Consider the following 114312-nt stretch of genomic DNA (forward strand, 5'->3'; position numbering starts at 1 on the left):
GTCATCCACCAGGAGGATGTTGGCCCCCTGATTCGGGGCTTGAGGGCTTCCGCTTGGCATCATGTTCGTGTCTCCCGCTTACTCGGTCTGCTGTCGCGAGTTGATGTTGCGCTCGATGTCGGTGAGCGCGTCCAGCTTCTCGCCCAGCTCGGCCTTCTCGTCCTCCAGCGACCGCTGGGCCCGGCGGCTCTCTTCCAGGCGCCGCCCCAGGGCGCGCCGCCCCTCCAGCTCGTTGAGCCAGTAGCGCAGCAGCGGCTGCAGCCGCGGCGGGGCCGCATGGAGGTCGGCCTTGTACAGTTCGGAGGCTTGATCCCATTCGCGCTCGTTGCCCCAGGCCAGCACGACCGCCCGGGCCAGGCGCTGATCGTGCGAGTCGCCGGAGACCCGCGTGAGCGTGACGTCGCGCCACTCACGGTCACCCCGCTGGGAGGCGAGGCCGAAGGCCACCCACTCCGGTAGCAGGCATGTCGTCTCGCCGAAATCCGGAATCTCGGCGTAGCAGCCGGCACTTTCCTCCACCACGGGCTCGCGGGGCTCTCCGGCCAGCTGCGCCGGCAGCCACTGGCAGCCGGTCAGGCCAGCCGACAGCAGGCACAGCAGCAGGGGGCGTGGGATCTTCATGGGTCGTTCCTTGCGTCGGCTACCGCCGGAGCGGTCAGCGATTCTTGATGGTCGGCGTCCGGCGCGGGCAGCGTCAGGCGGAAACACACCGCCAGGCGGTCGTCCTCCGCCAGCACCAGGCTGCCGTGCTGCAGGCGAGCGCAGTCGGCGGCCACCGACAGCCCGATGCCGGACCCCTTGAGCGCGCCCTTGCGGCGAATGCGCCCTTGATAGAACGCCTCGAACAGCCGCGCCCGATCTTCTTCGGGGATCGGTTCGCCGCTGTTGGCCACCTCGACGACCAGACAGCCGTGGGTGGCACGGGCGCGAATCTCCAGCTCGCCGCCGTCCTCGCCGTAGGCGACGGCGTTGGACACCAGGTTGTCGAGCAGGCGAGCCGTGGCCGTGCGGTCGAGCCGCCAGATCAGCGGGCCGTCGAAGCAGTGCACCGACATGCCCTTCTGCTGCAGGCCCAGGTGATGCTTGGCCAGCACCTCCTTGACCACGGTGGCCACGTCCAGACGCTCGATCTCGAGGCGCTGGTTGTGCTGCAGCAGGTTGTAGTCGAGCAGCTGCTCGATCAGCTGCTGCAGCTCGCCGCCGCTGGCGTCGATCAGCTCGAGGATCTCGCGCTGATGATCGGTGATATCGCCGGCCACGCCGTCGGCCAGCAGCGCGGAGCCCTCGCGGACGCTGGCCAGCGGCGTCTTGAGCTCGTGGGACATGTGGCGCAGGAACTGTTGCTTCTGTTCCTCCAGCTCGTCGAGCCGCGACGACAGCCAGTCGAGCCGCTCGTCGAGGCTGACCAGTTCGGCGGGCCCCTGCACCGGCGACGGCTGGGCGCTCCTGCCGGTGCTGCCGATACCCAGGATCCGCCGCTCGAGCTGGCGCACCGGCCGTACGATCAGCCGGGTGAACAGCAGCATCAGGATCAGGCTGGCCGACACCAGCGCCGCGGTCTGCCACCACAGACGATGCTGCACGGTCTCGGCACGCTGGCGAATCAGGTCCAGGCGATCGTCGATGCGCCGGTTGGTGGCGTGACGCATGGCCTCGGTGTGCTCGGCGAAGGGCAGGAAGTCGGTCAGTCGCTGCTTGAACGACTCCAGCGGTAGCTCCGGCAGCTCGGCGAGCCGGTCGAGCTGCCCGGACAGCGCCTCGACGTCCGGGTCGTCGGGCAGCAGCTCGCGCTGCTTGGCCAGCAGGCGGCGGTACTCCGCCAGGCGCTCGTCATAGATCTCGAGCAGGCTCTCCTGCTCGACCACCGCGTACTGACGCGCGCCACGTTCCATCTCCAGCGCCAGGGCGCCGAGCGTGCGGGCACGCCGGGTCTCCTCGACCGCCTGACGTGCGCTCTGGTCGGCGAGGCGCGAAAGTTCTGACAGCGCCTGCCCGGCCTGGAACATCAGCACGGCAAGGGGCAGCATCACCATCAGGAAGGCCAGCAGCACCAGCTGCAACAGCGAGCGCGGCCGCCAGCGGCGGGAAACGGCAGATGTCATGGCCAGCGTTCGGAAAAGGAGTGAGTCGGCAACCACTATCGTCTACCCGAGGATACCAGAGTTCGGCCTGTCACCCGCGCCGCATCGCGGCCGAGCAGGCAAAAAAAAGGCCGGCATAGCCGGCCCAATACGCAGGGAACTGAAGGGGTGGGAAAGCGTTCGATGACGCCGCTGGCGCCGCTCGATCGTTTACCCGGGGCCCGAGGGCCCATGAAGCGGCGGAATCCCCTTTCAGTCAGGGTGGGATTCCTGAGACGGCTCACCGTCTCGCTTCCTCTGACGGCCCCGCCGGGGCGTGGCCGTGCAATTGGTCCCCCTCGCGGGGGAGAGGCATCCTTGCCAGGGCATCCTTGCCCTCTCGGTACCCGTCCATGACGAGGTCGTCGGTACCGTCTCATCGCAACCTAAAGTCACACATCGCTGGAGCAGACGTTGGTCGCCGAGAGGCCAGGGGCACAGGGCAGTGTCGTCAGCTGCCTCTTGGCGACCGGGAAGCGGTTCGAGCCGTTTGAACCGCTTCCCGCTTGCTCCCCATGAGTATTGCGATCCTCGTGCCAGAACCAAAAACAACACTATAAAATCAATAACTTAAAAAAACCAAAACGTTGGCACGCGCCAACGCCTACTGATAAACGGGCTTCAGCTCGCCATTTTCGTTGCCAATTGGAGACACCTTTCTCCGAAAAAATAAAAACCCCTGTTTAAACAGGGCTTTACAGAGTCTCCAATCGGCGACATCGCGTCATCGGCGTGATGGCGAGAAGCGACACCAAGGCGAGATAAGCGTTCATTCGAGGGGCTTTATCAGGATCTTGGAGCGCCGGGCCTGGTTGTAGGCCTCCCGCTTGAGGGGAGGAAGATCGTCGACGTCGGCCAGGCCGAAACCGTGTTCGAAGAACCAGTGGGCGGTATGGGTGGTCAGCGCGAACAGCGCATCGAGCCCGCGCGACCGGGCCTGACGCTCCACCTCGCCGAGCAGCAGGTCGCCACGGGCGCCGCCGCGATAGTCGCCGTGCACGGCGACGCAGGCCAGCTCGCCCATCCGGGCGTCGGGAAAGGCATGCAGCGCGGCGCAGCCGATGACCATGCCGTCGCGTTCGATGACGACATAGTCGTCGATTTCATACTCCAGGCGCTCCCGGGAACGCGGCACCAGCATCCCACGACGCTCCAGCGGCTCGAGCAGCTCCAGCAGGCCGCCGATGTCGTCGATCCCGGCGCGACGCAACTGCTCGTAGCGATGCTGGGTGATCATGGTGCCCACGCCATCGCGGGTGAACAGCTCGCCGAGCAGGGCGTCGTGGTCCTGCCACGATAGCAGGTGGGTGCGGGCCACCCCGTGGCGAGCGGCACCGACGGCGGCGCCCAGGTGGCGGGCCATCTCGCTGCCGGGGTCGGCGGCGGCCAACTCCGGCTCGGCCTCCAGCGGCGCCAGCTGCCGACGCAGCTGGCCGCTGTCGTCGCACAGGCCGCAGGCCTCGCCGAGCAGGATCAGCTTGTCGGCGGACAAGGCCGTGGCGGTATGGCGCGCGACCTCGGCGGCGTCCAGGTCGAAGACCTCGCCGGTGCTGGAGTAGCCCAGCGGCGGCAGCAGCACCAGCGAACGCCGATCCAGCAGGCCGCGGATCGCCTCGTCGCGGACGCCACGCACCTCGCCGCTGCGGTCGAAATCGATACCGTCGCGCACACCCAGCGGCTTGGCCATCACCAGGTTGCCCGAGACCACCGTCATCTCGACGCCGTGCAGCGGCGTGTTGGGCAGCCCCAGCGACAGCCGCGACTCCAGCCACAGTCGCTGCTCGGCCGCCACCCGCTCGACCCGGGCCATGATCGCCTCGTCGGCCACCCAGCGTCCGCCGTGGCGGCGGGGCGTGATGCCGTCCTCGTTCAGGGCCCGCTCCACCTGGGGGCGGATGCCCAGCACTACCACCAGACGCACGCCCAGGGTATGCAGCAGCGCCAGGTCCTGGATCAGCTGCTCGCCTCGACCCTGCGCCACGGCCTCGCCCTCGATCAGGATGACGAAGGTACATCCTCGGTGCGCGTTGATATACGGCGAGGAATTGCGGAACCAGTCGACGAAGGGAAAACGAGTGTCCAAGGGCCGCGCTCCGGCAGCAGATGAAGGGAAATGAGAGCCTTGACTATACCAGACGCAAAAAAACGGCGGCACCGGCAAGCTGCAAGCTGCAAGCTGCAAGCTGCAAGCTGCAAGCTGCAAGCTGCAAGCTGCAAGCTGCAAGCTGCAAGCTGCAAGCTGCAAGCTGCAAGCTGCAAGCTTCAGCGTGAGATCGCCAGGAGCAAAAGAAAACCCCGAAGGCCTGACCTTCGGGGTTTCTTGTCGCTCGGCGCTCGGCGCTCGGCGCTCGGCGCTCGGCGCTCGGCGCTTAGCCGAACATGCCCTTGAACATGAAGAAAAACATGATCGCCAGGATGGCGCCGGCCGGCAGGGTGATCAGCCAGGACATCACGATGGTGCCGATCACGCGCAGGTTGAGCGCCGCCATGCCGCGGGCCAGGCCCACGCCCAGCACCGCGCCCACCAGGGTCTGGGTGGTGGAGATCGGCAGGCCGGTGCCGGAGGCCAGCACCACGGTGGTGGCGGCCGCGAGCGTGGCGGCGAAACCGCGGCTCGGGGTCAGCTCGGTGATGCCGGTGCCGACGGTGACGATCACCTTGTGGCCGTAGGTCACCAGGCCGACGACGATGCCGCCGCCGCCGAGCACCAGCACCCACCACGGCACCAGCGCTTCCCCGCCAACCTGACCGCCGCTCTGCACGACGGTCATCACCGCGGCCAGCGGACCGACGGCATTGGCCACGTCGTTGGAGCCGTGGGCGAAGGCCATGGCACAGGCGGTGAACAGCATCAGCACGCCGAACACGCGCTCCACGCCGTCGTAGCCGAAGGCGTCGCCCTGGCGCTTCTCGGCGCCCACGCGGCGCTCGAGCAGGCCACCGAGCAGCATCACACCGATGCCGATCACGATCGAATAGAGCAGGCTCTCACCGAAGCCGACCTCGAGGCCGACGTGCTTCAGCCCCTTGGTGAAGGTGACCATGGCGACGATGAAGCCGACCAGGAAGACGTACATCGGCACGTAGCGCTTGGCCGCCGCGAAGGGATCGCGGTTCTCGAAGATCAGGTGCTGGACCGACTTGAACAGCATGAAGGCGATGGTGCCGGACATCAGCGGCGAGACCACCCAGCTGGCGGCGATCTTGCCGACGCCGCCCCAGTCCACGGTGGAGACGCCCAGGCCGGCGGCGCCGAAGCCCACGATGGCACCGACGATGGAGTGGGTGGTGGAGACCGGCCAGCCCCGCATCGAGGCGATCAGCAGCCAGGTCGCGGCGGCCAGCAGCGAGGCCAGCATGCCGTAGACCAGCAGCTGCGGCTCATCCGCGAGCAGGGTCGGATCGATGATGCCCTTGCGGATGGTGTTGGTGACCTCGCCCCCGGCCAGCCAGGCGCCGAGGAACTCGAAGATCACGGCGATGATGATCGCCTGCTTGATGGTGACGGCCTTGGAGCCGACGGAGGTGCCCATGGCATTGGCCACGTCGTTGGCACCGACACCCCAGGCCATGAAGAAACCGAAGGCACAGGCGAGGAGGATGAAGATGTCGCCGTATTGCGCGATGATCGACATAGGACGGAAACCTTGTATCGGGTCAGAAGGTGGCGGTTATCGCTGCGGGAGAGTCCCGCTCAGTTGGCCGTCATGATCTGAAGGCGGCTGCCGACGCGTTCGGCGCGATCGGACAGCTCACCGACCCAGTCGATGATCTTGTAGAGGAACATCACGTCCACCGGGGGCATCTCGCTCTCGAGGGCGAACAGCTGGCGACGGATGGCGACCTGCTGTTCGTCGGTCTTCTGTTCCAGGGTGTGCAGCTCGCGGATCAGCGTCTGCATCACGTCGGACACGTTGCGACCGAACCCGGATTCGAGCAGGTCCTTGAGCTCTTCCAGGGCGACGCGGGCCTGAGCGACACAGGACACCGAGGTGCGGATGTAGTCGCGCATCGGTTGGGCGAGCTCGTCGGGCACCTGCATGCTGCGACCGAGCATGATCCCGGTGATGTCGCGCGCCTTGTTGGCGATCTGGTCCTGGACGCTGATCAGGTCCAGCAGATCGGAGCGCGACACCGGCAGGAACATGGTGTTGGGCAGATTGAGGCGCAGCTCGGTCTTGAGCTCGTCGGCCTCGTGCTCGAGTCGAGTGATCGACTCACGCTGTCGGGCGGCTTCCTGCCAGTCTCCCGTGAGTGTTGCCTCGAAGAACGGCGGCAGGGCTTCCGCGCAGTCGCTGACCTTGACGATATGAGCCAGCAGCGGCTGGAATGGCGAGCGACCGAACATCGCGGAGAAGGGATTGGATGTCACCATGGGGGCATCTGGGCACTTGGAAATGGCGGCGTCAGTATAGTGACTGCCCGGGCTGTCGTCATGAGAAAATCATCTAATCTTCACGAACATGAAACAAGGCGGCCTTTCCCATGGCAAAAGAGATCGAATTCAAGCTCGCCCTGGCCCCCGCGGGCCCGGAAGCGCTGCGCCGGCATCCCCGGCTCGCCGGCCTCGAACCGCGCACCACCCAGCTGGGCAACACCTACTTCGACACTCCTGACGGTCGGCTGGAGAGCGAACGCATGGCGCTGCGCCTGCGTCACGCCGATGGCCGGCTGCTGCAGACGCTGAAGACCAGCGGCCAGGGCAGCGGCGGCCTTTCCACCCGCGGCGAGTGGGAGTGGGAGGTGATGGGCCCGGGCCTCGACCTCGGCCGGCTGGCCGACCTCCCGCCGATCGAAGCCCTCGGTGAAGGCGTGCTGGGCGAGCTCAGGCCGCGCTTCGCCACCGACTTCGCCCGCGAGATCTGGTGGTGGGAACAGGACGGCACCGCCATCGAGATCGCCCTGGACCTCGGCGAGATCGAAAGCGACGCGCACAGCGTCCCGATCCGCGAGCTGGAGCTCGAACTCAAGGACGGCGATCCCGCCACCCTGATCGAACTGGCCGAAGCCCTGGCCGAGCGCGTGCCGCTGCGCCCCTCGGACACCAGCAAGGCCGCCCGAGGCGCCGCCCTGCTCGCCGGACGCTGGACGCTGCCCGACGGCGGCTCGGCCCCCGCTTGGCTGCATCGCGCCGTGGTGGCCCTCGACGCCCACGCCGACACCGGCGACGCCGCCTTCCGTGAGGCTGCCCGCGAGGCCTTCCTGCAGCTGGCCGAACGGCACGCCGACGTCGAGCCGATGGCCCGCCGGCTGGCCGAGGCCCTGAGGCACGACGACTGGCTGAACGCCGACACCGGCCGGACGCTGCTCGCCCTGTCACGCCACCTGCCCGACGCGGTCGCGCTGGGCTGAACGCCCGGGCAGGGACGCCGCCCGTCACGGGTGAACAGCACGAGGGAACGCCGTGAATCACGATCGCTTCAAACCCGCCGCGGGCGACCTGCGCACCCGGGTCTTCCAGATCATCTTCGAGTCCGACACGCCGCTGGCCAAGGGCTTCGACATCGCGCTGATCGGTGCCATCCTGGCCAGCGTGCTGGTGGTGATGCTGGAGAGCGTGCCCCAACTGGAAGACGCCCATGGCGAGGGATTCCGGCTGTTCGAATGGGGCTTCACGCTGCTGTTCACCGCCGAGCTGGCGATCCGGCTCTACTGCCTGGAACGCCCCTGGCACTACCTCAAGAGCTTCTACGGCGTCATCGACCTGATCGCCATCCTGCCCACCTGGCTGGCACTGGTGGTGCCCGGCGCCCAGTCGCTGGTGGTGGTCCGCCTGCTGCGCACCCTGCGCATCTTCCGGGTGCTGAGGCTGATGGAGTTCGTCGGCGAAGGGCGGCTGCTGATCGGCGCCCTGGTGCGCAGCAGCCACCAGATCTTCCTGTTCCTGTTCACCGTGTTCATGCTGGTGACCATCTTCGCCTCGCTGATGTATCTGATCGAGCCCGCCGAGGCCGGCTTCACCAGCATTCCGACCGCCATCTACTGGGCCGTGGTGACCCTGACCACGGTGGGCTACGGCGACATCACCCCGGTGACGCCGCTGGGCCAGGCGATCTCGGTGATGGTGATGCTGATCGGCTACTCGATCATCGCCGTGCCTACCGGGGTGTTCTCCGCCGAGGTGATCCGCTCGATCCGCGCCGACCGCTACTCGGAAGAAGCCTGCCCCGGCTGCGGCCATGACCGCCACGAGAAGAACGCCCGCTACTGTCTCAAGTGCGGCACCTGGCTGGACGAGGAGACGCCCGACCCGCGCGAAGCCTCGAACGACCGATCCTCGAGCAACGAACCTTCAGACGACTCGCCCACGGACGAAAAAACGCCCCGGGAGTGATCCCGAGGCGTCTCGCGGGCGCGTTCTCGAAGCGGTCGACTCACTCGGTCTCTAGCGGCGCGTCCCAGGCGTCCAGCTCGGCCTCGCTCCAGTCGCCATAACCGGCGTTGGGGAACACGATCCAGTCCTGGCCGAAACGCTCGGCGTTCTGCTCGACGAGAGCGTGCTGACCGGCGAGATCGGCATCGGCGAACGCGCCGGAGAAGTCGTGCAGCGAGTCCCCGAGCTGCATCACCAGGGTGTGACCCTCTTCCACCTTGGCGCGGCGCTCGGCCTTGGGCGGGCCCAGCAGCATGACGCTGTCCTCGGAGACCTGCGGCAGGTCCAGGGTCTCCAGGGTGGCGATGGTGTCGGCCTCGTTCTCCTGGTAGCGGTCGGAGACGTAGTAGATGGCCACGCCGTGCTCGTCGGCGTAGTCCAGGAAGGCCTTGGCGCCGGGGATCAGGCGCGGCTCGCCCTCCCGCTCCCAGTGCTTCCAGGTGTCCCAGGTGGTGTAGTCGTGACATTCGGCCATGTCACGAGCCAGCAGGGCGCTGTTGTCCAGCACCGTCTCGTCGAGGTCGGTGATGATGGCCGGTGCGACACCCTCACCCAGCGCCTCGAGCCGATCCTCCAGCCGATAGCGGGCGAGCGCGAAGCCCTGGCGCTGCAGCGCGGCGACCTCGGCCGACTGCTGCTGGTAACGCAGGCCCATCGCATAGGCGGCCTGGGCACAGACCATGGAATCGTCGGCGACGGCCGGCGCGGCCAGTGGCAGGGCCATGAGACCGGCCAGGGCGGCGACACCGCCGGCACGGCGGTAAGCGGACATCGGCATGGTGTTCTCCTTGTGATCGGCGCGCTCGGATACGACATCGACTCGCACCCGATTACGCCTTGTTATTGAAGAAAATCGATTCGATCATATTTTATTTTAATCGACTGTTCAAATAACACTGGAAGGCGCCACTGCCACCCCGGCCCGAGCGCCGGCAGCCATAAAAAAACCGGCTCGACCAGAAGGCCGAGCCGGTACGAAAGCGGAAGAGAGGCTTGCTCTGTCCTGGAAGGTCAGTCCTGGAAGGGAGCGACGTCGCCGCGGCCCTCGCGTACCACGGTGGGCGGCAGCTCGCGCAGGTCGATCACGCTGGTCGGCTCCAGGTGGCAGGCGCCGCCGTCGATCACCAGCGACAGATGCGATCCGAAGCGATCGCGAATCTCCTCGGCATCCGTCATCGGCAGCTCCTCGCCCTCGGGGATCAGGGTCACGCTCATCAGCGGCTCGCCGAGAGTGTCGAGCAGCGCCCGGGTGATGTCATGGTCGGGCACCCGCACGCCGATCGAACGCCGCTTGGGATGCAGCAGCAGTCGCGGCACCTCGGTGGTGGCATTCAGGATGAAGGTATAGGGTCCCGGCGTGTGGGCCTTGAGCAGCCGGAACACGGCGTTGTCGACCTTGGCGTAGGTGCCGATCTCCGAAAGGTCGGAGCACACCAGGGTGAAGTTGTGCTTGTCGTCCAGCGAACGCAACCACTTGATGCGCTCGACGGCCTTCTTGTCGCCCAGGTGGCAGCCCAGGGCGTAGCCGGAATCGGTCGGGTAGGCGATCACGCCGCCCTTGCGGATGATCTCGACCGCCTGGTCGATGAGGCGCTTCTGCGGGTTGTCCGGGTGGACCTGAAAGAACTGGCTCATGGGCGCTCCCTGTTCTTGTGAACGTCGGACGAGTGAAACGGCGGATCAGGCGGCGGCCGCCGCTCGGTCGATCCAGGCCGCCAGCCGCGGATGGGTCCAGACCGGCGCCACCGAGGTGCGCGGCGTCGGGCTCATGCTGCCCGGGGCCAGGTGGCCGCCGGGAAAGTGGAAGTCGCTGCCCAGCGAGGCCATCAGATCGCGCTCGTGCAGCTGGCGGGCCAGGTCGCGGGTGACGTCGGCGTTCTGGAAGCCGCTGATCAGCTCGGCGGCGCGGCCGCCGGCCTCGCGGAAATCGTCCAGCAGCAGGCCGCGCTTGCGCCGCGTCAGCTTGTGGCGCAGCGGATGCGCCAGCACCGCCACCCCGCCGGACTCGAGGATCCAGCGCACGCCCTCGGCCAGATGCGGCCACAGCGCCTTGATGTCGCCGGCCTTGCCGTTGCCCAGGTGCTTGGAAAACGCGGTGGACATGTCCGGCACCAGGCCCGCCGCGACCAGGGCCTTGGCGAAGTCCGGCCGGCCCAGTGGGCGGTCAGAGCCGGCCTGCTCGCGGGCCCGGGCCAGGGCGTCGTCGAGGCCGATCTTCTCCATGCGCTCGGCGATGGTCACCGCCCGCCGCTCCCGGGCCTCGGCCTGGGCGACGAGCCCGTCGGCCAGCGCGCCGCTGGCGCCCTCGGGCAGCAGCCCCACCACGTGCAGGTTGATGCCGCGCCACTGGGTCGAGAGCTCGGTGGCCGGCAGCACGGCCAGCCCCGCGTCCGCGCCGGCACTCACCGCCTCCTCCACGCCGGCCACGGTATCGTGGTCGCTCAGGGCGATATGGGTGAGGCCGCGCTCGACGCACAGCGCCACCAGATCGGTGGGCGACAGGGCGCCGTCCGAGGCAGTGGAATGCATGTGCAGATCGATGGTGAGGGCATCGCTTCCCTCGAAGCGCGCGGGAAGTGCGGGGTTCGGCATGACGCGGGCAGGTGTCTTTGACAGAATAGACACCCATGGTGCTCGCCCGACCCACCCTGGTCAACCGAGCCACTCGCTCCCGCGGCGCGAGCCGCTCAGCCGAGGATATTCCGAGATGCTCTACGCCATCATCAGTGAAGATGTGAACGACAGCCTGGAACGGCGCCTGGCCGCCCGCCCCGATCATCTGGCTCGCCTCGAGCAGCTGCGCGACGAGGGCCGCCTGGTGCTGGCCGGTCCCCATCCCGCCGTGGACAGCGAAGACCCGGGCGAAGCCGGCTTCAGCGGCAGCCTGGTGGTCGCCGAGTTCGACGACCTGGAAAGCGCCCAGGCCTGGGCCGACGCCGATCCCTACATCATCGCCGGTGTCTACGCCCAGGTGACGGTGAAGCCCTTCAAGAAAGCCCTGCCCTAGGCCGAACCGCCTTCTCCACGAAGCGAGCCGGCGGCAGCTGTCGCCGGCTCGTTTTTTGCGTCCCTCGAAAACGGCCGCGAAGCCACTTGTCAACAAGGGGTTTCCCCACAGTTCCTGTGGATAACATTGTTGAAACGCCGCGGAGTCCTGGCGCCAGCCCGGTCGCAAAGGCGCCGCGGCGAAATCGATCATTTTTTGACCAGCCGATTCACGTCCGGAGCCGATCTTGACCGCCGCCCCCGATCATCTGCCGCCGCTGGCCGGCCTGGAGAGCGCCCGCCTCGACTGGCGCCAGGACGACAGCGGCGAAAGCGCCCCCCACTCCAGCGCCTTCGACGACGTCTATTTCTCGCGCCACGACGGCCGCGCCGAGACCGAACACGTGTTCCTCGCCGCCAACCGCCTGCCCGAGCGCTTCCGCGACTGGCAGGCGCCGCGCCCCTTCGTCATCGGCGAGACCGGCTTCGGCACCGGACTCAACATGCTCTGCGCCTGGGCCTGCTTCGACGCTCACGCCCCGGCCGGCGCCCGGCTGCACCTGGTCTCCACCGAGAAGTTTCCGCTCGCCCGCGACGACCTGGCCCGGGCGCTGGCGGCCTGGCCGGACCTGGCCGAGCGTGCCGCCGCGCTGGTGGCCCAATGGCCGGAGCCGGTGGCCGGCGTGCATCGCCTGTGGCTCGACGAGCGCGTGACCCTGGACCTGCACTTCGGCGACACCACCGAGCGCCTGGCGCTGCTCGACGGCGCCGTGGACGCCTGGTTCCTCGACGGCTTCGCGCCCTCCAAGAATCCCGAGATGTGGCACGACGCGCTGTTCGCCGCCATGGCCGCACGCTCGCGCCCGGGCGCCACCTTCGCCACCTTCACCTGCGCCGGGGTGGTCAAGCGCGGCCTCAGGGCCGCCGGCTTCGCCTGGCGCAAGGTGCCGGGCTTCGGCCGCAAGCGCGAGATGCTGGCCGGCGAGATCGAGACGCCCCCGGCGGACGAACGCCGCCGGTCCACGCCCTGGTTCACACCTCCCGCGGTACAAACAGCCCGCCGCGTGGCGGTGATCGGCGCCGGTCTGGCCGGCACCACCGTGGCCGCCGCCCTGGCCCGTCGCGGCGTGGCGGTGACGCTGATCGACCGCGACGAGCCCGGCGCCGGCGCCTCCGGCAACGCCCAGGGCGCGCTCTACGTGAAGCTCGCCGCCGACACCAACCCGCAGAGCCGCACCTACCTGGCCGGGCTGCTGTATGCCCGTCGCTGGCTCGAGGCGCTGGACCCGGAGCAGACGCTGTGGTCGCCCGGCGGCGTGCTGCAGATGGCCACCGGCGAACGCGAGGTGCGCCGCCAGGCCCGCTTCCTCACCAACCATCCGCTGCCGGCGAGCGTGGTGCGCGGCGTCGACGCCGAGGAAGCCGCCCGGCTCGCCGGACTCGACCTGCCCCTCGGCGGGCTCGGCTTGTCCCACGGCGGGCTCGACTACCCACTGGCCGGCTGGGTGCGTCCGGATGCGCTGTGCCGCCGGCTGGCGGCGAGCGACGGAGTGAGCGCTTACCTGGGCGAGGTGCGCGAGCTCTCGCCTATCGCGGGGGAAAACGAGGAAGGCGGCTGGCGGCTGACGCTGTCAGGCGGCGACGACGCCAACCACGAAGTCGACACGCTCGAGGTCGATCAGGTGGTGATCGCCGCGGCCAGCGCCTCCAACGGCTTCGCCCAGACCTCCGCCCTGCCCCTGCAGCCGGTGCGCGGGCAGATCTCGCGGCTGACGCTGCCGGAAGGCGCCCCCGCACCGGCGCGGGTGGTGTGCGCCGGCGGCTACGCCATGCCGCCGATCGACGGCACCCTGACCTTCGGCGCCAGCTTCGCCCCCAACGACGCCGACGCGACGACCCGCGAGGCCGATCACGCCTTCAACCTCGCGGAGCTCGAGCGCACCCTGCCCGGCTACGCCGCCGCACTGGCCGAGGCCGGCGCCGATCTCTCGCCGGAAGCGCTGGACGGGCGCGCCGCGGTGCGCGCCGCCAGCCCCGACAAGTCGCCCTATGCCGGCCCGGTGCCCGACGCCGAGGCCTGGCGTCACGACTATGCCGCCATGGCCAAGGACGCCACCCTGATCCCGGCGACGCCCGGCCGCCATCACCCGGGGCTGTGGATCAGCGCCGCCCACGGCTCCCGCGGGCTCGCAAGCGCGCCCCTGTGCGCCGAGCTGATCGCTTCACGCATCTGCGACGAGCCGCTGCCGCTGGAGGCGCCGCTGGCCGACCATCTGCATCCCGGGCGGCGGGTGATCCGCGACCTGATTCGTGGTCGGTGAGCACTCACCTCCGTTGCGGGCACGGCCTCACGCCTCGATCCGCCGTAGCAGGAACACCAGCGGCACGCTGAGCAGGTAGATCGCCCCCATCCACAGGAAGATGTCGTTGAAGGCCAGCACCTGGGCCTGCTCCATCACCCGCCGCGACAGCATGCCGAGGGCCGCCTGGTGGGCGTCGGGCACCGAGCCCGCGAGCATCGCCTCGTAGCGGGCGATCTCGGCGACCACCACCTCGCGACCGGTGTCGATGGCCGGGATCAGCTGGTTCCAGTGAAAGTCCTCGCGCACGTCGCGTACGGTGTCGATCAGCGCCAGCCCGATGGCGCCGCCGAGGTTGCGCATCACGTTGAACAGCCCGCTGGCGTTGCCCACTTCGGCGGGCGGCAGGGTGCCGAGCGCGATGCGAGAGGCCGGGATGATGCACAGGATCAGCCCCATGCCGCGCACCACCTGGGGCAGGAAGAACTGCCAGAAGCCCGACTCCACGGTCAGGTTGGCGTTCATCATGGTGCCGATGCCGACCAGCAGCAGGCCGAGGAACAGCAGCCCGCGCAGGTCGAGGTGGTTGGAGAGCTGGCCGGCCACCGGCGCGCACAGGAACATCGTCAGCCCGGTGACGAACATCACCTGGCCGATCTGCAGGCTCGAGAAGTGGCGCACGTAGCCGAAGAACAGCGGCATCAGATAGACCAGCCCGTAGAGCGCGATGCCGAGGATGAAGCCCATGCCGGCGCCGATGGCGAAGTTGCGGTTGGCGAAGGCACGCAGGTCGACGATCGGATGGTCGTGGCGCAGCGTGCGGGCGAAGAACCACACCCCGGCCGCGGCGCAGATCAGCGACATGGCCAGGATCAGGTCGCTGGCCCACCAGTCGTCGCCCGGCCCCTCCTCGAGCACGAACTCCAGCGAGCCCAGAAACACCGCGATCAGCACCAGGCCGATCAGGTCCAGGCGCTTGGCCAGGGCGTGGTTGGCGCGGTCGATGTCGAGGAAGGTCCAGGCCGCCCAGCACACCAGCACGCCGGGCACCACGTTGGCCAAAAACAGCCAGTGCCAGCTCAGCGACTCGGTGACGAAGCCGCCCACCGTGGGTCCGACCGAGGGCGCCATGGTCACCACCATGCCGATCACCGCCTGCACGCTGCCCATCACCCGGCGCGGGAAGATCGAGAAGCTCACCGCCTGGGTGATCGGGATCATCGCCCCGCCGGCGAAGCCCTGGATGGCGCGCAGCACGATCAGCTGCTCGATGGAGCCGGCCAGCGCGCAGCCGAGGCTCGCCAGGGTGAAGCCGGCGCAGGAGAGCGTGAAGGCGACCCGGGTCGAGAGAATGCGCATCAGCAGGCCCGACAGCGGGATCATCACGATCTCGGCGATCAGGTAGGACGTCTGCACCCAGGAGATCTGGTCCTCGCTGGCCGAGAGCCCCGACTGGATCTCGTTGAGCGAGCTGGCGACGATCTGGATGTCGAGGATCGCCATGAACATGCCGAACACCGCAGCGATGAAGCCGATCCGCTGCGGCCAGGGCGGCATGTCATCGGGGCGCGCTTCGGCGCCGGCCGCCACCTCGCTCACGAGCCGCTCCCGGCCTCGGCCACCTCGCTGGCATCGGCGACGCGCGGTTCGCGTTCAGTCCCCCGGGCAGGCTCGGGATCGAGGTCACGGGTATCGACGCCGGGCACCGCCGAGAGGCCGGCGCGCAGCCGCGGCAGCGCGTCCTCGGGGCCGACGACGCGAATCTTCACCGGCACCCGCTGGACGATCTTGTTGAAGTTGCCGGTGGCGTTGTCCTGGGGCAGCAGGCTGAACTCGGTGCCGGTGGCCGGCGCCAGGCTGTCGACCACGCCCTCGAAGGTCACGTCGGGATAGGCGTCGAGGCTCACCTCGACCGGCTGGCCGACGCGCATTCGCTCGAGCTGGGTCTCCTTGAAGTTGGCGATCACGTAGGCCGACTCGATCGGCACCAGCTGCATCAGCGTCAGCGATGGCTGCGCCAGGGTGCCGGCCTCCACGGTGAGGTTGCCGACCACGCCGGCACGGGGCGCGCGCAGGCGGGTCTTGTCGAGCTGATGGCGGGCATAGGCGAGATCCGCGGCCGCGGCGTCGCGGTTGGCCTCGGCCTGGCCGACCTCGGATTCCGCCACCGCCAGCTGGCGACGCGCCGACACCAGCGCCGCTTCGCTCTCGGCGAGATTGGCCCGGGCGACGCGCAGCGCGGCCTGGTCGTCCTCGCGCTGCTGGCGGGAGCCGTACTGGCTGGCCGCCAGCGACGAGGAGCGCTCGAGGTGCTGGCGGGCCTGGTCGACGTCGGCCTGGGCCGCGTCGCGCTGCGCCCGGGCCTGATCGATGGAGGCCTGCTGCAGTGCCACCCGACGACGCGCCTGGGTCAGCGACGCCACCGCCACGGCCTGTTGGGCCTCGGCCTGCTGCACCCGATCCCGATGGCTCTCGTCGTCCAGGCGCACCAGCAGATCGCCCCGCTCGACGTGCTGGTTGTCGTCCACCAGCACCTCGGCGACCCGCGCCGAGAGCTCGGCGCGCACCGCCACGCTGTCGGTGCGCACGTAGGCGTTATCGGTCTCCTCGACGAAGCGCCCGACCTGCCACCAGCCGATCGCCCACCAGATCAGCGCCGCCAGCGCGACGAGCGTCACCAGCCCGGCCACGACCCGCCCCCGCGAGCGGCGTGCGCCACCGCCCTCGCCGACTGTCTCGCCGGCGTTCGCGACCTGCTTGTCCTCGGCTGCCATGACGTCTCCTGATCGGTGGGCAAATCACAAGTGTAATGAATGCTACACTACATGACCACCAGCGCCGCGCATCACGGCTGCGATACAATGCGCCCGTCTCTCCGCCACTCGTCCCAGGAGTCACGATGTCCCGCCACGCTCCCGACAGCGCCGACACCCCCCTCACGCCACGCGGCGTGGCCCGCCGCGAACGGCTGCTCGACGCCGCCCGCGACGTCTTCCTCGAGCAGGGCTATGCGGCGGCCAGCGTCAACGAGGTGGTGGCGCGGGCCGGCGGCTCGCTGGCCACGCTGTACAAGCAGTTCGGCAACAAGGAGGGGCTATTCACCGCGGCCATGGAGCGCCACATCGCCACCGCCTGGGAGGTGCTGGAGGCCGGTCAGCGCGACCGTCAGGCCCCGGAAGAGGTGCTGTTCGAGCTCGGACGACGCATGCTGGCGCTGGTGCTGCAGCCGGGCGTGATCCGCCTGGTGCGGGGGCTGGCCTTCGAGGCCGAACGGGTGCCCGAGCTCGGCGAGCTGTTCCTGACCCGCGGCCCCGACCGCACCCGGGCGGCGCTGGCCGACTATCTCGCCGACCAGGCCGCGCGCGGCCGCCTGACCCTCGAGGACCCGCGCGAGGCGGCCGGCCTGTTCATGGGCATGCTGCTCGGCGAGTGGCACTTCGACGCCCTGCTCGGCCGGCCGATGGAATGGGACGCGGCGCAGTGCGAGGCCCGCGCGCGCCGCTGCACGGAGGTCTTCCTGAGCGGGACCTCGGCCTGAGCCGTCAGGCCGAGGTGGCCAGCGCCTGCAGCGCGCCCCGGTCGAGGCAGCGATAGGTGAAGGAGGGGCGGCCCACCTGGCCGTAGTGGAAGGACTCGTCGAGCAGCTCGACCTCGGCCAGATACTTCAGGTACTTGCGCACCGAGACCCGCGACATGGCGGTGGCGGGCAGCAGCGCCTCGGTGCCGAAGGCCTCGTCGTCCAGGGCCAGGATCGCCGCGGCCACCCGGGCCAGGGTCGGCAGGGTCAGGCCCTTGGGCAGATCGCCCGGGCGGCGCGGGCTGGCCGGCGCGGTGGGCTGGAACAGCCGGTCGATGTCGCGCTGGGCCACTTCGCCCGGCAGCTCGTCCAGGGCGTCGCGGGCCCGGCGGCAGGCCAGCACGGCGTCGCGGAAGCGCTCGAAGGCGAACGGCTTGACCAGGTAGTCGCTGACGCCCAGCCGCCACGCCTCGCGCACCGTGTCGAGCTCCGAGGCGGCGGTGATCAGCACCACGCCCACGTCGCGGCCGCTGCGCTGGAGGTAGCGCGCCACCTCCAGCCCGCTGCGGTTGCGCAGATAGACGTCGAGCAGCACCAGGTCGACGTCTTCGCGCTCGAGCACCTCCAGCGCCGCCGGCACGCTTTCGCACTGGGCGACCAGCCGCATGTCGTCCAGCCGATTGAGATACTCGACGTTGAGGCGCATGACCATGGGGTCATCCTCGACGATCAGTACGCGCATCATGTTTCTCCTCGTCGCCCTCGGGCAGGGTTCTCAAACGTCATCGTCGGTATCCGGCGCGCGGGGCAGCTCGACCTCGAACAGGGTGCCCCTGCCCGCCTCGCTGTAGACCGCCACGCGGCCGCCGCAGGCGTCGATCCGCTCGCGCACCGCGGCGAGCCCCAGGCCGCGCCGCTCGCCCTTGGTGGACACGCCGGCCTCGAACAGCCGCTCGCGGATGCTCGGGTCGATGCCGCCGCCGGTGTCCTGCACCTGCAGCAGCAGCAGCGCCGCGTCCGCCTCCACGGTCAACATCACCCGCCGCTCGTCGCGTCCCTCGACCGCATCGAAGGCGTTCTCCAGCAGGTTGCCGAGCACCGTGACCAGGACGTGGACCAGCGTCGCCTCGCCGAGCTCGGGCATCGGCGTCTCGAGACGTACCTCGAATTCCACCCCGCGCTCCCGGGCCTCGCTGCGCTTGCCGAGCAGGAAGCCGGCCAGCACCGGATCGGCCACGCCTTCCACCACGGCCATGCCCGGCGCCAGGCGATGGTCGGCCAGCTCGTCCAGGTAGCCGCGCAGGCTATCGAGATCGCCCATCTGCGCCAAGCCCGACATGACGTGGCGCTGGTTCTTGAACTCGTGAGTGGCGGCGCGCAGCGCCTCGGCGTAGCGGCTGACCCCGGTGAGCTGCTCGGCCAGGGCGTTGACCTCGCTCTTGTCGCGGAAGGTGGCGATGGCACCGATCGTCCGCCCGCGATGGCGGATCGGCCGCCGATTGGCGAGCACCACCCGGCCGTCGAGGTTGAGATCGATCTCGCGATCGAGCTCGCGCCCCCCCTCACCGCCTTCGCCGCCGCTCAGCAGCTCGGGGAGGCCGCTGTGCGGCAGACAGTCGGCCACCGCCGTTCCCACCGCCGGCTCCCCCAGCCCGGCCTCGGCCAGCATCCGGCGGGCAGCCGGATTGACCAGGGTGACACGCGCCTGGCGATCCACCGCCAGGATGCCCTCGTGGACCGAGGCCAGCATCGCCTGGCGCTCCTCGACCAGCCGCGCGATCTGGTGCGGCTCGAGGCCCAGCAGCACGCGCTTGATGGCCTGGGCCAGCCCCCGGGCGCCCAGCCCGCCGACGATCATCAGCGCCAGCACGCCGAGCATCACGTCACGCCGGTTGTCGGCCAGCAGCGGGGCCAGCGATGACAGGGTGACGCCCACCGAGACCGCGCCGACCACCTCGCCGTCGCCGGCCGTCACCGGGGCAAAGCCGCGGATGCTGGTCCCCAGGGTGCCCTCGGCCCGGGAGTGATAGGTCTCGCCGGCCAGCGCACGACCCTCGTCCCCGCCCTGGAAGTGCCGGCCGATGCGCTCGGGGTCCGGGTGGGTCAGGCGGATCGCACCGGCATCCATCACCACGATGAAGTCGACGCCGAGCGCGCGCCTCAGGCCGTCGATGCGTGCCTGGAGGGCGCCATCGTCGACGGGCGCCTCGATGCGTCCCTGGAGCGCCGCCTGCACCTCCGGATCGGCGGCGAGCGTCTGCGCCAGATCGGTGACCCGCGTGGCCTGATCCTCCTCCAGGGTCGCGCGCAGCTGGGCGGTGAACAGCCACAGCGCCAGACCCAGCGAGAGCACCACCATCACCGCGACCAGCAGCGAGATCCAGGTGTTCAGACGCAGGCGAGGACGGGGCATGGGGAGACTCCGGTGGGTGCGATCGTAGGGGATTGTCGGCCGGAATTCGACCTTGGTGGCATTCCCCACATGGTGACGGTGTGCCGTCAAGAACGCCGATATTTTCAATAGTTTCAGAACGCTTTAACAACTTGCGCAATCTTGGCGCCAGAGATGGCGGGCCTATGCTCGTCGCCAGCCCTGCGCCCTGGCGGCCAAGCCGCCAGGGCGAGTTTCGAACAACGATGTCCCGCGCGACTCGCGCGAGGCCGATCCCCAAGGAGCGCTCCCATGAGTCGATCTCTGACGGATACCGTCGCGACGCCGTCCGTGGCCCCCCGCGCCTGGCTCGCCCAGCGTATCTTCGGCATGCCGCTGCCGTTCTTCGCCCTCGCCCTGGCGGTAATGGTGGTAGCGATCGCCACCGACAGCCTGCCCACCGGCATGATCGGCGCCCTGCTGGTGATGATGCTGCTCGGCGAGCTGATGGGCTTCATCGGCGACCGCCTGCCGGTGGTCAAGACCTACCTCGGCGGCGGCGCCATCCTGGCGATCTTCGGCGCCGCCGCCGTGGTCTATCTGGAGTGGCTGCCCGCCCCGGTGGTCGACAACGTCACCGACTTCATGAAGGGCGGCGGCTTCCTCAACTTCTACATCGCCGCGCTGATCACCGGCAGCATCCTCGGCATGGACGCCAAGGTGCTGATCAAGGTCGGCTCGCGCTACGCGCTGCCGCTGTGCTGCGCGGTGCTCGGCGCCTCGCTGTTCGCCGTGGCCATGGGCGCGCTGCTCGGCTTCTCCGCCCAGGACGCGGTGGTCGTCATCGCCATGCCGATCCTCGGCGGCGGCATGGGCGCCGGCGCGGTGCCGATGAGCCAGATCTACGAGCAGCTGCTGGGCCAGCCGGCCAGCTACTACATCTCGATCCTGGTGCCGGCCCTGGCGCTGGGCAACGTCTTCGCGATCATCATCGCCGGCCTGCTCAACGGCCTCGGCAAGCGCTTCCCGGGACTGACCGGCGACGGCCAGATGATGCCCGGCGTCGACGTCGAGGAACCCGAGCATACCCTGGACCTGGGCAAGCTGGGCGTGGGCGTCGTCGCCGCCCTGATGCTGTTCACCGCCGGCCAGATCCTCGGCACCCTCGTCCCGCTGCACCCCTACGCGCTGATGATCGTGCTGGTCGCGGCCCTCAAGGTGCTCGACGTGCTGCCGGCATCGGTCACCGAATCCGCCGCCCAGTGGTTCCAGTTCGTCGCCCGCAACTGGACCTTCGCCCTGCTGTTCGGCATCGGCATCGCCTACACCGACCTCGGCCAGGTGATCGACGCCATTTCGCTGACCTACGTGCTGATCGTGTTCGCCGTGGTCGCCGGGGCGGCCTTCGGCGCTGGCCTGGTCGGCAAGCTGGTGGGCTTCTACCCCATCGAGTCGGCGATCACCGCCGGCCTGTGCATGGCCAACATGGGCGGCACCGGCGACGTGGCGGTGCTGTCCGCGGCGCGCCGCATGTCGCTGATGCCCTTCGCGCAGATCTCCTCGCGGCTGGGCGGCGCCCTGATCCTGCTGATCTCCAGCGTGGTCGTGCCGCTGCTGTTCGCCTGAGGCGAGCCTGCCAGCGACGCAAACGGCGCCCTTCGGGGCGCCGTTTGTGTTTCGAGCACTCGACTCGCGGGATCAACCTTCCTCTTCGTCGTCGGCCAGATCCCGCCCGAAGGCCCGCCACTGGGCCAGGGTCATCACCTCGGTGGTCTCGGTGCGCAGGTCGTGGGCGATGATCAGCTCGCCGCGCTCCAGCTGGCGGCGCAGCTCGCCGACCCAGCCGCTCATGCCCTCGCCGGTGTCGGTGGTGTCGTAGCCCTGGCGCGTGACGAAGGCTTCCAGCAGGCCGTCCAGGGTCTCCCCCGGCAGCATGCGATAGGGCACTTCGACGAAACGGTCTCCGCTCATGCGTCGTTCTCCTGCATGTCCTGTGGTGTCTGGCCGCTTTCCCAGCTCGACAGGCGCTCGATGAAGGTCGCCTCGTCGATCACCTCGACGCCGAGCTGCTCGGCCTTGGTCAGCTTGCTGCCGGCGGCCTCGCCGGCCACCAGGCAGGCGGTCTTCTTCGACACGCTGCCGGAGACCTTGGCCCCCAGCGCCTGCAGGCGCGCCTTGCCCTGGTCGCGGGTCATGGCCTCCATGGTGCCGGTGAGCACCCAGGTCTGGCCCTCCAGCGGCGTGGGGCCGGCCTCGACCTCGGCCTCTTCCCAGCGCAGCCCGGCATCCAGCAGCGCCTGGATCGTCTCGCGGTTGTGCGGCTGCTGGAAGAAGGTGTGCACGTGGGCGGCGACGATGGGGCCGACGTCGTCGACCGCTTCCAGCGCCTCGCGCCCGGCCGCCATCAGCGCCTCGAGGGTGCCGAAGTGGCGCGCCAGGTTGGCGGCGGTGGCCTCGCCCACCTCGCGGATACCGAGCGCGTAGATGAAGCGCGAAAGCGTGGTCGCCTTGGCCTTCTCCAGCGCCGCGACCAGATTGTTCGCGGATTTATCGCCCATGCGCGGCAGCGTGGCGAGGCGCTCGGCCTCGAGGGCGAACAGGTCCGCCGGCGTCTTCACCCAGTCGCGCTCCACCAACCCGTCGATCAGCTTCTCGCCGAGGCCTTCGATGTCCAGCGCCCGGCGGCTGGCGAAGTGCTTGAGCGCCTCCTTGCGCTGGGCGGCGCAGTAGAGCCCGCCCGAGCAGCGTGCCACGGCCTCGTCCTCGAGGCGCTCGATCTGCGAGTCGCACACCGGGCAGCGCTCGGGGAAGACGATCTCGCGGGCGTCCTCGGGGCGCTCGTCGAGCTGAACGCGCACCACCTGGGGAATGACGTCGCCGGCCCGGCGCACGGCCACGGTGTCGCCGATCATCACCCCGAGGCGCGCGATCTCGTCGGCGTTGTGCAGGGTCGCGTTGGACACCGTGACGCCGGCCACCGAGACCGGCTCCAGACGCGCCACCGGGGTGATGGCGCCGGTGCGGCCAACCTGGAACTCGACGTCGTTGAGCCGCGTGATCTGCTCCTGGGCGGGAAACTTGAAGGCGATCGCCCAGCGCGGCGCCCGGGCCACGAAGCCCAGCTCGCGCTGCAGGCGCAGGTCGTCGACCTTGATCACCGCACCGTCGATGTCGTAACCGAGGCCGTCGCGCTTCTCGCCGAGGCGGCGGCAGTAGTCGACGATGCCCGCCGCGCCTTCCACCACCTCGAGCTCGGCGCTGGTGCGGAAACCGAGCCCGGTGAGGCGTGCCATCAGCTGGCTATGGCTGGCATCGCCGGCGTCCGGCTCGATGCGCGCCACCTGGTAGGCGCTGAACTCCAGCGGGCGGGTGGCGGTGACGCGCGGATCGAGCTGGCGCAGGCTGCCGGCGGCGGCGTTGCGCGGGTTGGCGAAGACCTTGGTGTCCTCGGCGCGCGCCTTCTCGTTCATGGCCTCGAACTCGGCGTGGCGCATGGTGACCTCGCCGCGCACCTCGAGCAGCTCGGGCCCGCCCTCGCCGCGCAGCTTCAGCGGGATCGACTTCAGGGTCCGCAGGTTGGAGGTGATGCCCTCGCCGGTGCGGCCGTCGCCCCGGGTCACGCCGGCGGAAAGCTCGCCGTTCTCGTAGACCAGGGACACGGCGGCGCCGTCGAGCTTGGGCTCGCAGCAGAAGGCCACACTGTCGGGGTCGGTCTCCAGGCGATCGGCGACCCGCTTGGCGAAGGCCGAAAGCTCGTCCTCGTCGAAGGCGTTGTCCAGCGACAGCATCGGCACCGCGTGCGGGATCTCGGGAAAGCCTGCCGCGGGCGCGGCACCGACCCGTTGGGTCGGCGAGTCGGGCGTCACCAGCGCGGGATGCTCGGCCTCGATCTCCTGCAGGCGACGCAGCCGACGATCGTAGTCGGCGTCGGTCATGCGCGGCTCGTCGAGCACGTAGTAGCGGTAGTTGGCGTCCTCGAGCTCGGCGCGCAGACGCGCCGCCTCGTCCTGAATCGCGGGGTCGGGCTGGGTCATGGGAATGTCTGGTTCTCGATCGATAGCGAGGGCCTCGTCGCGCGAGGCCGGGTGGCGCTAGCTTACCAAAGCAACGCCCCCCGACGGGATACCGTCGGGGGGCGTCTGGACGCCGTATGGCAGGCGAGCGTCAGTTGACCTGACGATGCAGGCGATGGCGCCGCTCGAACTCCTGCACCCGCTGACGGGCGAACTCGACGGTCTGGGCGGTCATCACGCTCAGGTTCTCGTCCTTCAGCTCGCCGCCGAGGTGGCGGACGATGACCATGGCGGTCTCGACCATGGCCTCGAAGGCCGCCGAGGTATCGGTGGCGCTCGGCAACGGCATCAGCAGGGTGACGCCCGGCGTGGAGAACTCGTCCATGGCCTCGAGGGGGAAGGTGCCCGGCTTGACCACGTTGACCATCGAGAACTGCAGCGCGCTGCCCGGGTCCTCGGTCTCGAAGCGGTGGAAGATGTTCATGTCGCGGCCGTAGCGCAGGCCGCAGGCCATCATCAGCTCGAGCAGGGTGCTGCCGGCGAAGCCGCCCTCTTCACGGGCCATCACGCTGATCACGATCAGCTCCTCGGCCCCGCCGAGGGCGTCGCGGGCATGCTCGTCCTGAACGCCGTGACGCAGCGCCTTCTCGAGCACCGGATGCGAGCGCACCACGTCATCTCGCGGCGCCTCTGCTTCGGCAAAGGCCTCGGGGGCCGCTTCGTGGCGGGGGGCGAACAGCGGGTCGTTGTCGTCGGCCGCGGCCTGGCGACGCTCGGCCTCCAGGGCCTCCGCCTCGCGCTGGCGGCGGGCCGCCTCATCGGCTTCCTGCTGCTGGCGAGCGGCCTGTTCGCGACGCGCCTGCTCGGCCTTTTCGGCTTTCTCGGCCTTTTCCGCCTTCTCCTGCTCGCGACGCGCCTTCTTCTGGTCGCGACGCTCGGCTATGCCCTTCTGCAGGGAGGCACCGAAGCGCTGGACCGAGGAACCGACACGCCTGGAGCCGTTCTTCAGCGAATCGCCCACGCCTTCCAGGTCGACCAGACGGTAGTGCTCCTCGTCGTAGCCGTCGTGATCGGCCGGATCGGCGACCAGCGGCTCGGCGGCCGGCGGCTGCCGACCGGCGTCCTCCTGGGCGGGCTCGCGACGCTCGGCCTCGGCACTCGCCGCCGGTGCGGCCCGTTCGGCCGGCTCGGGCCGGCGCGAAGCGGACACCGCCTCCGTCGCCCCGGTCTGAGGCGCCTCGCCCTGCTGACGGCGGAATTCCGACAACACCCGGGACGGACCGGGGTGGTCCTGTCGCTCGAGCTTGGGCTTGGCCTTCACGCCCTGCTCTTCCGCAGGCCTGACGACGCGCGCCCCTCCGTTGGGCAATTCCCAGTTGAGTTCCGCCTCACGAGCCGCCTCGTCGGGGTCTTGTTCTTCGCCCCCCGCGGGGCTCGGGGCGTCGTGTCCGGCCTGGTCAAGGCGCGGCACGCTGCGCTGGCGCTGCAGGCGACGCACGCCATCGATGACGATCAGCGTCACCAGTGCCAGTCCCAGTATGATCAGCCACTCTCTAAGTTCCATGGGTCGTCATGCCTTTTTGCTAAGGCGCCATGCCTGATGGTTTCCGTGAACAGCATAGCGCGATTGCCCAAAAAAGGACCAATAATTTTGATTGTCAAGCTGGCCTTTTTGTGGCCGCACTTGCCTCGGTCCTGTGCAATCGCCCTTCAAGAATCCCTTCGTCACCATGTGGTGCTATCTCGCTTTTGTTCCTTGTTAACCCGTTTGCCCATGGCGTTCAAGTCCATCACGCCTCGGCCAGGGCCGCTGCCTCATCGACCCCCACCGCCACCAGACGTGATACCCCGGGTTCCTGCATGGTCACCCCCATCAATCGTTCGGAGGCTTCCATCGCGATCTTGTTGTGGGTGATGTAGATGAACTGCACCGAGTCCGACATCTCCTTCACCAGCTTGGCATAGCGACCGACATTGGCATCATCGAGCGGGGCATCGACCTCGTCGAGCATGCAGAAAGGTGCCGGGTTGAGCTGGAAGATCGCGAATACCATGGACAACGCGGTCAGCGCCTTTTCTCCCCCGGAGAGCAGATGAATGGTGCTGTTCTTCTTGCCGGGGGGGCGCGCCATGATGGCCACCCCGGTCTCCAGCAAATCGTCGCCGGTCAGCGTCAACCATGCGGTCCCGCCACCGAAGACCTTGGGGAAAAGCGTCTGCAGGCCGGCGTTGACCCGCTCGAAGGTGTCGCGGAAGCGGGTGCGGGTTTCCTGGTCGATGCGACGGATCGCCCGGTCGAGGGTCTCCAGCGCCTCGCTGAGTTCGCGATGCTGCGCCTCCAGGTAGTCGCGCCGCTCGGCCTGCTGGTCGTACTCCTCGATGGCCGCCAGGTTGATGGCGCCCAGCCGGCGGATGCGCTCGCCGACCTCCTCGAGGCGGGTCTGCCAGGCCGATTCGGTGGCGTTGGGGTCGAGCCCCTCGGCCAGGCCGTCGGCGTCGTGGCCCAGCTCCTTGAGCTGCTCGTCCTGGGTGTCGGCCTTGAGCGCCAGCGCCTGGACCTGCATGCGCGCTTCCTGCAGCCGCTCGCGGATGCCTTCGAGCTGGCGCTCGTGGCCCTGGCGGGCCTGCTCGTCCTCGCGCAGCCGCTCCACCAGCTCGGCAGCCCGTGAGCGCGCCGCGTTGAGCTCGCGCTCCTCGCGCTCGCGGCGATGCAGCAGCTCCTCGAGGCGCTCGCGACGCTCCTCGTCGGGCTCGTGGAGCCCCTCGCGGGCCTCCTCGAGTTCGGCACAGCGCAGCTCCAGGCGCTGTCGGGCCTCGCCGGCACGCCCCTGCTGCTCGGCCAGGCCGGCGCGCTCGGTGGTCAGTCGCTGGTGCTCCAGCGCCAGCCGCTGGGACTGTTCGGCCAGCGGCTGGCGCTGGCTGCGCAGCTGGGTCAATCGCTCACGGGCCTCATGGCGGGCGCGCTCCAGACGCTCGCGGGTCTCGGCGCCGCGCTCCAGGCGCTCCATGGCCGCCTGCCAGTGCTCGCGGGTCTCCTCGATGGCCAGCCGCGTCTCCTCGGCGGACTCGGCGAGCCCCTCCAGCTCCTCGGCGAGTTCGCCGGCCCGCCCCTGGAGATGCTCGAGCCGACTGGCGAGGCCGCTGTCCTGCACCGCCAGCTGCTGACGCTGCTGCTCGAGATCGCGCTCCTCGAGGCGCACCGCCTCGAGGCTCTCCTCGGCCTTTTCCACGCGCTCGCCGGCCTCGGCCAGGCGTGTTTCCTGGGCCTCGAGGCGTTCTTCCACGGCGGCGAGCGCCTCGCGCACCTCGGCCTCGCGGCGGCGGCTGACCAGCAGCGCATCCGGGCCCTCGTCACGGCCGCGGTGGCGCGCCCAGCCGTCACCGACCCACAGCCCGCAGGCGGTGATCAGGCTCTCGCCGGGGGCCAGGCCATCGCGCTCGGCCCAGGCCTGCTCGCGGCTGTCCACGCAGCGCACCCCGGCGAGCCAGCGGGCCGCGGCCCCGGCACCGCTGACCCGCGCGGCCAGGCTGCCGGCCGGGGCCTCTCGTTCGGCGTCCTCGAGCAGCCCCAGCTCCGGGGCCAGCTCGGGGGACAGCACGCTGCCACCCTCGGACAGCGGGGCGAGCCGGGCGCGCAGCCAGGGCGCCAGCACCCAGGACACGACGTCCTCCCAGCCGCTCTCGACCTCGAGGCGTTCGCCGAGGCGCGGGGCCTCGCCGAGCCCGTGGCCGCGCAAGTGCGCGTCGAGGGTCTCGTCGTGATCGGCCAGGGCGGCCTGGATCAGCGCCTCGAGCGAGGCCAGCTCGCCCTGCAGGGTGCTGCGCCGCTGGCGGTCGGTCTCGCGGTCGACCTCGGCCTCGCGCACCGCCTCCCGGGCCGTGTCGCGCTCGGCCTGCCAGCGCTCGCGCTGCTCCTCGCGCCCGGCCAGGCGTTCCTCGAGCTCGGCCAGCCGCTCGGCGACCTCGGCGCGCTGGGCTTCGAGGCCGGCGATATCGGGCAGTTCCTCGCGCTGCTGGCGGCGCTTGCGGGCGTCCCCCTCGAGGCGCTCCAGCGTCGCCTCCTGTTCGCGCAGGCGGTCCTGGGCGCGCTCGGCCTCGCGGCTGTCGGCCTGCCAGGTCTCGCCGAAGGCCTCCCAGTCGGCGTCGGCCTGTTCGGCCAGGGGCTCGGCCTCCTCGAGGGCGGCCTCCAGCTCGGCCAGGCGTTCGGCGACCTCCTCCTGCTCGGGGCCCAGGGTCTCCAGGCGCTCGTCGAGGCGCAGCAGGCGCTCGCCATCGTCCTCGCCGAGGCGGTCGAGGTCGGCGAGCTCGCGGCGGGCGGCCTCGAGGTCCTGGGCCAGCTGCTGGTCCCGGGAGCGGGTGTGTTCCAGGTCCTGCTCGAGCCGCGCGATGGCGGTGGTCGTCTCGTGGAAGCGGTTCTGGTAGCCCTCGAGCTCGGAGGCCAGGCGGTCGTGCTCGGCGCGGGCCTCCTCGAGGCGCGTCTCGCACTGGCGCAGACCCAGCACCTCGCGCTCCACCGAGGTCTCGAGCTCGCGCACGCGGCTCTCCTCCTCGCCCTGGCTGGCGCGCAGGGCGCGGCCGCGCAGCAGCGCCAGCTCGCCCTTGAGCCGGTACTCCTCCTGCTTGAGGGTCTGATAGCGGCGCGCCGCATCGGCCTGGCGCTTGAGGCGCTCGAGCTGCTTGTCGAGCTCCTCGCGGATGTCCTCCAGGCGCTCCAGGTTCTCCTGGGTGCGGCGCATGCGGTTCTCGGTCTCGCGGCGGCGCTCCTTGTACTTGGAGATGCCGGCGGCTTCCTCGAGGGTGGCGCGCAGTTCCTCGGGGCGCGACTCGATCAGCCGCGAGATCATGCCCTGGCCGATGATGGCGTAGGAGCGCGGCCCCAGGCCGGTGCCGAGGAACAGGTCGGAGATGTCCCGGCGGCGGCATTTCTGGCCGTTGAAGAAGTAGGTGGACTGCCCCTCGCGGGTGACCTGGCGCTTGACCGAGATCTCCGCGTACTGGGCGTAGGGGCCGCCCATGGTGCCGTCGCGGTTGTCGAACAGCAGCTCGATGGAGGCCTGGCCCACCGGCTTGCGCCCGGTGGAGCCGTTGAAGATGACGTCGGTCATCGACTCGCCGCGCAGGGTCTTGGCGGAGGATTCCCCCATGACCCAGCGCACGGCGTCGATGATGTTGGACTTGCCACAGCCGTTGGGCCCGACGACGGCGGTCATGTTGCCGTCGAAGGGCACGGTGATGGGGTCGACGAACGACTTGAAGCCCACCAGGCGTATCGACTTCAGTCGCATGCGTTATTCCACGATCCTGTCGATGATCAGTTCTACCGGGTCGCCGTCGTGCTCGCCGACCGCCACCGCCGCGTGGCGGCCGAGGAGGTCGCCGGGTTGCGGATCGGCCTGGCCGCTGGCCGAGACCCGCGCCACCAGCCTCGCCTCGTCGACCTGGGACAGCCGTGCCTTGGGCGCCATGGCATCGCCGTCGTCGAGGGTCAGGGTCGCCGGCAGCGCGCCCAGGGTGGTGCGCGCCACCGCCAGCGGCGGCAGCTCGCCGGCGGCGTCCCGGGCCACCACGAACACCGCGGTGTCGGCGCCCAGGCGGCCGGCCAGTTCGGGCGCCAGGCTCACGCGCACGCGCAGGCCCGGGCCCTCGACGGCCTCGGGCGTCTGGCCCAGGCGGCGCTGGGCGGTGCGGATGCCCTGGCGCAGCGCCTCGGCGGACTCGGCGTCGTTCATGCCGGCGATGGCCCGGCGCCAGCGGTCGATGGCGGTCTCGTAGTCGGCGCTCTCGAAGGCCTCGATGCCGAGCATCCCGAGCACTGTGGGCTGGGCCGGATCGGCGGCCAGGGCCTCGTCGACCAGCGCCTGCACGTTCGGGGTCAGCTCGCGGCCGGCGGCAAAATACCGCAACTGGGCCAGCTCGGCCAGCAGCCAGGGGCTTCGCTCCTCGAGCGCGAGCAGCCGGGTCAGGGCGTGGTCGGCGCGCTCCAGGCGGCCGCTGTCGCGATACAGCGGAAACAGCGAGCGCCAGACGTTGGGGTTGTCGGGCTGACGTGCGGCCTCGGCCTCCAGTCGCTCGAGCAGCCGGGGCAAAGAGGCCTCGGGGTCGGCCATCACCTGCTGCTGGAGGCGATACAGCGCCAGGTCGCCCTCGGCGCCCTCCCAGCGGTACCAGCTGGCGCTGGCCACCACCAGGGCGACCATCGTCACGGGGACCAGCCAGCGGCCGGCCCGGGGGGCCTTGAGCGGCGAGCGGGTCGAGGCCGCGGTGTCGTCGAGCAGGCTGCGCTCGAGCTCGAGGCGATCCTCGTCGAAGCGCGCCGCGTCGATCTCGCCGCGGTCGCGGGCGGCCTCCAGGGAGGCCAGGCGCCGGCGGTAGACGGCGACGTTCTGCCGCTCGGTACGCTCGCTGGCCTCGTCGTCGGCCAGCGCCCGGGCCACCGCGCCGGCGCGGCGCAGCGGCAGCACCAGCAGCCACAGCGCCGGCACCAGCAACAGGGCGAAGGCGATCCACAGCGCGATCATCGGTCATCCTCCCGCTCGAGCAGGGCATCCAGCCGGGCGCGTTCCTCGACGGAGAGCCGACTGGCCGAGGCGCGCCGGCGCGCCCGCACCAGCAGCGCCACCAGCAGGCCGCCGCCCAGCACCAGGGCCGCGGGCAGCCCCCACAGCAGCAGGGTGCGGCCCTCCAGGCGCGGGTTGTAGAGCACGTAGTCGCCGAAGCGGCTCACCATGAAGTCGAGGATCTCCTTGTCGGAGCGCCCCGCCTGCAGCTGCTCAAAGACGCGCTGGCGCATGTCGCCGGCGATCGGCGAGTCGGAGTCGTCGATCGCCTGGTTCTGGCACTTGGGGCAGCGCAGGGTCGCGGTCAGCGACTCGAAACGGTCGCGCATCACCGGGTCGTCGAACTCGCGCACCTCGATGGCGGCCTGCGCCAGGGCCGGTGTCAGCAGCGCCAGCATCAGCAGCGCACGAATCAGTCTTGCCATTTCGCCACCTCCGGCAGGATCACCCGCTCGACGTCCTGGGTCGTGATGTACCCGGTGTGGTGGTAGCGGATCACGCCTTCGGCATCGACCAGGAAGGTCTCGGGGGCGCCGTAGACGCCGAGGTCGAAGCCCAGGCTGCCCTCGGGGTCGAACAGGTTGACCTCGAAGGGGTTGCCGAACTCGGCCAGGAACTCGCGGCCCTTCTCCCGGGTGTCCTTGTAGTCGACGCCGACCAGGCGCACGCCGCGCTCGGCGAGCTCGAGCAGCTGTGGCATCTCCTGCTTGCAGGTCGGGCACCACTCGCCCCAGACGTTGACCAGGGTGACCTCGCCCTTCAAGAGCGATTCGTCGAGGGTCCGCCCGGGGTCCTCCAGGGTCGTGAGGCTGAAGGCCGGGAAGGGCCTGGCCATCAGCGCCGAGTCGCGCGAGGCGGGATCGATCGACAGCCCGCGGTAGAGAAACACCGCCAGCACCAGGAAACCGGCCAGCGGCAGCAGCAGCAAAAGACGACGCGTCATGCGCTCACCTCCCGGGCGTGGCGTTCGGGGTCGGGCGCGGTGGCGGCGCGCCGGTAGCGGCGGTCGACCACCGCCAGCACGCCACCCAGCGCCATCAGCAGCGCGCCCAGCCACAGCCAGCGCACGAAGGGCTTGTACTGGATGCGCAGCGCCCAGCTGCCGTCGCCCAGGTCCTCGCCCATGGCCACGTAGAGGTCGCGCAGCAGCCCCGGGCGCAGTGCCACGTCGGTCATCGGCATGCCACGGGCCAGATAGATGCGCTTCTCCGGCGCCATCGTGAAGCGACGGCGGCTGTCGCCGCGGCTCACCTCGAGGCGCGCGACGTCGGCGACGAAGTTGGGGCCGCGGCGATGGCCGAGGTCGGTCATGGCGAAGGTGTAGCCGGCCACCTCGACGCTGTCGCCCACCGCCATGCGCACGTTGCGCTCCACGGCGTAGTTCGAGACCACGGTCACGCCGACGATGGTCACCGCCAGGCCCAGGTGGCCCAGCACCATGCCCCAGTGGGCCAGCGACAGCCGCTTGAGCCCGGCCAGACGCCCGTCGCTGTGGCGGCTCTTCGTCCACAGGTCCCGCACCAGCGGCAGCACCACCCACAGCGCCGCCACCAGCCCCAGCGTGACCGCGAGGTTCCACTCGCCGCCGTAGGCCAGCGGCGCCAGCAGGCCGATGACCAGCGCCACGGCACCGGAGAGCCACACCCGACGGAACAGTTCACGGGGCCGGGTGCGCTTCCAGTTGGCCAGCGGGCCGAGCCCCATGAACAGGCACAGGATCACCGTCAGCGGCACGAACAGGGCGTTGAAGTAGGGCGGGCCGACGCTGATCTTGCCCAGGTTCAGGGCATCGAGCAGCAGCGGATAGACGGTGCCGAGCAGCACGGTGACCGTCATCACCACCAGCAGGATGTTGTTGACCAGCAGCAGGGCATCCCGGGACAGCCAGGTGAAGCCGGCGCGCTGGCTGACCCGCGGGGCGCGCAGTGCGAACAGCAGCAGCGAGGCACCCACGGTGAGGCCCAGCAGCACCAGGATGAACAGCCCCCGGGATGGATCGTTGGCGAAGGCATGCACCGAGGTCAGCACCCCGGAGCGCACCAGGAAGGTGCCCAGCAGCGACAGCGAGAAGGTGGAGATCGCCAGCAGCACCGTCCAGCTCTTGAAGGCGCCGCGCTTCTCGGTGACCGCCAGCGAGTGGATCAGCGCGGTGCCGGCCAGCCACGGCAGCAGCGAGGCGTTCTCCACCGGATCCCAGAACCACCAGCCGCCCCAGCCCAGCTCGTAGTAGGCCCACCAGCTGCCCAGGGCGATGCCCACCGAAAGAAAGGCCCAGGCCACGTTGGTCCAGGGCCGCGCCCAGCGGGTCCAGGCCGCGTCCAGGCGGCCGCCGAGCAGCGCCGCGATGGCGAAGGCGAACACCACCGAGAACCCCACGTAGCCCATGTAGAGCATCGGTGGATGGATGATCAGCCCGATGTCCTGCAGCAGCGGATTCAGATCGGCGCCGTCGGCGGGCGGGTTGGGCAGCAGCCGGGCGAAGGGATTGGAAGTGACCAGCACGAAGGTCAGGAACCCGGTGGAGACCAGCCCCATCACGCCCAGTACCCGGGCCAGCATGTCGCGGGGCAGCTCGCGGGAAAAGCGGCTGACGGCGAAGGTCCAGGCGCCGAGGATCAGGCTCCACAGCAGCACCGAGCCCTCGTGATTGCCCCACACCGCGCTGGCCTTGTAGTACCAGGGCAGCAGCGAGTTGGAGTTGTCGGCCACGGTGGACACGCTGAAGTCGTCGAGCAGGAAGCTCGCGGTCAGGCAGGCGTAGGCGACGATCAGGAACAGGAACTGCCCGGTGGCCATGGGCCGGGCATAGGCCATCCACAGCGGGCGGCGGGTCGCCGCCCCGGCCAGCGGCACGATGGCCTGCAGGGCGGCCATCGCCAGCGCGATGATCAGCGCGAAGTGACCGATCTCGGGAATCAGCGGGGTCAGCATGGCGTCTCCGGGTCAGTCCTCGGCCTCGAGCCGCTTGGCCACCTCGGCGGCCTTGTCCTGGTAGTCCTCCGGCGCATAGCCGGCCTCTTCCAGGGCCTGGGCCACCTCGGGCGGCATGTAGTTCTCGTCGTGCTTGGCCAGCACCTTGTCGGCCCGCAGCCAGCCCTCGGGCTGCAGCTGGCCGAGCACCACCACGCCCTGCCCCTCGCGGAACAGGTCCGGCAGGATGCCGCGATAGCGCACCTCGAGGTCCTCGACGTAGTCGGTGACCGTGAAGGAGACGGCCAGGCTCTCCGGGTCCCGGGCCACGCTGCCGGCCTTGACCATGCCGCCGGCGCGGATCGAGCGCTCCAGCGGGGCCTGGCCCTCGGCGATCTGCACCGGGCTGAAGAACAGGTTGATGTTGCTGCGCAGGGCGTAGAGCGTCAGACCCACGGCGATGGCGGCCAGCGTCACCAGCCCCAGGACCGCATAGAGTTTCTGCTTGCGTTTGGCTCTCATCGGGCAGGCCTCTCGTCGGTGGAAGCGTCGGTGGCCTCGGCCTGGCGTCGCTCGCGGCGGACCCGGCGCTCGAGGTCGCGCCGCACCCGGCGGCGCTCGGCCCGGGCGTGCCAGCCCACGGCCAGCAGCAGCGCGGCGGTGGCGCCATAGGCGCTCCAGACATAGGGCGCGTGGCCGCCCATGGCGAGGAACTCGGACAGCGAATCGAAGGCCATCAGCGCCCCTCCTCGACCAGCGCGCGCACCCAGCGCTTGGACGACTCGCGGCGCAGGATCTCGCTGCGGGTGCGCGTCAGGGTCACGGCGATGAAGAAGCCGTAGAAGCCGAGCACCATCAGCAGCAGCGGCAGCCACATCTCGACGGGCATGGCCGGCTTCTCGATGATCGAGAAGCTGGCCGGCTGGTGCAGGGTGTACCACCAGTCCACCGAGAACTTGATGATCGGGATGTTGATCACGCCCACCATGGCCAGCACCGAGGCCGCCCGGGCGCCGCCGTCGCGGCTGACGAAGGCGCCGCGCAGGGCGATCACCCCGATATAGAGGAACAGCAGGATCAGCATCGAGGTCAGCCGGGCGTCCCACTGCCACCAGGTGCCCCAGGTGGGCACGCCCCAGACGGCGCCGGAGAACAGCGCCACGAAGGTCATGCCGGCGCCCAGCGGGGCAATCATCGCCGCCGCCATGTCGGCCAGCTTGATCTTCCAGACCATGAAGATCAGCCCGGCCGCGGCCATGGCGACGAAGATCGACTGCGCGAGGAAGGCCGCCGGCACGTGGACATAGATGATGCGGAAGCTGTTGCCCTGCTGGTAGTCGGCCGGCGCGAAGGCCAGCCCCCAGAGCCCGCCGATCAGGATCAGCGCCACCGCCGCCAGCCACAGCGGCGTGAGCCATCGCGCGGTGATGGCGTAGAACCCCTTGGGGGAGCCGAGCTTGTGAAGGAAGGCCCACATTACCGTCGATTCCTCAACCGTTGAGCGCGATGCGCAGCGCCGCCGCGATGGCGAAGGGCGCGAAGATCAGCGCCGCCGCCAGCAGCGCACCGAGAATGGCCAGATGAGCCGCCACGACCCCGCCCTGGATCGCCGCCTGAACGGCGCCGGCGCCGAAGATCAGCACCGGTATGTAGAGCGGCAGCACCAGCAGCGAGAGCAGCACTCCGCCGCGAGCCACGCCCACGGTGAGCGCGGCGCCGATGGCGCCGATCAGGCTCAGGCTGGCGCTGCCCAGCGCCAGCGACAGCGCCAGCACGCCGTAGCTGCCCGCCGGCAGTGACAGCATCACGCCCAGCAGCGGTGCCATCAGCGCCAGCGGCAGGCCGGTCAGCAGCCAGTGCGCCGCCACCTTGGCCAGCGCCAGCACCGGCAACGGCTGGGGCGACAGCAGCAGCTGCTCCAGGCTGCCATCCTCGGCGTCGTCGCGAAACACGCCCTCCAGGGACAGCAGCGCCGCCAGCAGCGCCGCCACCCACAGCAGGCCCGGGGCGATGGTCGCCAGCAGCACCGGCTCCGGCGAGATGCCGATCGGAAACAGGGTGATCACCAGGGCGAAGAACGCCAGCGGATTCAGCACCTCGCCGGGGCGGCGCAGCCGCAGCACCAGATCGCGGTGCAGGGTCGCCCGCCATGCGACCGCGAGCCCGCCCGCCGGCTCCCCGGCCTCGGGCAGCGGGGCCGGCCGCGACTCAGCGTTCGACATCGTCGCTTCCCTCGCCCAGCGACAGGCAGCGCAGGCCGGCCGAGGCACGCAGTTCGTGATGGGTGGTGACCAGCACGGCACCGCCGCGGGCGGTATGGGCCTCGAGGCGCGCCTCGAGGGCGGCCACGCCGTCCCGGTCGATGGCCGTGAAGGGCTCGTCGAGCACCCACAGCGGTCGCGGCGTCAGCTCCAGCCGTGCCAGGGCCACGCGGCGCTGCTGCCCGGCGGAGAGCTGGGCGGCGGGCAGATCCTCGAAGCCGACCAGCCCGACCCGCTCGAGCGCCGCCAGGCGCGTCGGCTCGTCGCCCCGCTCGCCGGCCAGCGCCTGATACCAGGCCAGATTCTCCAGCGGCGTCAGCGTCGCCTTCACCCCCGGGGCGTGCCCCAGGTACAGCAGGCTGGCGAGGAAGTCGCGCCGCACCCGGCGCAGCGGGGCGTCGTTCCACAGCACCTCGCCTTCGTGGTCCATCAGCTGGCCGGAGAGGATCTTGAGCAGGGTGGTCTTGCCGCTGCCGTTGGGGCCTTCGACGCGCAGGATCTCGCCGGCCCGGACCTCCAGATCGAGATCGTGGAACAGCCAGCGGTCGTCTCGCTCACAGGCCAGCCGCCGGGCTTGCAGACGCAGGCTCAAGGCACTCTCCAGGCGCGGATAACATGGCTCGGCACTCTACACGGAAAGGGTTTTCATCGCCAGCCGGGCCCCGGCCCGGAAGCGCCGGGGGCTGACCTGCATCAGCCCCCGGCTGGAAACGCCGCCCTTGCCAGATGCCGATCGCCTGCTATGCTGGCCAAGTACTGTATGTATCAACAGTCACTGCCGACGGGAGATGCCGCGCATGTCACTCGCCCCACAGTACCTGCTCCGCCAGCCCAACCTGCCCATCGCCGAGGCCTGGATGCCGCTCGATGACCGCGACCTGGTCGAAGTGCCCCTGCTGGGCAGCGTCGCCGCCGGCGTGCCCATCGACGCCTGCATCGATGCCGGCAGCGTCGAGGTGCCGAAGCGCATGGTCAAGCGCAACACCTATGCGCTGCGCGTGCGCGGCGACTCGATGATCGATTGCAACATCTTCGACGGGGATGTGATCATCATCGAACGTCGCGAGAGCGCCGAGAACGGCGAGACCGCGGTGGTGATGATCAACGATCAGGAGGTCACCCTGAAGAAGCTCTACATCGAGAAGTCCGGCGTGCGTCTTCAGCCGGCCAACGAGGCCATGCCGCCCATCTACCTCAAGAACAGCGACATCCAGGTGCTGGGACTGGTGATGGGCGTGGTGCGCCAGACGGACCTGGCCGCCTGATGCGCTATCCCGTTCCCGACCTGCCTGCCGGCGAGTGGCGCGAGACCGAACTCGAGGTCGAGAAGAGCCGCTTCATCGCCTGGGTCTGCCATGCCCCGGAGGCCGCCGCCTTCGAGGCACTGCTGGCCGAGGCTCGGCGCACGCATCCCAATGCCAGCCACCACTGCAGCGCCTTCATCGCCGGCCCGCCCGGCGAGCAGAACGCCATCGGCTTCTCCGACGACGGCGAGCCCGGCGGCACCGCCGGGCGGCCGATGTATCAGGTGCTGGAAGGCGCCGGCATCGGCCAGGCCGGCTGCGTGGTGACCCGCTACTTCGGCGGCACCAAGCTCGGCACCGGCGGCCTGGCACGCGCCTACGGCCAGGCCGTGAGCGAGGCGCTGGAGACCCTGCCGACCCGCGAGGTCACCGAGCGCGACCCGCTGCGCCTGAAGATCGACTTTGCCGGCGAGGCCCAGGCCCGGGCCTGGTGCGCCGAGCGCGACATCCCCGTGGACGCCGCCGACTACGCTGCCGACGGCGTGGTGCTGACGCTGGGCTGGCCCCGGGACACCGAACGCGACCTCTCAGCCCTCACGTCCCGCCTCAAGGGACGACTCGAGACCCTGGACCCCGACGCGGCCTGAGGCCGCCTCGCCGGAGACGGCCCGCGCGCTCTCGTCCGCCGCGCCGATATAGCGCGCCCGCTTCTCCGGCTTGAGGCGCGCCAGGTCCACCGCCACCAGGCCGTCGGTGCAGTAACCGAAGGCCGTATCCACGCCGAAGGCCAGGAAACGCGTGCCGCCGGGTTCGGTGACCTCCGCGTACTGCTTGTAGAGGGCCGGCACGCTGGCCCCCAGCGCCTGCAGCCCGTGACGCAGGCGCTGGAAGTCCGCCTTCGCATCGTCGCCGCGAAACAGCCGCTCCGCCTCCTGCTCCCCGGCCCGGGAGAGGCGCCAGGGGGCGCGCGGCCGCACCTGGCTATCGCCATCGCCGTAGTAGTGGCGGTAGTAGCTGACCAGCAGCTCCTTGGCCAGGGTCGGCAGGTGATTGGGCAGGGTCACCGGTCCGAACAGCCAGCGCACCTCGGGATGGCGACGCAGGTAGGCCCCAAGGCCGACCCACAGGTAGTCCAGGCTGCGCCGCCCCCAGTAGCGCGGCTGAACGAAGCTGCGCCCCAGTTCCAGGCCGTGGCGCCACTGCGCCCAGGGCGCCTGCTCCAGATGAAAGATGGTCGCGCCGTAGAGCCCCTCGATGCCATGACGATCGAGGATCCGCCCTACCTCGCCGAGTCGATAGGCGCCGGCGATCTCCAGGTCGCGATCGTCCCACAGCACCAGATGACGGTAGTAGTCGTCGAACGCGTCCAGGTCGCGCTTGCGGCCGGTGCCCTCCCCTACCCGACGAAAGGCCACCTCGCGCAGGCGACCGATCTCGCGCATGACCGACGAATCCGGCCGGCTGTCGACCAGCAGGATGCGCTTGCCGTCGGCGGTCTCGCCGAGCGTCTCGGCGTCGCGCAGCTCTTCGCGCAGGCGCTGGCGCGGCTCGGGGCGGGCGATACCAGTCTCGCCGACGAACACGCCGCGCTTGCCGCGCCCCAGACGATAGACATGCTTGCGCAGCAACTTGAGCTTGACCGGCGTGGTCAGGTCATCGCGATCGAACTGCGCCAGCGGAATCGGCCCGCCCACCCGCAGGGCGATATGGCGACCGCGCTGGCGGAACATCTCGTCGGGCAGCAGCAGCGTGCCCAGATCGCTGCGCAGCGACGTCAGGGCATAGAAGCGCGAGGAGTTGCGCCCGCGCACATGGACCGGCAGCAGCGGCGCGTTGGTGCGACGCGCGGCGTGCAGGAAGCCCGAATGCCACTTGCCGTCGCGCACGCCGCGGGGCCCGGCCCGGGAGACCTCCCCGGCGGGAAAGACGATCACCGCCCGCTCCGCCTCCAGGGTCTCGGTCAGGCGCGTGAGGCTACGGCGCAGCCCGCGCCGCGAGAGGTTGTCCACCGGCACGATCACGTCCGACAGCGGCGCCAGCTGCAGCAGCAGGTCGTTGGCCAGGATGCTGACGTCGGGGCGTACCTCGGCCACCATGCGCAGCAACGCCAAGCCGTCCAGGGCACCGAGCGGGTGATTGGCGACCACCACCACCCGGCCGGTCTCGGGAATCTGCTCGCGATCCCTGGTCGACAGCGTGTAGCCGACGTCGAGATGCTCGAACACCCGGTCGATGAACTCGCACCAGCCAAGCTCGCCGTGGCGGGCCAGGAAATCGTTGATCTCGCGTTCGTGCACCAGCCGACGCAGCCCCGCCACCAGCGGCCCTAACAGCCAGGGCGGCCGCGCCGCCAGCCCCGGCGCCTTGTCGCGCAGGGCCCCTTCGATATCGATCATGCCGCTTCCTCATCGCCTGACGCGCCGTTCGACGCCGATGTCGTCAGGCTAGGCGCGGCAGGTGACAGGACGATGGCGGTCCGGAACGACGCACGGCGCCCCGAGGGGCGCCGTGCCGAGTCCCGCCCAAGACGGCGGCGAGCGATGCGGCCGGGGCAAGCCCGGGGCGCATCAGCCGAGGTACTTGATCATCACGCCCGCGGCCACCGCCGAGCCGATGACGCCGGCCACGTTGGGCCCCATGGCGTGCATCAGCAGGAAGTTGTGGGGGTTGGACTCCAGCCCCACCTTGTTCGACACCCGGGCCGCCATGGGCACCGCGGAGACGCCGGCGGAGCCGATCAGCGGGTTGATCGGCGTCTTGCTGACCGCGTTGAGCAGCTTGGCCATCAGGATGCCGCAGGCGGTGCCGATGGCGAAGGCCACCATGCCGAGCCCGAGGATACCGAGGGTCTCCACGGCCAGGAAGCGGTCGGCCATCAGCTTGGAGCCCACCGAGAGGCCGAGGAAGATGGTCACGGTATTGATCAGGGCGTGCTGAGCGGTGTCGGAGAGCCGCTCCACCACGCCGCACTCGCGCATCAGGTTGCCGAAGCAGAACATCCCCAGCAGCGGCGCGGCATCCGGCAGGAACAGCACCACCAGGATCAGCAGGCTGAGCGGGAAGACGATCTTCTCGCGCTTTGACACCGGCCGCAGCTGTGTCATGGCGATCTCGCGCTCGCCCTTGGACGTCAGGGCGCGCATGATCGGCGGCTGGATCAGCGGCACCAGCGCCATGTAGGAGTAGGACGCCACGGCGATGGCCCCCAGCAGCTCCGGCGCCAGGATGCTCGAGACGTAGATCGAGGTGGGGCCATCGGCGCCGCCGATGATGCCGATGGCGGCGGCCTGGTTGAGCGAGAAGTCCATCACGCCCATGGCGGTCAGCCCCACCGCGCCGATCAGGGTCGCGAAGATGCCGAACTGCGCCGCAGCGCCCAGGAACAGCGTACGCGGGTTGGCCAGCAACGGCCCGAAGTCGGTCATGGCGCCGACGCCCATGAAGATCACCAGCGGCGCGATGCCGGAGGCGATGGCCACGCTGTAGAACTGGTAGAGCATGCCGTGGGCGAAGCCGGCGCCCAGGGCCACGTCGTTGGCGGCACGGATCAGTTCCGGGGCGGTGTCGCCATGCAGCAACTCACCGACGGCATGCCGCCAGGCCTCGACGTCTCCGCCCGGGACCAGGTTCAGCTGCAGGGAGGCCGCCAGCTGCTGAAGCAGGTCGGGGCCCGCCATGTGCGCGGCCTGCTCGGCGGCCGACAGCGCCAGCCCCGCCTCGGGAATGTTGGCCAGGATGCCGCCGAAGCCGATCGGCACCAGCAGCAGCGGTTCGAACTTCTTGGCCATGGCCAGCCACAGCAGCAGCAGGCACACGGCGATCATCGCCGCCTGGCCGAAGCTCAGGTTGTAGAGGCCGGAGCCGGTCCACAGGGTCAGTAACTTGTCGATCATGGGTTCGTCCTTTAGAGCACGACCAGGGCGTCGCCCACGGTGACGCTGTCGCCTTCGCCGACCTTCACCGCCGAGACGGTGCCGGCGCTGGCGGCGCGCACTTCGGTTTCCATCTTCATGGCCTCGAGGATGATCACCACGTCGCCCTCGGCGACCACATCACCCGGCTTGACGTTGACCTTGAAGATGTTGCCGGCGAGCGGCGCACTGATGGTCTCGCCGGGCGACGCTTCGCCCGAGGAGGCCGCCGGCGCCGCGGAGGCGGTCGAAACCGCACCGCCGCCCTGCTCCTGGATGCGCTCGATCTCGCCGCCCTCGGCGACCTCGACCACGTAGGACTTGCCGTTGACGGTGACGGTGTAGGTCTCCGGCCCGCCGGCCGGGGCAGGCGCCTGTCCGGCGGCCTGGGGCGCGGGAGCAGAGGGCACCGGCTCGAAGGCGTCGGGGTCGTCGCGATGCTTGAGGAACTTGAGACCGATCTGCGGGAACAGCGCATAGGTCAGCACGTCGTCGATCTCGCGCTCGCCCTCGGCCAGCCGGATGCCCTCGGCCCTGGCCTTCTCCTTGAGCTCGGCGGCGAGCCGGTCCATTTCCGGGGAGAGACGATCGGCCGGGCGGCAGGTGATCGGCTCGCCGCCTTCCAGCACGCGGGCCTGAAGCTCGGCGTTGTAGGCGGCGGGGGCGGCGCCGTACTCGCCCTTGAGCAGCGCCTGGACCTCCTTGGAGATCGACTTGTAGCGTTCGCCCATCATCACGTTCATCACCGCCTGGGTGCCGACGATCTGCGAGGTCGGCGTGACCAGCGGAATGTAGCCGAGGTCCTCGCGCACCCGCGGGATCTCCTGCAGCACGTCGTCGAGGCGGTCGCCGGCGCCCTGCTCCTTGAGCTGGTTCTCCATGTTGGTGAGCATGCCGCCCGGCACCTGAGCCACCAGGATGCGCGAGTCGATGCCCTTGAGCGAGCCCTCGAAGGCGGCGTATTTCTTGCGCACCTCGCGGAAGTAGGCGGCGATGTCCTCCAGCGCCTCGAGATCGAGGCCGGTATCGCGCTCGGTGCCCTGCAGCATCGCCACCAGCGATTCGGTGGGGCTGTGGCCGTAGGTCATCGACATCGAGGAGATGGCGGTGTCGACGTTGTCGATGCCGGCCTCCACGGCCTTCAGCGCGGTGGCGGTGGAGAGCCCGGTGGTGGCGTGGCACTGCATGTGGATCGGGATGTCCACGGCCTTTTTCAGGCGCGAGACCAGCTCATAGGCGTCGTAGGGCTTGAGCAGGCCGGCCATGTCCTTGATCGCCAGGGAGTCCGCTCCCATGGCGGCGATGCGCTCGCCGAGCTCGACCCAGCCATCGAGGGTGTGCACCGGGCTCAGGGTGTAGGACAGGGTGCCCTGGGCATGGCCCTCGTTGGCACGCACCGCCTGGATGGCGCGCTCCAGGTTGCGCGGGTCGTTCATGGCGTCGAAGACGCGGAACACGTCAACGCCGTTGGTGCGGGCGCGCTCGACGAAGCGGTCGACCACGTCGTCGGCATAGTGCCGATAGCCGAGCAGGTTCTGGGCCCGCAGCAGCATCTGCTGGCGGGTGTTGGGCATGGCGGCCTTCAGCGCGCGAATCCGCTCCCAGGGGTCTTCGCCCAGGTAGCGGATGCAGGCGTCGAAGGTCGCCCCGCCCCAGGATTCCAGTGACCAGAAACCGATCCGGTCGAGCTTCTCGGCGATCGGCAGCATGTCGTCGAGACGCAGCCGGGTGGCGAACAGGGACTGGTGGGCGTCACGCAGGACCACGTCGGTGATGCCCAGCGGGCGAGCGTTCTCCGTCATGGGAGTTCCTTGTCGTTGTCGTTGATGGAGTGAGAGGGTGTCGTGATCTAACGGCGATGCTCACGGCGATAGCGGTGGATCGCGGCGCTGATCGCCGCCGTCAGGTCCTCGTCCGGCACGGCCGGCCCACGACTGGCAGGCGCCGGGGCGGCCTCGGCCGCGGGTTCGGGGAAGAAGCGCCCGATCACCCTCGACATCAGGGTGGTGACGATGACCAGCACGGTCAGGAAGACGAACACGAACCCCATGCCGAGGCCCATCAGGGCCAGGCCCTCGTTCAATAGCTGCGGATCCTGCATGGATGACCTCCTCGAGCGCCCCGCCGCACCCCGGCGAGGGGGGCGCGCGAGTTGCGCATGAACGCTGAGCGTATAAGCTGCCACACTCCCAAAGGATCGCGATGGCACCATGGTGGAAGCTGACGTTGTTAAATTACTACATCCCGGCCGCATCGGCCTAGCCCCCATGGAGGGCGTGATCGATGCCGTCACTCGCGAGATGCTGACGCGAGCGCCGGGATTCGACTGGACGGTCACCGAATTCGTGCGCGTGGTGGACACGCGGCTGCCGCCGCGGGTCTTCCATCGCCACTGCCCGGAGCTGGCCGATGGCCGCCCGGCCACGCCGACCGGCGTGCCGGTGCACCTGCAGCTGCTGGGCTCGGACCCGACGGCGCTGGCCGCCAACGCCCGTCAGGCGCTGAAGCTCGGCGTCAGCAGCCTGGACCTGAACTTCGGTTGCCCGGCCAAGCTGGTGAACCGCCACGACGGCGGCGCCTCGCTGCTGCGCGACCCGCGCCGGGTACACGCCGCCGTGGCCGCCGTGCACGACGCGGTGGGCGATGCCATCCCGGTGACCGCCAAGATCCGGCTCGGCTTCGACGACCGCCGCCTGGCGCTGGCCTGCGGCCTGGCCGCCGAGGACGCCGGCGCTCGCCAGCTGGCGGTGCACGCCCGCACCCGCCGTGAAGGCTACAAGCCGCCGGCCCACTGGGAATGGATCGGCCGCATCCGCGCCCGGCTGACGATCCCGGTGATCGCCAACGGCGACATCTGGACGCTGGAGGACTACTGGAAGGCGCGCACCCTGTCCGGCTGCCGAGACGTGATGCTCGGCCGTGGCGCCCTGGCCGATCCCGGGCTGGCACCGCGCATCCGCCACTGGCAGACCACCGGCGAGCGCATGCCGGCGACGACCTGGACCGAGCGCGCCCGCGTCCTGCGCGACTATGCTGCGTCGCAGCGAATCATGTTACCCAGCAAGATCGTGGTCTCGCTACTCAAACAATGGTTGAACCACATGCGAAGTCGCGACGCCGAAGCCGCACGACGCTTTCAGGCACTGCGCCGAGTCACCGACCTGGACGATTTCCTCGCCGGCCTCGCGGCGGGGAGCGCCGTGCCGACCGGCAGGCTCGACGTCACCAGCGCCTGAGGGCGCCAGGAAGAGAGAAGAGAAGGAACAGGAAGAGAGACCGGGAAGAGACAGTCGCCGCCAGGCGAACAAAAAAAAGGCGCACGTCGCGATGCGACGGCGCCTGAACGATCACGGGCACCGACCCCTCATTGGGCACGGTGTCCGGCTAGCAAAAAGCGGGGTACAAAAGACAGAAGACCCGCCCTCGCGAGGAGAGCGGGTCCGGAATCTGGCGCGCCCGGGAGGATTCGAACCTCCGACCACCTGATTCGTAGTCAGGTACTCTATCCAGCTGAGCTACGGGCGCTTTCGGCAATGAGCAGGCTCATCGCGGGATGATGAAACATCATCCGGAGGAAGATGGCGCGCCCGGGAGGATTCGAACCTCCGACCACCTGATTCGTAGTCAGGTACTCTATCCAGCTGAGCTACGGGCGCTTGTCTTCCATCTATCGATGATGGCGGAGAGGGAGGGATTCGAACCCTCGAAGAGGCTATAAACCCCTTACTCCCTTAGCAGGGGAGCGCCTTCAGCCACTCGGCCACCTCTCCCTCATCGACAGGTGCGTATCCTACCGATCCGATTGGGGTTTGTCCATAGGGGGTGGCAATTTTTCTCGCCTCCCGGACTCACCGACGGATCGCAGGCGCGTTACCCCCTCCCCTCGCCGTCGTCATCGTCGTCGGTTCTCTCGCGCTGGATGCGCTGGTAGATCTCCTCACGATGCACGGCGACGTCCTTGGGGGCGTTGACGCCGATACGGACCTGGTTTCCCTTGACGCCCAGCACGGTCACGGTGATGTCATCACCGATCATCAGGGTTTCTCCGACACGGCGGGTCAGAATGAGCATGACTGATCTCCTTCTCAGACTTCTGACTGCGGGATGCGCTGTCGCGGCAGAGGGGCCGGCTCGTGCCCGCCCCTCCGATCGCAGGCATCGCCCATGACACCCCAGAAGCTTCGTTGAATGAAAGCTCTGTCGCAGGCGCTGCCATGGACTTCCCTACAAGCGTAGAAGCTGACGGCAGGCTGCGACGCCTTATTCGCTCTCGATGTCGTTCTTGTCCAGGCCGAAGGCCTGATGCAGGGCACGCACCGCCAGCTCCATCTGCTTCTCGTCGACCACCACCGAGATCTTGATCTCGGACGTGGAAACCATGCGGATGTTGATGTTCTCCTCGGACAGCACGCGGAACATCTTGGAGGCCACGCCGGCGTGGGAGCGCATGCCGACACCGACCAGCGAGACCTTGGCGATCTTGTCGTCGCCCTTCACTTCGCCTTCGCCCAGCGCCGGCAGCACCTGTTCCTCGAGGATCTTCAGGGTCAGCTTGTAGTCGCCCTTGGCGACGGTGAAGGTGAAGTCGGTGTAGTCGCCGGCCGGCGCCACGTTCTGCACGATCATGTCGATCTCGATGTTGGCATCGGCGATCGGGCCGAGAATCTTCGAGGCCACGCCCGGCACGTCCGGGGTGTTGAGCAGGGTCAGCTTGGCCTCGTTGGCGGTGAAGGCGATACCGGAGATCAGCGGTTCTTCCATGGAGTCCTCGTCTTTGTCGGAGTCTGCAACGATCAGGGTGCCGGGGCCGTCCTGGAAACTGGACAGCACACGCAGCGGCACGTTGTACTTGCCGGCGAATTCGACGGCGCGAATCTGCAGTACCTTGGAGCCGAGGCTGGCCAGCTCCAGCATCTCCTCCACGGTGATGGTGTCCAGGCGCTGGGCCTGGGAGCAGACACGTGGGTCGGTGGTATAGACGCCGTCGACGTCGGTGTAGATCTGGCACTCGTCGGCGTTCAGCGCCGCGGCCAGGGCCACGCCGGTGGTGTCGGAGCCACCGCGACCGAGGGTGGTGATGTTGCCCTCTTCGTCGACGCCCTGGAAGCCGGCGACCACGGCCACCTGACCGTCATCCAGGTCCTGGCGCATGTCCTCGGTCTCGATGCGCTGGATACGCGCCTTGGTGTGGGCGCTGTCGGTCATGATGCCGACCTGGGAGCCGGTGTAGGAGGTGGCCGGCACGCCGAGCTTGTGCAGCGCCATGGTCAGCAGCGAGATCGTCACCTGCTCGCCGGTGGAGACCAGCATGTCGAGCTCGCGCGGGGTCGGCTCGTCGTTGATGTCGTTGGCCAGGCCGATCAGGCGGTTGGTCTCGCCACTCATGGCGGACACCACGACCACGACCTGATGGCCGGCGTCACGGAAGCCCTTGACCTTCTCGGCCACGGCCTTGATGCGCTCCACGGAGCCCACCGAGGTACCGCCGAACTTCTGTACGTATAGTGCCATGCGTCGTTGTCCCTCTGTCGATTTAGCGTTGGAATGGATGAAAGTTAAGCGAGGCCGGATACACGAGGGGCCGAAGACGCTGCCGTCTTCGGCCCCGTGACGCCTAGAGCGCCTCCTCGACCCAGGCCGGGACGCTCTCCAGCGCCGCCGGCAGGGCCGCGGCATCGCTGCCGCCGGCCTGGGCCATGTCGGGTCGGCCGCCGCCCTTGCCGCCGACCTGGCCGGCCACGTGGTTGACCAGCGCACCGGCCTTGACCCTGGCGGTGAGGTCGTCGGTGACGCCGGCGATCAGGCTGACCTTGCCGGCGGCCTCGTCGGCCACGCCGAGCACCACGATGCCGGAGCCCAGCTTGTTCTTGAGCTGGTCGAGCATGCCGCGCAGCTCCTTGCCCGAGACGCCTTCCAGGCGCTTGGCCAGGACCTTGACGCCCTTGACCTCACGGGCCTCGTCGAGCAGGTCGTTGCCGGCGGCGCTGGCCAGCTTGGCCTTGAGCCGCTCGAGCTCCTTCTCCAGGCCGCGATTGCGCTCGACCAGCGATTCGACGCGCTCCTCGACCTGCTCGGGCTTGGCCTTGAGACGCTCGCCGATGCGTGACACCCGCGCTTCCTGCTCGCGGAAGTAGGCCAGCGCGGCCTCGCCGGTGATGGCCTCGATGCGGCGCACGCCGGAGGCCACGCCGGCCTCGCTGACGATATGGAAGCAGCCGATGTCGCCGCTGCGACGCACGTGGGTGCCACCGCACAGCTCGATCGAGAAGTCGTCGGCGCCGATGGTCAGCACCCGCACGCTGTCGGCGTACTTGGCTTCGAACAGCGCCGCGGCGCCCTTCGCCTTGGCTTCGTCCAGGGTCATGTGCTCGATGCGGGTGTCGGCGTTGGCCAGCACCTGCTCGTTGACCAGTCGCTCGATCTCGGCCAGCTGCTCGGCGGTCACCGGCTCGAAGTGGCTGAAATCGAAGCGCAGGCGCTCGGGCGTCACCAGCGAGCCCTTCTGCTCGACGTGCTCGCCGAGCACGATGCGCAGCGCCTCGTGCATCAGGTGAGTCGCCGAGTGATTACGCACGCTGGCCGCGCGCAGGCTGGCATCGACCCGCGGCGTCACCGCGTCGCCCACCGCCAGCGCGCCCTCGAGCAGCACGCCGTGATGCAGGTGGTGACCGCTCTGCTTCTGGGTATCGGTGACCAGGAAGCGGCCGCCGTCGAACTCGAGGTAACCGGTGTCACCCACCTGGCCGCCGGATTCGGCGTAGAAGGGCGTGCGATCCAGCACCACCATGCCGCGCTGCTCGACCTCGAGGCCGTCCAGCGGATTGCCCTCGCGGTCGACGATGGCGGTGACCGCGGCCTGGTCCTCGAGACGCTCGTAGCCGGTGAAGTCGGTCTCGCCTTCCAGATCGAGCGAGGCCTCGTAGGCGGCACCGAACTGGCTGGCCGCCCGGGCGCGTTCGCGCTGGGCCTCCAGCTCGCGCTCGAAGCCGGCCTCGTCGAGGGTCACGCCGCGCTCGCGGCAGACGTCGGCGGTCAGGTCGTAGGGGAAGCCGTAGGTGTCATAGAGCTTGAACACCGTCTCGCCCGGCAGGGTGTCGCCCTCGAGGCCGGCCAGCGCCTCCTCGAGCAAGCCCATGCCGTGATCCAGGGTGCGGGCGAACTGCTCCTCTTCCTTCAGCAGCACGCGCTCGATCTGGTGGCGCGCCTCGCGCAGCTCCGGGTAGGCCTCGCCCATCTCGGCGTCCAGCGCGCCCACCAGCTTGTGGAAGAAGCGACCCTGGGCACCCAGCTTGTGTCCGTGACGCACCGCGCGGCGGATGATCCGACGCAGCACATAGCCGCGCCCCTCGTTGGAGGGCAGCACGCCGTCGGTGATCAGGAAGGCGCAGGAGCGGATGTGGTCGGCGATCACGCGCAGCGAGGGCGTGGACGTGTCGTCATGACCGGTGGCCCGGGCCGCCGCCTCGAGCAGGTTCTGGAACAGGTCGATCTCGTAGTTCGAGTGCACGCCCTGCATCACCGCGGCGATGCGCTCCAGGCCCATGCCGGTGTCGATGGACGGCTTGGGCAGCGGATGCATCTCGCCGGCCGCGTCGCGATCGAACTGCATGAACACCAGGTTCCAGATCTCGATGTAGCGGTCGCCGTCCTCCTCGGGGCTGCCGGGAGGGCCGCCCCAGACCTCGGCGCCGTGATCGAAGAAGATCTCGGAGCTGGGGCCGCAGGGGCCGGTGTCGCCCATCTGCCAGAAGTTGTCCTCGTCGAGCTTGGAGAAGCGCTCCGGATCGACGCCGATCTCGTCCTTCCAGATGCGCTCGGCCTCGTCGTCGCTGACGTGCACGGTGACCCACAGCTTCTCCTTCGGCAGCCCCAGCACCTCGGTGAGGAAGGTCCAGGCGAAGCGGATGGCGTCGCGCTTGAAGTAGTCGCCGAAGCTGAAGTTGCCCAGCATCTCGAAGAAGGTGTGGTGGCGGGCGGTGTAGCCGACGTTGTCGAGGTCGTTGTGCTTGCCGCCGGCGCGCACGCAGCGCTGGGCCGAGGTGGCACGGACGTAGGGACGCGGGTCGCGGCCGAGGAAAACGTCCTTGAACGGCACCATCCCGGCGTTGGTGAACAGCAGGGTCGGGTCGTTGCTCGGCACCAGGGAGCTGGACGGCACGATGGTGTGGCCCTGCTCCTCGAAGTAACTCAGAAAGGCCTGTCTGATGTCTGCGCTTTTCATGGGGTATCCGTGGCGATAGGCGTGGTGGCCCGCAGGACGGGCACGGCAGCCATCATCGGACTGCCACCCGGGGCGTTCGCAAAGGGACCCATTATAGCGCAGTCGTCAAGCGACTAAAGGGCGGGGCGTTCAGGCGTCGTCCCAGGCATGGTTCATGGCATGCCGGAGCTGGTCGAAATCGAAGCCGCGGCCGGCCAGGAAGCGTTCGCGACGGGCACGCTCGCGGGGTTCCTGGCCGGGGCCGGAGAAACGCCGGGCCAGGGTCGTGGCGGCGAGCTCGAACCAGTCGACCTCGCCGCCGGCCTCGTCGAAGGCGCCACGAGCGGTGGCGTCATCGACGCCGCGGCGGGAGAGCTCGGCGCGGATGCGCACCGGCCCCTGGCCGCGAGCGACCCGGGAGCGCAGGAAACTCTCGGCGAAGCGCACGTCGGACTGCAGCCCCTGCTCGACCAGCGCGTCGAGGCATGCCTCGACCGCCTCGGGCGCGTGGCCCTTGGCAGCCAGGCGGTCGCGCAGCTCGGCCCGGGCATACTCGCGCCGGGCCAGCAGGCGGATGGCATCGTCGCGGGGCGTGGCATCCTCCGATCGCACAGGGCCCGCCATGGATCAGGACGACTCGCCGCCCGCGTCGGTGTCCGCCTCGGCCTCGGCGCTCTCTTCCTTGGGCTCCGGCGTGGACAGCAGCTGGGCGCGGATCTGGCTCTCGATCTCTTCCATGATCGCCGGGTTGTCCTCGAGGAACTGGGCGGCGTTGGCCTTGCCCTGGCCGATCTTGCTGCCCTGGTAGCTGTACCAGGCGCCGGCCTTGTCGACCAGGCCGCACTGCACGCCCAGGTCGACCACCTCGCCGGCGTGGTAGATGCCCTTGCCGTAGAGGATCTGGAACTCGGCCTGGCGGAACGGCGGCGAGACCTTGTTCTTGACCACCTTGACCCGGGTCTCGTTGCCGGTGACCTCGTCGCCCTGCTTGACCGAGCCGGTGCGGCGGATGTCGAGGCGCACGCTGGAGTAGAACTTGAGCGCGTTGCCGCCGGTGGTGGTCTCGGGGCTGCCGAACATCACGCCGATCTTCATGCGGATCTGGTTGATGAACACCACCATGCAGTTGGCGTTCTTGATGTTGCCGGTGATCTTGCGCAGCGCCTGGGACATCAGCCGCGCCTGCAGGCCGACGTGGGAGTCGCCCATCTCGCCTTCGATCTCGGCGCGCGGGGTCAGCGCCGCCACCGAGTCGATGATGATCACGTCGACACCACCGGAGCGCACCAGCATGTCGCAGATCTCGAGGGCCTGCTCGCCGGTATCCGGCTGAGAGACTAGCAGGTCATCGAGGTTGACGCCGAGCTTCTCGGCGTAGCTCGGGTCGAGGGCGTGCTCGGCGTCGATGAAGGCGCAGGTCTTGCCCTGCTTCTGGGCCTGGGCGATCACCGACAGGGTCAGGGTGGTCTTGCCCGAGGATTCCGGGCCGAAGATCTCGACCACGCGGCCGAAGGGCAGGCCGCCGATGCCCAGGGCGATGTCCAGCCCCAGGGAACCGGTGGATACCGACGGCATCACCACGCGCGGGGTATCGCCCAGGCGCATCACGGTGCCCTTGCCGAACTGGCGCTCGATCTGGGAAAGCGCGGCGTTGAGCGCCTTGGAACGATTGTCGTCCTGAGCCATGAGGGTCTCCTAAGCGATCGCCGTGACGCACGGCGATGACGAAACATTGGCGGAATGACGGCGCGACGGCCGCCGAAAAGCACTGTATGACTGCACAGTAGTATGACGAAAAAGCGGCCGCTCGGCCACCCCGAACCGACCGCATCGGCCGAGGCCGAACTAGCCGTTTTCCAGCTCGGCGATCAGCCCCTCGAGGGCGGCGTTCACGGCCTGATCGCGCACCGCGTCACGCTCGCCGGCGAAGTGGTGACGCTCGGTGCGCACCCGGCCCGGGGCGCCCCAGGCCAGCCACACCGTGCCCACCGGCTTCTCGGCGCTGCCGCCGCCGGGGCCGGCCACGCCGCTGATGGCCACGGCCAGATCGGCGCCGCTCTCGGCGCAGGCGCCGGCCACCATGGCCTCGACCACCTCGTGACTGACCGCCCCGACGCGCTCGAGCAGCGCCTCGGGCACGCCCAGCAGGCGCGTCTTGGCGGCGTTGGAATAGGTCACGTAGCCGGTCTCGAAGTAGTCCGAGCTGCCGGCGATCTCGGTGATGGCATTCGCCACCCCGCCGCCGGTGCAGGACTCGGCGGTGGCGACGCTCGCGCCGCGCTCGCGGCACAGCGCGCCGAGGCGTTCGGCGAGACGGCGCGTCTGGGGCGATACGGACATGGAATCCCCTCCCTGTTGACCCTTAGGCGCTCCCCACCGAACGCTCGGAGCTGTTCCGGCGACAGGCCTGCGCGGGGCGCTGTGAACCCATCCCTGGGCGCTACTTTTGCCATCCCTGGCAAAAACCCCCACTACGACCTGTCCCCCGGCGCTCCTCGCTGTCGGCAACGCTTCGAGCATGACCCAAACGCCCCTGACGAAGGCCATCCTTGGGCGTAGAATACTGGCTTTGTCCGCGAGATGCATGGCACCTCACGCCATCCCGATATTCGCGTTTCTCACCGTCTCCACCGCCAGCCAAGGAAGCCCATGTCACAGGCCAGCGCCAAGCCGCACACGCCCATGATGACCCAGTATCTGAAGATCAAGCGCGAGCATCCCCAGGTGCTGCTCTTCTACCGCATGGGCGACTTCTACGAACTCTTCTTCGACGACGCCAAGCGCGCCGCGGCGCTGCTGGACATCACCCTGACCCAGCGCGGCCAGTCGGCCGGCCAGCCGATTCCCATGGCCGGCGTGCCCTACCACAGCGCCGAGGGCTACCTGGCGCGCCTGGTCGCCGCCGGCGAGTCGGTGGCCATCTGCGAGCAGATGGGCGACCCGGCCGCCGCCAAGGGCCCGGTGGAGCGCAAGGTGGTGCGCATCGTCACCCCCGGCACCCTCTACGACGAGGCGCTGCTCGACGCCCGCCGCGACAACCTGGTGGTGGCGATCCATTCGACCGGCGAGCGCTGGGGGCTTGCCTGGCTGGAACTCTCCAGCGGGCGCTTCAGCGTGCTCGAGGTGGAGGGCGAGGCCGAGATGCTGGCCGAGCTGACCCGCCTCGATCCGGCGGAGCTGCTGGTGGCCGACTGCCTGAGCCTTCCGCCGTCGCTCGAGGAGCGTCGCGGCCTGCGCCGCCAGAGCGACTGGCTGTTCGACCTGGAATCGGCCACCCGCACCCTGTGCGACCAGTTCGCCGTGCAGGACCTGCGCGGCTTCGGCTGCGCCCATCTGGAGGCCGCACTCACCGCCGCCGGGGTGCTGATCGACTACGCCCGCGACACCCAGCGCTCGCAGCTGCCCCATGTCACCGCCATCGGCGTCGAGAGCCGCGACGACGCCGTGGTGATCGACGCCGCCAGCCGCCGCAACCTGGAGATCGACGTCAACCTGGGCGGCGGCAGCGACAACACTCTGGCCAGCGTGCTCGACACCACCGCCACCGCCATGGGCTCGCGGCTGCTCAAGCGCTGGCTCAACCGCCCGCTGCGCGACCGCGATCAGGTCGGCGCCCGCCAGGCCGCCGTGGCCGCCCTGCTCGACCGTGACGGTTACCTGCCGCTGGGCGAGACGCTCAAGGCGATCGGCGACGTGGAGCGCATCCTGGCCCGGGTGGCGCTGTACAGCGCCCGCCCCCGGGATCTCGCCCGGCTGCGCGACGCCCTGGCGGCGCTGCCCGAACTCAAGGCCGAGCTCGCCGAGTACGAGGACGGCACCGCGCTGGACGAGCTCAAGCGCCATATCCGCCCCTATCCCGCGCTCGCCGACACCCTGGGCCGCGCGCTGGTCGAGAACCCGCCGGTGGTGATCCGCGACGGCGGCGTGATCGCCGAGGGCTTCGACGCCGAGCTCGACGAGCATCGCGGCCTGGCCGAGCACGCCGGCGACTACCTGGTGCAGCTGGAAACCCGCGAACGCGAGCGCACCGGGCTGACCGGCCTCAAGGTCGGCTACAACCGGGTCCATGGCTACTACATCGAGATTCCCCGCGCCCAGGCCCGCGAGGCGCCGGTGGACTACATCCGCCGCCAGACGCTGAAGAACGCCGAGCGCTTCATCATCCCCGAGCTCAAGGAGTTCGAGGACAAGGCGCTGTCGGCCAAGTCCCGCGCCCTGGCCCGGGAGAAGCTGCTCTACGACGGCCTGCTCGACGACCTCAACGCCGAACTGGCCCCGCTGCAGGCCACCGGCCGCTCCCTGGCCGCCCTGGACGTGCTGGCCGCGCTGGCCGAGCGCGCGCGTTCGCTGGACCTGGCTCGCCCGGCGCTGCCGGAGGCGCCGGGCCTCGACATCCGCGGCGGCCGCCACCCGGTGGTCGAGCGGGTCAGCGAGGCGCCCTTCGTGCCCAACGACATGGTGATGGACGACGCGCGGCGCATGCTGGTGATCACCGGCCCCAACATGGGCGGCAAGTCCACCTACATGCGCCAGGCGGCGCTGATCACCCTGCTCGCCCACACCGGCAGCTTCGTGCCGGCCGACAGCGCGAGCATCGGCCCGGTGGATCGCATCTTCACCCGCATCGGCTCCTCCGACGACCTGGCCGGCGGCCGCTCGACCTTCATGGTGGAGATGACCGAGACCGCCAACATCCTGCACAACGCCACCGACCACAGCCTGGTGCTGATGGACGAGATCGGCCGCGGTACCAGCACCTTCGACGGCCTGTCGCTGGCCTGGGCCAGCGCCGAACACCTGACCCGCACCCGCGCCTTCACGCTGTTCGCCACTCACTACTTCGAGATGACCGCGCTGGCCGAACAGGCCGAGAGCGTGGCCAACGTGCATCTGACGGCGGCGGAGCACCGTGACGGCATCGTCTTCATGCACCGAGTGGAGGACGGCCCGGCCAGCCAGAGTTACGGCCTGCAGGTCGCCCAGCTGGCCGGCGTGCCCCAGGGCGTGATCGCCCGGGCCCGGGAGAAGCTCGCGACGCTGGAGCAGCAGGAGGTCGACCAGGGCCAGCGCGCGCCGGTGGAACCCCGCGAAGGCGAAGAGGCGTCACCGCAGCAGGCGGATCTGTTCGCCAGCGCCCCGCATCCGATGGTGGAGAGCCTCTCGGGGCTGGCGCTGGACGAGCTGAGCCCACGCCAGGCACTGGAATGGCTGTACCGGTGGCAGGAGAGCCTGTAGGACGGAAGACCGATACAAGCGCCGGTCATCGCCGCCGCCCTCGGGCGGCGGCGATGCCATCGACTCGACGCGCCACGGCTTGCGGGCAGCATGGCGGGCCGACTAAAATGGTTCGATCAAGTTCTACTTATTATAAAAGCAGAAGTTTTTATAACTCAATTCGACATTCAAGACCGACTGGCCGCGGCGCGCCCCGGCCGAGGAAGGGAGACTGGCATGACATTCGTCGTCACCGAAAACTGCATCAAGTGCAAGTACACCGACTGTGTCGAGGTCTGCCCGGTGGACTGCTTCTATGAAGGACCCAACTTCCTGGTGATCCACCCCGACGAGTGCATCGACTGCGCGCTGTGCGAGCCCGAGTGCCCGGCCGAGGCGATCTTCTCCGAGGACGAGCTACCGGAAGGCCAGGAACAGTTCATCGAGATCAACGCCGAGCTGGCGGAGACGTGGCCGAACATCACCGAGAAGAAGGACCCGCTGCCCGACGCCGAGGAATGGGACGGCAAGCCCGGCAAGGCGGACCAGCTGGAGCGCTGAGCCCCGGGCAAGACGCTCGAGCGAAGCCCAGACACGACGACGCCGAATGTCTCTCGACATTCGGCGTCGTCGTTTCGCACTGCGATGAAGGAGAACACCCAGGCAAAAGGAAGGCGACCCGAAGGTCGCCCGCTCCCAGCCATCCTTGAGCGGTTCCTTCCGCTCGAACTCCTAGCCTTCCCTGCCCGGAAGCCGCGTCCTGCGACACCGGGCTCGGCTTGAGACTGCATCCCGTGGCGTCCTGCCGGGAGAGACTCCGCTCTCCCTTGTCCCGCTGACCATTCTGGCAGTCTTGCGCGACTTCTCAACCGGGCCTTCTCGCGCCCGACACGACGCCACCCTCACCACATTCAGAAAAAAACATTTAAAAACAACGGGATAAAAAATACCGGCGCCTGGAAGGCGCCGGTATTGTCGGGCGAGATGTCACGAATGTCGCCGGGCCCGTGTAGGCGATTTCCTACACGAGGACCGCCGATCGGCGCCGCTTACTGCCCCTTGATGGCACTGCGGCCCGGGTAGTCCACGCGCTCACCCAGCTCCTGCTCGATCACCAGCAGGCGGTTGTACTTGGCGACGCGGTCGGAGCGGCACAGCGAGCCGGTCTTGATCTGGCCGGCGGCGGTGCCCACGGCCAGGTCGGCGATGGTGGTGTCCTCGGTCTCGCCGCTGCGGTGGGAGATCACCGCGGTGAAGCCGGCGTCCTGGGCCATCCTGATCGCGTCCAGGGTCTCGGACAGCGAGCCGATCTGGTTGAACTTGATCAGGATGGAGTTGCCGATCTGCTCGTCGATGCCACGCTTGAGGATGCGCGTGTTGGTGACGAAGAGATCGTCGCCGACCAGCTGCACCTTGTCGCCAACCTTGTCGGTCAGCGCCTTCCAGCCGTCCCAGTCGGACTCGTCCATGCCGTCCTCGATGGAGACGATCGGATACTGGTCGCAGAGCTCGGCCAGGTAGTCGGCGAAGCCGGCGGCGTCGTACTGCTTCCCCTCGCCGGCGAGATCGTAGACGCCATCCTTGTAGAACTCGGAGGAGGCGCAATCGAGGGCCAGGGTGATGTCGCGGCCGAGCTCGTAACCGGCGTCGGACACCGCCTGCTTGATCACCGCCAGGGCCTCGGCGTTGGACGCCAGGTTCGGCGCGAAGCCGCCCTCGTCGCCCACCGAGGTGGACAAGCCACGACCGGCGAGCACCTTCTTCAGGGCGTGGAAGATTTCGGCGCCCATGCGCAGGCCTTCGCGGAAGCTCGGCGCGCCCACCGGCTGGATCATGAACTCCTGGATGTCGACGTTGTTGTCGGCATGCTCGCCGCCGTTGAGGATGTTCATCATCGGCACCGGCATGCGGAACCGGCTCGGCTGGCCGTAGAGCTCGGCGATGTGGGCATAGAGCGGCGCGCCCTTGGCGTTGGCGGCAGCCTTGGCGGCGGCCAGCGACACGGCGAGGATGGCGTTGGCGCCCAGGGTGGCCTTGTTGTCGGTGCCGTCGAGCTCGAGCATGGCCTCGTCCAGGGCACGCTGGTCACGCGCGTCCATGCCGACCAGACGCTCACGGATGACGCCGTTGGCGGCCTCCACGGCCTTCAACACGCCCTTGCCCAGGTAGCGGGCCTTGTCGCCATCGCGCAGCTCGAGGGCCTCGCGGGAGCCGGTGGAGGCTCCGCTGGGGGCACAGGCCGTGCCCACGGCACCGCTCTCCAGACGCACCTCGGCCTGAACGGTGGGGTTGCCGCGGGAATCGAGCACCTCGAGGGCGCGAACATCGACGATCTTGGTCATGTTGTCTCGTCCTTAGTGAGTCAGCGTTGGGGAAATCAGGAAATCTCGAGCGGCGCGAAGCCCTTGACCAACTCGTCGAGCGCCTTGAGCTGGGCCAGGAAGGGCTCGAGACGATCGAGCGGCAGGGCGCAGGGGCCGTCGCACTTGGCGTTGTCCGGGTCCGGGTGGGACTCCAGGAACACCCCGGCGAGCCCGACGGCCACGCCGGCGCGAGCCAGCTCGGCGACCTGGGCACGGCGCCCGTCGGCGCTGTCCGAGCGACCGCCGGGCCGCTGCAAGGCGTGGGTGACGTCGAACAGCAGCGGGTAGCCGGTCTCTTTCATCTCACCGAAGCCCAGCATATCGACCACCAGGTTGTTGTAGCCGAAACTGGTGCCGCGCTCGCACAGGATCAGCCGGTCGTTGCCGGCCTCCTCGCACTTGCGCAGGATATGGCGCATCTCGTGAGGCGCCAGGAACTGGGGCTTCTTGATGTTGATGGCCGCCTCGGTCTCGGCCATCGCCACGACGAGGTCGGTCTGGCGGGCGAGGAAGGCCGGCAGCTGGATGACATCCGCCACTTCGGCGGCGGGTGCCGCCTGCCAGGGTTCGTGCACGTCGGTGATGATCGGCACGCCGAAGCGTTCCTTCACCTCGGCGAGGATCGCCAGACCCCGGTCGAGACCGGGGCCGCGGAACGAGTGGATGGAGCTGCGGTTGGCCTTGTCGAAGCTGGCCTTGAACACGTACGGCATGCCGAGCCGGCCGGTGACCTCGACGTAGGCCTCGGCCACCTCGAGGGCCAGCTCGCGGGATTCCAGCACGTTCATGCCGCCGAACAGCGTCAGCGGCTGGTCATTGCCGACCCGGAGGCCGGCAATGTCGATCGGGCGTTCCGGGACGGGCATGACGCTCACTCCTGTGGGGTGCTCTGGGCGCGGGTGCGCGCCGCCTTGTGCTCCAGCGCCGCGTTCACGAAACCGGTGAACAGCGGGTGACCGTCACGCGGCGTGGAGGTGAACTCCGGGTGGAACTGGCAGGCCACGAACCAGGGATGATCGGGCAGCTCGACCATCTCCACCAGGGACTTGTCGACGCTGCGGCCGGAGACCACCAGGCCGGCCTGTTCGAGGTCGGCGACGAACTGGTCGTTGACCTCGTAGCGGTGACGGTGGCGCTCGACGATCTCCTCGTTGCCGTAGGCCTCGCGAGCCCTGGAGCCGGTCGCCAGGTGGCAGACCTGGCCGCCCAGACGCATGGTGCCGCCCAGGTCGGAGGCCTCGTCGCGCAGCTCGATCTTGCCTTCCGGGCTCAGCCACTCGGTGATCAGGCCCACCACCGGGTGCTGGGTATCGTGGGTGAACTCGGTGGAATTGGCGTCGTCCCAGCCGGCCACGTGACGGGCGAATTCGATCACCGCCACCTGCATGCCGAGGCATATGCCGAGATACGGGATGCCGTTCTCGCGGGCGAAGCGGGCGGTGGCGATCTTGCCTTCCACGCCGCGCTCGCCGAAGCCACCGGGCACCAGGATGGCGTCCTTGCCGGCCAGGCGTTCCGGACCGTGACGCTCGATGTCCTCGGAATCGATGTAGTCGATGTTGACCTTGACCCGGGTCTGGATGCCGGCATGGACCAGCGCTTCGTTGAGCGACTTGTAGGCGTCGAGCAGCTCCATGTACTTGCCGACCATGGCGATGTTGATCGACTTGAGCGGATTGAGCTTGGCGTCGAGCACGCGGATCCACTCGGACAGGTCGGCCTCGCTGGCCTCCAGGCGCAGCTTGTCGCAGACGAACTCGTCGAGGCCATGCTCGTGCAGCATCAGCGGAATGCGATAGATGGTATCGGCGTCCTGCAGCGGAATGACCGCCCGCTCCTCGACGTTGGTGAACAGCGCGATCTTGCGGCGCTCGGTCTCCTCGAGTTCGACCTCGCTGCGGCAGATCAGGATATCCGGCTGGATACCGATCGAGCGCAGCTCCTTGACGCTGTGCTGGGTCGGCTTGGTCTTGGTCTCGCCGGCGGTCTGGATGTAGGGCACCAGGGTCAGGTGCATGAAGATCGCCCGGCTCGCGCCCAGCTCGCTGCGAATCTGACGGATCGATTCGAGGAAGGGCAGCGACTCGATGTCGCCCACGGTGCCGCCGATCTCGACCAGCGCGACGTCGGCGCCCTTGCCGCCTTCATAGACGCGATGCTTGATCTCGTCGGTGATGTGCGGAATCACCTGCACGGTGCCGCCCAGGTAGTCGCCGCGGCGCTCCTTGCGCAGCACGTGCTCGTAGACGCGCCCGGTGGTGAAGTTGTTGGCCTGGCTCATCTTCGTGCGGATGAAGCGCTCGTAGTGACCGAGGTCCAGGTCGGTTTCCGCCCCATCCTCGGTGACGAACACCTCGCCATGCTGGAAGGGACTCATGGTGCCCGGATCCACATTGATGTAGGGATCGAGCTTGAGCATGGTGACCTTGAGGCCCCGTGCCTCGAGAATCGCCGCCAGCGAAGCCGACGCGATGCCCTTGCCGAGAGAGGACACAACGCCGCCGGTCACGAAGATATATCGTGTCATGGAGAACCTGTCGAAACGTGATCGGTAGGCCCGGCAGGAAGCCGCGCCAGGATGGGACGACAGAATAGCAGAGTGCGGTCCCCGGCTCAATTTGGGCTGCAAGCTGCAAGCTGCAAGCTGCAAGCTGCAAGCTGCAAGCTGCAAGCTGCAAGCTGCAAGCTGCAAGCTGCAAGCTGCAAGCTGCAAGCTGCAAGCTGCAAGCTGCAAGCTGCAAGCTGCAAGCTGCAAGCTGCAAGCTGCAAGCTGCAAGCTGCAAGTCAGCAGCGTGTGATCGCCCAGAGCCAAAGAAAACCCCGAAGGCCTGACCTTCGGGGTTTCTTGTAGCTCGGCGCTTGTAGCTCGGCGCCTAGACGTCCAGGTAGTCGAGGATGCCCTCGCCGGCCTGGCGGCCCTCGTACACGGCGGTGACCACCAGGTCGGAGCCACGCACCATGTCACCACCGGCGAAGATCTTCTCGTTGGTGGTCTGGAAGGCGTAGGCGCCCTGCTCCGGCGCCTTGACCCGGCCCTTCTCGTCGACCTGGATACCCACGGTCTCGAACCAGGGCGCCGGGCTCGGCTGGAAGCCGAAGGCGATGACCACGGCGTCGGCGGGCACCACTTCCTCGGAGCCCGGCACCACCTCGGGACGCTGGCGACCGTTCTCGTCGGGCTCACCGAGGCGAGTGCGCACGACCTTCACGCCCTCGACCCTGTCCTCGCCGACCACCGCCACCGGCTGGCGATTGAACAGGAACTCCACGCCCTCCTCGCGGGCGTTGGCCACCTCCTTGCGCGAGCCGGGCATGTTGTCCTCGTCGCGGCGGTAGGCGCAGGTCACGGCCTCGGCCCCCTGGCGAATGGCGGTGCGGTTGCAGTCCATGGCGGTGTCGCCGCCGCCGAGGACCACGACCTTCTGGCCTTCCAGCGAGACGTAGTCCGCCGGATCCTTCTCGAAGCCCAGGCAGTGGTTCACGTTGGCGATCAGGTAGTCGAGCGCCTTGTGCACGCCCGGCAGGTCCTCGCCCGGGAAGCCGCCTTCCATGTACTTGTAGGTGCCCATGCCGAGGAACACCGCGTCGTACTCCTCGAGCAGCCTGTCGAACGGCATGTCGGTGCCGATCTCGACCCCCAGGCAGAACTCGACGCCCATCTCCTCGAAGACGGCGCGACGACGCTCCATCACGGTCTTCTCGAGCTTGAACTCGGGAATGCCGAAGGTCAGCAGGCCGCCGATCTCGGGATTCTTGTCGAACACCACCGGCTTGACGCCGTTGCGCACCAGGATGTCGGCACAGCCGAGGCCCGCCGGGCCGGCGCCGATGATCGCCACCTTCTTGTCGGTCCAGGTCACCCGGGACATGTCCGGGCGCCAGCCCATGGCGAAGGCGGTGTCGGTGATGTACTTCTCCACCGACCCGATGGTCACCGCACCGAAGCCGTCGTTGAGGGTGCAGTCGCCCTCGCACAGGCGATCCTGCGGGCATACCCGGCCGCACACCTCGGGCAGCGAGTTGGTGCGGTGGGAGAGCTCGGCGGCCTCCAGGATGTTGCCCTCGCTGACCAGCTTCAGCCAGTTGGGAATGTAGTTGTGAACCGGGCACTTCCATTCGCAGTAAGGGTTGCCGCAGGACAGACAGCGGTGTGCCTGGCTCGCGGCATCCTGCGGCTGGAACGGCTCGTAGATCTCGGCGAACTGCTTCGCCCGCGTCGACGCCGCCTTCTTCTCGGGGTCCTGGCGACCCACGTCGATGAACTGGAAGTCGTTGTTCAAACGGTTGGCCATGTTACTCGCTCCTCTCTCCAGGCTTACTCGGGACGCCGACGGGATTCATCCAGCAGGCTGGCGAGGCTCGCCGCCTTGGGCTTCACCAGCCAGAAATGACGGATGAAGTCGCTGAAGTCCTCGAGGATGTCGCGACCGCGCTGGGAGCCGGTCTGCGCAACGTATTCCTCGATGATTTCCCTCAGGTGTCGCCGATGGGCCTCCATGGCCTCGGTGTTGACGCGGTGGATCTCCACCAGTTCATGGTTGTACTTGTCGACGAAGCTGCGGTCCTCGTCCAGCACGTAGGCGAAGCCGCCGGTCATGCCGGCACCGAAGTTGACGCCGACCTCGCCGAGCACGGTGATCAGGCCACCGGTCATGTACTCGCAGCAGTGGTCGCCGGCCCCCTCGATCACCGCCTGGGCGCCGGAGTTGCGCACCCCGAAACGCTCGCCGGCGGTACCCGCGGCGTACAGCGTGCCGCCGGTGGCGCCGTAGAGGCAGGTGTTGCCGATGATCGCCGTCTTGTGGCTCTCGAAGCCGCTGCCGCGGGGCGGCACGATGGTCACCTGACCGCCGTTCATGCCCTTGCCGACGTAGTCGTTGGCGTCGCCCTCGAGGTAGAGGTTGAGGCCACGGGCGTTCCACACGCCGAAGCTCTGGCCGGCCACGCCGGTGAAGCGCGCGGTCAGCGGCGCGTCCTCGAGCCCCGCCTCGCCGTAACGCTTGGCGATGGCGCCGGAGACCAGCGCACCGACGGAGCGGTCGCAGTTGGTGATCGTGAAGTCGAACTCACCGCCGGACCTGGCCTCGATGGCGGCCTTGAGCGCCTCGAGCATCTCCTGGTTCTTGGCCCCCGGGTCGTGGGGCTCGTTGCGGCTGACCTCGCAGAACTGCGGCGCCTCGGCGGGCACGAAGTCGTTGGTCATCAGCGGCGACAGGTCCAGGCGGCGCTGTGAATCCGTCACGCCCTCGATCGCTTCGAGCAGGTCGGTGCGGCCGATCAGGTCGGTGAGCTGACGCACGCCCAGCAGGGCCATCAGCTCGCGCACTTCCTCGGCGATGAAGCGGAAGTAGTGCTTGACCATGTCGACGGTGCCACGGAAGTGCTCATCGCGCAGGGCCTGATGCTGGGTGGCGACGCCGGTCGCGCAGTTGTTGAGGTGGCAGATGCGCAGGTACTTGCAGCCCAGGGCGACCATCGGTGCGGTGCCGAAGCCGAAGCTCTCGGCGCCGAGGATCGCCGCCTTGATCACGTCGAGGCCGGTCTTCAGGCCGCCGTCGGTCTGCAGGCGAATCTTGTCGCGCAGGCCGTTGATGCGCAGCGCCTGGTGGACCTCGGGCAGGCCGAGCTCCCAGGGGCTGCCGGCGTGCTTGATCGAGGTCAGCGGGCTGGCCGCGGTGCCGCCGTCATAGCCGGACACGGTGATCAGGTCGGCATAGGCCTTGGCCACGCCGGTGGCGATGGTGCCGATGCCAGGCTCGGAGACCAGCTTCACCGACACCTGGGCGCTCGGATTGACCTGCTTGAGGTCGAAGATCAGCTGCGCCAGATCCTCGATGGAGTAGATGTCGTGGTGCGGCGGCGGCGAGATCAGGGTCACGCCGGGCACCGCGTAGCGCAGCCGGGCGATCAGGCCGTTGACCTTGCCGCCGGGCAGCTGGCCGCCCTCGCCGGGCTTGGCGCCCTGGGCCACCTTGATCTGCAGCACCTCGGCGTTGGCCAGATAGGCCGGCGTGACGCCGAAGCGGCCGGAGGCGATCTGCTTGATCTTGGAGCTGCGGACGGTGCCGTAGCGCGCCGGATCCTCACCGCCCTCACCGGAGTTGGAGCGACCGCCGGCCTCGTTCATGGCCTGGGCCAGGGCCTCGTGGGCCTCCGGCGACAGCGCGCCCAGCGACATGCCGGCGCTGTCGAAGCGCGGCAGCAGGTCCTCGACGGGCTCGATCTCGTCCAGCGACAGCGCCGTCTCGGCCGGCTTGAGCCGCAGCAGGTCGCGGATGGCGGCCGGGTCGCGGTCGTTGACCAGGCCCGCGAACGTCTTCCACTTGGCGTAATCGCCCTCCTGCACCGCTTCCTGCAGAGCCTTGACCACGTCCGGATTGTAGGCGTGGTACTCGTGGCCGTGGACGTACTTCATCAGGCCGCCGTGGGAGATGCTCTTGCGCGGCGACCAGGCGTCCTTGGCCAGCAGCTCCTGCTGCAGCTGCAGCTCGGCGAAGCCGGTGCCCTCGATGCGCGAGGCCATGCCGGTGAAGCACAGGTCCATGACCTCGGAGGCCAGGCCCACCGCCTCGAACAGCTGGGAGCCACGATAGGAGGCCAGGGTCGAGATGCCCATCTTGGACAGGATCTTGAACAGGCCCTTCTGCAGCCCCTTGCGATAGTTCTCGCGGGCGTCGGCCGGGTTGCCGACCAGCTCGCCGGTGCGATGCATGTCGGCCATGACCTGGTAGGCCAGCCACGGATAGACCGCGGTGGCGCCCACGCCGAACAGCACCGCCATCTGGTGGGCGTCGCGAGCGTAGCCGGTCTCGACGATCAGGTTGACCCGCGGGCGCAGCGCCAGCCGGCCGAGATGATGGTGCACGGCACCGACCGCCAGGGCGGCATGAATCGGCAGCTGGCCCTTCGCCACCTCGGCGTCGGACAGCACCAGCAGCACCTTGCCATCGCGGGCAGCCTGGGCGGCCTCGTCGCACAGCGCCTGCAGTGCGGCCTTGAGCCCGGTGGTCTCGGGGTCGTAAGCCAGCGACAGGGTATGGCTGTTGAAGGCCGGATCCTCGTGGGTCACCAGGGCGGTGAACTTGCGCGGCGACAGCACCGGCGTGGTCAGCACCAGGCGATGGGCATGATCGGGCGTCGCCGCGAAGACGTTGCGCTCGGCGCCGATGCAGCTCTCCAGCGACATCACGATCGACTCGCGCAGCGGATCGATGGCCGGGTTGGTGACCTGGGCGAACTTCTGGCGGAAGTAGTCGGTCAGCAGCCGCTTCTTGCCGGACAGCACCGCCATGGGCGTGTCGTCGCCCATGGAGCCCACCGCTTCCTGACCGCTCTCGGCCAGCGGGCGCAGCACCTGGTCACGCTCCTCGAAGCTGACCTGGAACATCTTCTGACGCACCGCCAGGGTCTCGGCATCCATGTTCTGGAAGCGGGCCAGCTCGGTGAGCGCGGACTCGAGGTAGTTGGCTTCCTGCTTCAGCCAGCGCTTGTAGGGATAGGCGGACTTGAGACGCGAGTCGATGTCCTGGGTGTGCAGGACCTCGCCGGTCTGGGTGTCCACGGCCAGGATCTGGCCGGGGCCGACGCGACCCTTGGCCACCACGTCCTCGGGCTTGTAGTCGTAGGTGCCGATCTCGGAGGCCAGGGTGATGTAGCCGTTCTTGGTGATCACCCAGCGCGCCGGGCGCAGGCCGTTGCGGTCGAGCATGCAGACCGCCTGGCGGCCGTCGGTCATGACCACGCCGGCCGGGCCGTCCCACGGCTCCATGTGCATGGAGTTGTATTCGTAGAAGGCACGCAGGTCGCCGTCCATGATCTCGACGTTCTGCCAGGCCGGCGGCACCATCATGCGCACCGCGCGATGCAGCTCCATGCCGCCGGTCAGCAGCACTTCCAGCATGTTGTCCATGCTCGAGGAGTCGGAGCCGGTGGTGTTGACGATCTCGTCGAGCTCGGCGATGTCGGGCAGGCGCTCGCTGACGAAGTTCTCCTTGCGGGAGTTCGCCCAGCCGCGGTTGGCCTCGATGGTGTTGATCTCGCCATTGTGAGCCATCAGGCGGAACGGCTGGGCCAGCGGCCAGCGCGGCGCGGTGTTGGTGGAGAAGCGCTGGTGGAAGACGCAGATGGCGGTCTCCAGGCGCTCGTCACCCAGGTCGCGATAGAAGGCCGGCAGGTCGACCGGCATCACCAGACCCTTGTAGGAAACGACTTCGGAGGACAGCGAGCTGACGTAGAAGTCCTCGTCGTCGCGCAGCGCCTGCTCGGCACGACGACGGGCCATGAAGAGCTCGACGTCGAAGGTATCCGCGGCGGTCTCGCCGGGCTCGACGAACAGCTGGCGGATGCGCGGCAGGCAGTCCAGCGCCATGGGACCGCAGACGCTCGGGTCGACCGGCACGTCGCGCCAGCCCTGCACGATCAGGCCACGGGCCTCAAGTTCACGTTCGAGAGCCTCGCGGGCAGCGGCCTCGCGGGCGTCGTCGTCGGGCAGGAAGATCGCGCCCACCGCGAAGCGGCTACCCAGCTCCACGCCCAGGGCCTCTCGGGCCACCTCGCGCATGAAGGCCTCGGGCATCTTCAGCAGCAGGCCGCAGCCGTCGCCGGTCTTGCCGTCGGCGGCGATGCCGCCGCGGTGGGTCATGCAGGTCAGCGATTCGATGGCGGTCTGCAGCAGATCGTGGCTGGCCTGGCCCTCCATGTGGGCGATCAGACCGAACCCGCAGTTGTCACGAAACTCGCCGGGTTGATGAAGACCTCTGTTCATGGGCGTGCCTCAGGTTGAAAAGGTGTACTTCGCAGTTTCTTATGATATATTTAAAGGTTTTTCTTTTTATTTGACGCCTCTATTGCGGCATCAAAACTGCGCGGCAAAAGGCTCCACAGAATAGCCACGCCCCCTCGCTCGCGCAATGCCGCCACGCCGCCGCCACGCCAAAAACCTTCGACAAATCCGCAACTTGTCTAAGCGAACAATAAAAAAATCACGCTAACTCAACGAGTTGCACGCCAACGACGTGGAACATTCCCGGCACGACACCCTCATTAGACTTTAGTCGCAAATGACACCCTAACCCCATACCGATGCTGCATATGGCATACAGATTCACGCATTTCCGCGCCGGACACGTTCCCCGACACCGCCCGAAACGACGACGCCCGCTGCCGAAGCAGCGGGCGTCGAGGCGCGCACGATAGAGAAGCGAGCGATCACTGCCGGGGAAAGTCCTCCAGCAGGGTCGCCAGGGTCTCGGGCGGGGTCTGGTCATGGATGCAGGCGTCGCCGAGGCCGCGCAGCAGGATCAGCCGCAGCCGGTCGTCGAGGTTCTTCTTGTCGAGGCGCATGATCGACAGGAAGTCGTCCACGCTCATGTCGGCCGGCGCGGCCAGGGGCAGGTCGGCCGCCGCCAGCACCTCACGCGTGCGCGCCACCTCGTCGTCCGACAGCCAGCCGAGCCGCCGCGACAGCTCGGCGGCCAGCAGCATGCCGGTGCCGACCGCCTCGCCATGCAGCCAGCGACCGTAGCCCTGATGCGTCTCGATGGCATGGCCGAAGGTGTGCCCCAGGTTGAGCAGCGCCCTCACGCCCTGCTCGGTCTCGTCCTCGGCGACGATCTCCGCCTTGAGGCTGCAGCTGCGCTCGATGGCCCAGGCCAGGGCCGCGGCATCGAGGCCTCGCAGCGCCGCCATGTTGTCCTCCAGCCAGGTCAGGAAGCCGACGTCGCGGATCAGGCCGTACTTGATGACCTCGGCCAGGCCGGCCGACAGCTCGCGCCGCGGCAGGGTCGACAGGGTATCGGTATCGATCAGCACCGCCCGAGGCTGCCAGAAGGCGCCGATCATGTTCTTGCCGCGCGGGTGATTGACACCGGTCTTGCCACCCACCGAGGAGTCCACCTGGGACAGCAGCGTGGTCGGCACCTGCACGAAGGCCACGCCGCGCTGATAGCTGGCCGCCGCATAGCCGGTCATGTCGCCGATCACACCGCCGCCCAGGGCCACCAGGGTACAGCGGCGGTTGAAGCCGGCCTCGAGCAGGGCATCCCAGATGCGCTCGACGCTGGCGAGCGTCTTGGTCGCCTCGCCGTCCGGCAGCACCACCTCGCGCACCGTCAGGTCATCGCCCAGGCCGGCCTTGAGCCGCTCCAGATAGAGCGGCGCCACCGTCTCGTTGGTGACGATCATCACCTGGCGGCCGGCGAGGTGCGGCCGCAGCCACTGCGGATCGCCCAGCAGCCCGGGGCCGATATGAATGGGGTAGCTGCGCTCGCCCAGGGCCACCGTCAGGGTGCGCCGGGCATCGATGGATCGCGTCATGTTCATGCCTTGCAATGCAGGGGATCGATCAGCCGCTCCACGCGGCGCACGATCTCGTTGACCACGGCCCGCGGACCGCGACGATCGGTGCGCACCACGATGTCGGCGGTGGCCCGGTACAGCGGGTCGCGCTGCTGGAACATCTGCTCCAGCACCTCGGCCTTGTCATCGCGCTGCAGCAGCGGCCGGTTGCGGTCCTTGGCGGTACGCCGCAGCTGCTGCTCGACGGTGGTGTAGAGATAGATCACCGTACCGCTGTCACGCAGCATGCGCCGATTCTCCTCGCGCAGCACCGCGCCGCCGCCGGTGGCGATGACCACGCCTTCCAGCGCCGACAGCTCGTCGATCATCTGCGTCTCGCGCTCGCGGAAGCCCGCCTCGCCCTCGACGTCGAAGATCCACGGGATGTCGGCGCCACAGCGATCCTGAATTTCATGATCGCTGTCGTAGAAGTCTCGGGACAGCTCGGCCGCCAGAAGGCGGCCGATGGTGCTCTTTCCGGCCCCCATGGGGCCGATCAATATCAGATTGGGTAGTGCCGGCATCAGCGAATCGCCAGGTTGTCATCCAGTATTCGGGGCGTGATGAATACCAGCAACTCTACCTTATCGCTGGAGTCCTCGGTATAGCGGAAGAGGTTTCCGAGCACCGGAATGTCGCCCAGGAAGGGCGTCTTGAACAGGCTGCGCACCTGCTCGGTGGTCAGGATACCGCCGAGCACCACGGTCTCGCCGTTGTCCACCAGCACCTGAGTGGTGATCTCGTTGGTGTCGATGGACGGCACCCCGTTGAACAGCTCGCCCACGGTATCGTTGTTGACCGCCAGGTCCATGATGATGCGGTTGTCCGGCGTGATCTGCGGCGTCACCTCCAGCGACAGCACCGCCTCCTTGAACTCGGTATCGGTCGCCCCGCTGGAGGTCGATTCCTGATAGGGAATCTCGGTGCCCTGCTTGATCACCGCGGTGCTCTGGTCGGCGGTGATCACCCGCGGCTGGGAGATGGTCTGGCTTTTGCCCTCGCTCTCCAGCGCCCGCAGCTCCAGGTCGAGCAACACATCCCCTGATAGATAACCAAAACCGAAGCTGGTCATGGGATTGGCTCCCCCCAGGTCTACCGCCAGCCCACCACGCTGAAACAGCTGCCCATCTGGATCACCGTACGCCCCGGTGAATTGCCCCCTGGACTCGCGCTGGCCACTGAAGTCATCCCCGTAGGTCGCCACCGGCTGACCGGAAGACGCCCCACCCAGATCGAGCCGACCGTCGCCTCGAGGCGATGACAGCCCCCAGTTGACGCCCAGCTCCTGGGTGGCGCTGTCCCGGGCGATCACGATCCGCGCCTCGATCTGCACCTGACGCACCGCCACGTCGAGCCGCTCCAGGGTCTCCATGATGCTGCCGATCTGCTCGGCGGTGTCCTGCACCAGCAGGGTGTTGGTGCGCGGGTCCACGGCGACCCGGCCGCGCTCGGTCAGCAGGCCGAAGCCGCTCGCCCCGCCGCCGGTGCTCTCGCCTCGCAGCAGTCGCGCCAGATCCTCGGCCTTGGCGTACTTGACCTGGATGTACTCGGTCTCCAGCGGCGCCAGCGTCTCCAGCTGCTCGCGGGTCTGCAGCTCCAGCTGCTCCCGGGCCGCCAGCTCCTCCGCCGGCGCCACCACGATGACGTTGCCCTCCTGACGGCTGGCCAACCCTTGGCTCTTGAGCACCAGGTCCAGCGCCTGATCCCAGGGTACGTCCTGCAGGTTGAGCGTGACACGGCCGGTGACGCTGTCGCTGGCCACCAGGTTCATCCCGGTGAAGTCGGCGATGATCGCCAGCACCGAACGCACCTCGATGTCCTGGAAATTCAGGGTGATCCGCTCGCCGGTATAGGAGAACTGATCGCGCGCCTGGCGCTCCTGGGGCGTGGCCGGCTGGGCCGAAATGGTCAGCTGACGGCCGCTCTGGGTGGAGAGCATGGCGAAGTCGCCGCTGCCCTGGATATCGAGCGTGACGCCATCCCGATCGACCCGTGGCGTGATGCGGCGCAGCGGTGTGTCGAAATCGGTGACGTCATAGACCTGATCCAGCGAGGCCGGCAGGCGAACGCCGGGGAGCCGCGCGACGATGTCCGAGCTGCCGCTCTCGCTGACCCGGGCATCCACGCCGCTGCGGTCGAAGGACACCACCAGGCGGCCGGCGCCGTCGTCACCGCGGCGGAAATCGATGTCGGTGATGCCCGGTCCGGCCGCTGGCGCGCTGCCGACAGGCGAGGCGGCGGAGCGGGTGGCCGCCGGGGGCGCGACACCGCCGCCGATCGACAGCCGCAGGCGGTCGCCCTGCCGAGCGGTGTCGTAGGGCAGCGGGCCCTCCAGGTCGAACACCAGCCGCGTACGGCTGCCCGCCTCCAGGGCGGTGACCCGCTCGACGCCACCGACCCCCAGCGCCTGACGACGATGCTCCAGGGCGCTGCGTGTCGCCATCAGGTCGATGGTCAGCCGCGCCGGATCGTCGAGACGATAGCCGCGCACCTCGGGCACGCCACCGTCGAAGGACAGATCGACCTCCAGGGCACCCCCGGCTGCCTGACGATAGTCGAGGCCGGTCAGCGTCGAGGCCGCCATGACAGAGGTGGAGACCACCAGCATGGCCAGCGCCGCGAGCATTCTTTTCATCAATGTCATGGTCCCCTCTTTGCAGGTCCCGCCGCTCCCGACGGGCCGTGTCACGCTTCTGGTCTAGCCGTCCAGCGACAGCTGGGTGCTGCGCTCGATCCAGCCGCCGCCTCCGGTGGGCACGATCTCCACCAGCTGCACCGAGGCGGACGTGATACCGACGATGCGCCCGAAGTCCGAGCCCATGTGATCGCCGACGCGCAGCCGGTGCACCTTGCCGCCCGGCGCCCGGATCAGCGCCGAGGGCGTGCCGCCCACGGTCAGCGTGCCCACCAGCTCCAGCTGGCCGAGCTCATAGGCCTCCAGCGGCTCCCGCGATCGCGACCGGTCAGGCGCCAGCTCCGCATCGCCCTCCGGCAGGGCGCGGCTCTCCGGCAGCCGCGCCTGGAAGGGGCTGCGCCGGTCGGCGAAGCGGTAGTCCACGGCGTGATAGACCGGCATCGGCGGCAGCGGCTCGAGCGTCAGCTCGCCGGGGGCGGCCCGCAGCGCGGCCAGTTCCCGATCGAGATCACCGCTGGCCGCGTCGCGGCAGGCGCCGAGCGACAGCATCAGGCCCAGCAGCGCCAGGCCACGCCCCCAGACCCTCATGGCGCCTCCTCCTCGCCGGAGGGCGCTTCTTGCGGCGGCCGATAGCTGTAGGTCCGCGCCAGCATCGACAGCTCGAGCCGCCCGTCGTCGGACGGCGCGAGGGTGAAGTCATGCTGGGTGACGATGCGTGGCAGATCGGCGACGGCGGCAAGGAAGGAGCCGATGCGATGGTAGTCGCCGCTCACCCGGATATCGAACGGCCGCTCCACGTAGAACTCCCGCTCGACGGGGCTGCGCAGGCGAATGGCGTCGATGGTCAGCTGGCTGTCGACCGCCGCCTCGCTGATGTCGTCGATCAGCGACGGGATCTCGGGGCCGCTCGGCAACATGCCCACCAGCACCTCCAGACGACCGTCCAGCGCCTCCACCTGCTCGCGCATCCCCGGCAGATGGGCCGCCTGAGCCGCCTTGCTGCGGTAGTCCCGCAGCAGGCGCGCCTCTTCCTGCCGAGCGCTTTCCAGCGCCTGGGCCTTGGGCGCCGCCAGGTACCAGTAGACCCCGGCGAAGGTCAGCCCGACCATCAGCAGACAGCAGATCAGCTGCAGCAGGACGGGCCAGCCGCCGGCCTCCTTGATGTCCAGCTCGCTCAGTTCCACGTCCGTCAGGCGACGCCATTCGGCGGCGAGGTTCATGGCGTCACCTCCTGCCTGGCGGTGTCGTTCGCGGCCCCCGGCATGTGCTGGCCGACGCTGAGATCGAAGCGGCGCTCGCCTCCCTCGGCCTCCACCTCGGACAGCACCGGCACGTCGAGCACCGGCGAGGCCTCGAGGGCCCGCAGCTGGTCGGAAACGCGACGATTGTCCGGCGCCAGGCCGGTCAGGTGCAGGCGATCCCCCTGACGCTGGAGGTCGACGTAGTACACCCCTTCCTCGAGGCTGGCGGCCAGGGCATTGAAGACGTGCACGGTCTGGGGACGCTCGGCCTGCAGCTCCTGCAGCACCTCGATGCGACGATCGAGCGTCTCGAGCCGTGACTCGTATTCGCTGACGGTGCGGATGTCATGATCCAGCTCCGCGGTGCGCTGGCGGATCAGCGCATGGCGCTGCTGCTGGGCCATCAGCTGCTGCTCATGGTACCAGGTCACGGCATAGCCACCGCCCAGACCGATCAGGGCGGCCAGCGCCAGGGCCAGATGGAAGCGCTTGCTGCGCCGCTGGCGCTGCGCCTCGCGCCAGGGCAGAAGGTTGATCTCGATGGTCATCCACGCACCCTCATCGCCAGCCCGCAGGCCGTCAGCATGGCCGGGGCGTCGCCGGCCAGGGTCTCGACATCGACCCGCGAGCTCACCTTCATGCGCCGGAAGGGGTTGGCGATCACCACCTCCATCCCCGTTTCCGCCGCCAGGCGGTCCGCCAGGCCGGGCAGCACCCCGGTGCCGCCGGCCAGGATCATGCGCCGCACCTCCTGCTTGCGGCCGGCCGTGTAATACAGCTGCAGTGAACGCCCGACCTGCTGCACCAGGGTCTCGATGAAGGGATCCAGCACGCTGCGCTGGTAGTCGTCCGGCAGGCCGCCACGCTTCTTGGCCAGGCCGGCCTCCTCGAGGCTCAGCCCGTAGCGGTTGCGGATCTCCTCGGTGAGCGCCCGGCCGCCGAACACGGTGTCCCGGCTGTAGGTGATGCGACCCTCGCGCAGCACGTGGAAGGCGTTCATGTGAGCCCCGATATCCACCAGGGTGACGCCACCGTCCTGGGCGACGGTGGCCGGCAGCTGGGTCGCGAGCTCGGTGTAGGCACGCTCCATGGCGAAGGTCTCGACGTCCACCACGGCCGGCGACAGCCCCGCCTGATGTACCGCCTCGGTCAGCTGGCCGACGTCCTGCTGGCGGCAGGCGACCAGCAGCACGTCCTGCTGATCGCCGTAGCGCTCGTTGAGCCCGAGCCGCTGAAAATCGAAGGCCACTTCACTGAACGGAAAGGGAACGTGCTTGTCCGATTCGAGCTGGATGCGGGTCTCGATCTCGTCGTCCGACAGGGTCGCCGGCAGCGTCAGCGTCTTGGTGATCGCCGCGCTGGCCGGCACCGCCACCGAGACACGCCGGCTGGTCGGCTTGGCATGATCCACGGCGCGCTTGAGCGCATCGACGACCTCGCCCATGTCGCGGATGCGTCGCTCCACCACCGCGCCCTCGCGCAGCGGCCGCACGGCATAGCTCTCGACGCGATAGCCCCCACCGCCCCACTTGAGCTCGATCAGCTTGACGGTGGCCGAAGTGATATCGACCCCGATGAGCCCCTTGCCGGCTGCACCGATTCGCATCTAGGTCATGCTCCCGACTGAATGCCTGCGTAAAACCACTCGTTATAATACGGCACCGACCAAATACTGAAGACAGGATAAGCGTCATGCCAATTCTTCTGTCAGCGGAGGCTACATGAAATCGCCTGATCTCACACGAACGGGTGTCGCCAGACGTCAACGCTGGTGGTCGCGCTGACGGCTTCCTATAATGGCCGGCGCATCTGCACCCTCGTTCGCCCCCGCCGCTTCGCACTCGTTCACCGCATGGATACCGTTTTTTCATGAAGTTCTTCAGAACCCTGGCCTTCTCGGCATTCTGGCTGCTGGTTTCGCTGTCCACCGCTTCGGTGCTGGCCGTGGCCGGGGCCGCCCTCTACTTCGCCCCCGGCCTTCCCGACGTCCGGCAGCTTCAGGATTTCGAGCTGCAGACCCCGCTGCGCATCTTCACCCGTGACGGCAAGCTGATCGGCGAGTACGGCGAGGAACGCCGCCAGCCGGTGAACTACGACGAGATTCCGCCGACCATGGTCGACGCCCTGATGGCCGCCGAGGACGCGTCCTACTTCGACCATCACGGCGTCGACCCCAAGGGTCTGGCCCGCGCCGCCGTCCAGCTGGCCGCCAGCGGCGGCGACATCCGGTCCGGGGGGTCCACGATCACCATGCAGGTAGCGCGCAACTACCTGCTGACGCTGGACCAGACCTTCACCCGCAAGATCCGCGAGATCCTGCTGGCGCTGCAGATGGAGCAGATCCTCAGCAAGGAAGAGATCTTCGAGCTCTACGTCAACAAGATCTTCCTCGGCCACCGTGCCTACGGCATCGCCGCCGCGGCCGAGGTCTATTACGACAAACCGCTCGGCGACCTGACCCTGGCCCAGCAGGCCATGATCGCCGGCCTGCCCAAGGCACCGTCCGCCTTCAACCCGCTGGCCAACGCCGAACGCGCCCTGATCCGCCGCAACTGGATCCTGTTCCGCATGCGCGACCTGGGCTATATCGACCAGGCCGCCTACGACGAGGCCGTCCAGGCGCCGATCACCGCCCGCCGCCATCAGACCAAGGCCGAGGTCACCGCCGACTACGTGGCCGAGATGGCCCGACAGTACGCCGTCGACCGCTTCGACGACGCCTACACCGGGGGGTATCGCATCACCACGACCCTGGACAGCGAACTGCAGCCCCAGGCTCGCCAGGCGCTGGCCAACGGCCTGATCGCCTACGACACCCGCCACGGCTGGCGCGGCGCCGAGCAGTCCGATATCCCGCGCAGCCTGGCGGAAGCCCAGGAGAACACCGACCCGGAGGGCCTCGAGGAAGAGCTGGCCGAATCCCCCGAGGTGATGAGCACCGCCCGCCAGGCCGCCGAGCGCAGCCAGACCGAGGTCGACGGCATCGACGGCGACGTCAGCAACTGGCTGCAGGTGCTGGATCGCACCCCGGTGCTGGGCCCGCTGGAACCGGCCATCGTGGTCTCCACCGAGGGTCGCGAGATGCGCGTGCTGGCCCGCGGCGGCGAGGTCCGTACCCTCGACTGGGACGGCCTCGACTGGGCCCAGCCTTACCGCAACGCCCGCTATCGCGGCGCGGCACCGAACTCCGCCGCCGATATCGCCAGTCCCGGCGACCTCGTGCGCATCCTGCAGCGCGAGGACGGCAGCTGGCGCCTGTCCCAGCAGCCCGATGCCCAGGGCTCGCTGGTGGTGCTGGACCCCGACACCGGCGCCATCCTGGCCCTGCAGGGCGGCTTCGACTATGACGCCAGCAAGTTCAATCGCGCGCTCCAGGCGCGCCGCCAGGCGGGCTCGATCTTCAAGCCGTTCATCTACCTGGCCGGCCTGAACAGCGGCGAGGTGAATCCCGCCACCATCATCAACGACGCCCCGGTGGTGATGGAGGACGGCAGCAGCGAGCTGTGGCGCCCCAACAACTCCAGCGGCGACTTCCTCGGCCCGACCCGCCTGCGCGTCGGCCTCGCCCGCTCGCGCAACCTGGTCACCATCCGTCTGCTGCAGACCCTGGGGCTCGAGCGCACCATCGGCTTCCTCGAGAACTTCGGCTTCCACCCCGAGCGCCTGCCCCACGGCCTGTCGCTGGCGCTCGGCACCACCAGCCTGACCCCGCTGGAGATGACCCGCGGCTATGCGGTGCTGTCCAACGGCGGCTTCGCCATCGAACCCTGGCTGATCCAGGAGATCACCCGCGGCGAGGCCCAGACCGTGGTGCAGGAAGCCGATCCGCTGGTGGCCTGCCGCGAGTGCGCTGCCGACCAGGAGACCGTCGAGCGTGATGGCAAGACCTACCGGGTCGCGCCGCGTGTGGTCGATCCGGCGGCGGCCTTCCTGCTCCGCGACATGCTGCGCGACGTGGTCGAGCGGGGCACCGCCCGCCGCGCCCTGGCCCTCGAGCGCGGCGACATCGTGGGCAAGACCGGCACCACCAACGACCAGCGCGATGCCTGGTTCGCCGGCTTCAACACCGAGCTCGCCGCCACCGTCTGGGTCGGCAAGGACGACAACAGTTCGACCGCGGAATACGGCTCCCAGGCGGCGCTGCCGATCTGGGTCGATTTCATGGGCAGCGCCCTGGCCGGCACCCCGGAACACTGGCCCGAGCGCCCGGACGGCGTGGTGACGCGCCGGGTCGACCCCGACACCGGCCGCCTGCTGCACGACGACCAGTCCGGCGGCATCGAGGAGCTCTTCCGCGCCGACCACCTGCCCAGCTACCAGCCGCGCCGCGTCGACCGCGCCGTGGAACAGGAAAGCGGCTCCCAGGGCACCGGCGCCTACGAAGCCATCTTCTAGATCGTCGTCTCGCCGGTGCGGTGGCCCGCCGCCGCACCGGCCCTCTGCTTCGCTCTTCCCCGAACCGACCGCGAGACATCCCATGCGCTCCAAGGTGATAGCCACCTGCGGGCTTGGCCTGCTGATGCTGGCCGGCGACACCCTGGCCTCCCCCTTCTATGCGCCCCCGGTGCCGAAGGAGGACTCCCCGCCCCTGACCGGCGAGGCCGAGCTCGGCTTCACGCATCTGCAGGGCAATACCAACAGCCAGACCCTGATCGCCAAGGGCCGCCTGGTGTGGCTGGATGGCGCTTTCACCCACAGCCTGCGCGGCGAGGCCCGCCACGTCACCCAGGACGAGGAGACCAGCGCCGAGCAGTACCTGCTGGCCGCCCGCGAACGCTACGACATCGAGGGCCCGCACTACCTGTTCGGCTTCGCCCGCTGGGAAGACGACCGCTTCAGCGGCTACGACTATCAGGCCACGGTGATCGGCGGCTACGGCCGCCAGGTGCTGGATAACGAGCGCCACGTGCTGTCGCTGGAGGCCGGGCCCGGCTACCGGGTCGATAGCGTGACCGATGAGCCGACCCGGCGACTCGGCGTGGCCTACGGCGCCATGGACTACCGCTGGCACCTCTCAGACACCGCCTCCTTCGCTCAGGAACTGTCGCTGGAGGGCACCGATCGCAACCTGACCGCCCGATCGCTCTCCAGTCTGACGTCACGCCTCAACGAGCACCTGGCGCTCAAGCTCTCCTACGAGCTCAAGCACAACACCCGGCCACCCGACGGCGCCACGGCACGCACCGATCGCATCACCAACGTCTCGCTGCTCTACGACTGGTAAGCGCCTCGAGGCACTGTCCTGACGCGCCCTCCAGACGCAACGACGCCGGCCCGAGGGCCGGCGTCGTCATTCACGCACCACCTTGGCGATCAACCGCCGTAGACGTCGTCCACGGTCTTGAGCGGATAGTGCGCGGGATACGGCTTGCGCGCCACGCCGGAATCCACCGCCGCCTGGGCCACCGCCGAGGAAACGCGCTCGAGCAGCCGCACGTCCACCGGGGTAGGCAGGATATAGTCGCGACCGAAGCTCATGCTCTCGGCCTCGTAGGCCTCCAGCACCGCCTGGGGTACCGGCTCGCGGGCCAGGTCCTTGAGCGCATGCACCGCGGCGACCTTCATCTCCTCGTTGATGCGCGTCGCCCGCACGTCCAGGGCGCCGCGGAAGATGAACGGGAAGCCCAGCACGTTGTTGACCTGGTTCGGGTAGTCGGAGCGGCCGGTGGCCATGATCACGTCGGGGCGCGTCTCGCGAGCCAGGTCCGGATGGATCTCCGGATCCGGGTTGGTACAGGCGAACACCACCGGATGGTCGGCCATCTTGCGGATGTGGTCGGCGCTCATCAGGCCGGGGCCGGACAGGCCGATGAAGACGTCGGCCCCGTCGATGGCGTCGTCCAGGGTGCGCTTGTCGGTGTCGACCGCGAACATCGCCTTGTACTGATTGAGGTCCTCGCGACCGCTGTGGATCACGCCCTTGCGGTCCAGCATCACCAGGTTCTCGGCGCGGGCGCCACAGGACACCAGCAGCTTCATGCAGGCGATCGCCGCCGCCCCGGCACCGAGGCAGACGATTTTCGCCTCCTCGAGGGACTTGCCGGCGATGTCCAGGGCGTTGAGCATGCCCGCCGCGGTGACGATGGCGGTGCCGTGCTGGTCGTCATGGAACACCGGGATGCTGCACTGCTCGACCAGCGCGCGCTCGATCTCGAAGCACTCCGGCGCCTTGATGTCCTCGAGGTTGATGCCGCCCCAGGTATCGGCGATGCGGGCCACGGTGTCGATGAAGGCCTGCGGGCTTTCGGCGTTGACCTCCAGGTCGGTGGAGTTGATGCCGGCGAAGCGCTTGAACAGCACGCCCTTGCCCTCCATGACCGGCTTGCTGGCCAGCGCGCCCAGGTTGCCGAGCCCCAGGATGGCGCTGCCGTCGGAGATCACCGCCACCAGGTTGCCCTTGCCGGTATAGAGATAGGCGTTCTCCGGATCCTGAGCGATCTCGCGCACCGGCTCGGCCACGCCCGGGCTGTAGGCCAGGGCCAGATCCCGGGAGGTCGCGGTGGGCTTGGTCAGCTCCACCGACAGCTTCCCGGGAATGGGCTTCGCGTGATAGTCCAGTGCCGCCTGTCTCTTCGCGTCTGTCATGCTCAGGATCCGGTTCGAATGGTATTGAGGGCCAGCGAGATTATAAAAAAAACTTCCACTTCTCAACTTAGTAAAGTTACACAATCTAGCAACCGCTTTCGCAGACGTTCGACACCATTTGCCGTAACTTATACTTCACCGCTCTGTCATAAAGGATTCCTTATCGAAGCGACGCCCGATCGTTGGACGTAAAAAAACCCGCCACCAGGGCGGGTTCTTTCGGCTGCTGCCAACGCCGGCGCAGGGCGCCGGCGACGCATCAACGCTTGACGGCGGCACCAAAGCGCTTGTTGAAGCGCTCGACGCGGCCACCGGTGGTCGCCTGCTTCTGCTTGCCGGTGTAGAAGGGGTGGCACTGAGAGCAGACGTCCAGGGACAGGTCCTGATCGTTGGTGGTGCCGACCTCGAAGGTGGCGCCGCAGGAGCAGGTCGCGTTGACCGTCTTGTAATTCGGGTGGATACCTTGTTTCATCTTGAGCCTCGCTACGCTGTATGCCGCCACCTGATCCCATGCCAGGCACCGCATACGGATTGTCTGAACGTTCAAACCGGGCGCCGCCCCACACAGGGTGACGCGGCGGCCGAGCATTCTAGCAGAGCCGCCCCCGGAGGCCAATTGTCCGTTTCCTCGCCCGCCGTGCTGGGCATCGCCGTACCGTCACCGCTTCGCCGCCTGTTCGACTACCGCCCCGCCGGCGCGCCGCCGGAGGGCGGCTGGCAGCCGGGACTGCGCGTGCGGGTGCCTTTCGGCCCTCGCCGGGTGGTCGGCGTGGTCGTGGAGTGCCGCGACGACAGCGACCTGCCGCTGGCCAGGCTCAAGCCGATCGAGGATCGCCTCGACGACGCCCCGCTGCCGGCGGACTGGCTGTGGCTGTGCCGCTTCACCGCCCGCTACTACCAGCACGCCCCGGGCGACACCCTGCACCAGGCGCTGCCCGCGCTGCTGCGACAGGGCCGCGCCCTGGAGGCGCGCACCCGGGAGCGCTGGCGGGTCACCGAGGCCGGCGCCGGCGAGATGCCGGAGAGCCTCGGGCGGGCGCCGCGCCAGGCCGAGCTGCTGACCATGCTGCGCCAGCATCCCCACGGCATGCTTGCCCAGGCCATTCTCGCCCAGTCGTTCACCCGCCCCCAGCTTCAGGCGCTGGAGAGAAAGGGACTGGTCGCCCGGCGCGAGGAGCCACGTACCGGTCCGGCCGACGCCGGCGGCCCGCTGCTGGCCGAGCCGGTGCTGCCGCTCAATCGCGAACAGGCCACCGCCCTGGCCGCGCTTCACGAGGGCCTCGACGCCTATCACCCCTGCCTGCTGCACGGCGTCACCGGCAGCGGCAAGACCGAAGTCTACCTGCAGCTGATCGAGGCGGTGGTCGGCCGTGGCCGCCAGGCCCTGGTGCTGGTGCCCGAGATCGGCCTGACGCCGCAGACCCTGGCACGCTTCAAGCGCCGCTTCCGGGTGCCGGTGGTGGCGCTGCACTCGGGGCTCACCGATCACGAGCGGCTCGACGCCTGGGAGGCCGCGGCCAGCGGCCGGGCGCCGATCGTCATCGGCACCCGCTCGGCGATCTTCACGCCCCTGGCCGCGCCCGGCGCGATCATCGTCGACGAGGAGCACGACGGTTCCTTCAAGCAACAGGAGGGGTTGCGCTACCACGCCCGTGACCTGGCCGTGGCCCGCGCCCATCATCACGGCATCCCGCTGGTGCTGGGCAGCGCCACGCCGTCGCTGGAGACCCTGCACCGGGCCCAGAGCGGCGACTACCGCCACCTGCGCCTGACCCAGCGCGCCAGCCGCCACGCCCCGGCACGCCTGGAGCTGGTCGACCTACGCGGCCGCACCCGCCGGGGCGGGCTGATTCCGCCGGTGCTCGAGGCCGTCGAGGAGACCCTGGCCGCCGGCCATCAGGTGCTGGTGTTCATCAACCGCCGCGGCTTCGCCCCGACGCTCAGCTGCCACGCCTGCGGCTGGCTCGCCGAGTGCGACCACTGCGACGCCCGCCTGACCCTGCATCGCCAGCCGCCGCTGCTGGCCTGCCACCACTGCGACCAGCGCCGCGCCCTGCCCGACGCCTGCCCCGACTGCGGCAGCGCCGACCTGCGCCCGCTGGGCAGCGGCACCGAGCGCACCGAGGAAACGCTGGCCGAGCGCTTCCCCGACGTGCCGGTGCACCGCATCGACCGCGACAGCACGAGGCGCCGCGACGCCCTGGAGCAGACCCTCACCGAGGTGCGCCGCGGCGAACCCTGCCTGCTGGTGGGCACCCAGATGCTGGCCAAGGGCCATCACCTGCCCCACGTCACCCTGGTGGTGGTGGTCAACGCCGACGCCGGCCTCTATGCCAGCGACTTCCGCGCCCTGGAGCACAGCGCCCAGCTGCTCGAGCAGGTGGCCGGCCGCGCCGGCCGCGCCGCTCACCCGGGCCGGGTGCTGGTGCAGACCATGCACGCCGACGACCCGCACCTGCGCCTGCTCTCGGCCCGCGGCTACGACGCCCTGGCCGAGCAGCTGCTGGAGGAACGCCGCGTCGCCGCCCTGCCGCCGTTTCGCTTCCTGGCGCTGCTGCGCCTGGAGGGCGCCCAGGAGGCGGCGGTCACCGAGCTCGGCGGCCGCGCCGCCGAGGCGCTGCGCGAGCACCTCAAGGCGCGCGAGCTGGACGTGGACTGCCTGGGCCCGGTACCGGCCCCCATGGAGCGCCGCCAGAACCGCTACCATCTGCAGCTGATGCTCGGCGCCGGGAAACGCAGCCGGCTCCACGAGGCCGGCGCCTGGCTGGCCGCCTGGCTGGAAGCCGAACCGGCGGCGCGGCGGGTGCGCTGGTCGCTGGATATCGATCCGCAGACGCTGGCGTGAGGCGGAGGCGGAGGCGGAGGCGGAGGCACCAGCTTACCCCGAAGCCCGAAGCCCGAAGCCCGAAGCCCGAAGCCCGAAGCCCGAAGCCCGAAGCCCGAAGCCCGAAGCCACGGCTAGGGTTTAAAGCCCGCGCGCAATTGTCGATAATGTGCGGCCAAATGCCCGCCGACGGGCGACCGACACGCCCGCGCCACAGGACATCAGACTCCCCATGAAAGACACCATCATCTCCCTGCTGGAGGGCGCCCTGGACGAACTCAAGCGCCAGGACGTCCTGCCCTCCGAGCTCGCCCCGACCATCAAGGTCGATCCGACCAAGGACAAGGCCCACGGCGACTACGCCACCAACCTGGCGCTGATGCTGGCCAAGCCCGCCGGCAGGAAGCCCCGTGAGCTGGCCGAGGCGCTGGTCGAGGCGCTGCCGGCAAGCGACGCCGTGTCGAAGGTCGAGATCGCCGGCCCCGGCTTCGTCAACTTCTTCGCCGCCACCGACGCCGCGGCCCAGGTCATCCGTCAGGTGCTGGACGAAGGCGACACCTTCGGCCGCAGCCTCAGCGGCCAGAGCCAGAAGGTGCAGGTGGAGTTCGTCTCCGCCAACCCCACCGGTCCGCTGCACGTCGGCCACGGCCGCGGCGCGGCCATCGGCGACAGCATCTGCCGCCTGCTCGAGGCGGTAGGCTATGACGTCACCCGCGAGTTCTACTACAACGACGCCGGCGCCCAGATCTCCAACCTGGCGCTCTCGGTGCAGGCCCGCGTCAAGGGCATCGACCCCGAGGACGACGGCTGGCCGGCCGACGGCTATCGCGGCGGCTACATCATCGACGTGGCCAACAGCTACCTGGCCGGCGACACCATCCACGCCGACGACCGCCACGTCACCGGCACCGCCGACCCGGACGACCTGGACGCCATCCGCGAGTTCGCCGTGGCCTACCTGCGCCGCGAGCAGGACCTCGACCTGCGCGCCTTCGGCGTCGAGTTCGACGTCTACTTCCTCGAGTCCTCGCTGTACCGCGACGGCAAGGTGGCGGCCACCGCCGAGCGCCTCGCCGAGAAGGGCCACACCTACGAGCAGGACGGCGCCACCTGGCTGCGCACCACCGACTTCGGTGACGACAAGGACCGGGTGATGCGCAAGCAGGACGGCCACTACACCTACTTCCTGCCCGACGTCGCCTACCACCTCGACAAGTGGCAGCGCGGCTTCACCACCGTGATCAACGAGCAGGGCGCCGACCACCACTCCACCGTGACCCGCGTGCGCGCCGGCCTGCAGGCGCTGGAGGCCGGCATTCCCCAGGGCTGGCCCGACTACGTGCTGCACCAGATGGTGATGGTCACCCGCTCCGGCGTGGAGGTGAAGCTCTCCAAGCGCGCCGGCAGCTACGTCACCGTGCGCGACCTGATCGACGAGGTCGGCCGCGATGCCACGCGCTTCTTCCTCGCCGCGCGCCGCGCCGACTCCCAGCTGACCTTCGACATCGACCTGGCCCGCTCGCAGTCCAACGACAACCCGGTCTACTACGTGCAGTACGCCCACGCCCGCGTGTGCAGCATGCTGCGCAAGGCCGAGTCGCTCGCGCAGCCGTTCGACCACGCCCAGGCCATGGACCACCTGGCGCGCCTGGAGGCCGAGCAGGAGAAGGCGCTGATGAACCGCCTGGCCCGCTACCCGGAAGTGGTCGCCCACGCCGCCGCCAGCCGCGAGCCGCAGCAGATCGCCCAGTACCTGCTCGACCTCGCCGCCGAGTTCCACACCTGCTACAACGCGGTGAAGGTGATGGTCGAGGACGACGCCCTGCGCAACGCCCGCATGGCGCTGTTCCTCGCCGCCCGCCAGGTGCTGCGCAACGGCCTGGACCTGATGGGCGTCGGCGCCCCCGAGGAGATGTAAGCCATGGCCAGCCGCAAGCCCGCCGCCAACAGCCGCAAGCGAGGCGCCACCAGCTCCCGGAAGGCCCCCGCCAAGGCATCCGCCCCGCGGCGCGGCGTGCCCGGCTGGCTATGGGGACTGACCGGTCTGGTGGCCGGCTTCCTGATCTCGCAGCACCAGCACGGCACCGCCCCCTGGCAGGACGGCCCGGCCTCGCCGACGCCCATCGCCACCGGCGAGGCCCCACCCCCGTCCGCCCGTCCCGGCGACGCGGCGCCGGCGGACGACGAGCCGCCGATGCCGACCTTCGAGTTCTATACCCTGCTGCCGGAGTCCGAGGTCATCGCCCCGGGCGAGCAGACGGCCTCTTCCACGGCCACGCCACCGCCGCGCCCTGCCAGCAACGAGGACGAGGGCTCGAGCGCCGGGTCCGTCTCGGCCGACGACCCGATCGCCCAGGTGATCGCCGCCAACAGCGCGCCAGCCGAGGACACGACCCGCAGCGCCGAGGACGGCAAGCGCTACGTGCTGCAGGCGGCCTCGTTCCGTCAGTCCGGCGACGCCCGGCAGCTGGCCGGCCGCCTCAAGGACTTCGGCCTGCTGGCCAACATCAGCGAGGTCCAGACCGGCGACGGCGCAACCTGGCATCGGGTCCAGGTCGGCCCCTACCGGGACCGCCGGGAGCTGTCCCGGGCCCGCGACCTGATGTCCACCCAGGGCATCGAGCCGCTGCTCATCCAGCTGCAGTGACGCGCCGCGCTTGAATTCCGGGCCCGGCGCCCACACCTCCCCAGTAGCTCATGCACGGCGCCGCCCCTCGCGGCGCCGCAGGGGAATCGCCGGCACGCACCGGCGAGCGGCGCGACATGCCTCGCCCGCGCCCCGTGTTCCGCCATTCCCAAGTCATCGGGAGCCGAACGCTCCCTCAAGGAGAGTCCCCTCCATGACCACGATCGTTTCCGTGCGTCGCGGCGACCAGGTGGCGCTGGCCGGCGACGGCCAGGTGTCGCTGGGCAACACCGTGATGAAGGGCAACGCCAGCAAGGTGCGTCGCCTGTACCGCGGCCAGGTACTGGCCGGCTTCGCCGGCGGCACCGCCGACGCCTTCACCCTCTTCGAGCGCTTCGAGGCCCAGCTCGAGAAATACCAGGGCCACCTGACCAAGGCCGCCGTGGAGCTGGCCAAGGAATGGCGCACCGACCGCGCCCTGCGCCGCCTCGAGGCGCTGCTGGCCGTGGCCGACAAGAACGCCTCGCTGATCATCACCGGCAACGGCGACGTGGTGGAGCCCGAGCGCGGCATCATCGCCATCGGCTCCGGCGGCAACTTCGCCCTGTCCGCGGCCCGCGCCCTGCTCGAGAATACCGAGCTGTCGCCCCGCGAGATCACCGAGAAATCGCTGGAGATCGCCGGCGACATCTGCGTGTTCACCAACCACAACGTCACGCTGGAAGAGCTCTGATCATGACCCAGATGACCCCGCGCGAGATCGTCCACGCCCTGGACCAGTACATCATCGGCCAGCAAGACGCCAAGCGCGCCGTGGCCGTGGCGCTGCGCAACCGCTGGCGCCGCATGCAGCTCGACGACGAGCTGCGCCAGGAGGTCACGCCCAAGAACATCCTGATGATCGGCCCCACCGGCGTGGGCAAGACCGAGATCGCCCGCCGCCTGGCCAAGCTGGCCCGCGCGCCCTTCATCAAGGTCGAGGCCACCAAGTTCACCGAGGTGGGCTACGTCGGCCGCGACGTCGAGTCGATCATCCGCGATCTCACCGAGGCCGCCATCAAGCTGGTCCGCGAGCAGGCCAAGGAAGAGGTCGGCCATCGCGCCGAGGACGCCGCCGAGGACCGCATCCTCGACGCCCTGCTGCCGCCGCCCCGCGGCCAGGAGAACGAGCCGCGCACCGAGAACGCCACCCGCCAGTCGTTCCGCAAGAAGCTGCGCGAGGGTCAGCTCGACGACAAGGAAATCGACATCCAGGTGACGCCACAGGCCCAGGGCATGGACATCAACACCCCGCCGGGCATGGAGGAGATGACCAGTCAGCTGCAGAACCTGTTCTCCAGCATGGGCAAGCAACAGACCGAGACCCGTCGGGTGGCGGTCAAGGACGCCTTCGCGCTGCTGCGCGACGAGGAGGCCGCCAAGCTGGTCAACGAGGACGACATCAAGCAGCGTGCCATCGAGGCCGTCGAACAGCACGGCATCGTCTTCCTCGACGAGCTCGACAAGGTCGCCAAGGGCAGCGCCAACTCCAGCGGCGGCGAGGTCTCCCGCGAGGGCGTGCAGCGCGACCTGCTGCCACTGATCGAGGGCTCCACCGTGTCCACCAAGTACGGCATGGTGAAGACCGATCACGTGCTGTTCATCGCCTCCGGTGCCTTCCACCTGTCGCGCCCGTCGGACCTGATCCCCGAACTGCAGGGCCGCCTGCCGATCCGCGTCGAGCTCGACGCCCTGACGCCGGACGACTTCAAGCGCATCCTCACCGAGCCGTCCGCGGCGCTGACGCGCCAGTACCAGGCGCTGATGGCCACCGAGGGCCTGGACGTGACCTTCACCGACGATGGCATCGCGCGCATCGCCGAGATCGCCTGGAAGGTCAACGAAGGCACCGAGAACATCGGCGCCCGCCGCCTGCACACGGTCATGGAACGCCTGCTCGAGGAGGCCTCCTACCAGGGCGGCGACCTGGGCAGCCCGCTGACCATCGACGCCGCCTACGTTGATTCCCAGCTCGGCGAGCTGGCGATGGACGAGGATCTGTCGCGGTATATCCTCTAAGCCATGAGCGACGGGCTTCGGGCCCCGAGCGGCTCGAAGCTCGAAGCTCGAAGCTCGAAGCTCGAAGCTCGAAGCTCGAAGCTCGAAGCTCGAAGCTCGAAGCCAGGAGTCTCATCATGACGGCCCCGATCCCCACCCGAGTGCACTACCACAAGCAGGCCCGCGAGCTGGAGCTGACCTATGAAGGCGGCGAGAGCCACCGGCTGTCGGTGGAGTACCTGCGTGTATTCTCCCCCTCCGCCGAGGTGCGCGGCCACGGCCAGGGTCAGGAGACCCTGCAGGTCGGCAAGAAGCACGTCGGCCTGGCCAACATCACCCAGGCCGGCCGCTACGCGCTCAAGCTGCACTTCGACGACGGCCACGACAGCGGCCTCTACAGCTGGGACTACCTGCACGAGCTGATCGAGCACCAGGAGGCCAACTGGGCCGACTACCTGCAGCGCCTCGAAGACGCCGGGGCCTCGCGGGAAGCGCTCGGCATCGAGATCAAGCAGCTGTAGGGGAAAGCCCCGTCGTCAAGACAAGCCCCCCCGGGGGGCGCTACAATGCGGCCCAACACGCGGGGCCGTCGGCCTCGCCCCCATTGTGCAGCTGACCCGGGAGCCTCCCTCGCATGACCCCCAGCGACAAGCGCACCACCCACTTCGGTTACCAGGAAGTTCCGGTCGACGAGAAGGCCTCACGCGTGGCCGACGTCTTCCACTCCGTCGCCGCCCGCTACGACGTGATGAACGACCTGATGTCGTTCGGCATCCACCGGGTGTGGAAGCGCCTGACCATCGAGCGCGCCGGCGTCCGCCCGGGACACAGCGTGCTCGACATCGCCGGCGGCACCGGCGACCTGACGCTGAAGTTCTCGCGGCTGGTCGGTCCCCGGGGGCGCGTGGTGCTGGCCGACATCAACGAGTCGATGCTGCGGGTCGGGCGCGACAAGCTGCTCGATCGGGGCGTCGGCGGCAACGTCGAGTACGTCCAGGCCAACGCCGAGACCCTGCCCTTCCCGGACAACACCTTCGACTGCATCACCATCGCCTTCGGCCTGCGCAACGTCACCGACAAGGACGCCGCCCTGCGCTCCATGGCGCGGGTGCTCAAGCCCGGCGGCCGGCTGCTGGTGCTGGAGTTCTCCAAGCCCGACAACCCGCTGCTGAGCCAGGCCTACGACCAGTACTCCTTCCGCCTGCTGCCGCGCATGGGCGAGCTGGTGGCCGGCGATGCCGAGAGCTACCGCTACCTCGCCGAGTCGATCCGCATGCACCCCGACCAGGACACCCTGAAGGGCATGATGGAAGACGCCGGCCTGGAGCGGGTCGAGTACACCAATCTCACCGGCGGCATCGTCGCCCTGCACCGCGGCATCAAGCTGTGAGGACGAGATGGCGCTGACACCGACCCTGCTGCTGGGCGGCCTCGAGCGCAGCCTCAACGCCCTGCTCGCCCGCGACCCCGCCGCCCCCGCCCGCCTGGAACGCCTCGCCGGACAGCGCCTGCTGGTGCGCCTCGAGGCCTCCTCGCTGGCCGTGGCCATGGCCTACCACGCCCAGGGCGTGGACCTGTTGCGCCCGGATGACGAGCCCGAGAACGCCTTCGACGCCGTCGTCGAGCTCGACCCGGAAACCCTGGGCGAGCTGCTCGGTGGCGCCTCGGTGGAACGGCTGATGTTCCAGGGCAAGCTCGTGGTGCGCGGGCATATCCCGCTGCTCGAGGCGACCCGCGACCTGCTGCTCGACCTCGACCTGGACTGGGAGGGCGAGCTGGCCCGCTGGCTCGGCGACGTGCCGGCCCACAGCCTGGCCGAGGGCATGCGCAGCCTCGGCCGCTGGGGCCTGCGCACCCGCCAGGAGCTGTGCGCCGACGTCTCCGAGTACGTCTTCGAGGAGGCCCGGCTGCTGCCCGGCCGTCACCAGTTCGAGGGACTGCGCGACCACCTCACCGAGCTGGAGGTCGCCACCGACCGACTCGAGGCACGCCTGGAGCGCCTGCGCCGACGCCTCACCGCCGAGGGAGGCGGCGCATGATCCGGCGGCTCGCGCGCATCGCCTGGGTGGTCACCCGCTATCGCCTGGACACCCTGATTCCCAAGGAACGGCTGCCCTGGTGGCTGCGCGGCCTGCTGACCCTGTCGCCGCTGCGGCTGATCCCCGTGGGCCAGCGCCCCCGGGGCGAGCGGCTGCGCCTGGCGCTGGAGACCCTGGGGCCGATCTACGTCAAGTTCGGCCAGGTGCTGTCGACCCGCCGCGACCTGTTCCCCGACGACATCGGCGACGAGCTGCGCCGCCTGCAGGACCAGGTGCCGCCCTTCCCCGGCCACCTCGCTCGCGGGCTGGTCGAGGAGGAGCTCGGCATGCCGCTGGAACAGGCCTTCGCAGAGTTCTCGTCCGAGCCGCTGGCCTCGGCCTCGGTGGCCCAGGTGCATGCCGCCCAGCTGCCCGACGGCGAGGAAGTGGTGGTCAAGATCATCCGCCCCGGCATCGAGCGCGTGATGCGCCAGGACATGGCCCTGATGTACCGGCTGGCCGCCGGCCTGGCACGCATTCCCGAGGCGCGCCGGCTGCGCCCGGTGGAGGTGGTCCGCGACTACGAGTCGACCCTGTTCGACGAGCTGGACCTGACCAAGGAAGCGGCCAACACCTCCCAGCTCAAGCGCAACTTCAAGGGCTCGCCGCTGCTGTTCGTGCCGACGATCCACTGGGCGCTGACCCGCCGCCGGGTGATGGTCCAGGAACGTATCCACGGCATCCCAGTGGCCGACCTCGCGGCCCTCGAGGCCCAGGGCACCGACCTGCGCCGGCTGGCCGAGCGCGGCGTGGAGATCTTCTTCACCCAGGTGTTCCGCGACAACTTCTTCCACGCCGACATGCACCCGGGCAACATCTTCGTGTCCCGCGAGACACCGTGGAACCCCCAGTACATCGCCATCGACTGCGGCATCGTCGGCAGCCTGACCCGCGAGGATCAGGACTACCTGGCGCGCAACCTGCTGGCCTTCTTCCACCAGGACTACTACGAGGTAGCGGCGCTGCATATCGAGTCGGGCTGGGTCAGCGAGGACACCCGGGCCAACGAGTTCGCCGCCGCGGTGCGCACCGTGTGCGAACCGATCCTCGAGAAGCCGCTCAAGGACATCTCCTTCGGCCAGGTGCTGCTGGGCCTGTTCCAGACCGCCCGGCGCTTCAACATGGAGGTCCAGCCGCAGCTGGTGCTGCTGCAGAAGACCCTGCTCAACATCGAGGGCCTGGGCCGCCAGCTGTATCCGGACCTCGACCTGTGGGCCACCGCCAAGCCCTACCTGGAAGACTGGATGAAGGAGCGCGCCGGCGCCCGCGGGCTGTGGGAATCCATGAAGCGCCAGGCGCCCGAGCTCTCGCGCCAGCTCCCCGAGCTGCCGGTGCTCGCCCACCAGGCGCTGGCCCGAGCCGAGCATGGCCACCAGCAGCGCCAGCGACAGGGCGAGGCCCTTGGCGCCATCCAGCGTGGCCTGGAAAGCCAGGCCCGCCGCCAGCGCCGGCTGCGCCTGGGGCTGCTGATCGCGGCCGCGGCACTCGCCTGGCAGCCGCTGGTCCAATGGGCAGACGGCCAGCCCTGGCCGGTGCTCGGCGCGGCGGCCATCGGCGCCCTGCTGCTGGCCTGGAACTGATCCACCTACTGCAACGGAAACGTCTCATATGAGCGATATTCTCGACCGCCTCGACGAGGTCCTGACCAGCCGTCGCCAGGCCGCGCCCGACGACTCTTACGTGGCCAGCTTGCATCACAAGGGCCTGAACAAGATACTCGAGAAAGTCGGCGAGGAAGCCACCGAGACGCTGCTCGCGGCCAAGGACGCCGAGCGAGGCGACGAGGCGGCCCGTCAGGCGCTGGTCGCCGAGACGACCGACCTGTGGTTCCACAGCCTGGTGATGCTGTCGCACATGGGGCTGAGCCATCGCGAGGTCCTCGACGAGCTGTCTCGCCGCTTCGGCCTGTCCGGCCACGACGAGAAGGCCGCGCGGCCACGTTAGGTTTTGGACGAAAAGTCGGCGAGCGATGGCCAGACAAGGCAAAAATCGACGAGAAGACGGAGTTTACGCGGTGTAAATGAGTACTTAGAGCCGATTTTTAACACCGTATGGACGAGCGCAGACAGTTTTCGTACAGAACCTAGACACCGACGCCGGGCTCCCGGCGCCCCAACCTGAGGTATTCCCTATGTTAGGCGGCATCAGTATCTGGCAACTCCTGATCGTCCTCGGCATCATCATCCTGATCTTCGGCACCAAGAAGCTGCGCAACGTCGGCGGCGATCTGGGCGGCGCGGTCAAGGGCTTCAAGAAGGCCATGGGCGAGGAAGAGAAGAGCGACGATAGCGACAAGTCCCAGGCCCAGGTGCGCCACGACGACGAGGGCCGGACCTACGACGTCCACGCCGAGCGCAAGGCCGAGGAATCGGAAGAGCGCAAGTAAGCCGCCATGTTCGACATCGGCTTTCTCGAACTCCTGTTCATCGGCGTGGTGGGGCTGCTGGTGCTGGGTCCCGAGCGCCTGCCCAAGGCCGCCCGCACCACCGGGCTGTGGATCGGCCGCATCAAGCGCACGGTCTCCGGCATGCAGCGCGAGATCAACGCCCAGCTCGAGGCGGAGGAGCTGCGCCAGAAGCTCAACGAGCAGCAGAAGAAGCTCGACGAGGGCATCAACCGGGTCAAGCGCGACGTCGAACGCTCGGTGGAAACGCCCGCCGATCAGGGCGATCGCCGCGCCGGCGCCACCCCCGAGGAACACGCCGAGGCCTCGCCCGAGCGTCGCCTCGACGACGCCCTGGGGCGCGTTCGCCGGCAGGCCGATGATTCCGACGCCGACGCCCACGAGGACGCCTCTTCCCGATGAGCCAAACCGACGATTCCCAGGGCCCCGGACAGGCGCAGGCCCCGCTGATCGAGCACCTGATCGAGCTGCGCTCGCGGCTGCTGCGCGCGGTGATCGCGATACTCGTGATCTTCCTCGGCCTCTACGCCTTCGCCAACGACATCTACGCCTTCGTCGCCCAGCCGTTGATGGCGCTGCTGCCGGAAGGCTCGCGGATGATCGCCACCGAGGTGGCCTCGCCGTTCCTGGCACCCTTCAAGCTGACCCTGGTGGTGGCGGTGTTCATCGCCGTGCCCTTCGTGCTGCACCAGGCCTGGGCCTTCATCGCCCCGGGGCTGTACGACAACGAGAAGGCCCTGGCGCTGCCGCTGCTGGCCTCCAGCGTGGCGCTGTTCTATGCCGGGGCCGCCTTCGCCTACTACGTGGTCTTCCCGCTGCTGTTCCAGTTCTTCACCCAGACCGGGCCGGAGGACGTGGCGGTGATGACCGACATCAACCAGTACCTCAACTTCGTGCTCAAGCTGTTCTTCGCCTTCGGCGTGGCCTTCGAGATCCCGATCGCCACCTTCCTGCTGATCCTGAGCGGGGCGACCACGGTGGAGAGCCTGTCGAAGAAGCGCCCCTACGTGGTACTGGGCTGCTTCGTGATCGGCATGCTGATGACCCCGCCGGACGTGGTCTCCCAGAGCCTGCTGGCGGTGCCGATGTATCTGCTCTACGAGGTCGGCCTGCTGTTCGGCCGGCTGGTGCGTCGCAAGCGCGAGCGGCAAGCCGAAGGCGAGGATGACGCATAAGCCGCTGGACGCTGTTTAGCCATGCAGAGACGCAACACCCCCAGGCCTCGGCCCGGGGGTGTTTTTCTTCCCGCTTGAAGCTCACGGCTTACCGCTTCCGGCGCAGCCGGGTCACAGGTCCATCAGCTCGTCGATGCGATCCACCAGCTTGAAGATACCGGTGGCCGCCTCGCCCAGGCGGGTGGCGATCATGTAGGCCGGCGTGGTCACCACGCGATGTTCGAAGTCGACCACGATGTCCTCCACGCCACAGCTGCGATGCAGGCCGCCCATGCTGCTGATGGCGCCCGCCACGCCCGGATCGTGGCCGATGGTGACGGCAATGCCCGGCCCCAGCAGCCGCGGCACCATCACCGGCGCGATGCACATCAGGCCGATCGGCTTGCGGTCCTCGTGGAACTCGCCCAGCACGTCCACCAGCCCCTCATGGATCACCATGTCGGCGCCCGCCTCGGCGAAGTTGGAGAGATTCTTGGCCGCACCGAAGCCGCCTGGCAGGATGACGGCGTCGAACTCGTCGGCCTCCAGCTCGGCCAGCGGAGAGATCTCGCCGCGCGCCAGGCGCGCCGATTCGACCAGCACGCTGCGCCGCTCCTCGACCGCCTCGCCACTGCGATGGTCGATCACGTCGCTCTGGTCGATGTCGGGGGCGAAGCAGCGATAGCCGATGCCCAGCTGGTCCAGACGCAACAGGGTCAGGGTGGTCTCGTAGATCTCCGAGCCATCCTGAACACCGCATCCCGACAGAATGACCGCCACCTGCTTGCTCATTATGCGTCTCCTTGTGCGCCCCCCGCCGGTCGTCGACGGGGCCGATGAACATGAAGTCACCACTTTAGAGAGTCGCCGGTAGCGCGACAAGACGCGTCTTTCGGCGCCGGGGCGCGCTGATATACTCGAGAGAGTCCTGCTACCGGACGACTGTCATCATTTTGTCATTTATTGGCACCAGACTTGCCACGGCGGCCGAGCCCGGCCCCGCCTGCCCCTGATCGTCTCCGGCAACAGACGATGCGCGACGCCTCCCGGCGCCACGGGCAGGACGGCATCATGAACGATAACGCCCGACGAGCGACGCGGCCGCCCGCGGGCCGACGACAGGGTACTTCCATGGACGATTCACGTAACCCCGACACCTCGGTCACCTCCGAGCCCGCCGCGACAGGCGAGCTCCAGAGCGAGATGCCCACACCGCGCATCAACCAGACCCGCACAGGGATCAAGCCCAAGGCGTTGCCGGACCCCGAGGCCGACCTCGCCGATCCCGGCCTCTACTTCAACCGCGAGCTCTCCCATCTGCAGTTCAACGTGCGGGTGCTGGAGCAGGCCCTGGACGAGGCGCATCCGCTGCTCAACCGGTTGATGTTCCTGCTGATCTTCTCCTCGAACATGGACGAGTTCTTCGAGATTCGCGTGGCCGGCCTGAAGAACCAGATCATGGTCGGCGACGCCTCCTCCGGCGCCGACGGTCGCTCGCCGCGCTCGATACTGAGCGAGATCTCGCAGATCGCCCACGAACAGGTCGATCGCCAGTACCGCATCCTCAACGACACCCTGCTGCCCGCCCTCGAGGGCCAGGGCCTGCGCTTCCGCCGCCGCGGCGACTGGAACGAGGCCCAGCGCGCCTGGGTCAAGGACTACTTCGAAAGCGAGATCATGCCGGTGATCAGCCCCATCGGCCTCGATCCCTCGCACCCCTTCCCGCGCCTGGTCAACAAGAGCCTCAACTTCATCGTCGAGCTCGAGGGCAAGGACGCCTTCGGCCGCGAGGGCGGCCTGGCCATCCTGCCCGCCCCGCGCTCGCTGCCCCGGGTGATCGCCCTGCCCGACGAGCTCTGCGAGGAAGGCTTCACCGAATACGTCTTCCTGTCGTCGATGATTCACGCCCACGCCGAGGAAGTGTTCCCCGGCATGAAGGTGAACGGCTGCTACCAGTTCCGTCTGACCCGCAACGCCGACCTCTCGGTGGACCCCGAGGACGTCTCCGACCTGGCCTCGGCGCTGCGCGGCGAGCTGCTCTCGCGCCGCTACGGCAGCGGCGTGCGTCTCGAGGTCGCCAACAACTGTCCCGACGAGCTGACCGAGTTCCTGCTCAAGCTGTTCAAGCTCGAGGAGGCCGATCTCTACCGGGTCAACGGCCCGGTGAACCTGACCCGCATGATGTCGGTGCTGGGCGAGGTGGAGCGCCCGGAACTGTGCTATCGCGCCTTCACGCCCGGCCTGCCCAAGGCGCTGCGCAAGCGCGACAGCGTGCTGCAGGCCATGGCCGAGCAGGACATCCTGCTGCACCATCCCTTCCACTCCTTCTCCCCGGTGGAGGAAATGCTGCGCGAGGCCGCCCGAGACCCCGAGGTGCTGGCCATCAAGCAGACCCTTTACCGCACCGGCGCCGACTCCCCCATCGTCAACGCCCTGGTGGAGGCCGCCGGCAACGGCAAGGAAGTCACGGTGGTGATCGAGCTGCGGGCGCGTTTCGACGAGGCCGACAACCTGGCCCTGGCCTCGCGCCTGCAGGAGGCCGGCGCCATCGTCATCTACGGCGTGATGGCCTACAAGACCCACGCCAAGATGATGCACATCGTGCGGCGCGAGAAGGGCCAGCTGCGCCACTATGCCCACCTGGGCACCGGCAACTACCACTCCAAGACCGCCAAGCTCTACACCGACTACAGCCTGCTGACCGCCAACCCGGTGCTGTGCGCGGACGTGCACAAGGTCTTCCAGCAGCTCTCGGGCATGGGCCGGGCGCGCCAGATCGAGAAGCTGCTGCATGCGCCCTTCACCCTTCACGAGCGCATCGTGGCAATGATCGACCGCGAGGCGGAATTTGCCCGCAAGGGAAAGCGCGCCCATCTGATCATCAAGTGCAACTCGCTCACCGAGCCCAAGCTGATCCAGGCCCTCTACCGGGCCTCCCAGGCCGGCGTGGAGTGCGACCTGATCATCCGCGGCATGTGCTGCCTGCGCCCCGGCCTGCCCGGCATCTCCGAGACCATCCGGGTGCGCTCGATCATCGGCCGCTTCCTGGAGCACACCCGTGTGTTCCACTTCCACAACGACGGCAAGCCCGAGACCTGGGGCTCCAGCGCGGACTTCATGGCCCGCAACATGTTCCACCGGGTCGAGACCTGCTTCCCGCTGCTTGACAAGAAACTCGCGGCCCAGGTGCGCAAGGACCTGGAGACCTACCTGGTCGACAACTGCCAGAGCTGGCTGCTGCAGCCCGACGGCACCTACGTCAAGCAGGCGCCCGGCGACGCCGCACCGATCAGCGCCCAGGAGACGCTGCTCTACGCCTACGCCGCCCACGCCTGACGGCTGGAGGCCGCCCGACGCAAGACGCCCCGCCAATGGCGGGGCGTCTTCGTTTCCGCGACGGCCATGCCGGTCAGACGGTCTCGCGCAGCTTCTCCGCAGCCGTGGTCAGCAGATGCTCGGTGGTGTCCCAGCCGATGCAGGCATCGGTGACCGAGACCCCGTGGCGCAGCGCGCCCGGCACCAGCGGCTGCTTGCCCTCGTGGAGGTGGCTCTCCAGCATCAGTCCCATCAGCGAGCCGTCGCCCGCCAGCCGCTGGTTGAGCACGTCGAGCATCACCTCGCTCTGGCGGCGATGATCCTTCTGCGCGTTGGCATGGCTGCAGTCGACTATCAGCCGCGGATTCTGGCCGGCGTCCTCGAGGGTCCGGCGCGCCGCCGCCACCTGGGGAGCGCGGAAGTTGGGCTCGCCGTGGCCGCCGCGCAGCACCGCATGGGTATGCGAATTGCCGGGTGTCTCGCACACCTCGGGGCGACCGTCGGGCCCCATGGCGAAGTGCTGGTGCGGATGGGCGGCGGCGCGCATGGCGTCGACCGCCACCTGCAGGTCGCCGCTGGTGGCGTTCTTGAAGCCGACCACCGCCTCCAGGCCGCTGGCCAGCTCACGATGCAGCTGGGACTCGGTGGTGCGGGCGCCGATCGCCACCCAGCTCAACAAGTCGTCAAGGTAGGGCGCCAGCATCGGCTGCAGCAGCTCGGTGGCCACCGGCAGGCCGAGCCCGGCGATCTCGCGCATCAGCGAGCGGGAGAGCTCGAGGCCGCGAGCCAAGTCGCCGCTGCCGTCCAGGTCCGGGTCGTAGGCCAGCCCCTTCCAGCCGACGGTGGTGCGCGGCTTTTCGACGTAGACCCGCATCACCGGCAGCAGGCGATCCTCGACCCGCGGCGCCAGCTCGACCAGGCGGCGGGCGTACTCGAGGGCAGACTCGGGATCGTGGATCGAACAGGGCCCGACGACCACCAGCAGGCGGTCGTCACGCCCGGCCAGGATATCGCGGATGGCCTGGCGCTGACCCTCGATGCGCCGGGCCAGGGCCGGCTCGAGCGGCAGGGCGTGGTGGAGCTCCGCCGGCGTGGGCAGCGGGTTGGCGGTGCGGCGGACCGGGGCGGATTCAGCGGTGGTGGCGAGGGAAACGGGGGCATTCATGGGGCATCAACTCCGTGAGCGTGAAGGTCGGGACAAGGTCATGCCACCGGCAAGCCCACGGTCGGAGGTGGCGCACTGAGCCGACCGCTCGTCGATAAATCGCCAGCCATAGCCGTAATAGTCCCGGCCCAGGATGCGGAACTCGGCGTGGTGGCGATCGAATGCGGTCATGAAACTCTCCTCGAGTGTTGAATACCAGAAACGCAGAACCCCCGGGCGGGGCTGCCGTCCGGGGGTTCTGAGTCTCGGAGGCAACCCTGGGCGGGCGTGCCTCGCGGCGTCGTCCTGTACGATCAGGACACGGCCGCCGGCACGCCGGCGCTAAACCAATAGCCCTGCCAATAATAGGCGTCACCGACGACGGTCTCGTGACCACGGGCCATCGCCGCCGGGAAGGCGGTCATCGGGCGGCGCGGGATCAGGGACAGGCTCGGTGTCATGGGACTCTCGATGTTTCGCGACGGTTCGCGTGAGGGTGATCCTGAATATCAGACTCCATCCTGCCCGCTCCCGGGCCGGATGGCAAGGCTCAGCCGGTGGCGAGCCGGATCCAGGCGATGGTACCCGGCAGGCCGCTCATGCCGATCAGCACCACCAGCCCCAGGAAGACGGACAGCAGCCCGCTGTCGTCCTTGACGTCATCGTCATGCTGCGCCATGGGCCCCTCCTCGCATCGTCGGCGGCTATCGCCAGTCTAGGCGCTGCTCGCCGGATCGGCGAGCCGACCCACTAGCGAAGATGCCGTCCGCCGTCGACCGGCAGGGTGATGCCCGTCACGTAGCGGTTATCCAGCAGGTAACGCAGGCTCTGATGGATCACGCCCGGCCCCGGGATCAGCCCCATCGCCGACTTGGCCCGAGCCTTCTCGGCGTAGGCCTCGTCGTCGTCCTCGTTGAGCATGATCATCGCCGGGGCGATGGCGTTGACCTGGATCGACGGCGCGTACATGGCAGCGAACGACAGCGTCAGGTTCTCGAGCCCGGCCTTGGAGGCGGCATAGGCGGCGTGCTTGCGCGAGCCCTTGCTGGCGACGAAGTCGGTCATGTGAACGATGTCGCGCATCGGCTCGCTGCAAGCCTCGAGCAGCTCGCGGGCGCCGAGGTTGATCAGGTACGGCGCCAGCATGTGCACCCGGAACAGCCGTTCGAAGTTGTCCCCGGCCTCGGGCCCGGCCACATCGGGCGCCCAGTCGCTGGCGTTGTGGACGATGGCACGCAGCGAGGACGTCTCGGCCTTGAGCCGCTCGAGGAAGTCCTCGATGCCGGCCTGGCTGTCGAAGTCGGCCTGCAGGGTGACGACGCCACGGCGCCGCAGCGCCTCGAGCGCCTCGCGCTCGCGACGGTAGCTGACGATCACCGGATGGCCCTCGTCGATCAGCCGCTCGGCGCAGTGGCGCCCCAGGCGCTGGGCGCCGCCGGTGATCAGGATCGGCGAGGCGCTCATGCCCGGCCTGCCCTCACCAGGCTGCCCACGGTAGGCACCAGCGGGTCGCGCGGCGCATAGGCGAAGACGTCGGAGAACACCCGCGACGGCTCGAGCCCCAGCGAGGCCAGCACGTCGACGCAGGCATAGACCATGCCCGGCGAGCCGGAGAGATAGACGTCATGGCCGGAGACGTCGACGTCGTCGAGCGCCTCGCCCAGCGCCGCGTCGATGCGCCCGGCATGGCCCTGGACGCGCTCGTCGGCGAAGTCGTCGCCCATGCCCTGCTCGCTGACGCCGTGGAAGGTCAGGTTCGGATGCTGGGACGCCCACTCCCGGGCCAGGCTCTCGAGATAGAACTCGCGACGTTCCTTGGCCGCCCACCACAGGGCGATCTCGCGCGCCGGGTCGGCGTGCAGCGCCGCCTCGACGATCGCCTTCATCTGCGCGAAGCCGGTGCCGGCGGCCACCAGCAGCAGCGGGCGGGTGCTGTCCGGATCGAGCACGCAGTCGCCGCTCGGCAGCCGCAGGGTCAGGTGCTGCGCCTCCACCAGCAGCTCGCGCAGCCGCGCCGAGTTGGAGCGCTCCGGCCAGTGCTGGATGTGCAGCTCCAGCCGGCCGTCGCCCGCATGGGCATTGGCGATGGAGAACGGCACCCAGGTCTCGGGGTCGAGCGCCATCTCCAGATACTGGCCGGGCGCATGGGCCATGGCTTCGGCGCGGCCTTCCAGGCGCACCCGGAAGACGTCGGGGGTGAGGTCCTCGACCTCGACGACCTGGCAGGTCAGGGTCCTTGCCGTCATGAATGCCTCTTGTCGTTATCAGGGGTGTCGATGCCCAGCTCGTCCCAGCGTTCGCTGACGCGGGCCTTGACGGCCTCGTCCATGACGATGGGCGTGCCCCATTCGCGATCGGTCTCGCCGGGCCACTTGTCGGTGGCGTCCAGGCCCATCTTGGAGCCCAGCCCCGCCACCGGCGAGGCGAAGTCCAGATAGTCGATGGGGGTGTTCTCCACCATCACCGTGTCCCGCGCGGGGTCCATGCGGGTGGTGATGGCCCAGATCACGTCCTGCCAGTCGCGGGCGCTGACATCGTCGTCGAGCACCACCACGAACTTGGTGTACATGAACTGGCGCAGGAAGCTCCACACGCCCATCATCACCCGCTTGGCGTGGCCGGGGTATTGCTTCTTCATGGTCACCACCGCCATGCGGTAGGAGCAGCCTTCCGGGGGAAGGTAGAAGTCGACGATCTCGGGGAACTGGCGACGCAGGATCGGCACGAATACCTCGTTCAACGCCAGCCCCAGCACCGCGGGCTCGTCCGGCGGGCGGCCGGTGTAGGTGGAGTGATAGATGGCGTCGCGGCGCATGGTCATGCGCGTGACCGTGAACACCGGGAAGGTCTCCACCTCGTTGTAGTAGCCGGTGTGATCGCCGTAGGGGCCTTCCGGAGCGGTGTCGTCCGGATAGAGGAAGCCTTCGAGGATGATCTCGGCGGAGGCCGGCACCTCGAGGTCGGCGTGGCCGCACTTGACCAGCTCGGTGCGCGAGCCTCTCAAGAGCCCGGCGAAGGCGTACTCGGAGAGCGAATCCGGCACCGGCGTCACGGCGCCGAGGATGGTCGCGGGGTCGGCGCCCAGCGCCACCGCCACCGGGAAGGGCTCGCCGGGATGCTCGCGGCACCATTCCTGGAAGTCCAGGGCGCCGCCGCGATGGGACAGCCAGCGCATGATCAGGCGATTGCGCGAGAGCTTCTGCTGGCGGTAGATGCCGAGGTTCTGGCGCGACTTGTGCGGCCCCTTGGTGATCACCAGCGGCCAGGTGACCAGCGGCGCGGCGTCGCCGGGCCAGCAGTGCTGGATCGGCAGGCGGTCGAGGTCGACGTCATCGCCCTCGAGCACCACCTCCTGCACCGGCGCGCGCTTGAGCCGCTTGGGGCCCATGCTCATCACCTGCTTGTAGACCGGCAGCTTGTCGAGGGCATCGCGGAAGCCCTTGGGCGGCTCCGGCTCCTTGAGGAAGGCCAGCAGTTCGCCGACCTCGCGCAGCGCGGTGACGGACTCCTGGCCCATGCCCAGGGCGACCCGCTTCGGCGTGCCGAAGAGGTTGCCGAGCAGCGGCATGTCGTGTCCCTTGACGTTCTCGAACAGCAGCGCCGGTCCGCCGGCCCGCAGGGTGCGGTCGCAGATCTCGGTGATCTCCAGGTAGGGGTCCACCTCGGCGGTCACGCGCCTGAGCTCGCCCTGCTCTTCCAGCGCGGCGATGAACTCGCGCAGGTCCTTGTACTTCATGCGGCCTTCCCGTTATCCCGAACGACGCAAAAGGGGCAGCATAGCATGCTGCCCCTTCGGGATGCTGCGCCTGGCCGCCATGAGCCTGACCTATGGCCTGTCGAGCTCGGTCAGCTGGCCATCGGCGCGTCATGAGCGCAGCGGAGACAAGGCGAATCCGAGCGAGGGCCGCGGAGTGTACGAGCCGTACATGAGCAGGCCGAGCGAGGATTCAACGCCGTATCCGCAAGCGCAATAGCGCCGATCAGCGTCGCTTCATGGCCTCGAAGAACTCCAGATTGGTCTTGGTATCCTTCAGACGATCGATCAGGAACTCGGTGGCCGCGGTATCGTCCATCGGGTTGAGCAGCTTGCGCAGGATCCACATGCGCTGCATCTCGTCCTCGGAGGCGATCAGGTCCTCGCGGCGGGTGCCGGAGCGGCGGATGTTGAGGGCCGGATAGACGCGCTTCTCGGCGAGCTTGCGGTCCAGGTGGGCCTCCATGTTGCCGGTGCCCTTGAACTCCTCGAAGATCACCTCGTCCATCTTGGAGCCGGTATCGACCAGTGCCGTGGCGATGATGGTCAGGCTGCCGCCTTCCTCGATGTTGCGCGCCGCGCCGAAGAAGCGCTTGGGCTTCTCAAGGGCGTGGGCGTCGACGCCGCCGGTCAGCACCTTGCCTGAGGACGGCACCACGGTGTTGTAGGCGCGCGCCAGGCGGGTGATGGAGTCGAGCAGGATCACCACGTCCTTCTTGTGCTCGACCAGGCGCTTGGCCTTCTCGATCACCATCTCGGCGACCTGCACGTGGCGGGCCGGCGGCTCGTCGAAGGTCGAGGCCACCACTTCACCGCGCACGGTGCGCGACATCTCGGTGACCTCCTCGGGCCGCTCGTCGATCAGCAGCACGATCAGGTGACACTCGGGATTGTTGCGCGTGATCGAGGTGGCGATGTTCTGCAGCATCAGCGTCTTGCCCGCCTTGGGCGGCGAGACGAGCAGGCCGCGCTGGCCCTTGCCGATGGGGGCGGTCAGATCGATGATCCGCGCCGTGAGATCCTCGGTGGAGCCGTTGCCGATCTCCATGCGCAGCCGCTCCTGGGGGAACAGCGGCGTGAGGTTCTCGAAGAGGATCTTGTGCTTGGCGTTCTCGGGCTTGTCGAAGTTGATCTCGCTGACCTTCAACAGCGCGAAGTAACGCTCCCCTTCCTTGGGCGGACGAATCTTGCCGGAGATGGAGTCGCCCTTGCGCAGGTTGAAGCGCCGGATCTGGGAAGGCGACACATAGATGTCATCGGGGCCGGCCATGTAGGAACTGTCGGCGCTGCGCAGGAAGCCGAACCCGTCCTGCAGGATCTCCAGCACGCCGTCGCCGTAGATCGCCTCGCCGCTTTTGGCGTGCTTCTTGAGGATGGCGAAGATGATGTCCTGCTTGCGGGAACGCGCCAGGTTGTCGATGCCCATCTCGCGGGCGATCTCCAGGAGTTCCGGCACGGGCTTTTGCTTGAGTTCGGTAAGATTCATCGGTGTGTTCAGAAGTTGCTCGTGAAAGCCGGGCAGTCGTGCGCCGTATGGGATAAAGAGGCGAGACGTTAACGCCGCGTGGATGCGTTCAGAGCCCGGACAGGCTGCCTCTCGTCGGATGCGGGTCATGGCCACGGGCGGGCGACCGCTGAGGGTGCCGGGCCAGTCTCGGGAGCGAGGGAGCAGGTTCGTTTTCGCCTGAAATCAGCGCAGCGGGCCATGGGCCGGGAAGAGGGCTGATTGCAGAGGGCTATCTGACGACTTGGAAAAAATGACCGTGGCGTGGTGGCCATGGGCGGTCGGGAAGCATTCGGAACAGGCGAACGCCCCGATACTAGTCAAGGGCGACGGGAAACGCAATACCCGCGCCGAGCCCGCTCCGGCGCGATTGACAAGCCCGATGGACGACCGCAACCTTTTTGGCCAGTCTCCCTGAAGGACCCGCCATGACCGCGCCCAAGGACCGGCACGACGCCGATGCCAGCGAGCTCGAGCTCGCCCCCCGCCGACTCGCCGCCATCGATCTCGGCTCGAACAGCTTTCACCTGCTGGTCGCCAACTATCGCGACGACCGCCTGCAGGTCGTCGCCCGGCAGGGCGACAAGGTCCAGCTGGCCGCCGGCATCGACGAGGACGGTCAGCTCAACGAGGACGCCATGACCCGGGCACTGGACTGCCTGGCCCGCTTCGCGCCCTTCCTCGAGGGCATCGCCCCGCCCGACCTGCGGGTGGTCGGCACCAACGCCCTGCGCGACGCCGACAACAGCCAGGAGTTCATCGATCGCGCCGAGGCCCTGCTGGGTACCCGCATCGAGATCATCGCCGGCCGCGAGGAAGCCCGCCTGATCTATCTGGGCGCCGCCCACGCGGTGGCCGAGGACGGCCGCCGTCTGATCATCGACATCGGCGGCGGCTCCACCGAGTTCATCATCGGTGAGCACTTCGAGCCCCAGGCCCTGGAGAGCCTGAGCATGGGCTGCGTGACCTTCACCCGTCGCTTCTTCGACGGCGGCGAGATCACCGAGAAGCGCATGCGCCGCGCCGAGCTGGCCGCCCTCTCCGAGCTCGCCAACATCCAGAAGCCCTTCCAGAAGCTCGGCTGGAGCGACCCGGTCGGCTCCAGCGGCACCATCAAGGCCGCCGCGGCGGTGATCGCCGCCGCCGGCAAGTCGCCCGAGGGCGTGATCACCCGCCAGGGCCTGGCCGACCTGCGCAAGCGGCTGCTCAAGTGCAAGCGCCTGGACAGGGTCGCCATGGACGGCCTCAAGGCCGATCGCGCCCGGGTCTTCCCCGCCGGCATCGCCATCCTCGGCGCCATCTTCGAGGCCTTCGACCTGGAGGAGATGCGCTATTCCGACGGCGCCCTGCGCGAGGGCGTGCTCTACGACCTGGCTGGCCGCAACAGCCCCGAGGACTCGCGGCTCAAGACCCTGGCCAATCTCGAGCGCGTCTACGGCGTCGACGCCCGTCAGGCCGACAACGTCGCCGCCACGGCGCTGGCACTGTTCGCACAGGTGCGCGAGGCCTGGCGGCTGGACGAGGATCAGGCGCGCTTCCTGGAATGGGCCAGCCGGCTCCACGAGGTGGGCCTGGCCATCTCCCACAGCCAGTTCCACCGCCACGGCGCCTACCTGCTGGAGCACTCCGACCTGGCCGGCTTCTCGCGCCCCGAGCAGCGGCAGCTGGCTTTCCTGGTCCGCGCCCACCGGCGCAAGTTCCCGCACAAGGAATGGCAGGCCCTGCCCGCCGCCGAGCGCCCCGCGATGTCACGGCTGGCCCGGCTGCTGCGCCTGGCGGTGATCCTCAACCACTCGCGCCCCGAGCAGCCGCCCGAGACACCCACGCTCACGACCGACGACGGGGACGCCCTGCGACTGCACCTCGAGGCGGAGCAGGACCCCAGCCTGCTGCTCGCCGACCTGGAGCAGGAAGTCGCCTACCAGCAGGCCGCCGACCTGACGCTGATCCTTGCCACCGACTGACCCTGGCCCCGGCTGAGCCCGCTCAGCCGCGTCGCCAGCCCTCGGCGCAGGCCAGCCAGCCCGAGGGCCGCCCCACCGCGACCGCGTCGTCGCCATGCCAGGCGACGATCAGCCCGGTCCGCTCCCAGGGCGGCAGCCCCCACTCCTGCAACAGGCGCTTGAGATCGCGGCGCCCTCGGCCCGCCAGGCGCAGCCGCTCGCCGCCGACCCGCGGCGCCAGCGACAGGGTCGCCGGCCGGCCATCCTGGCGGCACAGGCCGCGCTCGAGCGGCCCCAAGGGTGTCACAAGCGGCACGCGGCCATCCCAGTCGGCGCGCCATTCGGCCGGCAGCGACACGACCGGCGCCAGCAGATACAAGCTCCCGCGCCAGACCCGCGCCTCGGCGCCCGCCCAGACGACGCGCACCTCGGCGTCGCGGCGCGCCTCGAGCTGCTCAAGCAACGTCGCCAGCCGAGCGGCCGGCGGCCGCGGCAGCCCCCGTCGCTCCAGGCAGTGGCGGATCAGCAGGCGACGGCGCGGCGCCGAGAGCGCCAGAAGGTCGTCGAGGGGCAGGCAGGACGGCTCGCCCCCCAGCCGTGCCAGGTCCTCGGCGGCGAATTCCTCGAGCAGGCCATCGGCCTCGCCGGCATGCGCCGCGCTGCGGGCCAGCCCCGCCGCGGCGTGCGGCCAGCGCTCGGCCAGCAGCGGCAGCGCCCGATGGCGCAGGAAATTGCGATCCAGCGCGGTGTCGCTGTTGCTCGGATCCTCGACCCAGGCGAGATTCAGACGCCGGACCTCGGCTTCCAGCGCCGCGCGGGAAACGTCGAGCAGCGGGCGCACGCGGCGGCGCCCGGCGAGATCATGCACCGCCGGCATCGCCGCGAGCCCGCGTGGGCCGGCGCCGCGCAGCGCCGCCAGCAGGAAGGTCTCGGCCTGATCATCGCGATGCTGGGCCAGCCACAGGGTCTCGCCGGCGCCGACGCGCCGGGCGAAGGCCCTATGGCGCGCGGCCCGCGCCTCGCCCTCGAGCCCAAGCCCCGCCTTGGCATCGACCGCGGCACGCTCCACGAACAGCGGCACCCCGAGCCGCGAGCACAGCCACCGGCAGTGGCGTTCGAAGTCGTCGCCGGCGGCCTGCAGGCCGTGATGCACGTGCAGCGCCCGCAGCGGGCGCGGATGACGCCGGCAGGCCTCGGCGGCCAGGGTCAGCAGCAGCGCGGAATCGAGCCCGCCGGAGAGCGCCACCCAGACGCAGCGCCCCGGCGGGGTCTCCGCCAGGGCGCTGTCGATCGTGGCTTGCAGGGAAGAGGACGCGAGGCTCATGGGCAGGGAGAACGCTCAGGCATGTTGAAGGGGAAGCTTCCCCACGCCAGATACCGGCAACGGATGCCCCGAAGCCAGCGCCCTCTTCGAGCGAAGGCAAGGGCTAGGCCCGTTCCCGACGGGCCTACGCACTTCCCACATCCGTGTGGGTCGCAAGGCAAAAATCGGCAAGAAAGCGCAGTTTACTCGTCGGTAAATGAGCATTTCGTCCGGGCTGGCGCACCAGCCGATTTTTAACGCCGTATGGCCGAGCGCAGAAAGGGCTTTACACAGGGGCGCCGTAGCTCATCAGGCGCTTGTACCGCCGCTCGAGCAGCTCGTCGGTCTCCATGCCCTCGAGGCGTTCGAGGCTCTCGGTCAGCGCGGTGCGGATGCGCTCGGCGGTGTCCATCGGCTTGCGATGCGCGCCACCCAGCGGCTCGGGGATCAGGGTATCGACGAAGCCCAGCTCCTTGAGGCGCTCGGCGGTGATGCCCATGGCCTGGGCGGCCTCGGAGGCCTTCTCGGCGCTCTTCCACAGGATGGAGGCGCAGCCCTCGGGGGAGATCACCGAATAGGTGGAGTACTGCAGCATGGACAGCTCGTCGCACACGCCGATGGCCAGCGCGCCGCCGGAGCCGCCCTCGCCCACCACGGTGGAGACGATCGGCGTCTTGAGCCGCGACATCACCGCCAGGTTGTAGGCGATGGCCTCGGACTGGCCACGCTCCTCGGCGTCGATGCCCGGGTAGGCGCCCGGGGTGTCGATGAAGGTCAGCACCGGCATCCTGAAGCGCTCGGCCATCTCCATCAGGCGGCAGGCCTTGCGGTAGCCCTCGGGCCGCGGCATGCCGAAGTTGCGGCGCACCTTCTCCTTGACGTCACGGCCCTTCTGGTGGCCGATGACCATCACCGGCTTGTCGTTCAGCCGCGCCACGCCGCCGACCAGGGCGGCGTCGTCGGCGAAGTTGCGGTCGCCGTGCAGCTCGTCGAAGTCGGTGAAGACGTGCTCGAGGTAGTCGAGGGTGTAGGGACGCTGGGGATGACGCGACAGCTGCGACACCTGCCAGGCGGTCAGATCCTTGAAGATCGACTCGGTGAGCTTGCGACTCTTCTCCTCGAGCCGGCCGATCTCGTCGTTCAGGTTGACCTGGCTGTCGTTGCCGACCAGGCGCAGCTCCTCGATCTTGGCCTGAAGCTCGGCGATGGGCTGTTCGAAGTCTAGGTAGTTGGGGTTCATGGGATAGCCTTGTCTCGTCGGCCGAAGAGGCGACCGGGGGGAAGCGTCAAACGGTGTTCATTATCGCACCCTGACACGCCCACGCAAGGCGAGCCAGGGTGCCTGCACATTGTCGGTGCGTCGCGTGTCAACGGTAGCGCAGGCGCACGCCGTCCTGGCCCTCGACCTCGCGCAGGGCGATCAGCAGCTCGTCGGAGGGCGTGACCCGCCACTCCTCGGCCAGCTCCAGCCAGCCGCTGGCCGTGGCGCTGCGGTAGCGCAGCCGCACCGGCAGGCCCTCGCCGCTGCGGTAGGGAGCCAGGCTGTCGCGCAGGCTGTCCACCAGCCGGCCGTTGGCGCGTTCGCCGTCCAGCGCCAGCTCCACCGCCTGGCCGTAGCGGGTGCGGGCGTCGACCATCGGCGTGATCTCCTTGCCACGCAGGCGCAGGCCGCCCGAATAGTCGTCGCTCTGCACCTCGCCTTCGACGATCAGCACCTGGTCGGTGTCCAGGCGGTTGCGCACCTGATCGAACAGCTCGCCGAACAGCGAGGCCTCGATGCGGCCGGTGCGGTCGTCCAGGGTGACGAAGGCCATGGTGTCGCCGCGCTTGGACTTCATGGTGCGCATGCCGACCACCAGCCCGGCGACCCGCTGCGACTCCCTGGACGGCTTGAGGTCGCCGATGCGGGTGGAGACGAAGCGCTCGAGCTCCTTCTCGTACTCGTCGATGGGATGACCGGTCAGATACAGCCCGAGAGTATCCTTCTCGCCGCCCAGGCGCTCCTTGTCGGTCCAGTCGCGGGCACCGCGATAGTCGGCGTAGACGTCGGTGTCGTCCTCTTCATCGGAGGCGGCAAAGGCCTCGCCGAACATGTCCATCATGCCCAGGTTCTGGTTGGCCTGGTTCTGGGCCGCAGCCTTGAGCGCGGCCTCCAGTGAGGCGGCCATCACCGCGCGGCTCGGGCCCAGGTTGTCCAGTGCCCCGGAGCGGATCAGCGCCTCCAGGGTGCGCTTGTTCATGCGCTTGGGGTCGACCCGCTTGCAGAAGTCGAACAGGTCGCGGAAGGCGCCGCCCTCCTCCCGGGCCTCGACGATGGCGCCGATGGGGCCCTCGCCGACGCCGCGGATGGCGCCCAGGCCATAGACCACCCGGCCCTCGTCATCGACGGTGAACTTGTAGCCGCCGACGTTGACGTCCGGCGGCGTCACCGTGAGCCCGATATGGCGGCACTCCTCGATCAGCGGCACCACCTTGTCGAGGTTGTCCATCTCGGTGGACATCACCGCCGCCATGAAGGGCCCGGGATAATGCGCCTTGAGCCAGGCGGTCTGGTAGGACACCAGGCCGTAGGCCGCCGAGTGAGACTTGTTGAAGCCGTAGCCGGCGAACTTCTCCACCAGGTCGAAGATGTTGCCCGCCAGGTCCTTGTCGATGCCGTTCTCGGCGCAGCCCTCCATGAAGCCGGCGCGCTGCTTGGCCATCTCTTCGGGCTTCTTCTTGCCCATGGCACGGCGCAGCATGTCGGCCTGGCCCAGGCTGTAGCCGGCCATCACCTGGGCGATCTGCATCACCTGCTCCTGGTACAGGATGATGCCGTAGGTGGGCTCGAGCACCGGCTTGAGCAGCTCGTGCTGGTAGTCCGGGTGCGGATAGGCGACCTCGGCCCGGCCGTGCTTGCGGTTGATGAAGTCGTCGACCATGCCCGACTGCAAGGGCCCCGGACGGAACAGCGCCACCAGGGCGATCATGTCCTCCAGCGAGTCCGGCAGCAGGCGCTTGATCAGCTCCTTCATGCCGCGGGATTCGAGCTGGAACACCGCCGTGGTCTCGGCCTTCTTGAGCATCTCGAAGGTCGGCTTGTCGTCCAGCGGGATGGCGTCGATGTTCAGCGGCCCCTGCCCTTCCGCGGCGCGCACCTTGTCGACCATCTCCAGCGCCCAGTCGATGATGGTCAGGGTGCGCAGGCCCAGGAAGTCGAACTTGACCAGCCCGGCGTCCTCGATGTCGTTCTTGTCGTACTGCACGCGCAGGCCGCTGCCGTCCTCGTCGCAGATCAACGGCGAGAAGTCGGTGAGCTTGGTCGGCGCGATCACCACGCCGCCGGCGTGCTTGCCGGTGCCCCGGGTGATGCCCTCGAGCTTCACCGCCATGTCCCAGATCTCCTGGGCCTCCTCGTCGGCGTCGAGGAACTCCTTGAGCTGGGGCTCGTCCTCGATGGCCTTGGCCAGGGTCATGCCGACCTCGAAGGGGATCAGCTTGGACAGCTTGTCGCCCAGCGAGTAGGGCTTGCCCTGGGCGCGGGCCACGTCGCGCACGACGGCCTTGGCGGCCATGGTGCCGAAGGTGACGATCTGCGAGACGGCGTCGCGACCGTAGCGCTCGGCCACGTAGTCGATCACCCGGTCGCGCTTCTCCATGCAGAAGTCGACGTCGAAGTCGGGCATCGAGACACGCTCGGGGTTCAGGAAACGCTCGAACAGCAGGTCGTATTCGAGCGGATCCAGATCGGTGATCTTCTGCGCATAGGCCACCAGCGAGCCGGCACCGGAGCCCCGCCCCGGGCCGACGGGGACGTCGTTGTCCTTGGCCCACTGGATGAAGTCCATCACGATCAGGAAGTAGCCCGGGAAGCCCATCTGCAGGATGATGTCGAGCTCGAAGTCGAGCCGCTTGCGGTAGCGGGCATCGATCTCGGCGTACTCGTCGCCGTCACGGGGATACTTGTCCACCGGGTAGAGGAAGTCCAGGCGCTCGGTCAGGCCGTCGTGGGAGATCTTGCGGAAGAACTCCTCCTGGGTCATGCCCTCGGGGATGCCGTATTCCGGCAGGAAGATCTCGCCCAGGCGCACGTCGACGTTGCAGCGCGCGGCGATCATCACGCTGTTTTCCAGCGCCTCGGGAATGTCCGAGAACAGCTCGGCCATCTCCTCGGGGCTCTTGAAGTACTGCTCCTCGGTATAGCGACGCTCGCGGCGCGGATCGTCCAGCGCCTTGCCCTCGCCGATCGAGACCCGGGTCTCATGGGCCCAGAAGTCCTCGCGCTCGAGGAAGCGCACGTCGTTGGTGGCCACCACCGGGGTGCCGGTCTCAACGGCCAGATCCACCGAGAGGTGCACGCACTCCTCCTCCAGCGGCCGGCCGGTGCGGGTCAGCTCCAGGTAGTAGCGTCCGGGGAAGGCGGCCTGCCATTCGTCGAGCAGGGCCCGGGCCTCGGCGTGGTGGTCGGTCAGCAGGTGACGGCCGACGTCGCCCTCGCGGCCGCCGGACAGGGCGATCAGCCCCTCGCTCTGCTCGAGCACCCAGCCCCGCTGAAGCAGCGCCACGCCGTCCTTCTGCCCTTCGACCCAGCCCCGCGAGATCAGCTCGGTGAGGTTGCGATAGCCGACGTCGTTCATGGCCAGCAGCGTCAGGCGGTAGGGATGGGCCTCGTCGTTGGGGTTGGCGAGCCAGAAGTCGCCACCGATGATCGGCTTGAGGCCGGCCCCCTGGGCGCCGCCGTAGAACTTGACCAGGGCGAAGAGGTTGGCCTCGTCGGTGAGCGCCAGTGCCGGCACGCCCTGGTTGCCCGCCGCCTTGATCAGCGGCTTGAGACGCACCAGGCCATCGACCAGAGAGAATTCGCTGTGCACACGGAGATGAACGAAGGGAGCGGTCATGGCGGACTCGGGCTTGATGATGGGAAATGGGTCGACGCTGTCACGGAAACGAAGACCGGCCGGCACGGCCCGTCTCGACGCCCCGCCCACAGGCTAGATGATCTAGAGCAGGTTCAGCTGGCGCTTGACGGGCGCAAAGGAGCGACGGTGCTCGGGCAGCGCGCCGAGGCGCGTCAGGGCGGCCAGGTGCTCGGGCGTCGGGTAGCCCTTGTGGCGGGCGAAGCCGTAGTCGGGATGGCGCGCGTCCAGCGCCAGCATGTCGGCGTCGCGCGCCACCTTGGCCAGTATCGAGGCCGCGGCGATCGCCGGATGACGGGCGTCGCCCTTGACCACCGCCTGGCCCGGCACATGATGCCCGGGGAGCCGATTACCGTCCACCAGCAGATATTCCGCGGCCGGCGACAGCGCATCGATGGCGCGGCGCATGGCCAGGTGCGTGGCGTGGTAGATGTTCAGGCCATCGATCTCGTCGGGGCTGGCCTCGGCCACGGCGAAGGCCAGCGCCCGCTCGCGGATCCGGACGTCCAGCGCCTCGCGGCGCTTGGCGGTCAGCTTCTTGGAGTCGGTCAGCCCGTCGATCGGCGCGGCCGGATCGAGGATCACCGCGGCAGCCACCACCGGGCCGACCAGCGGGCCGCGCCCGACCTCGTCGACCCCGGCCAGATGCGTGCCGCGATAGTCGACGACCAGCGGCGGGAAGTCCTCGGCCTTCATGTGCCCTCCTCCAGCGCCTCGGGCGCCACCGAGGCGGGCAGCGCGCGGCGCGCCACCAGCGCCTCGACGGCATCCACCGCGCGGCGGCTGGCGTCGCGCTGCAGCCCTTCGTGCATGGCCGCGAAGCGCGCCTCGAGGGCGTGGCGCGCCTCGGCGTCGTCGAGCAGCGCGGCGAGCTCGGCGGCGATGCCCTCGGGGCTGGCGTCGTCCTGGATCAGCTCCGGCACCAGGGCCTCCCGGGCGATCAGATTGGGCAGCGAGATCCATTCGGTCTTGACCAGCCGCTTGGCCAGCCAGTGGGTCATCGGCGCCATGCGATAGGCCACCACCATGGCGCGGTGGCACAGCATGGCCTCCAGCGCCGCGGTGCCGGAAGCCAGCAGCACGGCGTCACTGGCCACCATGGCCTCACGGGACTGGCCGTCGATCAGGATCACCCGCTCGCGCAGCGCCTCGCGGCCCTCTAATAGCCCCTCGAGCTCGGCGCGCCGCGCCGGAGTGGCGGCGGGAATCACCACCCGCAGCGCCTCGCGCTCCCGGCACAGCCGCTCGGCGGCGTCGAGGAAGGTCGCGCCCAGGAAGCGGATCTCGTTGGCCCGGGAGCCCGGCAGCACGGCCAGCAGCGGCGCCGCGTCGGGCACGCCCCGGGCGGGCAGGCCGAGCGCTTCCCGAGCCTCGCCGCGGTCGTTGACCAGCGGCAGCTCGTCGGCCAGCGGATGACCGACGAAGGCCACCGGCACCCGGTGACGGACGTAGAAGGCGGCCTCGAAGGGCAGGAAGGTCAGCATCGCATCCACCGAGCGGGCGATACCCTTGACCCGACCCTGGCGCCAGGCCCACACGGAGGGGCTGACGTAGTGGGCGGTGGTCAGGCCGGCCTCGCGCAGCTGGCGCTCGAGCCCCAGGTTGAAGTCCGGCGCGTCGATGCCGATCACGATGTCGGGCCGCCAGTCGAGGGCGTCCTGGCGCAGCGTGCGGCGCACGCGCACCAGCCCCGGCAGGTGCTTGAGTACCTCGACCAGCCCCATCACCGAGAGGGTCTCCAGCGGGAAGCGGCTGTCGATGCCCTCGGCGATCATGCGCGGCCCGCCGATGCCCCGGAATTCGACGCCGGGGTGGCGGGCCTTGAGCTCGCGCATCAGCCCGGCACCGAGGATGTCGCCGGAAAGCTCGCCGGCCACCAGGTAGACGCGCGCGATCGTCATGGCGTCAGCGCACGATGCCGCGGGTCGAGGCCTCGATGGAGGCAACAAAGGTCTCGGTTTCCGGCAGCGCGTACTGCGCGCGGATCTCGGTGAGCGCCTGCTCCACGGTCAGGCCCTGTCGATAGACCAGTTTGTAGGCCTCGCCCAGGGCGCGGATCGCCTCGTTGGAGAAGCCGCGGCGGCGCAGGCCGATCAGGTTGAGGCCGTGGGCCGCGGCGGGATTGCCGTTGATCATCACGTAGGCCGGCGTGTCCTTGGTGATGATCGAACCGCCGCCGGCCATGGCATGCTCGCCGAAGTGGCAGAACTGGTGGATCGCCGACAGCCCGCCGATGATCGCGAAGTCGCCCAGCTTGACGTGGCCGGCCAGGGTCACCTGGTTGGCCAGGATGCAGTCGTCGCCGATCACGCAGTCATGGCCGACGTGAACGTAGGCCATGAACAGGTTGCGCGAGCCGATGGTGGTCTCCCCGCGATCCTGTACGGTGCCACGGTGCAGGGTCACGCCCTCACGCACGACGTTGTCGTCGCCCATCACCAGGCGGGTGGGCTCGCCGGCGTACTTCTTGTCCTGGCATTCCTCGCCGACCGAGGCGAACTGGAAGACCCGGTTGCGCTCGCCGATCACCGTCGGGCCCTGGATCACCACATGGGGGCCGATGCGCGAGCCGGCGCCGATCTCGACGTCGGCGCCGATGACGCTGAAGGGGCCGACCTCGACATCATCGGCCAGGCGCGCGGCCGGATCTACGATGGCGGTGGGATGAATCAAGCGACCTTCCTCTCGGCACAGGTGATCTCGGCCTCGCAGGCGACCTCGCCGGCCACGCTGGCCTTGCACTGAAACTTCCAGATACCGCGCTTCTCGCGGATCACGTCGGCGCGCAGCTCCAGCTGGTCGCCGGGCATCACCGGGCGCTTGAAGCGCACGTTGTCGCTGCCGACGAGATAGTAGACATAGCCGTCGGCGGGCAGCTTGTTGACCGTCTTGAAGCCGAGGATGCCGCAGGCCTGGGCCAGCGCCTCGACGACCAGCACGCCCGGCATGATCGGATGATGCGGGAAATGGCCATTGAAGAACGGCTCGTTGATGCTGACATTCTTGTAGGCAACGATGGATTCGCCATGGGTGAGCTCCGTCACCCTGTCCACCAGCAGGAAAGGATAGCGGTGGGGCAGATATTCCCGAATCTCGTTAATGTCCATTACCATCGTAGCGACCTCTGAAATGACAGAATGCCCCGCATCGCGGGCGCGGCCGTCGCCGCGCGCATGGCGACGGACGGGCGGGGGATTATACCGCCCGAGGGAGCGGCCTCAAGCATCGCGCCCGGCTTTTTCCAGGCGCTGCAGGCGACGGGCGATGTCGTCGAGCTGCTTGAACCGCACCGCGCTGCGCCGCCACTGGGCGTTCTCCATGGCGCCGGTCCCCGAGGAGTAGACGCCCGGCTCGTGGATCGAGTTGGTGACCAGGCTCATGCCGGTGACCTGGACGCCGTCACAGACCGTCAGGTGGCCGGACAGGCCCACGCCACCGCCCAGCATGCAGTGCCGGCCGACGCGGGTGGAGCCGGCGATGCCGACACAACCGGCCAGCGCGCTGTGGGCCCCGATCTGCACGTTGTGGGCGATCTGCACCTGGCTGTCGATCTTCACGTCTTCGCCGATCACGGTATCGCCCAGGGCGCCGCGGTCGATGCTCGAGCCACTGCCGACCTCGACGTCGTCCCCCAGCACCACCCCGCCGAGCTGGGCGATCTTGTGCCAGCCGGCGCCATCGTGGGCGAATCCGAAGCCGTCGCCGCCGATCACGCAGCCGCTGTGCAGGATCACCCGGGCGCCGATGCTCACCCCATGGTAGACGGTCACGTTGGCATGCAGTCGCGACTCGGCCCCGATCCGGGTGTCGGCGCCGACCACGCAGCCGGGGCCGATCACCACGCCGTCGCCGAGCTCGACGCCCGCCTCGATCACCGCCTGGGGGCCGACCACCACGCCGTCGCCCAGCCGCGCGTCCTCGGCGACCACTGCGGAGGCGTGCACGCCCGGGGTCTCGCGGCCGATCAGCGGGTCGAACAGCCGCGACAGCTGGGCGTAGCCCAGGTAGGGGTTGTCGAGGGTCAGGCTTGCCACGGGGCACTCGTCGGCATGGCTCGGGTGCAGCAGCACCGCCGCGGCCCGGGTTCCAGGCAGGTCCTTGAGATAGGCGCGATTGGCCAGGAAGGCGATCTGATCGGGCCCGGCATCGCGCAGCGTGGCCAGGCCACGCACACGGCGCTCGCCGTCACCCTGGAGGCCGGCCCCCAGCTGCGTGGCGATCTCGGCCAGCGTCAGGGAAGGAGAGTCTTGAGTCATGGGAACCCGATGTCGGTGGTGAAAACACTCTGCGCTGGCGGCGAGCGCCGCGCCGGTTCGATATCGACGGGCCCCGACTCCGTCGATGACGCGAGTCGAGGCCCCGGGACCGTGGCATGAATCGCCGCCTCCCCGTCCCGCGAGGAGGCGGCGCGCCGACGGACCCTGTTAGAAGGTCTGGCCCAGCGAGAACTGGAAGAACTGGGTGTCGTCGTCGCTCTTGGCGTTGAGCGGCTCGGCGATGCTGAAGGTCAGCGGCCCCACCGGCGTCAGCCAGGAGATGCCGAGACCCACGCTGTAGCGTAGCTCGCCCAGGTCGACGCCGGAGCTGCAACTGGACTGACCGGCTTCCTCGTCGCGCACCGCATAGCAGTCGGTGAGGAAGGTGTTGCCGGCGTCCACGAACACCGACGGCTGCACCGAGCGCTTGTCCTCGACGAAGGGCATCGGGAAGATCAGCTCGGCGCCGCCCTCGACCAGCACGTTGCCGCCCAGGGTCCGGTCCTCGTCGGCGTCGCCACCCACGGGCGGCGTGGTATTGGGCCCCAGGGTGTTGCTGGTGAAGCCGCGCACCGATCCCAGGCCGCCGGTGTAGAAGTTCTCGTAGAACGGATAGGGATCGTTGCCGATGCTGTCGGCGTAGCCGACCTCGCCGCGCAGCTTGAACGACCAGGTCTGCTCCTCGTTGATCGGGAAGAAGTGCCGGGCGCGGGCGCGCAGCTTGTAGTACTCGGCGTCGCTGCCGGGCACCGCGGTCTCCAGCGACAGGCGCTGGTAGTTGCCGGCGGTGGGCATGATGCCGCGGTTCAGCGCGTTGCGGGTCCAGCTGGCGGTCAGTTTGAAGGCCTGGGCGTTGTCGCCCTGGTCATCGACGTAGCGCTGGATCTCCGAGGCTGTGTCCCGATAGGTCTCGATGGTCAGGTCCTCGATGTCGGCGCCGAAGTTGAGCCGGGTCAGCTCGTTGATCGGGTAGCCGAAGTTGATGCCGCCGCCATAGGCATCCGTCGAGTAGGTCGAGATGTCGGAATCCTCGTAGTCGGTCTCGCGGTAGAACAGGTTGTAGCCGCGCGAGATGCCGTCGAGGGTCCAGTAGGGATCGGTGAAGCCGAAGTTCAGATTGGTGTAGGTGTCGCTGCGCTGGGCGCCGATGTTGACCCGGTTGCCGGTGCCCAGGAAGTTGTTCTGGGACAGCGAGGCGCCATAGATCACGCCGGCGCTCTGGGAGAAACCGATGCTTGCGGAGATCGAGCCGGACGGCTGCTCCTCGACGTTGTAGGTGACGTCGAGCTGGTCGTTGGAGCCGGCCACCGGCTCGGTCTGCACCTCGACCTGCTTGAAGAAGCCCAGCCGCTCCAGGCGCTCCCGGGACTGGCTGATCGACTCGGTGGACGCCGGCGCCCCCTCCATCTGGATCATCTCGCGGCGCAGCACCTCGTCCTGGGTGGTGGTGTTGCCGACGAACTCGATACGACGCACGTAGGCGCGGCTGCCCGGCTCGACGCGGAAGGTCAGGTCGACGGTGCCGTCGCTGCGCGTCTCGGGGATGCCGTCGACGTTGGCGAAGGCGAAGCCCTCGGCGCCGAGCCGCGAGCGCAGCGCCTCGGAGGAGGCGGTCACGTCGCTGCGCGAGAAGGTCTCGCCGCTCTGTACTTCGAGCAGATCGCGGGCCTCGCGCTCGGGGATGCGCAGGTCGCCGGCGAAGGCGATATCGCCGAGGCGGTAGCGCTCGCCCTCGCTGACGTTGATGGTGATGAAGATCTTCGACTTGTCGGGACCGATCGAGACCTGGGTGGAATCGATGGTGAAATTGACGTAGCCGCGATCCAGATAGTACGAACGCAGCCGCTCCAGATCGCCGGACAGTGCCTGACGGGAGTACTCGTCGCTGGAGAACCAGCCGAAGAACCAGCCCGGCTTGTCCTCGAGCTCGAGGACGTCGC

General features: G+C 68.9%; 96 protein-coding genes and 3 tRNA genes (2 of these 99 cut by a window edge). 28 read left to right on the plus strand and 71 right to left on the minus strand.

Annotated features, from left to right (window positions below; genetic code table 11):
• From glrR to QWG60_RS13975, 6 genes are all read right to left on the minus strand, one after another.
• Positions 1–63, minus strand: partial view of a two-component system response regulator GlrR gene (gene glrR, locus QWG60_RS13950; RefSeq protein ID WP_046078292.1) — the beginning only. 1332 nt of this gene lie to the left of the window's left edge; the window shows 63 of its 1395 coding nt (coding positions 1–63); its start codon is at positions 61–63; its stop codon lies beyond the left edge, outside the window.
• Positions 64–78: 15 nt separating this feature from the next.
• Entirely contained in the window at positions 79–621 is a 543-nt protein-coding gene (locus tag QWG60_RS13955) for a hypothetical protein (RefSeq protein WP_046078293.1), read from the minus strand.
• Complete coding sequence (locus QWG60_RS13960; protein WP_146908566.1) at positions 618–2102, minus strand: ATP-binding protein; 1485 nt, start codon at positions 2100–2102, stop codon at positions 618–620. Before QWG60_RS13960 ends, QWG60_RS13955 begins: the two co-directional genes overlap by 4 nt.
• Before the next feature lie 787 nt (positions 2103–2889).
• The gene (argA, locus tag QWG60_RS13965; RefSeq protein ID WP_146908568.1) at positions 2890–4203 is read right to left on the minus strand and encodes an amino-acid N-acetyltransferase; all 1314 of its coding nucleotides are present in this window, start codon (positions 4201–4203) and stop codon (positions 2890–2892) included.
• Positions 4204–4489: 286 nt separating this feature from the next.
• Positions 4490–5755 carry an inorganic phosphate transporter gene (locus QWG60_RS13970; RefSeq protein ID WP_046078296.1) on the minus strand — a complete coding sequence of 422 codons (1266 nt, stop codon included), beginning with the start codon at positions 5753–5755 and terminating at the stop codon, positions 4490–4492.
• 59 nt (positions 5756–5814) lie between these two features.
• The gene (locus QWG60_RS13975) at positions 5815–6495 is read right to left on the minus strand and encodes a TIGR00153 family protein (RefSeq protein ID WP_035598343.1); all 681 of its coding nucleotides are present in this window, start codon (positions 6493–6495) and stop codon (positions 5815–5817) included.
• Positions 6496–6605: 110 nt separating this feature from the next.
• Here QWG60_RS13975 and QWG60_RS13980 point away from each other — a divergent pair, with 110 nt between their 5' ends.
• Together QWG60_RS13980 and QWG60_RS13985 are read left to right on the plus strand one after the other, a co-directional pair.
• Positions 6606–7472: a CYTH domain-containing protein gene (locus QWG60_RS13980; RefSeq protein ID WP_046078297.1), complete on the plus strand. Its 867-nt coding sequence runs from the start codon at positions 6606–6608 to the stop codon at positions 7470–7472.
• A 52-nt stretch (positions 7473–7524) separates the two neighbouring features.
• A complete protein-coding gene (locus QWG60_RS13985) occupies positions 7525–8454 on the plus strand; it encodes an ion transporter (protein ID WP_146909258.1) in 930 nt (309 codons plus the stop codon).
• A 40-nt stretch (positions 8455–8494) separates the two neighbouring features.
• Here the strand turns inward: QWG60_RS13985 and QWG60_RS13990 are convergent, their stop codons facing one another.
• From QWG60_RS13990 to QWG60_RS14000, 3 genes are all read right to left on the minus strand, one after another.
• Positions 8495–9271, minus strand: coding sequence for a 5'-nucleotidase, lipoprotein e(P4) family (locus QWG60_RS13990; protein ID WP_046078299.1), 777 nt, complete (start codon positions 9269–9271; stop codon positions 8495–8497).
• A gap of 233 nt (positions 9272–9504) precedes the next feature.
• On the minus strand, positions 9505–10128 hold the full coding sequence (locus tag QWG60_RS13995) for an L-threonylcarbamoyladenylate synthase (RefSeq protein WP_035598338.1): 624 nt from the start codon (positions 10126–10128) through the stop codon (positions 9505–9507).
• 45 nt (positions 10129–10173) lie between these two features.
• Positions 10174–11085: a PHP domain-containing protein gene (locus QWG60_RS14000; protein ID WP_146909260.1), complete on the minus strand. Its 912-nt coding sequence runs from the start codon at positions 11083–11085 to the stop codon at positions 10174–10176.
• 115 nt (positions 11086–11200) lie between these two features.
• On the opposite strand from QWG60_RS14000, the gene QWG60_RS14005 reads away from it, so the two are divergent.
• Positions 11201–11500, plus strand: a complete 300-nt coding sequence (locus QWG60_RS14005) for a YciI family protein (RefSeq protein ID WP_035598333.1) — start codon at positions 11201–11203, stop codon at positions 11498–11500.
• Between the two features lie 226 nt (positions 11501–11726).
• Complete coding sequence (gene mnmC, locus QWG60_RS14010) at positions 11727–13799, plus strand: bifunctional tRNA (5-methylaminomethyl-2-thiouridine)(34)-methyltransferase MnmD/FAD-dependent 5-carboxymethylaminomethyl-2-thiouridine(34) oxidoreductase MnmC (RefSeq protein ID WP_146909262.1); 2073 nt, start codon at positions 11727–11729, stop codon at positions 13797–13799.
• A 27-nt stretch (positions 13800–13826) separates the two neighbouring features.
• Here the strand turns inward: mnmC and QWG60_RS14015 are convergent, their stop codons facing one another.
• On the minus strand, positions 13827–15377 hold the full coding sequence (locus QWG60_RS14015; RefSeq protein WP_200880101.1) for a DHA2 family efflux MFS transporter permease subunit: 1551 nt from the start codon (positions 15375–15377) through the stop codon (positions 13827–13829).
• Positions 15374–16552, minus strand: coding sequence for an HlyD family secretion protein (locus QWG60_RS14020; RefSeq protein ID WP_146909264.1), 1179 nt, complete (start codon positions 16550–16552; stop codon positions 15374–15376). Before QWG60_RS14020 ends, QWG60_RS14015 begins: the two co-directional genes overlap by 4 nt.
• A gap of 125 nt (positions 16553–16677) precedes the next feature.
• Between QWG60_RS14020 and QWG60_RS14025 the strand changes: the two genes are divergently transcribed.
• Complete coding sequence (locus tag QWG60_RS14025; protein ID WP_035598318.1) at positions 16678–17316, plus strand: TetR/AcrR family transcriptional regulator; 639 nt, start codon at positions 16678–16680, stop codon at positions 17314–17316.
• A gap of 4 nt (positions 17317–17320) precedes the next feature.
• Here the strand turns inward: QWG60_RS14025 and QWG60_RS14030 are convergent, their stop codons facing one another.
• Positions 17321–18040 (minus strand): response regulator, encoded by a 720-nt coding sequence (locus QWG60_RS14030; RefSeq protein ID WP_046078302.1) that lies wholly within the window; start codon positions 18038–18040, stop codon positions 17321–17323.
• 30 nt (positions 18041–18070) lie between these two features.
• Positions 18071–19708: an ATP-binding protein gene (locus QWG60_RS14035; RefSeq protein WP_146909267.1), complete on the minus strand. Its 1638-nt coding sequence runs from the start codon at positions 19706–19708 to the stop codon at positions 18071–18073.
• A gap of 270 nt (positions 19709–19978) precedes the next feature.
• On the opposite strand from QWG60_RS14035, the gene QWG60_RS14040 reads away from it, so the two are divergent.
• On the plus strand, positions 19979–21292 hold the full coding sequence (locus QWG60_RS14040) for a 2-hydroxycarboxylate transporter family protein (RefSeq protein WP_046078304.1): 1314 nt from the start codon (positions 19979–19981) through the stop codon (positions 21290–21292).
• A gap of 72 nt (positions 21293–21364) precedes the next feature.
• Here the strand turns inward: QWG60_RS14040 and QWG60_RS14045 are convergent, their stop codons facing one another.
• From QWG60_RS14045 to ccmA, 13 genes are all read right to left on the minus strand, one after another.
• Positions 21365–21637, minus strand: a complete 273-nt coding sequence (locus QWG60_RS14045; protein WP_016853531.1) for a YheU family protein — start codon at positions 21635–21637, stop codon at positions 21365–21367.
• Positions 21634–23700 carry an NAD-dependent DNA ligase LigA gene (ligA, locus tag QWG60_RS14050; RefSeq protein WP_046078306.1) on the minus strand — a complete coding sequence of 689 codons (2067 nt, stop codon included), beginning with the start codon at positions 23698–23700 and terminating at the stop codon, positions 21634–21636. The genes QWG60_RS14045 and ligA overlap by 4 nt, the downstream gene beginning before the upstream one ends.
• A gap of 130 nt (positions 23701–23830) precedes the next feature.
• Complete coding sequence (gene zipA, locus QWG60_RS14055; protein ID WP_146909269.1) at positions 23831–25243, minus strand: cell division protein ZipA; 1413 nt, start codon at positions 25241–25243, stop codon at positions 23831–23833.
• Positions 25244–25469: 226 nt separating this feature from the next.
• Entirely contained in the window at positions 25470–28964 is a 3495-nt protein-coding gene (gene smc, locus QWG60_RS14060) for a chromosome segregation protein SMC (RefSeq protein WP_146909272.1), read from the minus strand.
• 3 nt (positions 28965–28967) lie between these two features.
• Positions 28968–30197 (minus strand): c-type cytochrome biogenesis protein CcmI, encoded by a 1230-nt coding sequence (gene ccmI / locus QWG60_RS14065; RefSeq protein WP_146909274.1) that lies wholly within the window; start codon positions 30195–30197, stop codon positions 28968–28970.
• On the minus strand, positions 30194–30661 hold the full coding sequence (locus QWG60_RS14070; protein ID WP_107181176.1) for a cytochrome c-type biogenesis protein: 468 nt from the start codon (positions 30659–30661) through the stop codon (positions 30194–30196). Before QWG60_RS14070 ends, ccmI begins: the two co-directional genes overlap by 4 nt.
• Positions 30649–31179 (minus strand): DsbE family thiol:disulfide interchange protein, encoded by a 531-nt coding sequence (locus QWG60_RS14075; protein ID WP_146909276.1) that lies wholly within the window; start codon positions 31177–31179, stop codon positions 30649–30651. Before QWG60_RS14075 ends, QWG60_RS14070 begins: the two co-directional genes overlap by 13 nt.
• Complete coding sequence (locus tag QWG60_RS14080) at positions 31176–33167, minus strand: heme lyase CcmF/NrfE family subunit (RefSeq protein WP_035592569.1); 1992 nt, start codon at positions 33165–33167, stop codon at positions 31176–31178. Before QWG60_RS14080 ends, QWG60_RS14075 begins: the two co-directional genes overlap by 4 nt.
• Positions 33168–33179: 12 nt before the next feature.
• Complete coding sequence (ccmE, locus tag QWG60_RS14085; protein ID WP_046078313.1) at positions 33180–33668, minus strand: cytochrome c maturation protein CcmE; 489 nt, start codon at positions 33666–33668, stop codon at positions 33180–33182.
• Positions 33665–33883 (minus strand): heme exporter protein CcmD, encoded by a 219-nt coding sequence (gene ccmD / locus QWG60_RS14090; protein WP_107181180.1) that lies wholly within the window; start codon positions 33881–33883, stop codon positions 33665–33667. Before ccmD ends, ccmE begins: the two co-directional genes overlap by 4 nt.
• Positions 33883–34623, minus strand: a complete 741-nt coding sequence (locus tag QWG60_RS14095; protein WP_146909278.1) for a heme ABC transporter permease — start codon at positions 34621–34623, stop codon at positions 33883–33885. The genes ccmD and QWG60_RS14095 overlap by 1 nt, the downstream gene beginning before the upstream one ends.
• Positions 34624–34636: 13 nt before the next feature.
• Entirely contained in the window at positions 34637–35368 is a 732-nt protein-coding gene (gene ccmB, locus QWG60_RS14100; RefSeq protein ID WP_046078317.1) for a heme exporter protein CcmB, read from the minus strand.
• A complete protein-coding gene (ccmA, locus tag QWG60_RS14105; protein WP_146909281.1) occupies positions 35355–35999 on the minus strand; it encodes a cytochrome c biogenesis heme-transporting ATPase CcmA in 645 nt (214 codons plus the stop codon). The genes ccmB and ccmA overlap by 14 nt, the downstream gene beginning before the upstream one ends.
• Positions 36000–36204: 205 nt before the next feature.
• Here ccmA and lexA point away from each other — a divergent pair, with 205 nt between their 5' ends.
• Together lexA and QWG60_RS14115 are read left to right on the plus strand one after the other, a co-directional pair.
• Positions 36205–36672, plus strand: a complete 468-nt coding sequence (lexA, locus tag QWG60_RS14110; protein WP_035592588.1) for a transcriptional repressor LexA — start codon at positions 36205–36207, stop codon at positions 36670–36672.
• A complete protein-coding gene (locus QWG60_RS14115) occupies positions 36672–37298 on the plus strand; it encodes an IMPACT family protein (protein ID WP_046078320.1) in 627 nt (208 codons plus the stop codon). Before lexA ends, QWG60_RS14115 begins: the two co-directional genes overlap by 1 nt.
• Here QWG60_RS14115 and QWG60_RS14120 read toward each other — a convergent pair.
• The 4 genes from QWG60_RS14120 to QWG60_RS14135 form a co-directional block, all read right to left on the minus strand.
• Positions 37239–39047, minus strand: coding sequence for a GNAT family N-acyltransferase (locus tag QWG60_RS14120; protein WP_146909283.1), 1809 nt, complete (start codon positions 39045–39047; stop codon positions 37239–37241). The two genes, QWG60_RS14115 and QWG60_RS14120, sit on opposite strands and share 60 nt — an antisense overlap.
• Before the next feature lie 171 nt (positions 39048–39218).
• The gene (locus tag QWG60_RS14125; RefSeq protein ID WP_107181190.1) at positions 39219–40541 is read right to left on the minus strand and encodes a sodium ion-translocating decarboxylase subunit beta; all 1323 of its coding nucleotides are present in this window, start codon (positions 40539–40541) and stop codon (positions 39219–39221) included.
• A gap of 14 nt (positions 40542–40555) precedes the next feature.
• Positions 40556–42364, minus strand: coding sequence for a sodium-extruding oxaloacetate decarboxylase subunit alpha (gene oadA / locus QWG60_RS14130; protein WP_046078322.1), 1809 nt, complete (start codon positions 42362–42364; stop codon positions 40556–40558).
• A 47-nt stretch (positions 42365–42411) separates the two neighbouring features.
• Complete coding sequence (locus QWG60_RS14135; protein ID WP_046078323.1) at positions 42412–42663, minus strand: OadG family protein; 252 nt, start codon at positions 42661–42663, stop codon at positions 42412–42414.
• A 166-nt stretch (positions 42664–42829) separates the two neighbouring features.
• On the opposite strand from QWG60_RS14135, the gene QWG60_RS14140 reads away from it, so the two are divergent.
• Complete coding sequence (locus QWG60_RS14140; protein ID WP_146909285.1) at positions 42830–43798, plus strand: tRNA dihydrouridine synthase; 969 nt, start codon at positions 42830–42832, stop codon at positions 43796–43798.
• Between the two features lie 212 nt (positions 43799–44010).
• On the opposite strand, the gene QWG60_RS14145 is transcribed toward QWG60_RS14140, so the two are convergent.
• The 9 genes from QWG60_RS14145 to QWG60_RS14185 all read right to left on the minus strand — a co-directional run bounded on the left by QWG60_RS14145 (position 44011) and on the right by QWG60_RS14185 (position 51102).
• A tRNA-Arg gene (locus tag QWG60_RS14145) sits at positions 44011–44087 on the minus strand.
• Between the two features lie 54 nt (positions 44088–44141).
• Positions 44142–44218 (minus strand) — tRNA-Arg (locus QWG60_RS14150).
• 21 nt (positions 44219–44239) lie between these two features.
• Positions 44240–44332, minus strand: a tRNA-Ser gene (locus QWG60_RS14155).
• A gap of 100 nt (positions 44333–44432) precedes the next feature.
• The gene (gene csrA, locus QWG60_RS14160; RefSeq protein ID WP_035592604.1) at positions 44433–44633 is read right to left on the minus strand and encodes a carbon storage regulator CsrA; all 201 of its coding nucleotides are present in this window, start codon (positions 44631–44633) and stop codon (positions 44433–44435) included.
• Positions 44634–44822: 189 nt separating this feature from the next.
• Complete coding sequence (locus tag QWG60_RS14165) at positions 44823–46073, minus strand: aspartate kinase (RefSeq protein WP_146909287.1); 1251 nt, start codon at positions 46071–46073, stop codon at positions 44823–44825.
• A 103-nt stretch (positions 46074–46176) separates the two neighbouring features.
• On the minus strand, positions 46177–48783 hold the full coding sequence (alaS, locus tag QWG60_RS14170) for an alanine--tRNA ligase (RefSeq protein ID WP_146909289.1): 2607 nt from the start codon (positions 48781–48783) through the stop codon (positions 46177–46179).
• Between the two features lie 129 nt (positions 48784–48912).
• Positions 48913–49386: a regulatory protein RecX gene (locus QWG60_RS14175; protein WP_146909292.1), complete on the minus strand. Its 474-nt coding sequence runs from the start codon at positions 49384–49386 to the stop codon at positions 48913–48915.
• A gap of 3 nt (positions 49387–49389) precedes the next feature.
• Positions 49390–50448 carry a recombinase RecA gene (gene recA, locus QWG60_RS14180; RefSeq protein WP_035592609.1) on the minus strand — a complete coding sequence of 353 codons (1059 nt, stop codon included), beginning with the start codon at positions 50446–50448 and terminating at the stop codon, positions 49390–49392.
• Between the two features lie 159 nt (positions 50449–50607).
• On the minus strand, positions 50608–51102 hold the full coding sequence (locus tag QWG60_RS14185; protein ID WP_146909294.1) for a CinA family protein: 495 nt from the start codon (positions 51100–51102) through the stop codon (positions 50608–50610).
• A 309-nt stretch (positions 51103–51411) separates the two neighbouring features.
• Between QWG60_RS14185 and mutS the strand changes: the two genes are divergently transcribed.
• Both mutS and fdxA read left to right on the plus strand, forming a co-directional pair.
• Positions 51412–53997: a DNA mismatch repair protein MutS gene (mutS, locus tag QWG60_RS14190; RefSeq protein ID WP_146909296.1), complete on the plus strand. Its 2586-nt coding sequence runs from the start codon at positions 51412–51414 to the stop codon at positions 53995–53997.
• A 216-nt stretch (positions 53998–54213) separates the two neighbouring features.
• Positions 54214–54537 carry a ferredoxin FdxA gene (fdxA, locus tag QWG60_RS14195; protein ID WP_035592614.1) on the plus strand — a complete coding sequence of 108 codons (324 nt, stop codon included), beginning with the start codon at positions 54214–54216 and terminating at the stop codon, positions 54535–54537.
• A gap of 488 nt (positions 54538–55025) precedes the next feature.
• Here fdxA and eno read toward each other — a convergent pair whose 3' ends face one another.
• The 12 genes from eno to pilM all read right to left on the minus strand — a co-directional run bounded on the left by eno (position 55026) and on the right by pilM (position 72156).
• A complete protein-coding gene (gene eno / locus QWG60_RS14200; RefSeq protein WP_035592616.1) occupies positions 55026–56318 on the minus strand; it encodes a phosphopyruvate hydratase in 1293 nt (430 codons plus the stop codon).
• 35 nt (positions 56319–56353) lie between these two features.
• Positions 56354–57205, minus strand: a complete 852-nt coding sequence (gene kdsA, locus QWG60_RS14205) for a 3-deoxy-8-phosphooctulonate synthase (RefSeq protein WP_046078331.1) — start codon at positions 57203–57205, stop codon at positions 56354–56356.
• A gap of 5 nt (positions 57206–57210) precedes the next feature.
• Positions 57211–58866: a CTP synthase gene (locus QWG60_RS14210; RefSeq protein ID WP_146909298.1), complete on the minus strand. Its 1656-nt coding sequence runs from the start codon at positions 58864–58866 to the stop codon at positions 57211–57213.
• Between the two features lie 346 nt (positions 58867–59212).
• Positions 59213–60631: an FAD-dependent oxidoreductase gene (locus tag QWG60_RS14215; RefSeq protein WP_035592624.1), complete on the minus strand. Its 1419-nt coding sequence runs from the start codon at positions 60629–60631 to the stop codon at positions 59213–59215.
• Positions 60632–60654: 23 nt separating this feature from the next.
• On the minus strand, positions 60655–65103 hold the full coding sequence (gene gltB / locus QWG60_RS14220) for a glutamate synthase large subunit (protein ID WP_146908444.1): 4449 nt from the start codon (positions 65101–65103) through the stop codon (positions 60655–60657).
• Between the two features lie 443 nt (positions 65104–65546).
• Positions 65547–66653: a 3-dehydroquinate synthase gene (gene aroB / locus QWG60_RS14225; protein WP_035592804.1), complete on the minus strand. Its 1107-nt coding sequence runs from the start codon at positions 66651–66653 to the stop codon at positions 65547–65549.
• Positions 66654–66655: 2 nt separating this feature from the next.
• Positions 66656–67198, minus strand: coding sequence for a shikimate kinase AroK (aroK, locus tag QWG60_RS14230; RefSeq protein WP_035592631.1), 543 nt, complete (start codon positions 67196–67198; stop codon positions 66656–66658).
• Positions 67198–69309: a type IV pilus secretin PilQ gene (gene pilQ / locus QWG60_RS14235; protein ID WP_379825048.1), complete on the minus strand. Its 2112-nt coding sequence runs from the start codon at positions 69307–69309 to the stop codon at positions 67198–67200. Before pilQ ends, aroK begins: the two co-directional genes overlap by 1 nt.
• Positions 69310–69372: 63 nt before the next feature.
• Positions 69373–69897, minus strand: coding sequence for a pilus assembly protein PilP (locus QWG60_RS14240; protein WP_107180781.1), 525 nt, complete (start codon positions 69895–69897; stop codon positions 69373–69375).
• The gene (locus QWG60_RS14245; RefSeq protein WP_046078337.1) at positions 69894–70529 is read right to left on the minus strand and encodes a type IV pilus inner membrane component PilO; all 636 of its coding nucleotides are present in this window, start codon (positions 70527–70529) and stop codon (positions 69894–69896) included. The genes QWG60_RS14240 and QWG60_RS14245 overlap by 4 nt, the downstream gene beginning before the upstream one ends.
• Positions 70526–71098, minus strand: a complete 573-nt coding sequence (locus QWG60_RS14250; RefSeq protein ID WP_046078338.1) for a PilN domain-containing protein — start codon at positions 71096–71098, stop codon at positions 70526–70528. The genes QWG60_RS14245 and QWG60_RS14250 overlap by 4 nt, the downstream gene beginning before the upstream one ends.
• Entirely contained in the window at positions 71095–72156 is a 1062-nt protein-coding gene (pilM, locus tag QWG60_RS14255) for a type IV pilus assembly protein PilM (RefSeq protein WP_146908439.1), read from the minus strand. Before pilM ends, QWG60_RS14250 begins: the two co-directional genes overlap by 4 nt.
• 263 nt (positions 72157–72419) lie before the next feature.
• Between pilM and QWG60_RS14260 the strand changes: the two genes are divergently transcribed.
• Together QWG60_RS14260 and QWG60_RS14265 are read left to right on the plus strand one after the other, a co-directional pair.
• Complete coding sequence (locus tag QWG60_RS14260) at positions 72420–74945, plus strand: penicillin-binding protein 1A (protein ID WP_046078340.1); 2526 nt, start codon at positions 72420–72422, stop codon at positions 74943–74945.
• An 82-nt stretch (positions 74946–75027) separates the two neighbouring features.
• Complete coding sequence (locus QWG60_RS14265; RefSeq protein WP_052719301.1) at positions 75028–75774, plus strand: DUF481 domain-containing protein; 747 nt, start codon at positions 75028–75030, stop codon at positions 75772–75774.
• An 89-nt stretch (positions 75775–75863) separates the two neighbouring features.
• Here QWG60_RS14265 and QWG60_RS14270 read toward each other — a convergent pair whose 3' ends face one another.
• Both QWG60_RS14270 and rpmE read right to left on the minus strand, forming a co-directional pair.
• Entirely contained in the window at positions 75864–77135 is a 1272-nt protein-coding gene (locus QWG60_RS14270) for a malic enzyme-like NAD(P)-binding protein (RefSeq protein WP_046078341.1), read from the minus strand.
• 259 nt (positions 77136–77394) lie between these two features.
• The gene (rpmE, locus tag QWG60_RS14275; protein WP_035592649.1) at positions 77395–77607 is read right to left on the minus strand and encodes a 50S ribosomal protein L31; all 213 of its coding nucleotides are present in this window, start codon (positions 77605–77607) and stop codon (positions 77395–77397) included.
• A gap of 144 nt (positions 77608–77751) precedes the next feature.
• On the opposite strand from rpmE, the gene QWG60_RS14280 reads away from it, so the two are divergent.
• From QWG60_RS14280 to tatC, 13 genes are all read left to right on the plus strand, one after another.
• Positions 77752–79980, plus strand: coding sequence for a primosomal protein N' (locus tag QWG60_RS14280; RefSeq protein WP_246124659.1), 2229 nt, complete (start codon positions 77752–77754; stop codon positions 79978–79980).
• A 211-nt stretch (positions 79981–80191) separates the two neighbouring features.
• Positions 80192–81877 carry an arginine--tRNA ligase gene (argS, locus tag QWG60_RS14285; protein ID WP_146908436.1) on the plus strand — a complete coding sequence of 562 codons (1686 nt, stop codon included), beginning with the start codon at positions 80192–80194 and terminating at the stop codon, positions 81875–81877.
• Positions 81878–81880: 3 nt separating this feature from the next.
• Positions 81881–82606 carry an SPOR domain-containing protein gene (locus tag QWG60_RS14290; protein ID WP_107180779.1) on the plus strand — a complete coding sequence of 242 codons (726 nt, stop codon included), beginning with the start codon at positions 81881–81883 and terminating at the stop codon, positions 82604–82606.
• Positions 82607–82799: 193 nt separating this feature from the next.
• On the plus strand, positions 82800–83318 hold the full coding sequence (hslV, locus tag QWG60_RS14295; protein WP_016853485.1) for an ATP-dependent protease subunit HslV: 519 nt from the start codon (positions 82800–82802) through the stop codon (positions 83316–83318).
• Positions 83319–83320: 2 nt separating this feature from the next.
• Positions 83321–84643, plus strand: coding sequence for an ATP-dependent protease ATPase subunit HslU (hslU, locus tag QWG60_RS14300; protein ID WP_035592656.1), 1323 nt, complete (start codon positions 83321–83323; stop codon positions 84641–84643).
• Between the two features lie 116 nt (positions 84644–84759).
• On the plus strand, positions 84760–85143 hold the full coding sequence (locus tag QWG60_RS14305) for a gamma-butyrobetaine hydroxylase-like domain-containing protein (protein WP_046078344.1): 384 nt from the start codon (positions 84760–84762) through the stop codon (positions 85141–85143).
• Between the two features lie 113 nt (positions 85144–85256).
• A complete protein-coding gene (gene ubiE, locus QWG60_RS14310; RefSeq protein ID WP_035592659.1) occupies positions 85257–86012 on the plus strand; it encodes a bifunctional demethylmenaquinone methyltransferase/2-methoxy-6-polyprenyl-1,4-benzoquinol methylase UbiE in 756 nt (251 codons plus the stop codon).
• 7 nt (positions 86013–86019) lie between these two features.
• Positions 86020–86661, plus strand: a complete 642-nt coding sequence (locus tag QWG60_RS14315) for a ubiquinone biosynthesis accessory factor UbiJ (protein WP_146908433.1) — start codon at positions 86020–86022, stop codon at positions 86659–86661.
• Positions 86658–88280, plus strand: coding sequence for a ubiquinone biosynthesis regulatory protein kinase UbiB (gene ubiB / locus QWG60_RS14320; RefSeq protein ID WP_107181087.1), 1623 nt, complete (start codon positions 86658–86660; stop codon positions 88278–88280). The genes QWG60_RS14315 and ubiB overlap by 4 nt, the downstream gene beginning before the upstream one ends.
• A 28-nt stretch (positions 88281–88308) precedes the next feature.
• Complete coding sequence (locus QWG60_RS14325) at positions 88309–88644, plus strand: phosphoribosyl-ATP diphosphatase (protein WP_035592664.1); 336 nt, start codon at positions 88309–88311, stop codon at positions 88642–88644.
• 187 nt (positions 88645–88831) lie between these two features.
• Positions 88832–89086, plus strand: coding sequence for a Sec-independent protein translocase subunit TatA (gene tatA, locus QWG60_RS14330; RefSeq protein WP_046078348.1), 255 nt, complete (start codon positions 88832–88834; stop codon positions 89084–89086).
• A 6-nt stretch (positions 89087–89092) separates the two neighbouring features.
• Positions 89093–89506 carry a Sec-independent protein translocase protein TatB gene (gene tatB / locus QWG60_RS14335; protein WP_146908431.1) on the plus strand — a complete coding sequence of 138 codons (414 nt, stop codon included), beginning with the start codon at positions 89093–89095 and terminating at the stop codon, positions 89504–89506.
• Entirely contained in the window at positions 89503–90279 is a 777-nt protein-coding gene (gene tatC / locus QWG60_RS14340; protein WP_107181089.1) for a twin-arginine translocase subunit TatC, read from the plus strand. Before tatB ends, tatC begins: the two co-directional genes overlap by 4 nt.
• A gap of 111 nt (positions 90280–90390) precedes the next feature.
• Here tatC and elbB read toward each other — a convergent pair whose 3' ends face one another.
• Positions 90391–91050, minus strand: coding sequence for an isoprenoid biosynthesis glyoxalase ElbB (gene elbB / locus QWG60_RS14345; protein ID WP_035592673.1), 660 nt, complete (start codon positions 91048–91050; stop codon positions 90391–90393).
• Positions 91051–91461: 411 nt separating this feature from the next.
• On the opposite strand from elbB, the gene ppk1 reads away from it, so the two are divergent.
• Positions 91462–93594 (plus strand): polyphosphate kinase 1, encoded by a 2133-nt coding sequence (ppk1, locus tag QWG60_RS14350; RefSeq protein ID WP_375700482.1) that lies wholly within the window; start codon positions 91462–91464, stop codon positions 93592–93594.
• Between the two features lie 73 nt (positions 93595–93667).
• Here the strand turns inward: ppk1 and QWG60_RS14355 are convergent, their stop codons facing one another.
• The 8 genes from QWG60_RS14355 to rho all read right to left on the minus strand — a co-directional run bounded on the left by QWG60_RS14355 (position 93668) and on the right by rho (position 99957).
• Complete coding sequence (locus tag QWG60_RS14355; RefSeq protein WP_146908429.1) at positions 93668–94738, minus strand: 3-deoxy-7-phosphoheptulonate synthase; 1071 nt, start codon at positions 94736–94738, stop codon at positions 93668–93670.
• Between the two features lie 6 nt (positions 94739–94744).
• On the minus strand, positions 94745–94909 hold the full coding sequence (locus tag QWG60_RS14360; RefSeq protein WP_173835022.1) for a hypothetical protein: 165 nt from the start codon (positions 94907–94909) through the stop codon (positions 94745–94747).
• Positions 94910–95031: 122 nt separating this feature from the next.
• The gene (locus tag QWG60_RS14365; RefSeq protein WP_160174895.1) at positions 95032–95178 is read right to left on the minus strand and encodes a hypothetical protein; all 147 of its coding nucleotides are present in this window, start codon (positions 95176–95178) and stop codon (positions 95032–95034) included.
• A gap of 89 nt (positions 95179–95267) precedes the next feature.
• Positions 95268–95396 (minus strand): hypothetical protein, encoded by a 129-nt coding sequence (locus QWG60_RS14370; protein ID WP_258393721.1) that lies wholly within the window; start codon positions 95394–95396, stop codon positions 95268–95270.
• Positions 95397–95467: 71 nt separating this feature from the next.
• Entirely contained in the window at positions 95468–96181 is a 714-nt protein-coding gene (gene folM, locus QWG60_RS14375; RefSeq protein ID WP_146908426.1) for a dihydromonapterin reductase, read from the minus strand.
• Positions 96178–96963, minus strand: coding sequence for an NAD(P)H-flavin reductase (locus QWG60_RS14380; protein WP_046078354.1), 786 nt, complete (start codon positions 96961–96963; stop codon positions 96178–96180). The genes folM and QWG60_RS14380 overlap by 4 nt, the downstream gene beginning before the upstream one ends.
• The gene (gene ubiD, locus QWG60_RS14385) at positions 96960–98453 is read right to left on the minus strand and encodes a 4-hydroxy-3-polyprenylbenzoate decarboxylase (protein WP_035592683.1); all 1494 of its coding nucleotides are present in this window, start codon (positions 98451–98453) and stop codon (positions 96960–96962) included. Before ubiD ends, QWG60_RS14380 begins: the two co-directional genes overlap by 4 nt.
• A 244-nt stretch (positions 98454–98697) precedes the next feature.
• Positions 98698–99957: a transcription termination factor Rho gene (gene rho, locus QWG60_RS14390; protein ID WP_016853467.1), complete on the minus strand. Its 1260-nt coding sequence runs from the start codon at positions 99955–99957 to the stop codon at positions 98698–98700.
• Between the two features lie 446 nt (positions 99958–100403).
• Between rho and ppx the strand changes: the two genes are divergently transcribed.
• On the plus strand, positions 100404–101939 hold the full coding sequence (gene ppx / locus QWG60_RS14395) for an exopolyphosphatase (RefSeq protein WP_046078356.1): 1536 nt from the start codon (positions 100404–100406) through the stop codon (positions 101937–101939).
• A 22-nt stretch (positions 101940–101961) separates the two neighbouring features.
• Here the strand turns inward: ppx and tilS are convergent, their stop codons facing one another.
• The 9 genes from tilS to bamA form a co-directional block, all read right to left on the minus strand.
• Positions 101962–103242 (minus strand): tRNA lysidine(34) synthetase TilS, encoded by a 1281-nt coding sequence (gene tilS, locus QWG60_RS14400; RefSeq protein ID WP_107181092.1) that lies wholly within the window; start codon positions 103240–103242, stop codon positions 101962–101964.
• 265 nt (positions 103243–103507) lie between these two features.
• The gene (locus tag QWG60_RS14405; RefSeq protein WP_146908423.1) at positions 103508–104461 is read right to left on the minus strand and encodes an acetyl-CoA carboxylase carboxyltransferase subunit alpha; all 954 of its coding nucleotides are present in this window, start codon (positions 104459–104461) and stop codon (positions 103508–103510) included.
• A gap of 127 nt (positions 104462–104588) precedes the next feature.
• Positions 104589–108098, minus strand: a complete 3510-nt coding sequence (gene dnaE, locus QWG60_RS14410) for a DNA polymerase III subunit alpha (protein ID WP_107181093.1) — start codon at positions 108096–108098, stop codon at positions 104589–104591.
• Between the two features lie 102 nt (positions 108099–108200).
• Positions 108201–108812, minus strand: a complete 612-nt coding sequence (gene rnhB, locus QWG60_RS14415; protein ID WP_107181094.1) for a ribonuclease HII — start codon at positions 108810–108812, stop codon at positions 108201–108203.
• The gene (gene lpxB, locus QWG60_RS14420; RefSeq protein ID WP_107181095.1) at positions 108809–110017 is read right to left on the minus strand and encodes a lipid-A-disaccharide synthase; all 1209 of its coding nucleotides are present in this window, start codon (positions 110015–110017) and stop codon (positions 108809–108811) included. Before lpxB ends, rnhB begins: the two co-directional genes overlap by 4 nt.
• A 4-nt stretch (positions 110018–110021) precedes the next feature.
• Positions 110022–110789, minus strand: coding sequence for an acyl-ACP--UDP-N-acetylglucosamine O-acyltransferase (gene lpxA, locus QWG60_RS14425; protein ID WP_035592691.1), 768 nt, complete (start codon positions 110787–110789; stop codon positions 110022–110024).
• Positions 110786–111229: a 3-hydroxyacyl-ACP dehydratase FabZ gene (gene fabZ / locus QWG60_RS14430; protein ID WP_026068244.1), complete on the minus strand. Its 444-nt coding sequence runs from the start codon at positions 111227–111229 to the stop codon at positions 110786–110788. The genes lpxA and fabZ overlap by 4 nt, the downstream gene beginning before the upstream one ends.
• 105 nt (positions 111230–111334) lie before the next feature.
• Positions 111335–112372 (minus strand): UDP-3-O-(3-hydroxymyristoyl)glucosamine N-acyltransferase, encoded by a 1038-nt coding sequence (gene lpxD / locus QWG60_RS14435; RefSeq protein WP_046078363.1) that lies wholly within the window; start codon positions 112370–112372, stop codon positions 111335–111337.
• A 168-nt stretch (positions 112373–112540) separates the two neighbouring features.
• On the minus strand, positions 112541–114312 hold the 3' portion of the coding sequence (bamA, locus tag QWG60_RS14440; protein ID WP_181454226.1) for an outer membrane protein assembly factor BamA. It continues 580 nt past the right edge of the window; only the last 1772 of its 2352 coding nucleotides appear in the window; its start codon lies beyond the right edge, outside the window; the stop codon is at positions 112541–112543.

Source organism: Halomonas halophila (assembly GCF_030406665.1).
Lineage (GTDB): Bacteria > Pseudomonadota > Gammaproteobacteria > Pseudomonadales > Halomonadaceae > Halomonas > Halomonas halophila.

Bases quoted from the DNA above. Each gene is read 5' to 3' on its own strand.
- QWG60_RS14175 (WP_146909292.1), bottom strand. From the start codon at position 49,386: ATGGCGGGCCCTGTGCGATCGGAGGATGCCACGCCCCGCGACGATGCC.
- QWG60_RS14095 (WP_146909278.1), bottom strand. From the start codon at position 34,623: ATGTGGGCCTTCCTTCACAAGCTCGGCTCCCCCAAGGGGTTCTACGCC.
- hslU (WP_035592656.1), top strand. From the start codon at position 83,321: ATGACCCAGATGACCCCGCGCGAGATCGTCCACGCCCTGGACCAGTAC.
- zipA (WP_146909269.1), bottom strand. From the start codon at position 25,243: ATGGAACTTAGAGAGTGGCTGATCATACTGGGACTGGCACTGGTGACG.
- QWG60_RS14370 (WP_258393721.1), bottom strand. From the start codon at position 95,396: ATGGCGCAGCATGACGATGACGTCAAGGACGACAGCGGGCTGCTGTCC.
- gltB (WP_146908444.1), bottom strand. From the start codon at position 65,103: ATGAACAGAGGTCTTCATCAACCCGGCGAGTTTCGTGACAACTGCGGG.
- csrA (WP_035592604.1), bottom strand. From the start codon at position 44,633: ATGCTCATTCTGACCCGCCGTGTCGGAGAAACCCTGATGATCGGTGAT.
- QWG60_RS14115 (WP_046078320.1), top strand. From the start codon at position 36,672: ATGCGCTATCCCGTTCCCGACCTGCCTGCCGGCGAGTGGCGCGAGACC.
- QWG60_RS14030 (WP_046078302.1), bottom strand. From the start codon at position 18,040: ATGATGCGCGTACTGATCGTCGAGGATGACCCCATGGTCATGCGCCTC.
- elbB (WP_035592673.1), bottom strand. From the start codon at position 91,050: ATGAGCAAGCAGGTGGCGGTCATTCTGTCGGGATGCGGTGTTCAGGAT.
- QWG60_RS14005 (WP_035598333.1), top strand. From the start codon at position 11,201: ATGCTCTACGCCATCATCAGTGAAGATGTGAACGACAGCCTGGAACGG.
- QWG60_RS14405 (WP_146908423.1), bottom strand. From the start codon at position 104,461: ATGAACCCCAACTACCTAGACTTCGAACAGCCCATCGCCGAGCTTCAG.
- QWG60_RS14185 (WP_146909294.1), bottom strand. From the start codon at position 51,102: ATGTCCGTATCGCCCCAGACGCGCCGTCTCGCCGAACGCCTCGGCGCG.
- ccmI (WP_146909274.1), bottom strand. From the start codon at position 30,197: ATGATCGCGCTGTGGATCGCCTTCGCCCTGTTGCTGGTGCCGGCGCTG.
- lexA (WP_035592588.1), top strand. From the start codon at position 36,205: ATGTCACTCGCCCCACAGTACCTGCTCCGCCAGCCCAACCTGCCCATC.
- eno (WP_035592616.1), bottom strand. From the start codon at position 56,318: ATGACCAAGATCGTCGATGTTCGCGCCCTCGAGGTGCTCGATTCCCGC.
- fdxA (WP_035592614.1), top strand. From the start codon at position 54,214: ATGACATTCGTCGTCACCGAAAACTGCATCAAGTGCAAGTACACCGAC.
- QWG60_RS14260 (WP_046078340.1), top strand. From the start codon at position 72,420: ATGAAGTTCTTCAGAACCCTGGCCTTCTCGGCATTCTGGCTGCTGGTT.
- pilQ (WP_379825048.1), bottom strand. From the start codon at position 69,309: ATGAAAAGAATGCTCGCGGCGCTGGCCATGCTGGTGGTCTCCACCTCT.
- alaS (WP_146909289.1), bottom strand. From the start codon at position 48,783: ATGAAAAGCGCAGACATCAGACAGGCCTTTCTGAGTTACTTCGAGGAG.
- ubiE (WP_035592659.1), top strand. From the start codon at position 85,257: ATGACCCCCAGCGACAAGCGCACCACCCACTTCGGTTACCAGGAAGTT.
- hslV (WP_016853485.1), top strand. From the start codon at position 82,800: ATGACCACGATCGTTTCCGTGCGTCGCGGCGACCAGGTGGCGCTGGCC.
- rpmE (WP_035592649.1), bottom strand. From the start codon at position 77,607: ATGAAACAAGGTATCCACCCGAATTACAAGACGGTCAACGCGACCTGC.
- QWG60_RS14305 (WP_046078344.1), top strand. From the start codon at position 84,760: ATGACGGCCCCGATCCCCACCCGAGTGCACTACCACAAGCAGGCCCGC.
- QWG60_RS14265 (WP_052719301.1), top strand. From the start codon at position 75,028: ATGCGCTCCAAGGTGATAGCCACCTGCGGGCTTGGCCTGCTGATGCTG.
- QWG60_RS13960 (WP_146908566.1), bottom strand. From the start codon at position 2,102: ATGACATCTGCCGTTTCCCGCCGCTGGCGGCCGCGCTCGCTGTTGCAG.
- QWG60_RS14025 (WP_035598318.1), top strand. From the start codon at position 16,678: ATGTCCCGCCACGCTCCCGACAGCGCCGACACCCCCCTCACGCCACGC.
- QWG60_RS14120 (WP_146909283.1), bottom strand. From the start codon at position 39,047: ATGATCGATATCGAAGGGGCCCTGCGCGACAAGGCGCCGGGGCTGGCG.
- QWG60_RS13980 (WP_046078297.1), top strand. From the start codon at position 6,606: ATGGCAAAAGAGATCGAATTCAAGCTCGCCCTGGCCCCCGCGGGCCCG.
- aroB (WP_035592804.1), bottom strand. From the start codon at position 66,653: ATGACGCGATCCATCGATGCCCGGCGCACCCTGACGGTGGCCCTGGGC.
- kdsA (WP_046078331.1), bottom strand. From the start codon at position 57,205: ATGCCCGTCCCGGAACGCCCGATCGACATTGCCGGCCTCCGGGTCGGC.
- QWG60_RS13955 (WP_046078293.1), bottom strand. From the start codon at position 621: ATGAAGATCCCACGCCCCCTGCTGCTGTGCCTGCTGTCGGCTGGCCTG.
- QWG60_RS14215 (WP_035592624.1), bottom strand. From the start codon at position 60,631: ATGGCCAACCGTTTGAACAACGACTTCCAGTTCATCGACGTGGGTCGC.
- QWG60_RS14040 (WP_046078304.1), top strand. From the start codon at position 19,979: ATGAGTCGATCTCTGACGGATACCGTCGCGACGCCGTCCGTGGCCCCC.
- tilS (WP_107181092.1), bottom strand. From the start codon at position 103,242: ATGAGCCTCGCGTCCTCTTCCCTGCAAGCCACGATCGACAGCGCCCTG.
- QWG60_RS14210 (WP_146909298.1), bottom strand. From the start codon at position 58,866: ATGACACGATATATCTTCGTGACCGGCGGCGTTGTGTCCTCTCTCGGC.
- mutS (WP_146909296.1), top strand. From the start codon at position 51,412: ATGTCACAGGCCAGCGCCAAGCCGCACACGCCCATGATGACCCAGTAT.
- oadA (WP_046078322.1), bottom strand. From the start codon at position 42,364: ATGACGGAGAACGCTCGCCCGCTGGGCATCACCGACGTGGTCCTGCGT.
- QWG60_RS14355 (WP_146908429.1), bottom strand. From the start codon at position 94,738: ATGAATGCCCCCGTTTCCCTCGCCACCACCGCTGAATCCGCCCCGGTC.
- fabZ (WP_026068244.1), bottom strand. From the start codon at position 111,229: ATGGTAATGGACATTAACGAGATTCGGGAATATCTGCCCCACCGCTAT.
- ubiD (WP_035592683.1), bottom strand. From the start codon at position 98,453: ATGAAGTACAAGGACCTGCGCGAGTTCATCGCCGCGCTGGAAGAGCAG.
- ppx (WP_046078356.1), top strand. From the start codon at position 100,404: ATGACCGCGCCCAAGGACCGGCACGACGCCGATGCCAGCGAGCTCGAG.
- rnhB (WP_107181094.1), bottom strand. From the start codon at position 108,812: ATGAAGGCCGAGGACTTCCCGCCGCTGGTCGTCGACTATCGCGGCACG.
- folM (WP_146908426.1), bottom strand. From the start codon at position 96,181: ATGAGCGCCTCGCCGATCCTGATCACCGGCGGCGCCCAGCGCCTGGGG.
- pilM (WP_146908439.1), bottom strand. From the start codon at position 72,156: ATGCGAATCGGTGCAGCCGGCAAGGGGCTCATCGGGGTCGATATCACT.
- QWG60_RS14045 (WP_016853531.1), bottom strand. From the start codon at position 21,637: ATGAGCGGAGACCGTTTCGTCGAAGTGCCCTATCGCATGCTGCCGGGG.
- smc (WP_146909272.1), bottom strand. From the start codon at position 28,964: ATGCGACTGAAGTCGATACGCCTGGTGGGCTTCAAGTCGTTCGTCGAC.
- QWG60_RS13995 (WP_035598338.1), bottom strand. From the start codon at position 10,128: ATGAGCCAGTTCTTTCAGGTCCACCCGGACAACCCGCAGAAGCGCCTC.
- aroK (WP_035592631.1), bottom strand. From the start codon at position 67,198: ATGCCGGCACTACCCAATCTGATATTGATCGGCCCCATGGGGGCCGGA.
- QWG60_RS14035 (WP_146909267.1), bottom strand. From the start codon at position 19,708: ATGCCCCGTCCTCGCCTGCGTCTGAACACCTGGATCTCGCTGCTGGTC.
- recA (WP_035592609.1), bottom strand. From the start codon at position 50,448: ATGGCTCAGGACGACAATCGTTCCAAGGCGCTCAACGCCGCGCTTTCC.
- QWG60_RS14075 (WP_146909276.1), bottom strand. From the start codon at position 31,179: ATGACGCGTCGTCTTTTGCTGCTGCTGCCGCTGGCCGGTTTCCTGGTG.
- QWG60_RS14250 (WP_046078338.1), bottom strand. From the start codon at position 71,098: ATGACCATCGAGATCAACCTTCTGCCCTGGCGCGAGGCGCAGCGCCAG.
- QWG60_RS14080 (WP_035592569.1), bottom strand. From the start codon at position 33,167: ATGCTGACCCCGCTGATTCCCGAGATCGGTCACTTCGCGCTGATCATC.
- ligA (WP_046078306.1), bottom strand. From the start codon at position 23,700: ATGACCCAGCCCGACCCCGCGATTCAGGACGAGGCGGCGCGTCTGCGC.
- rho (WP_016853467.1), bottom strand. From the start codon at position 99,957: ATGAATCTTACCGAACTCAAGCAAAAGCCCGTGCCGGAACTCCTGGAG.
- lpxB (WP_107181095.1), bottom strand. From the start codon at position 110,017: ATGACGATCGCGCGCGTCTACCTGGTGGCCGGCGAGCTTTCCGGCGAC.
- QWG60_RS14315 (WP_146908433.1), top strand. From the start codon at position 86,020: ATGGCGCTGACACCGACCCTGCTGCTGGGCGGCCTCGAGCGCAGCCTC.
- ccmD (WP_107181180.1), bottom strand. From the start codon at position 33,883: ATGGCCTTCGATTCGCTGTCCGAGTTCCTCGCCATGGGCGGCCACGCG.
- dnaE (WP_107181093.1), bottom strand. From the start codon at position 108,098: ATGACCGCTCCCTTCGTTCATCTCCGTGTGCACAGCGAATTCTCTCTG.
- QWG60_RS14290 (WP_107180779.1), top strand. From the start codon at position 81,881: ATGGCCAGCCGCAAGCCCGCCGCCAACAGCCGCAAGCGAGGCGCCACC.
- QWG60_RS14270 (WP_046078341.1), bottom strand. From the start codon at position 77,135: ATGACAGACGCGAAGAGACAGGCGGCACTGGACTATCACGCGAAGCCC.
- QWG60_RS14140 (WP_146909285.1), top strand. From the start codon at position 42,830: ATGGAGGGCGTGATCGATGCCGTCACTCGCGAGATGCTGACGCGAGCG.
- ccmE (WP_046078313.1), bottom strand. From the start codon at position 33,668: ATGAGAGCCAAACGCAAGCAGAAACTCTATGCGGTCCTGGGGCTGGTG.
- tatC (WP_107181089.1), top strand. From the start codon at position 89,503: ATGAGCCAAACCGACGATTCCCAGGGCCCCGGACAGGCGCAGGCCCCG.
- QWG60_RS14245 (WP_046078337.1), bottom strand. From the start codon at position 70,529: ATGAACCTCGCCGCCGAATGGCGTCGCCTGACGGACGTGGAACTGAGC.
- QWG60_RS14325 (WP_035592664.1), top strand. From the start codon at position 88,309: ATGAGCGATATTCTCGACCGCCTCGACGAGGTCCTGACCAGCCGTCGC.
- QWG60_RS13970 (WP_046078296.1), bottom strand. From the start codon at position 5,755: ATGTCGATCATCGCGCAATACGGCGACATCTTCATCCTCCTCGCCTGT.
- ccmB (WP_046078317.1), bottom strand. From the start codon at position 35,368: ATGTCGAACGCTGAGTCGCGGCCGGCCCCGCTGCCCGAGGCCGGGGAG.
- argS (WP_146908436.1), top strand. From the start codon at position 80,192: ATGAAAGACACCATCATCTCCCTGCTGGAGGGCGCCCTGGACGAACTC.
- tatB (WP_146908431.1), top strand. From the start codon at position 89,093: ATGTTCGACATCGGCTTTCTCGAACTCCTGTTCATCGGCGTGGTGGGG.
- QWG60_RS14000 (WP_146909260.1), bottom strand. From the start codon at position 11,085: ATGCCGAACCCCGCACTTCCCGCGCGCTTCGAGGGAAGCGATGCCCTC.
- QWG60_RS13975 (WP_035598343.1), bottom strand. From the start codon at position 6,495: ATGGTGACATCCAATCCCTTCTCCGCGATGTTCGGTCGCTCGCCATTC.
- QWG60_RS14240 (WP_107180781.1), bottom strand. From the start codon at position 69,897: ATGAGGGTCTGGGGGCGTGGCCTGGCGCTGCTGGGCCTGATGCTGTCG.
- QWG60_RS14070 (WP_107181176.1), bottom strand. From the start codon at position 30,661: ATGGCAAGACTGATTCGTGCGCTGCTGATGCTGGCGCTGCTGACACCG.
- QWG60_RS14020 (WP_146909264.1), bottom strand. From the start codon at position 16,552: ATGGCAGCCGAGGACAAGCAGGTCGCGAACGCCGGCGAGACAGTCGGC.
- lpxD (WP_046078363.1), bottom strand. From the start codon at position 112,372: ATGACTCAAGACTCTCCTTCCCTGACGCTGGCCGAGATCGCCACGCAG.
- QWG60_RS14360 (WP_173835022.1), bottom strand. From the start codon at position 94,909: ATGACCGCATTCGATCGCCACCACGCCGAGTTCCGCATCCTGGGCCGG.
- QWG60_RS14365 (WP_160174895.1), bottom strand. From the start codon at position 95,178: ATGACACCGAGCCTGTCCCTGATCCCGCGCCGCCCGATGACCGCCTTC.
- QWG60_RS13990 (WP_046078299.1), bottom strand. From the start codon at position 9,271: ATGCCGATGTCCGCTTACCGCCGTGCCGGCGGTGTCGCCGCCCTGGCC.
- QWG60_RS14135 (WP_046078323.1), bottom strand. From the start codon at position 42,663: ATGCAGGATCCGCAGCTATTGAACGAGGGCCTGGCCCTGATGGGCCTC.
- ppk1 (WP_375700482.1), top strand. From the start codon at position 91,462: ATGCCCACACCGCGCATCAACCAGACCCGCACAGGGATCAAGCCCAAG.
- QWG60_RS14165 (WP_146909287.1), bottom strand. From the start codon at position 46,073: ATGGCACTATACGTACAGAAGTTCGGCGGTACCTCGGTGGGCTCCGTG.
- tatA (WP_046078348.1), top strand. From the start codon at position 88,832: ATGTTAGGCGGCATCAGTATCTGGCAACTCCTGATCGTCCTCGGCATC.
- QWG60_RS14380 (WP_046078354.1), bottom strand. From the start codon at position 96,963: ATGACGGCAAGGACCCTGACCTGCCAGGTCGTCGAGGTCGAGGACCTC.
- ubiB (WP_107181087.1), top strand. From the start codon at position 86,658: ATGATCCGGCGGCTCGCGCGCATCGCCTGGGTGGTCACCCGCTATCGC.